The organism is Chimaeribacter arupi (assembly GCF_002858805.1).
In the GTDB taxonomy this organism is placed as follows: domain Bacteria; phylum Pseudomonadota; class Gammaproteobacteria; order Enterobacterales; family Enterobacteriaceae; genus Chimaeribacter; species Chimaeribacter arupi.
Genome location: NZ_PJZI01000015.1, coordinates 1 through 98882 on the forward strand (window position 1 = coordinate 1; position 98882 = coordinate 98882).

General features: G+C 60.1%; 83 protein-coding genes, 5 tRNA genes and 1 pseudogene. 61 read left to right on the top strand and 28 right to left on the bottom strand.

All coding sequences use genetic code 11. The annotated features are described in order from the left end of the window. Positions 1 to 2 precede the first annotated feature (2 nt). Positions 3 to 75, bottom strand: a tRNA-Val gene (locus CYR52_RS10505). A gap of 67 nt (positions 76 to 142) precedes the next feature. Continuing rightward, positions 143 to 218 (bottom strand) — tRNA-Val (locus CYR52_RS10510). A 273-nt stretch (positions 219 to 491) separates the two neighbouring features. On the opposite strand from CYR52_RS10510, the gene gltX reads away from it, so the two are divergent. After that, positions 492 to 1907 carry a glutamate--tRNA ligase gene (gltX, locus tag CYR52_RS10515; protein WP_101828537.1) on the top strand — a complete coding sequence of 472 codons (1416 nt, stop codon included), beginning with the start codon at positions 492 to 494 and terminating at the stop codon, positions 1905 to 1907. Between the two features lie 86 nt (positions 1908 to 1993). On the opposite strand, the gene CYR52_RS10520 is transcribed toward gltX, so the two are convergent. Both CYR52_RS10520 and CYR52_RS10525 read right to left on the bottom strand, forming a co-directional pair. Continuing rightward, the gene (locus CYR52_RS10520; protein WP_165698451.1) at positions 1994 to 2368 is read right to left on the bottom strand and encodes a YfeC-like transcriptional regulator; all 375 of its coding nucleotides are present in this window, start codon (positions 2366 to 2368) and stop codon (positions 1994 to 1996) included. A gap of 158 nt (positions 2369 to 2526) precedes the next feature. Beyond that, positions 2527 to 3315, bottom strand: a complete 789-nt coding sequence (locus CYR52_RS10525) for a formate/nitrite transporter family protein (protein WP_101828538.1) — start codon at positions 3313 to 3315, stop codon at positions 2527 to 2529. 378 nt (positions 3316 to 3693) lie between these two features. Here CYR52_RS10525 and CYR52_RS10530 point away from each other — a divergent pair. Beyond that, a tRNA-Ala gene (locus tag CYR52_RS10530) sits at positions 3694 to 3769 on the top strand. Between the two features lie 66 nt (positions 3770 to 3835). Continuing rightward, positions 3836 to 3911, top strand: a tRNA-Ala gene (locus CYR52_RS10535). Positions 3912 to 4167: 256 nt separating this feature from the next. On the opposite strand, the gene CYR52_RS10540 is transcribed toward CYR52_RS10535, so the two are convergent. Then, positions 4168 to 5355, bottom strand: a complete 1188-nt coding sequence (locus CYR52_RS10540; protein ID WP_072933146.1) for a NupC/NupG family nucleoside CNT transporter — start codon at positions 5353 to 5355, stop codon at positions 4168 to 4170. 411 nt (positions 5356 to 5766) lie between these two features. Between CYR52_RS10540 and CYR52_RS10545 the strand changes: the two genes are divergently transcribed. Then, complete coding sequence (locus tag CYR52_RS10545) at positions 5767 to 6996, top strand: Nramp family divalent metal transporter (protein ID WP_072933148.1); 1230 nt, start codon at positions 5767 to 5769, stop codon at positions 6994 to 6996. An 86-nt stretch (positions 6997 to 7082) separates the two neighbouring features. On the opposite strand, the gene CYR52_RS10550 is transcribed toward CYR52_RS10545, so the two are convergent. Continuing rightward, on the bottom strand, positions 7083 to 7442 hold the full coding sequence (locus CYR52_RS10550) for a DUF2502 domain-containing protein (RefSeq protein WP_072933150.1): 360 nt from the start codon (positions 7440 to 7442) through the stop codon (positions 7083 to 7085). 219 nt (positions 7443 to 7661) lie between these two features. Continuing rightward, positions 7662 to 8651 (bottom strand): L-glyceraldehyde 3-phosphate reductase, encoded by a 990-nt coding sequence (gene mgrA / locus CYR52_RS10555; protein ID WP_072933153.1) that lies wholly within the window; start codon positions 8649 to 8651, stop codon positions 7662 to 7664. 273 nt (positions 8652 to 8924) lie between these two features. Between mgrA and CYR52_RS10560 the strand changes: the two genes are divergently transcribed. The 3 genes from CYR52_RS10560 (at position 8925) to glk (ending at position 12896) form a co-directional block, all read left to right on the top strand. Continuing rightward, positions 8925 to 10604 (top strand): alpha-keto acid decarboxylase family protein, encoded by a 1680-nt coding sequence (locus CYR52_RS10560; RefSeq protein WP_072933155.1) that lies wholly within the window; start codon positions 8925 to 8927, stop codon positions 10602 to 10604. Positions 10605 to 10889: 285 nt separating this feature from the next. Then, positions 10890 to 11582, top strand: a complete 693-nt coding sequence (locus CYR52_RS10565; RefSeq protein WP_101828539.1) for an aspartate/glutamate racemase family protein — start codon at positions 10890 to 10892, stop codon at positions 11580 to 11582. Positions 11583 to 11927: 345 nt separating this feature from the next. Beyond that, positions 11928 to 12896 carry a glucokinase gene (gene glk / locus CYR52_RS10570; RefSeq protein WP_072933160.1) on the top strand — a complete coding sequence of 323 codons (969 nt, stop codon included), beginning with the start codon at positions 11928 to 11930 and terminating at the stop codon, positions 12894 to 12896. Between the two features lie 92 nt (positions 12897 to 12988). On the opposite strand, the gene CYR52_RS10575 is transcribed toward glk, so the two are convergent. The 4 genes from CYR52_RS10575 to CYR52_RS10590 form a co-directional block, all read right to left on the bottom strand. Next, positions 12989 to 14215, bottom strand: a complete 1227-nt coding sequence (locus CYR52_RS10575; protein ID WP_072933162.1) for an L-lactate MFS transporter — start codon at positions 14213 to 14215, stop codon at positions 12989 to 12991. Positions 14216 to 14379: 164 nt separating this feature from the next. Continuing rightward, on the bottom strand, positions 14380 to 15135 hold the full coding sequence (locus tag CYR52_RS10580) for a LytR/AlgR family response regulator transcription factor (RefSeq protein WP_101828540.1): 756 nt from the start codon (positions 15133 to 15135) through the stop codon (positions 14380 to 14382). Positions 15136 to 15183: 48 nt separating this feature from the next. Beyond that, the gene (locus tag CYR52_RS10585) at positions 15184 to 16875 is read right to left on the bottom strand and encodes a sensor histidine kinase (protein WP_101828566.1); all 1692 of its coding nucleotides are present in this window, start codon (positions 16873 to 16875) and stop codon (positions 15184 to 15186) included. Positions 16876 to 16986: 111 nt separating this feature from the next. Next, complete coding sequence (locus tag CYR52_RS10590; protein WP_101828541.1) at positions 16987 to 18234, bottom strand: DUF1479 domain-containing protein; 1248 nt, start codon at positions 18232 to 18234, stop codon at positions 16987 to 16989. Positions 18235 to 18392: 158 nt separating this feature from the next. Here CYR52_RS10590 and CYR52_RS10595 point away from each other — a divergent pair, with 158 nt between their 5' ends. Together CYR52_RS10595 and alaC are read left to right on the top strand one after the other, a co-directional pair. After that, the gene (locus CYR52_RS10595) at positions 18393 to 18917 is read left to right on the top strand and encodes a GNAT family N-acetyltransferase (protein ID WP_072933172.1); all 525 of its coding nucleotides are present in this window, start codon (positions 18393 to 18395) and stop codon (positions 18915 to 18917) included. Positions 18918 to 19128: 211 nt separating this feature from the next. Next, positions 19129 to 20382, top strand: a complete 1254-nt coding sequence (gene alaC, locus CYR52_RS10600; protein ID WP_072933174.1) for an alanine transaminase — start codon at positions 19129 to 19131, stop codon at positions 20380 to 20382. A 1896-nt stretch (positions 20383 to 22278) separates the two neighbouring features. Here the strand turns inward: alaC and CYR52_RS10610 are convergent. Further along, positions 22279 to 23835, bottom strand: coding sequence for a methyl-accepting chemotaxis protein (locus tag CYR52_RS10610; RefSeq protein WP_072933176.1), 1557 nt, complete (start codon positions 23833 to 23835; stop codon positions 22279 to 22281). 546 nt (positions 23836 to 24381) lie between these two features. On the opposite strand from CYR52_RS10610, the gene CYR52_RS10615 reads away from it, so the two are divergent. Beyond that, the gene (locus CYR52_RS10615; protein ID WP_072933178.1) at positions 24382 to 25785 is read left to right on the top strand and encodes a glycoside hydrolase family 1 protein; all 1404 of its coding nucleotides are present in this window, start codon (positions 24382 to 24384) and stop codon (positions 25783 to 25785) included. Then, positions 25772 to 27097 (top strand): PTS sugar transporter subunit IIC, encoded by a 1326-nt coding sequence (locus tag CYR52_RS10620; RefSeq protein WP_101828542.1) that lies wholly within the window; start codon positions 25772 to 25774, stop codon positions 27095 to 27097. The genes CYR52_RS10615 and CYR52_RS10620 overlap by 14 nt, the downstream gene beginning before the upstream one ends. Before the next feature lie 66 nt (positions 27098 to 27163). Here CYR52_RS10620 and CYR52_RS10625 read toward each other — a convergent pair whose 3' ends face one another. Beyond that, positions 27164 to 28384 (bottom strand): amino acid deaminase, encoded by a 1221-nt coding sequence (locus CYR52_RS10625; protein ID WP_101828543.1) that lies wholly within the window; start codon positions 28382 to 28384, stop codon positions 27164 to 27166. A 202-nt stretch (positions 28385 to 28586) separates the two neighbouring features. Between CYR52_RS10625 and CYR52_RS10630 the strand changes: the two genes are divergently transcribed. The 5 genes from CYR52_RS10630 to CYR52_RS10650 all read left to right on the top strand — a co-directional run bounded on the left by CYR52_RS10630 (position 28587) and on the right by CYR52_RS10650 (position 33520). Continuing rightward, the gene (locus tag CYR52_RS10630) at positions 28587 to 30047 is read left to right on the top strand and encodes an N-acyl-D-amino-acid deacylase family protein (protein ID WP_101828544.1); all 1461 of its coding nucleotides are present in this window, start codon (positions 28587 to 28589) and stop codon (positions 30045 to 30047) included. Then, complete coding sequence (locus tag CYR52_RS10635; protein WP_072933768.1) at positions 30037 to 30429, top strand: RidA family protein; 393 nt, start codon at positions 30037 to 30039, stop codon at positions 30427 to 30429. The genes CYR52_RS10630 and CYR52_RS10635 overlap by 11 nt, the downstream gene beginning before the upstream one ends. A gap of 149 nt (positions 30430 to 30578) precedes the next feature. Then, positions 30579 to 32072, top strand: a complete 1494-nt coding sequence (locus tag CYR52_RS10640; protein WP_072933766.1) for a sodium:solute symporter family protein — start codon at positions 30579 to 30581, stop codon at positions 32070 to 32072. Continuing rightward, positions 32065 to 32916 carry a 2-dehydro-3-deoxygalactonokinase gene (locus tag CYR52_RS10645; protein ID WP_101828545.1) on the top strand — a complete coding sequence of 284 codons (852 nt, stop codon included), beginning with the start codon at positions 32065 to 32067 and terminating at the stop codon, positions 32914 to 32916. Before CYR52_RS10640 ends, CYR52_RS10645 begins: the two co-directional genes overlap by 8 nt. Next, positions 32903 to 33520: a 2-dehydro-3-deoxy-6-phosphogalactonate aldolase gene (locus tag CYR52_RS10650; RefSeq protein WP_101828546.1), complete on the top strand. Its 618-nt coding sequence runs from the start codon at positions 32903 to 32905 to the stop codon at positions 33518 to 33520. The genes CYR52_RS10645 and CYR52_RS10650 overlap by 14 nt, the downstream gene beginning before the upstream one ends. Here the strand turns inward: CYR52_RS10650 and CYR52_RS10655 are convergent. After that, positions 33517 to 34380 carry a MurR/RpiR family transcriptional regulator gene (locus CYR52_RS10655; protein ID WP_072933759.1) on the bottom strand — a complete coding sequence of 288 codons (864 nt, stop codon included), beginning with the start codon at positions 34378 to 34380 and terminating at the stop codon, positions 33517 to 33519. The genes CYR52_RS10650 and CYR52_RS10655 overlap by 4 nt on opposite strands. 631 nt (positions 34381 to 35011) lie before the next feature. Here CYR52_RS10655 and CYR52_RS22645 point away from each other — a divergent pair. Next, positions 35012 to 37381 carry a phage tailspike protein gene (locus CYR52_RS22645; RefSeq protein WP_165699083.1) on the top strand — a complete coding sequence of 790 codons (2370 nt, stop codon included), beginning with the start codon at positions 35012 to 35014 and terminating at the stop codon, positions 37379 to 37381. Positions 37382 to 37589: 208 nt separating this feature from the next. Then, positions 37590 to 38639, top strand: coding sequence for a hypothetical protein (locus tag CYR52_RS10665; RefSeq protein ID WP_101828547.1), 1050 nt, complete (start codon positions 37590 to 37592; stop codon positions 38637 to 38639). A 149-nt stretch (positions 38640 to 38788) separates the two neighbouring features. On the opposite strand, the pseudogene CYR52_RS22905 reads toward CYR52_RS10665, so the two are convergent. The 3 genes and pseudogenes from CYR52_RS22905 to CYR52_RS10680 form a co-directional block, all read right to left on the bottom strand. Then, positions 38789 to 39068 (bottom strand): annotated as a pseudogene (locus CYR52_RS22905) (tyrosine-type recombinase/integrase); the annotation flags it as partial. A 260-nt stretch (positions 39069 to 39328) separates the two neighbouring features. Further along, a tRNA-Arg gene (locus CYR52_RS10675) sits at positions 39329 to 39403 on the bottom strand. Positions 39404 to 39518: 115 nt separating this feature from the next. Continuing rightward, a complete protein-coding gene (locus CYR52_RS10680; protein WP_072930700.1) occupies positions 39519 to 40469 on the bottom strand; it encodes a formate/nitrite transporter family protein in 951 nt (316 codons plus the stop codon). A 294-nt stretch (positions 40470 to 40763) separates the two neighbouring features. On the opposite strand from CYR52_RS10680, the gene ccmA reads away from it, so the two are divergent. The 10 genes from ccmA (at position 40764) to mlaA (ending at position 48626) form a co-directional block, all read left to right on the top strand. After that, on the top strand, positions 40764 to 41390 hold the full coding sequence (gene ccmA, locus CYR52_RS10685; RefSeq protein WP_072930677.1) for a cytochrome c biogenesis heme-transporting ATPase CcmA: 627 nt from the start codon (positions 40764 to 40766) through the stop codon (positions 41388 to 41390). Beyond that, complete coding sequence (gene ccmB, locus CYR52_RS10690) at positions 41390 to 42049, top strand: heme exporter protein CcmB (protein ID WP_072930675.1); 660 nt, start codon at positions 41390 to 41392, stop codon at positions 42047 to 42049. Before ccmA ends, ccmB begins: the two co-directional genes overlap by 1 nt. Positions 42050 to 42197: 148 nt before the next feature. Next, positions 42198 to 42935, top strand: coding sequence for a heme ABC transporter permease (locus CYR52_RS10695; RefSeq protein ID WP_072930673.1), 738 nt, complete (start codon positions 42198 to 42200; stop codon positions 42933 to 42935). Continuing rightward, a complete protein-coding gene (gene ccmD, locus CYR52_RS10700) occupies positions 42932 to 43171 on the top strand; it encodes a heme exporter protein CcmD (protein ID WP_072930671.1) in 240 nt (79 codons plus the stop codon). Before CYR52_RS10695 ends, ccmD begins: the two co-directional genes overlap by 4 nt. Next, positions 43168 to 43656, top strand: a complete 489-nt coding sequence (ccmE, locus tag CYR52_RS10705) for a cytochrome c maturation protein CcmE (RefSeq protein WP_072930669.1) — start codon at positions 43168 to 43170, stop codon at positions 43654 to 43656. Before ccmD ends, ccmE begins: the two co-directional genes overlap by 4 nt. Next, positions 43653 to 45620: a heme lyase CcmF/NrfE family subunit gene (locus tag CYR52_RS10710; protein WP_101828548.1), complete on the top strand. Its 1968-nt coding sequence runs from the start codon at positions 43653 to 43655 to the stop codon at positions 45618 to 45620. Before ccmE ends, CYR52_RS10710 begins: the two co-directional genes overlap by 4 nt. After that, the gene (locus tag CYR52_RS10715; RefSeq protein ID WP_072930665.1) at positions 45617 to 46171 is read left to right on the top strand and encodes a DsbE family thiol:disulfide interchange protein; all 555 of its coding nucleotides are present in this window, start codon (positions 45617 to 45619) and stop codon (positions 46169 to 46171) included. Before CYR52_RS10710 ends, CYR52_RS10715 begins: the two co-directional genes overlap by 4 nt. Continuing rightward, complete coding sequence (locus CYR52_RS10720; protein WP_072930663.1) at positions 46168 to 46626, top strand: cytochrome c-type biogenesis protein; 459 nt, start codon at positions 46168 to 46170, stop codon at positions 46624 to 46626. Before CYR52_RS10715 ends, CYR52_RS10720 begins: the two co-directional genes overlap by 4 nt. After that, a complete protein-coding gene (ccmI, locus tag CYR52_RS10725) occupies positions 46626 to 47837 on the top strand; it encodes a c-type cytochrome biogenesis protein CcmI (protein ID WP_101828549.1) in 1212 nt (403 codons plus the stop codon). The genes CYR52_RS10720 and ccmI overlap by 1 nt, the downstream gene beginning before the upstream one ends. A 30-nt stretch (positions 47838 to 47867) precedes the next feature. Continuing rightward, on the top strand, positions 47868 to 48626 hold the full coding sequence (mlaA, locus tag CYR52_RS10730; RefSeq protein ID WP_072930659.1) for a phospholipid-binding lipoprotein MlaA: 759 nt from the start codon (positions 47868 to 47870) through the stop codon (positions 48624 to 48626). Between the two features lie 70 nt (positions 48627 to 48696). Here the strand turns inward: mlaA and fadL are convergent, their stop codons facing one another. Beyond that, positions 48697 to 49974 carry a long-chain fatty acid transporter FadL gene (fadL, locus tag CYR52_RS10735; protein WP_072930657.1) on the bottom strand — a complete coding sequence of 426 codons (1278 nt, stop codon included), beginning with the start codon at positions 49972 to 49974 and terminating at the stop codon, positions 48697 to 48699. A gap of 369 nt (positions 49975 to 50343) precedes the next feature. Between fadL and CYR52_RS10740 the strand changes: the two genes are divergently transcribed. From CYR52_RS10740 to sixA, 4 genes are all read left to right on the top strand, one after another. Continuing rightward, a complete protein-coding gene (locus CYR52_RS10740; protein WP_072930655.1) occupies positions 50344 to 50640 on the top strand; it encodes a YfcZ/YiiS family protein in 297 nt (98 codons plus the stop codon). Between the two features lie 241 nt (positions 50641 to 50881). Then, positions 50882 to 52195: an acetyl-CoA C-acyltransferase FadI gene (fadI, locus tag CYR52_RS10745; RefSeq protein ID WP_072930653.1), complete on the top strand. Its 1314-nt coding sequence runs from the start codon at positions 50882 to 50884 to the stop codon at positions 52193 to 52195. After that, the gene (fadJ, locus tag CYR52_RS10750; RefSeq protein WP_101828550.1) at positions 52192 to 54366 is read left to right on the top strand and encodes a fatty acid oxidation complex subunit alpha FadJ; all 2175 of its coding nucleotides are present in this window, start codon (positions 52192 to 52194) and stop codon (positions 54364 to 54366) included. Before fadI ends, fadJ begins: the two co-directional genes overlap by 4 nt. A 445-nt stretch (positions 54367 to 54811) precedes the next feature. Further along, positions 54812 to 55294: a phosphohistidine phosphatase SixA gene (gene sixA / locus CYR52_RS10755; RefSeq protein WP_072930649.1), complete on the top strand. Its 483-nt coding sequence runs from the start codon at positions 54812 to 54814 to the stop codon at positions 55292 to 55294. 27 nt (positions 55295 to 55321) lie between these two features. On the opposite strand, the gene smrB is transcribed toward sixA, so the two are convergent. Further along, positions 55322 to 55852, bottom strand: coding sequence for an endonuclease SmrB (smrB, locus tag CYR52_RS10760; protein WP_072930647.1), 531 nt, complete (start codon positions 55850 to 55852; stop codon positions 55322 to 55324). A 194-nt stretch (positions 55853 to 56046) separates the two neighbouring features. Between smrB and prmB the strand changes: the two genes are divergently transcribed. The 6 genes from prmB to CYR52_RS10790 all read left to right on the top strand — a co-directional run bounded on the left by prmB (position 56047) and on the right by CYR52_RS10790 (position 60803). Further along, the gene (gene prmB, locus CYR52_RS10765; protein WP_101828551.1) at positions 56047 to 56979 is read left to right on the top strand and encodes a 50S ribosomal protein L3 N(5)-glutamine methyltransferase; all 933 of its coding nucleotides are present in this window, start codon (positions 56047 to 56049) and stop codon (positions 56977 to 56979) included. An 85-nt stretch (positions 56980 to 57064) separates the two neighbouring features. Beyond that, the gene (gene aroC, locus CYR52_RS10770; RefSeq protein WP_101828552.1) at positions 57065 to 58150 is read left to right on the top strand and encodes a chorismate synthase; all 1086 of its coding nucleotides are present in this window, start codon (positions 57065 to 57067) and stop codon (positions 58148 to 58150) included. Between the two features lie 4 nt (positions 58151 to 58154). After that, complete coding sequence (mepA, locus tag CYR52_RS10775; RefSeq protein ID WP_072930630.1) at positions 58155 to 58994, top strand: penicillin-insensitive murein endopeptidase; 840 nt, start codon at positions 58155 to 58157, stop codon at positions 58992 to 58994. A 2-nt stretch (positions 58995 to 58996) separates the two neighbouring features. Further along, complete coding sequence (locus tag CYR52_RS10780) at positions 58997 to 59800, top strand: sulfite exporter TauE/SafE family protein (RefSeq protein WP_072930627.1); 804 nt, start codon at positions 58997 to 58999, stop codon at positions 59798 to 59800. A 113-nt stretch (positions 59801 to 59913) separates the two neighbouring features. Beyond that, entirely contained in the window at positions 59914 to 60483 is a 570-nt protein-coding gene (locus tag CYR52_RS10785) for an elongation factor P hydroxylase (protein ID WP_101828553.1), read from the top strand. A 38-nt stretch (positions 60484 to 60521) separates the two neighbouring features. Beyond that, positions 60522 to 60803, top strand: a complete 282-nt coding sequence (locus tag CYR52_RS10790; protein ID WP_072930623.1) for a YfcL family protein — start codon at positions 60522 to 60524, stop codon at positions 60801 to 60803. A gap of 77 nt (positions 60804 to 60880) precedes the next feature. On the opposite strand, the gene mnmC is transcribed toward CYR52_RS10790, so the two are convergent. Next, positions 60881 to 62899: a bifunctional tRNA (5-methylaminomethyl-2-thiouridine)(34)-methyltransferase MnmC2/FAD-dependent 5-carboxymethylaminomethyl-2-thiouridine(34) oxidoreductase MnmC1 gene (gene mnmC / locus CYR52_RS10795; RefSeq protein ID WP_101828554.1), complete on the bottom strand. Its 2019-nt coding sequence runs from the start codon at positions 62897 to 62899 to the stop codon at positions 60881 to 60883. A gap of 166 nt (positions 62900 to 63065) precedes the next feature. Here mnmC and fabB point away from each other — a divergent pair, with 166 nt between their 5' ends. From fabB to CYR52_RS10820, 5 genes are all read left to right on the top strand, one after another. Next, a complete protein-coding gene (gene fabB / locus CYR52_RS10800) occupies positions 63066 to 64280 on the top strand; it encodes a beta-ketoacyl-ACP synthase I (protein ID WP_072930619.1) in 1215 nt (404 codons plus the stop codon). Between the two features lie 209 nt (positions 64281 to 64489). Beyond that, entirely contained in the window at positions 64490 to 65335 is an 846-nt protein-coding gene (gene licT, locus CYR52_RS10805) for a BglG family transcription antiterminator LicT (RefSeq protein WP_072930617.1), read from the top strand. A gap of 147 nt (positions 65336 to 65482) precedes the next feature. Then, positions 65483 to 67369, top strand: coding sequence for a PTS beta-glucoside transporter subunit IIABC (gene bglF, locus CYR52_RS10810; protein ID WP_101828555.1), 1887 nt, complete (start codon positions 65483 to 65485; stop codon positions 67367 to 67369). Between the two features lie 17 nt (positions 67370 to 67386). After that, positions 67387 to 68784, top strand: a complete 1398-nt coding sequence (locus tag CYR52_RS10815) for a glycoside hydrolase family 1 protein (protein ID WP_101828556.1) — start codon at positions 67387 to 67389, stop codon at positions 68782 to 68784. Positions 68785 to 68914: 130 nt separating this feature from the next. After that, positions 68915 to 70039, top strand: coding sequence for an SLC13 family permease (locus CYR52_RS10820; protein ID WP_101828557.1), 1125 nt, complete (start codon positions 68915 to 68917; stop codon positions 70037 to 70039). Positions 70040 to 70041: 2 nt separating this feature from the next. On the opposite strand, the gene flk is transcribed toward CYR52_RS10820, so the two are convergent. Continuing rightward, on the bottom strand, positions 70042 to 71076 hold the full coding sequence (gene flk / locus CYR52_RS10825; protein WP_072930602.1) for a flagella biosynthesis regulator Flk: 1035 nt from the start codon (positions 71074 to 71076) through the stop codon (positions 70042 to 70044). Between the two features lie 227 nt (positions 71077 to 71303). Next, on the bottom strand, positions 71304 to 72791 hold the full coding sequence (pdxR, locus tag CYR52_RS10830) for a MocR-like pyridoxine biosynthesis transcription factor PdxR (RefSeq protein WP_101828558.1): 1488 nt from the start codon (positions 72789 to 72791) through the stop codon (positions 71304 to 71306). 189 nt (positions 72792 to 72980) lie between these two features. Here pdxR and CYR52_RS10835 point away from each other — a divergent pair, with 189 nt between their 5' ends. After that, entirely contained in the window at positions 72981 to 74060 is a 1080-nt protein-coding gene (locus tag CYR52_RS10835; protein WP_101828559.1) for a DMT family transporter, read from the top strand. Here the strand turns inward: CYR52_RS10835 and CYR52_RS10840 are convergent. Continuing rightward, complete coding sequence (locus CYR52_RS10840; RefSeq protein ID WP_072930698.1) at positions 73984 to 74877, bottom strand: DMT family transporter; 894 nt, start codon at positions 74875 to 74877, stop codon at positions 73984 to 73986. The two genes, CYR52_RS10835 and CYR52_RS10840, sit on opposite strands and share 77 nt — an antisense overlap. Positions 74878 to 74976: 99 nt before the next feature. Between CYR52_RS10840 and CYR52_RS10845 the strand changes: the two genes are divergently transcribed. From CYR52_RS10845 to hisP, 15 genes are all read left to right on the top strand, one after another. Further along, the gene (locus CYR52_RS10845) at positions 74977 to 75795 is read left to right on the top strand and encodes an AraC family transcriptional regulator (RefSeq protein WP_079205283.1); all 819 of its coding nucleotides are present in this window, start codon (positions 74977 to 74979) and stop codon (positions 75793 to 75795) included. 88 nt (positions 75796 to 75883) lie between these two features. Then, a complete protein-coding gene (gene pdxB / locus CYR52_RS10850; RefSeq protein ID WP_101828560.1) occupies positions 75884 to 77023 on the top strand; it encodes a 4-phosphoerythronate dehydrogenase PdxB in 1140 nt (379 codons plus the stop codon). Positions 77024 to 77092: 69 nt separating this feature from the next. Beyond that, positions 77093 to 78103, top strand: a complete 1011-nt coding sequence (locus CYR52_RS10855; RefSeq protein ID WP_072930595.1) for an aspartate-semialdehyde dehydrogenase — start codon at positions 77093 to 77095, stop codon at positions 78101 to 78103. After that, positions 78103 to 78951, top strand: coding sequence for a tRNA pseudouridine(38-40) synthase TruA (gene truA / locus CYR52_RS10860; protein ID WP_072930586.1), 849 nt, complete (start codon positions 78103 to 78105; stop codon positions 78949 to 78951). Before CYR52_RS10855 ends, truA begins: the two co-directional genes overlap by 1 nt. A gap of 80 nt (positions 78952 to 79031) precedes the next feature. Beyond that, complete coding sequence (locus tag CYR52_RS10865; protein WP_072930585.1) at positions 79032 to 79694, top strand: DedA family protein; 663 nt, start codon at positions 79032 to 79034, stop codon at positions 79692 to 79694. 254 nt (positions 79695 to 79948) lie between these two features. Next, positions 79949 to 80866 carry an acetyl-CoA carboxylase, carboxyltransferase subunit beta gene (gene accD / locus CYR52_RS10870; protein ID WP_072930584.1) on the top strand — a complete coding sequence of 306 codons (918 nt, stop codon included), beginning with the start codon at positions 79949 to 79951 and terminating at the stop codon, positions 80864 to 80866. Between the two features lie 144 nt (positions 80867 to 81010). Then, positions 81011 to 82306, top strand: coding sequence for a bifunctional tetrahydrofolate synthase/dihydrofolate synthase (gene folC, locus CYR52_RS10875; protein ID WP_101828561.1), 1296 nt, complete (start codon positions 81011 to 81013; stop codon positions 82304 to 82306). Continuing rightward, positions 82296 to 83012, top strand: coding sequence for a cell division protein DedD (dedD, locus tag CYR52_RS10880; RefSeq protein ID WP_101828562.1), 717 nt, complete (start codon positions 82296 to 82298; stop codon positions 83010 to 83012). The genes folC and dedD overlap by 11 nt, the downstream gene beginning before the upstream one ends. 217 nt (positions 83013 to 83229) lie before the next feature. After that, positions 83230 to 83721 (top strand): colicin V production protein, encoded by a 492-nt coding sequence (cvpA, locus tag CYR52_RS10885; RefSeq protein ID WP_072930581.1) that lies wholly within the window; start codon positions 83230 to 83232, stop codon positions 83719 to 83721. 30 nt (positions 83722 to 83751) lie between these two features. Continuing rightward, positions 83752 to 85269 carry an amidophosphoribosyltransferase gene (gene purF / locus CYR52_RS10890; RefSeq protein WP_072930580.1) on the top strand — a complete coding sequence of 506 codons (1518 nt, stop codon included), beginning with the start codon at positions 83752 to 83754 and terminating at the stop codon, positions 85267 to 85269. A gap of 111 nt (positions 85270 to 85380) precedes the next feature. Next, entirely contained in the window at positions 85381 to 85953 is a 573-nt protein-coding gene (locus CYR52_RS10895) for a UbiX family flavin prenyltransferase (RefSeq protein WP_072930579.1), read from the top strand. Positions 85954 to 86245: 292 nt separating this feature from the next. Then, entirely contained in the window at positions 86246 to 87025 is a 780-nt protein-coding gene (hisJ, locus tag CYR52_RS10900) for a histidine ABC transporter substrate-binding protein HisJ (RefSeq protein WP_072930576.1), read from the top strand. Positions 87026 to 87089: 64 nt separating this feature from the next. Further along, positions 87090 to 87776, top strand: coding sequence for a histidine ABC transporter permease HisQ (locus CYR52_RS10905; RefSeq protein WP_101828563.1), 687 nt, complete (start codon positions 87090 to 87092; stop codon positions 87774 to 87776). Next, the gene (locus CYR52_RS10910) at positions 87773 to 88489 is read left to right on the top strand and encodes an ABC transporter permease (RefSeq protein WP_072930572.1); all 717 of its coding nucleotides are present in this window, start codon (positions 87773 to 87775) and stop codon (positions 88487 to 88489) included. The genes CYR52_RS10905 and CYR52_RS10910 overlap by 4 nt, the downstream gene beginning before the upstream one ends. Positions 88490 to 88517: 28 nt before the next feature. Then, positions 88518 to 89291, top strand: a complete 774-nt coding sequence (gene hisP, locus CYR52_RS10915; RefSeq protein ID WP_072930570.1) for a histidine ABC transporter ATP-binding protein HisP — start codon at positions 88518 to 88520, stop codon at positions 89289 to 89291. Between the two features lie 27 nt (positions 89292 to 89318). On the opposite strand, the gene pepT is transcribed toward hisP, so the two are convergent. Beyond that, entirely contained in the window at positions 89319 to 90551 is a 1233-nt protein-coding gene (gene pepT / locus CYR52_RS10920; RefSeq protein ID WP_101828568.1) for a peptidase T, read from the bottom strand. A gap of 133 nt (positions 90552 to 90684) precedes the next feature. Between pepT and CYR52_RS10925 the strand changes: the two genes are divergently transcribed. After that, positions 90685 to 92280: an ABC transporter substrate-binding protein gene (locus CYR52_RS10925; RefSeq protein ID WP_101828564.1), complete on the top strand. Its 1596-nt coding sequence runs from the start codon at positions 90685 to 90687 to the stop codon at positions 92278 to 92280. A 3-nt stretch (positions 92281 to 92283) separates the two neighbouring features. Here CYR52_RS10925 and CYR52_RS10930 read toward each other — a convergent pair whose 3' ends face one another. Together CYR52_RS10930 and yfcG are read right to left on the bottom strand one after the other, a co-directional pair. Continuing rightward, positions 92284 to 93183 (bottom strand): TIGR01777 family oxidoreductase, encoded by a 900-nt coding sequence (locus CYR52_RS10930; RefSeq protein WP_101828565.1) that lies wholly within the window; start codon positions 93181 to 93183, stop codon positions 92284 to 92286. A gap of 151 nt (positions 93184 to 93334) precedes the next feature. After that, on the bottom strand, positions 93335 to 93958 hold the full coding sequence (gene yfcG, locus CYR52_RS10935) for a GSH-dependent disulfide bond oxidoreductase (protein ID WP_072930564.1): 624 nt from the start codon (positions 93956 to 93958) through the stop codon (positions 93335 to 93337). 472 nt (positions 93959 to 94430) lie between these two features. On the opposite strand from yfcG, the gene yfcD reads away from it, so the two are divergent. Continuing rightward, entirely contained in the window at positions 94431 to 95075 is a 645-nt protein-coding gene (gene yfcD, locus CYR52_RS10940; protein ID WP_241522408.1) for an NUDIX hydrolase YfcD, read from the top strand. Between the two features lie 102 nt (positions 95076 to 95177). Here yfcD and pta read toward each other — a convergent pair whose 3' ends face one another. Both pta and ackA read right to left on the bottom strand, forming a co-directional pair. Further along, complete coding sequence (pta, locus tag CYR52_RS10945; RefSeq protein ID WP_175558170.1) at positions 95178 to 97334, bottom strand: phosphate acetyltransferase; 2157 nt, start codon at positions 97332 to 97334, stop codon at positions 95178 to 95180. 85 nt (positions 97335 to 97419) lie between these two features. Beyond that, the gene (ackA, locus tag CYR52_RS10950; protein WP_072930560.1) at positions 97420 to 98622 is read right to left on the bottom strand and encodes an acetate kinase; all 1203 of its coding nucleotides are present in this window, start codon (positions 98620 to 98622) and stop codon (positions 97420 to 97422) included. Positions 98623 to 98882 lie beyond the last annotated feature (260 nt).

Consider the following 98882-nt stretch of genomic DNA (forward strand, 5'->3'; position numbering starts at 1 on the left):
GGTGGGCGATGACGGGCTCGAACCGCCGACCCCCTCCGTGTAAAGGAGATGCTCTACCAACTGAGCTAATCGCCCATCTGTCACTGCTGTTTACTTTTTACTGCTTATCAAACGCTTTATCACAACAAGGCCACCTGTAAGATGGTGGGCGATGACGGGCTCGAACCGCCGACCCCCTCCGTGTAAAGGAGATGCTCTACCAACTGAGCTAATCGCCCCCGTCGTGATGGAGTCGCATTATAGGGATAGTTCAAAGTGAGTCAACGCTTTTTCCGGAGAAAATAATCGTTCGCCGCAAAAGTAATCAGGATGCAACATTTATCAGCAGCGCTGCGGCAATTTTGTGCATATCTTTGATGAATGAGCAAAAGGCGGGGGCGTTCAGCGTTGAGGAATCGACATGGAGTGGTAGAATGTTGCCCACTTTTTGGTTCTTTCCGAGCAAGCTGTGGCCCGCGTCGGCTGCATTGCGTAATAAGGCTGTGTTCCCCATGAAAATCAAAACCCGTTTTGCCCCCAGCCCGACCGGCTACCTGCACGTTGGCGGCGCCCGTACTGCCCTTTACTCCTGGCTGTTTACCCGCCACCTGGGCGGCGAGTTTGTGCTGCGTATTGAAGATACCGATCTGGAGCGCTCTACCCAGGAGGCCATCGACGCAATCATGGACGGTATGAACTGGCTGAATCTGGACTGGGACGAAGGCCCGTATTTCCAGACCAAACGCTTTGACCGCTATAACGCGGTGATTGACCAGATGCTGGAGCAGGGCACCGCCTATAAATGTTACTGCTCGAAAGAGCGCCTTGAGGCACTGCGTGAAACCCAGATGGCCAACGGCGAAAAGCCGCGTTACGACGGCCGTTGCCGCCACAGCCATGAACACCATGCCGCGGATGAACCGTGCGTGGTGCGTTTTTGTAACCCGCAGGATGGATCGGTTATCTTTGATGACAAGATCCGTGGCCCGATTGAGTTCAGCAACCTTGAGCTGGATGACCTGATCATCCGCCGCACCGACGGCTCGCCGACGTACAACTTCTGCGTTGTCGTGGATGACTGGGACATGGAAATCACCCACGTTATCCGCGGTGAAGACCACATCAACAACACCCCGCGCCAGATCAACATTTTGAAAGCGCTGGGCGCGCCGGTGCCGGAATACGCCCACGTGTCGATGATCCTGGGTGATGACGGCAAAAAGCTCTCCAAACGCCACGGCGCGGTAGGGGTGATGCAGTACCGTGATGACGGTTACCTGCCGGAAGCCCTGCTGAACTACCTGGTGCGCCTGGGCTGGTCCCACGGTGATCAGGAGATCTTCTCTATTGAAGAGATGAAATCGCTGTTTACCCTGGAAGCGATCAATAAATCCGCCAGTGCGTTCAACACTGAAAAATTGCAGTGGCTGAACCATCACTACATCAACACCATGCCGCCGGAGTATGTGGCCACCCACCTGCTGTGGCATGTAGAGCAGCTGGGCCTGGATACCCGTAACGGCCCGCAGCTGTTTGAAATCGTGACCCTGTTGGGCGAGCGCTGCAAGACGCTGAAAGAGATGGCGGAAGCCTGCCGTTACTTCTATGAAGATTTCAGCGAGTTTGATCCAGACGCTGCGAAAAAACACCTGCGCCCGGTTGCCCGCCAGCCGCTGGAAGCCGTCAAAGCGAAACTGGCTGCCCTGACTGAATGGACGCCGGCCACCGTGCATGACGCGATTCAGGGCACGGCAGATGAGCTGGGCGTCGGGATGGGCAAAGTCGGGATGCCGCTGCGTGTGGCCGTGACCGGTGCCGGCCAGTCGCCGGGCATGGATGTCACGGTGCATGCCATTGGTCAGCGCCGCACGCTGGCACGCATCGACCAGGCCCTGGCCTACATTGCAGAGCGTGAAGCACAGCAATAAGGCAGCGCCAGAAACAGCAAGGCCGGTAAGGAGACTTACCGGCCTTTTTTATCGGCGTGATAGCGCTGAACCGCTGCGACAGGCGGTTATTTCGGCGGCTTGCTGTCCGGATCATCGTTCAGGCCCAGTTTTTCCATCATTCCAGAGATGCCTTCACGCAGAATAAATTGAGTAATCAGATGTTTTTCACGACGGTTAAGACGGGCAAACGTCGCAAACCAGATGTCCCGCGGCTGGCTGGAGGAAGCGAGGTAAGGGGCAGGATCTTCATGCACTGAGCGACTCTTGGCGAGGAAAGGCGCTGCGCTGGCCAGGGAGAATTCATGGGCCCGGCCGCCTTGCACACCGGGGCGCAGGCGCTTTTCCCAGTTCTCTTTCGCCGCCCGTTGATTAATGCTTTGCTCGGTATAGCCGGTCTTCTGTGCCAGCTCTTTTGGAGTGATCCACTCGTCGTTCATCATGCTTCCCTGATGAGGTGAAATTAACGGTTGTCGTAAGTAGATCATTTTACATGATTCACTAACGGGATTGAGGGCATTAAAAAAAGGCGCGATCTGGATCACAAGAAAACTGCCCGCAAAAGCGGGCAGTAAAAGAAGGGGGTAAGCAGGGCGGAAGATCAGCTTTGCAGCTGTTTCACTTCGTTGCCAGGACGATAAGCCAGGAAGTAGATCAGGCCGACAAACCCTGCGCCGCCCACGGCGTTGCCCAGGAATACCGCCACGAAGTTCGGGAAGTAATCCGCCCAGCTCAGTGCACCGGCAAAAATCGCCGCCGGAATGATGAACATATTCGCCACCACGTGCTGGAAGCCGATGGCCACAAACGCCATCACCGGGAACCACATGCCAATCACTTTCCCGCCCATCTCTTTGCTGGCAAAGGAGAGCCACACGGCCAGGCAGACCAGCCAGTTACAGCCGATACCGGAGATAAAGGCGTGCAGGAAGTCAGCGTTGACTTTAGCCTGGGCAATAGACACGGTTTTTGCCAGGAACGCACCTTCTGTCATCCCCAGCATATGGCCGAAGAAGAACGCGACAGCCAGGCTGCCCAGCAGGTTGGCAATGGTCACCCAGAACCAGTTACGCAGAATAGCCAGCCCGTTAATCTGGCGTGAGAACCAGGCGATCGGCAGTGTCATCATGTTACCGGTCAGCAGTTCACCACCGGCCAGCACAGTCAGAATCAGCCCGACCGGGAAAACAGCCGCGCCCAGCAGGCCGCCGAAGGAGCCCCACTGCGGCGGCAGCGTACCGATAACGTGCAGATCAAGCAGGAAACCGGTAGCAATAAAGGCCCCGGCCATAAAGCCCAGAATCAGCAGATTCATGATTGAGGCACGGCTTTTCACCACGCCTGCCTGAACAGCAATTGCGGCAATTTCTTTTGGTGTGTGCAATGACATGTGTAACCCGGATGTAAAAGTTATGATAAAGGCGCGGGCAGTCTAGTATGAGAATTATCTCAAAACAAGCGCGTTTCCTATGCGTGCTAACATTTTTTTAAACTGCCTCTAACTTCATGATCTTAATATGTTGCAATATGTGCGGTTGCCTTTTACATGCGGAATAACAGGGGGACAAAGGGGAATGCTGAGCACAGCAATGCGCTTGCCCGGCGCAGAAACGCGGCAATAGGGCGGTTTCCAGAAGAAGAAATCACTCTGGTTGCGCCCGGTTGGCTGCTTTTTCAACGCTTGAATTAATTATGATATTTAGCCGTTGACAGGATCTGGTGGGTTTCATATTATGCGCCCCGTCCACACGACATGTTGTGTTGATACGGGGCTATAGCTCAGCTGGGAGAGCGCTTGCATGGCATGCAAGAGGTCGACGGTTCGATCCCGTCTAGCTCCACCAACTTTCTTCCCAGAAAGGTTGGTTAAGGACGCCACACCGTCCTGAAAAATGTGTGACCACATCTGTGGGGCTATAGCTCAGCTGGGAGAGCGCTTGCATGGCATGCAAGAGGTCGACGGTTCGATCCCGTCTAGCTCCACCAAATTTAAGAAACCGGCTCAGGCCGGTTTTTTGCTTTCTGGCGTTCCTCATCCCGCGTTGTTTTCGCTCCCTGCGTCGTCCTTAGCATCGCTGCATTGTCACCCGTGGCGCGCCTTCGTTAATCATGCCGTCTACCCACCCATTGCGTTTTCCACTCTCTTTTCCCGTTCTGTTTGCCGTACAACGTTATGCGTCATGCGCCGGGGAGCAGGCATAAAAAAAGGCGCCGCAGCGCCTTTTTAACCTGGGGTCATGCCTTAGCCGAGCACCAGACCAGCAATAGAGGCGGACAGCACACTCACCAGCGTGGAGCCGTACAGCAGCTTCAGGCCGAAGCGGGACACCACATTCCCCTGATGCTCGTTCAGGCCTTTGATTGCACCGGCCACAATCCCGATAGAGGAGAAGTTGGCGAAGGAGACCAGGAACACCGACAGGATGCCTTCTGAGCGCGGGGAGAGGGTATCGGCAATCTTTTGCAGATCCATCATGGCCACGAACTCATTGGACACCATTTTGGTGGCCATAATACTGCCGACCTGCAACGCTTCATGGGAAGGCACGCCCATCACCCAGGCAAACGGGTAGAAGACATAGCCCAGCAATTCCTGGAAGCTATGGCCAAACAGGGTGCTGAACAGGGCGTTGATGGCGGAGATCAGCGCGATAAAGCCGATCAGCATGGCGGCCACGATAATCGCCACTTTAAAGCCGGCCAGGATGTATTCGCCCAGCATCTCAAAGAAGCTCTGCCCTTTGTGCAGCTCACCGAGTTGCAGATCCTGCTCGCCTTCCACTTTATATGGGTTAATCAGCGACAACACGATAAAGGTACTGAACATGTTCAGCACCAGCGCGGCGACCACATACTTGGGTTCCAGCATCGTCATGTACGCGCCGACAATCGACATCGACACCGTGGACATCGCAGTGGCGGCCATGGTGTACATGCGTTTTTCAGACATCTTGCCGAGAATATCTTTATAGGCAATAAAGTTTTCGGACTGGCCCAGGATCAGCGAGCTGACGGCGTTGAAGGATTCCAGTTTCCCCATGCCGTTGACTTTAGACAGCACGGTACCGATCCAGCGGATAACGATCGGCAACACGCGGATGTGTTGCAGAATACCAATCAGAGCAGAAATAAAGACGATCGGGCAAAGCACTTTCAGGAAGAAGAAGGCCAGGCCTTTGTCCCCCATACCACCAAAGACAAAATCGGTGCCCTGAGCGGCAAAACCAAGCAACTTATCAAAGAAGTTAGCGAAACCCTGAATAAACCCTAAACCAATTTCGGAATTCAGGAAGAAATAGGCAAGCAGGACTTCAAGAACCAGTAACTGTGCGATAAAACGTAAGCGGATGTTCTTGCGATCGCGGCTGGCCAGCATGGCCAGGACGGCGACCACAGCCAACGCTAACACAAAGTGCAGTATTCGGGACATGTGTGCTCCAAATTTGAGGCAGGCAATATTTCGGGGGACATTTTATGTAACGGCGACATTAAAAACGAGACATCCCTTGCAAATATAAAAATTCATCTCCGTGAAATCAATCAAATTGCGTATTTCGCTAAGAAAAATCAAGATGTTAAGAAATCCATGTGTCAGGTGAATATCTATGCTAGTTTTATTAATTGCGGTAATACGCGCTGAATTTTGCCGGATTGACTGATTTTACATCGGTAAAACCCTCAAAAAACAGGGGACTCTGTGGCGGTTGACAGCCCGCTGAGCCTTTCTGTATCACTGCGGCCTATCATAGAAATACGTAAAAGTAACAGGGATGCGCTTGATAACGATTCTCATTTACCTGAAGATAACAGGTAAGCACACAATGATTAAGGGTTACACGCTATGCTGAACAGTCGCGCTGATGCAAGCAGCCGCACGTCCAGAAAAATTAAACTCTCCTTAATGGGGCCGGCATTTATCGCCGCCATTGGCTATATCGATCCGGGTAACTTTGCCACCAACATCCAGGCAGGGGCCTCGTTCGGCTATAAATTACTCTGGGTCGTGGTGTGGGCCAACCTGATGGCCATGCTGATTCAGCTGCTCTCTGCCAAACTTGGCATCGCAACCGGCAAAAACCTGGCGGAACATATCCGCGATCGTTTCCCGCGCCCGGCAGTCTGGGCCTATTGGGTGCAGGCGGAAATTATCGCGATGGCGACCGACCTGGCGGAATTTATCGGGGCGGCGATCGGCTTTAAACTGCTGCTTGGCGTGTCGCTGTTGCAGGGGGCCGTGCTTACCGGCATCGCCACCTTTATTATCCTGGCTGTCCAGCGCCGCGGCCAGAAACCGCTGGAGTGGGTGATTGGCGGGTTGCTGCTGTTTGTGGCAGCGGCATACATTGTGGAACTCTTCTTCTCGCAACCCAAAATGGGCGAGCTGGTGAAAGGCATGGCGTTGCCCTCTTTGCCGGGGGCCGATGCGGTGTACCTGGCGGCCGGGGTACTGGGGGCGACCATTATGCCGCACGTGATTTACCTGCACTCTTCACTGACGCAGCGTTCCGGTTCCAGCTCCAAAGCCGATCGTTACTCGTCAACCAAACTGGATGTGGCCATCGCCATGACCATTGCCGGTTTTGTGAACCTGGCGATGATGGCCACCGCCGCCGCCGCGTTCCACTTCAGCGGCCACAGCGGCATCAGTGAGCTGGATCAGGCCTACCTGACGCTGGAGCCGCTGCTCGGCCATGCGGCCGCGACCATCTTCGGCCTGAGCCTGGTGGCCGCCGGCCTCTCCTCCACGGTGGTCGGCACGCTGGCAGGGCAGGTGGTGATGCAGGGCTTCGTCCGCTTCTATATTCCGCTGTGGGTGCGGCGCGTGGTCACCATGCTGCCGTCCTTTATTGTGATCATGATGGGGATGGATGCGACCAAAATTCTGGTGATGAGCCAGGTGCTGCTGAGTTTCGGCATCGCGCTGGCGCTGCTGCCGCTGCTCTCCTTTACCGGCAACCGGGAGCTGATGGGCGAGATGACCAACACCCCGCTGATGCAAAACCTGGGGCGGATCATTGTGCTGGTGGTGATTGGCCTGAACGGCTACCTGCTGCTCAGCATGATGATGTAGCGTAAATCATGCTGTGTGCTGATGAAAAAAGAGAGGCAGGCCAAATGGCCTGCCTTTTTTATTGCTGTGTGTTTTTATTCTGTTAACTAGTGCCAGTGACGGCCGCGGTCATGATGGCGGTCGCGTCCGCCGCGCTCATAGCCCCGTTCATAGCCACGCTCAAAACCGCGCTCGTACCCCCGGCGGCGGTCATGCCCATAGGCATGGCCATGCGGCGGGCCATAAAAACGTGGGCCGTGGTGACGGTAAGGGCGGTGGTGGCGTTCCCACCAGCCGCGGTCACGCCAGCGGCCGCCGTCCCAGTAGTTACCGTGGCGGTCGCGGTCACCGATAGACAGCGAGAAGCCGGGCATCCGCACGCTCAGATTATCTGCCTTGGCAGGTAATACAGCGGGTAACAAGGTAATGAAAAGTGCGCTCAGCAAAAGTGTTTTTAGTTTAACCATTCTTATTATCCTCCAGACCACCTCAGTGGGTGACATAGATATACGACCAATCACCGCTAATCACTATCGGATAACAGGCGATTTTGAATCATTTACCCGTCTTAACAGTTTACTGACAAATGGCATCAAAATGGAGCAATTGTGGAGGAAAAGTAACATGGGGAACGCAGGCGGAGAACAGGCCCGCCGCCCCGGAAAGGCGGTGGGCAGGGTAAGCGGTTACATCAGGATATGGTCAATCTCATCCAGCTCCTGTGGGCTGAATGTCCGGTTTTGCAGCATGCCGACGGCATCATCAATCTGGCTGGTTTTACTGGCACCGATCAGCACTGACGTCACGCGATCGCCGCGCAACACCCAGGCCAGCGCCATCTGTGAAAGCTTCTGCCCGCGCCGTTGCGCCAGCGCATTCAGCGCCCGCACCCGCGCCAGTTTCTCGTCAGTGAGTTGCTCCGGCTTGAGGAACCGGCTGCCGCTGGCAGCGCGCGAGTCCTCCGGGATACCGTGCAGGTAACGGTCAGTGAGCTGGCCGCCGGCCAATGGTGAAAACGCAATAGAGCCGACACCGTGCTCAGCCAGCGTATCCAGCAATTGCGCCTCGATCCCGCGTTCATACATCGAATATTTCGGCTGGTGGATCAGGCAGGGCGTACCGAGTTGAGTCAGGATCTCAAACGCCTGGCGCGCGCGTTCCGCCGGGTAGTTTGACAGGCCGATATAGAGCGCCTTGCCCTGGCGCACCAGCAGATCCAGCGCGGCCATCGTCTCCTCCAGCGGCGTGTCAGGATCGGGGCGATGATGGTAGAAAATGTCGACGTACTCCAGCCCCATGCGGCGCAGGCTCTGGTTAAGGCTGGCAACCAGATACTTTTTCGACCCCCAGTCACCGTAAGGGCCGTCCCACATGGTGTACCCGGCTTTGGAGGAGATGATCAGCTCATCCCGGTAGGGCAGGAAATCTTCTTTCAGAATGCGGCCGAAATTCAGCTCAGCGGAGCCGGGCGGCGGGCCGTAGTTATTGGCCAGATCAAAATGCGTGATGCCGAGATCAAACGCCCGGCGCAACAGCTGGCGGCTGTTCTCAACCAGCGTGGTATCACCAAAATTGTGCCACAGGCCGAGGGAGATAGCGGGCAGCTTCAGGCCACTGCGGCCGCAACGGCGATACTCCATACTTTCATAACGTGCCGGGCTGGCGTGGTACACCATAGTATTCCCTTATCAGTGAAAGAAAAGTTGCACTGTAGTGTAGACGGTTACACCACCGGATGCCGTCGGCAGGATCACAACTTATTGAGCATACTCGCGTTAACGCAATGATCGCCGTGGTCGATGAATCCAGCTTATCCGGCCCGGCTGCGGCACGCTGACGGTGCAACGCTGTAACGCCCGCTTGCCAGGCGACATGCCGGATAAGATTCGCCCGTTTCCCCCGCTCAGCAATACTTAATGCTGGATAAACCTGAAACGGCAGGGGGAGCAATGAGCGAAAAGGTTACGGTGGGTGATTATCTCTTGGCACGGCTGGCGGAGGTGGGGATTGAGCACCTGTTTGGCGTGCCGGGCGACTACAATCTGCAATTTCTCGATCATGTGATTGATAACCCAGGGATCACCTGGGTCGGCTGTGCCAATGAGCTGAATGCGGCTTACGCGGCAGACGGTTACGCACGCTGCCGGGGCGCAGGGGCGCTGCTGACCACCTTTGGCGTCGGTGAGCTGAGCGCGATTAACGGCACCGCCGGCAGTTATGCGGAGTATGTCCCGGTGGTGCATGTGGTCGGTGCGCCGCCGCTCGCGTCGCAACAGCGTGGGGAATGGTTGCATCACTCGCTGGGCGACGGCGATTTCGGCCATTTTGCCCGCATGGCGCAGGAGGTCACTGTGGCACAGGCGCGCCTGACAGTGGACAACGCGCAGGCTGAGATCGACCGGGTGATCACCACCGTGCTGCATACACGCCGCCCCGGCTACCTGCTGCTGCCGAGCGACGTGGCCGCCGCCCCACTGCCGGCACTGCCGCTGCCGCTGGTACGGCGTAAAGAGGAGTGTTCGCCGGAGGCGCTGGCGGCGTTTACTGCCGCAGCCGATGCGCTGCTGAGCCGGGCGGGCGGGGCGGCGGTGCTGGCCGATTTCCTGGCCGACCGTTTTGGCGTGGGTGACGCGTTAAACCGCTGGCTGGCGGAATGCGGGTTGCCGCACAGCACGCTGTTGCTGGGCAAAAGTGTGCTGAATGAGCAAAACCCGGCCTTTACCGGCACCTACGCCGGGGCCGCCAGTGATGAACAGGTACGCCATACGCTGGAAGGGGCGGACGTGATGATCACCGTGGGGGTAAAATTCACCGACACCATTACCGCCGGCTTCAGCCAGCAGTTGCCGCCGGAAAAAACCATCGATCTGCAACCGTTCCAGGCACGGGTGGGTGCGCAGGTGTTTAATCAGCTGCCGATGGCTGAGGCGCTCACCGCCTTGCAACAGGTCGTGGCCCGGCACTTGCCGCGTTGGCAGGGCAACCCGGTGACGCGGCCCGCACTGCCGCCTGCGGAGTCCGGCAGGCTTGACCAGCCGGCATTCTGGCAGGCGATGCAGGCTTTCCTGCGGCCGGGCGATATTCTGGTGGCCGAGCAGGGCACCGCCTGTTTTGGCGCGGCGGCCCTCACACTGCCTGAAGGGTGCCGGATGCTGGTTCAGCCGCTGTGGGGCTCGATTGGCTATACCCTGCCGGCCGCGTTTGGCGCACAGATCGCCCGGCCCGATCGTCGGGTGGTGTTACTGATCGGTGACGGATCGGCCCAGCTGACCGCGCAAGAGCTGGGATCGATGATCCGGGATGGCCTGAACCCGGTAATTATTATCCTCAATAATCAGGGGTATACGGTGGAGCGGGCCATCCACGGCGCCCGGCAGCGCTATAACGATATCGCGCAATGGGACTGGACGCACCTGCCGCGGGCATTGGGCAGCCGCGACGGGCAGGTGGTGGCGCTGCAAGCAGCAGATACCGCGCAACTGCATGACGCCCTGGCCCAGGTGGCGATTGCGGAGCAGTTGGCGCTGATCGAGGTCATCCTGCCGAAAATGGATGTACCGGAACTGCTGCAAGCCGTGACGCAGGCACTGGAGCAGCGTAATGCCGGGAAAACGCCGGCCGCAGAGTAGGGGCTGCCCGGCCCGGTGGGGATCGCTTTCCCCGCCGGGCCAGACGATGAACCCTTCACCCCAGCCGTTGATAGTTACAACATACTTATAAGCGGATGCGCCACACCGGTGCCTGCCTCTCGCTGCGTGATAAAAACTACGTTAAGGTCAGGGCAGGCTATTTGCACAGGACACGCCGCGCATGATCCCCTGTTTAATGGAAAGGGGCGTCCGGCTGCAAACGGGAGGCCGGTAGGGCCTCTTTTCCTTCCCGCCCTGCGAAGTGGGGCATTCTGGAGAGCGGCAATGAAAACACTGGGGCTGATTGGCGGCATGAGCTGGGAATCCACCGTACCGTATTACCGCATGATCAATGAGCAGGTGAAGCAGCAACTTGGCGGCCTGCACTCCGCGCAACTGGTGCTCTACAGCGTGGATTTCGACCGCATTGAGCAGTTACAGAGGCAGGGTGCCTGGCAGGAGGCGGGGCAGTTGCTGGGGGAGGCCGCCGCCGCCCTGCGCCGCGCCGGGGCGGAGGTTGTCGTGCTCTGTACCAACACCATGCATAAGGTGGCGGACGATATTGAGCGCATCGGCGGCCTGCCGCTGCTGCATATTGCGGATGCCACCGCGCAGGCGGTACAACAGCAGGGCATCCGCCGCGTGGCGCTGCTCGGCACCCGTTTTACCATGGAACAGGATTTCTACACCGGGCGGCTTACGCAGCAGGCCGGCCTGGAGGTCATCGTGCCGGACGAGGCTGACCGCGACACCGTGCACCACATCATCTATGACGAACTCTGCCTCGGCATACTCCGTGACGAGTCGCGCGACGCTTACCGCCGCATCATGCAGCGGCTGGAAAGCCGCGGGGCGGGCGGCATCATCCTCGGGTGTACCGAAATTGCGCTGCTGGTGGGTGCACAAGACGCCCAGGTGCCGGTTTTTGACACCACGGCCCTGCACGCCGCCGCCGCTGCCCGTTTTGCGCTGGCCTGACAACCGGGGGCAGGCGGCATCCGGGTTCTGCACCGGAAAGGATGTCGCAAATTCCTAATTATCGCTGCAATCGCCACAAGCCTGATCCATTGTCACCGAAGCAGTATAGGATAGGCGGTCAATGGGCTGGAGCAGCCCCTGTGCGCGTGCCACAACCTGCAAAAAGGGCGGGCAGCGTGCCAACAGAGTGATGACACTTTCACCACCAAACGAAAGTAGAAACTTATTTTTGTGATCAAGATCACTAAAAAGCCAGGGCTTAACCGCCCGGCATTGTTGTTTTGCAGGGGTAAATTTACAGTGTGCGCAGCTAATAACATTCCTTTTCGTGGAGAAGCATCCTCAATGAACAAATATTCCCTGGTGGGCGATGTGGGAGGCACCAATGCCCGTCTGGCGCTATGCGCACTGGAAACGGGTGAGATCTCACAGGCCAAGACCTTCTCCGGCCTGGAGTTCGAGAGCCTGGAGGCCGTGGTCCGCCATTATCTGGCAGAGCATCCGGAAGCGGTGGTCGTGGATGGCTGCATCGCCATCGCCTGTCCGATTACCGGTGACTGGGTCGCGATGACCAACCACACCTGGGCATTCTCCATTGCTGAGATGAAACAGAACCTGGGGTTCAGCCACCTCGAAATCATCAATGATTTTACCGCAGTATCAATGGCCATCCCGATGCTCGGCGAGCAGGATGTCCTGCAATTCGGCGGTAAAAAAGCACAGCCCGGTAAACCGATCGCCATCTACGGTGCCGGCACCGGCCTGGGCGTGGCGCATCTGGTTCATGCCGGCAACCGCTGGCTGAGCCTGCCGGGCGAAGGCGGCCATGTGGATTTCGCGCCGAACAGCGTGGAAGAAGACATTATCCTTGAGCAGCTGCGCACCGAGCTGGGCCACGTCTCTGCTGAGCGGGTGCTCTCCGGGCCGGGGCTGGTAAACCTCTACCGGGCGATTGTGAAAGCGGACGAGCGCCTGCCGGAAAACCTGCAACCGAAAGACGTCACCGAGCGCGCCCTGGAAGACAGCTGCATCGACTGCCGCCGCGCCCTGTCGCTGTTCTGCGTGATCATGGGCCGCTTTGGCGGCAACCTGGCGCTGAACCTCGGCACCTTTGGCGGCGTGTATATCGCCGGCGGCATCGTGCCGCGTTTCCTGGAGTTCTTTAAGGCGTCCGGCTTCCGTGCCGCGTTTGAAGACAAAGGGCGTTTCAAAGATTACCTGGTGGACATCCCGGTTTACATGATCACCCACGAGCAACCGGGCCTGTTGGGTGCCGGCGCGCACCTGCGCCAGTCGCTGGGCGTCATCCTGTAAGCGGACACCGCGCATAAAAAAGCAGAGCCGGGTGGCTCTGCTTTTTTTACGCCTGGGGGTTGGGTTCAGGGCGTGGTTCGCCGGGGCTGCGCTCAGGCATGTTGCCGGTTGCGCAGGGGGGCGGTGGCATGGGAGGTGTCGCCCACCGGCGGTTTGATCATCAGGGTAATCAGCAGAGACAGCACCGACATCACCCCAATCACCAGGAAGGTGGTATGGAAACCGCCGAAGTGCGCCGCCACAAAGGAGCCGGCCAGCGCGCCGAGGCCAAAGCCCTGATACACCAGCCCGTAGTTTTTGCTGTGGTTACGCAGGCCGAAGAAGTCACCGACAATCGCCGGGAACACGGTGATATTGCCGCCGAAGCAGAACGCGATGGCACCGACACAGAGGAAGAACAGTGACGAGGTCAGCGGGATAAAGCTCAGCGTCGCCACCGCCAGCGTGGTCACCAGCAGGGTGAAACTGATCACCCGCATCCGGCCGACTTTATCTGACAGCGCCCCGAGGATGATCCTTCCTGCGGTGTTGAAGATGGCAATCGCTGACACGGTGTTGGCGGCCGTGGCCAAATCCATCCCCGCCAGTTGCACCCCGATATCTTTCACAATCCCAATCAGGTACAGCCCGCTCATACAGGCGGTAAAGAAGATCAGGAACAACAGGTAGGCTTCTTTGGTTTTCAGCATCTCTGCCACGCTGAAATCGGGTTTCCCGGCCTGCGTGTGCTGGGCAGCAGGCTGCGCCGGCACTTTTTTCTCTTTCAGCAGCAGGGAACCGGCAGCGATCAGCGCCATCACAATCACGCCCCAATAGAGGAACGCCTGCGATACCCCTGCCTGCGCAATCAGTTCCGCATTCACATACTTAAACAACAGGCTGCCGGTGCCGAAGGCCCCGACCGACACGCCGGAAATCAGCCCTTTGCGTTCCGGGAACCACTTAATCAGGTTAGAGAGGGTGGTGATGTAGGCGGTGCCGTCGGCGAAACCGACCACGAACCCGGCCAGCAGGTAGAACTGGGTCAGCGAGGTGGCGTAGGCGCTGGCGATAAGCCCGCAGCCCAGCAGCAGCCCGGCCAGCAGCGTCAGGCGGCGGATGCCGAGGCGCTCCTGGAGCCGCCCGGCGAACAGCGTGGCGATGGCGAGTGAGAAACTGGTGATGGAAAAGGTGGTGGCCACATCGCCCAGCGCCCAGTGGAATTTCTCCACCAGCGGCTGGTTAAACAGGCTCCAGGTGTAAATAGTGCCCAGCCCCATCTGCACGATGATGGTACCCATAACGATCAACCCGCGACTTACCGGTTTACTGCTGTTCATGCCGGCCTCCTGATACGCAAACATGGCCCGTTGGGCCAAACTTTACAGGCCGGAGATGTGCAACAACGGGGATCCGGCCCGCCCACTGGAGCCAGTATACGGGCGGGTTTCAAGCCCGCGATCGGATCGGGAATGAGATGCCGTCAGCGCGGAATGAAATGCATTCAGATGCGCATCAGTTGCCGGAATTCTTTGACCTTGCTGCGGCTCACCGGCACTTCAAAGGGTAAATCGCTCAGCCGCAGGATGTAGGTGTTATTGAACCACGGCACAATTTCGCGGATTTTTGACAGGTTTACACAGTAGGAGCGGTGGCAGCGGAAAAAGAATTCGTCCGGCAGGCGGCTGCAAAACTCGGTGATGTTCATCGGCATGGTGAACGCCTCGCGCCGGGTGTAGACCAGCGTCACCTTCTCCTGCGCGGCGGCGTAGTAGATGTCGTTGATGTCAGTGACGATGATGCGCTCATCCTTGATAAGGTTGATGCTGTGGCTGTGGCGCGCCGCCACCGGCTGCTCACCGCCTGCCACCGGCAGCTCACTGGCGGCCTGCCGGTCGCGGCGGAAATGCGCCTCCAGCTTTTGCAGCATAGTGACGATGCGCGCCTCATGGTAAGGCTTGAGGATGTAGTCAAACGCCTCAATCTCAAACGCCTCGGCGGCGTGTTCCTTATAGGCGGTGATGAAAATAATATAGGGCCGGTGGGCAAATTTGCTGATGTTCTGCGCCAGCAGCACCCCGTCCAGCGACGGGATATTGATGTCGAGGAAAATGGCGTCTACCTGGTGGTGTTGCAGGTATTTCAGCACATCCAGCCCGTCGTCGAAGCTGCCCTCCAGTTGGATGCTGCTGTGGGCATTGATCAGGTATTTCAGCTCCTCCTGAGCCAGGAATTCGTCCTCAACAATAATGGCTTTCACATGCTCTCCCCGGTCATAACGCCCGCTCACCGGCCATAACGCCCGGCATCAGGCCAGCGCGGCGTGGTGCTTGCCGCCTTCTTTGGTAATAAAGAACGCAATCTCGGTGCCCGGCGACAACCGGCGGATCTGCAACCCTTCGCCATACAGCAGCGACACGCGGTGATGGACGTTCAGCAGGCCGATTTTATTGCCCGGCATCTCATTGCGCGCCACCCGGTCGATGGTCTCCTGGTTGATGCCGTGGCCGGTGTCCTGCACCGCGACGCGGATGCGGTCACCCACGTGTTTCACGCTTATCGACACCACCCCTTTGCCGCGGCAGGGCTGGATGCCGTGCACAATCGCATTCTCCACCAGCGGTTGGATCAACAGGCTGGGGATCGGCACCGCGATCTCTTCGTCAACGTCATACAGCACCGTGAGCTTGCTGCCGAAGCGCGCCTGTTCAATGGCGATGTAATCCTGCACCTGATGCAGCTCTTTGCGCAGGTCGATCAGCTCGTCATTCAGCTCCAGGTTGTAACGCAGGTAGCGCGACAGGTTGATGATCAGCTGGCGGGCGGTGTCCGGATTAATGCGGATAGAGGAGGAGATGGCGTTCAGCGCATTAAACAGGAAGTGCGGGTTAATTTTGCTTTGCAGCGCGCGCATCTCCGCTTTATTGGCCATCTCCCGCAGTTGCTCGGTACGCGAGACTTCCATCTGGGTGGAAATCATCTGCGACAGCCCGACCGCCATCACCTTCAGCGAATAGGTAATCTTGTGCGCGCGGCAGTAGTAGATCTTCAGCGAGCCGGTCACTTCCCCTTTTTCCCACAAGGGAATGATGATAAGCGAGTGGATCTGCGGCGTACGGTGCATCTCATCGTTGTTCTTGATGGTGATTTTGCCGCGCCGCAGCGTCTCTTTGGTCATCTCGCTGATGATCTCATGGCCGATGTTGTACTGCTCCGCACCGGTGCCGACGTAGGCCAGAATGGTTTTGGTGTCAGTGATGGCGACCGCGTCGGCCTTGATATCACGGCGGATAATGTCGCAGATGGTGGTCAGCGAGGCGTGGTTGATATTGCGGAAATAGGGCAGGGTCTTGTTGGCGATGTCCAGCGCCAGCCGGGCCTGGCGGGCGGCGATCACCTCTTTTTCATCCTCCACGCTCTGCACCAGCAGCACAATCAGGCCGATGCAGGTCGCGCCGAGGATCATCGGCACGGCGATTTTCGAGACAATCTCCAGCCCCAGCGACAGCGGCTGTGCCCACACCACCACCAGCAGCATGGTGAGCGATTCACAGGCCATCCCGGCCGCGATGCCCACCGACCAGCGTTTCTCCTTCAGCACCCGCTGGTGGATAACGCCGGACAGCACCCCGGCGATCACGCTGGTGATAAGGCAGGGAATGGCGGTAATGCCGTGCATGTCGATCGCGTAGCGGTGCACCCCGGCAATCACCCCGGTCACGATGCCGACCCACGGCCCGAACAGGATACCGCCGGACATCACGGCGATCACCCGCACATTGACCAGCGAGCCTTCCACATTAATGCCGGAATAGGTGCTGAACAGCGCAAACAGGGAGAAGATGGCGGTCACCGCGGCCAGTTCACGCGGCGTGTGCTGCTCTTTTTGCAACAGCTGGCGGAAGGGGCGGGTACGGGTCAGGAAGAACAGGCAGATAAGCATCAGCGCGGCGCGGTCAAACACCGCCAGCAACATCTCAAAGACCGAATTTTCGAACATCACATGCACAACAGGCATCCTGTGCCATATCACGGGCTTTCACTATAAAGAAAAGCCACCGGGGGCACCAGCGCCGGTGGCTTTGGGTTTTACAGGGGCGTAACCACAGGGTCAGGCATCGATGCCCATCTGTTGCCGCCCGGCCGGGGTGAGGTCGTCAAGCGTGGCACGGCCGGTGAAATCCACCTCGAAATCATCCGCGGCGAAATCGGGCGGCGAGCGGCCGTCCAGGAAACTCGCGGCCTGCTTCGGCAGGTAGGCGGCATTTTTCTCGCACCACGGCGCGGCGGCGATGTACATCACGTTACTGTCAAATTCGCCGTTATGCTCATTCTCCACGGCGTGGATCACATCGCAGTGCCAGAACACGGTGTCGCCCGGCTCCAGATCAGGGATGGGCGACACCGCCTCCAGCAGCAGCGGGTGCCACTTTTCGGAAATCGACAGCGCGCGGCCCGGCGCGGCGTCACACAGGTCATCCTCCGGCACATCGTCCTGCAACGCCCGCAACAGCACATAGGCCATCGCATTGGCAATCGGGATCAGGTTCAGCGTCCCGGCGTGGGTGCGTTGCGGCGTCAGCGCCGTCCAGCCCTGGAACGTGCGGAACATCGAGCAGACCGCCGGGGAAGGGAACTCACGCGCCTCCGGCCGCCCCTCTGCGGCGAACGGGTTATAGTCGCGCCAGTTCCCGGCGAACACATGGCGGTAAACGTGGCGGAAATTCTCATCCAGCCAGCGCTCCAGTGAGCCGCCGTCCACGTGCGGCGACAGCCCCAGCGACGAGGAGCGCGGCGGGCGGCGGCGGGTACGGTCGGCGTAACTCACCACCCGCTCCGGGTCGAAATGCTGTTTGCCGTTGCTGTCAGCGTCCCACAAACGGTTGAGGAACACCTGCACCGCTTTCATCCGCGCATCCTGGCGCGCCTCAACCTGCGGCTGTGACCAGTAAATGCCGTAAATCTGCGGCTTACTGGCGGCCAGCGTGCCGAAATAGTTGTCTTCTGCCGCGTTTTTCAGCCGCTCGACAAAGTTATTGCCTTCCAGGTAGTCGCCAATCATCTGGTTCCAGCGCTGCGCCTTTTCCCGTGGGAACACCCCGCGGATGGCACAGGCACCGCGCTGGCGGATCAGCGCTTTCTGCTGCTCGCTCACGCGGCCCTGCAAAATATCTTCGGCGTCCAGTTGCGGCACCGGGTTTTCACCGCGTGCCAGCTCACTGCGGATCGCCGTCACCTGCTGGCGGATCGCCTGTTCAACGTCCTGAAAAACGTTTTTATAATCAGGCAGATCGCGGCGGAGCTGCTGTTTGACTTTTCGGATGGCATCGGGAATGTTATCAAGGGTCAGAGCGGCCATAATGCATCTCCAGGGTAGGGGTAACAGGCAAAGTTGTTTTGTTTGTGTTGTACAACTGTTAATCATTATGGGCTGTATTAATGCGAAAGAAAAGGGATTAACTTTCAAATGAAACATCCTCTTTTACGTATGAAGATAACACCCCGGAGGCGTCGGATATGCACCTGAGCACCGCAAGGCTTACCTTACAGACCATGACGGAAGCGGACTGGCCGCTGTTTCTGCAACTGCAACAGGACCCGCGTGTCATGGCATTTGTGGCAGACCCGCGCAGTGAGGCGGCAATCCGCGCCCAGTTTGAGGCCCGGCTGCCGGCGTGGGAGAAAACCAGCCACCACTGGCTCTGCCTGGTGATCCGGGAAAAAGAGAGTGGGGCGGCGCTGGGCGTGACCGGTTTTCTGCCGGAGTGGGAGCCGTTCCGCCAGGCTGAAATAGGGTTCATGATGCTGCCGGACGCGCAGGGGCGCGGATACGCCAGCGAGGCACTGGCCGCCGTGTGCGACTTTGCGTTCGACAGTTGCGGCTTCCACCGGTTGAAAGCGCTGGTGGTCGAAGGCAACCGCGCCTCACGCCGGGTGCTGGAAAAGTGCGGCTTTGAGTGGGAAGGCACCTTACGGGATAACTACCAGCTGGACGGCGAATGGGAAAGCGACTGGCTGATGGCGCGGATAAACCGTGGATAACGGACGCTTTTTACCGGCAGGTAAAAGGGGTTACCGCGGCGCAGACGGAAAAACATCGATAAAAAATTTTTATAGATAAGTGACGTAAATGTAAAAAATAAGTTGCAGTCGGCTCGACAGCCTTTTTCCGCTGCGATAAGGTCATCTTTCGACCGCAACGCGGTCAACGTCGCTCGGACGGTCCGGGCGCTAACGTGACATTGAGGACATCATGGCTGAACCCCGTGCATTACGCCGCTTTACCCGCATTGAACGTCTCCCTCCCTATGTGTTCAACATTACCGCCGAGCTGAAAATGGCGGCCCGCCGCCGTGGTGAAGACATCATCGACTTCAGCATGGGCAACCCGGACGGCCCGACGCCGCCGCATATTGTGGAAAAACTCTGCACCGTGGCACAGCGTGAGGATACCCACGGCTACTCCACGTCCCGCGGCATCCCGCGCCTGCGCCGGGCCATTTCCCGCTGGTACGCGGACCGCTACCAGGTGGAGATTGACCCGGAAAGCGAGGCGATCGTGACCATCGGCTCGAAAGAGGGGCTGGCGCACCTGATGCTGGCAACGCTGGACCACGGCGACACCGTGCTGGTGCCGAACCCCAGCTACCCGATCCATATCTACGGCGCAGTGATCGCCGGGGCGCAGGTGCGCTCCGTGCCGTTGGCCGAGGGCGTCGATTTCTTCGGTGAGCTGGAGAAGGCGATCCGTGAGTCGATTCCGCGGCCGAAAATGATGATCCTGGGTTTCCCTTCCAACCCGACCGCGCAGTGCGTGGAACTGGATTTCTTTGAGCGGGTGGTGGCGCTGGCGAAGCAGTATGACGTGCTGGTGGTGCATGACCTGGCTTATGCCGACATCGTCTATGACGGCTGGAAAGCGCCGTCCATCATGCAGGTGCCGGGCGCGAAAGAGATTGCGGTGGAGTTCTTCACGCTCTCCAAAAGCTACAACATGGCGGGCTGGCGCATCGGCTTCATGGTCGGCAACCCGGAGCTGGTCAGCGCGCTGGCGCGGATCAAAAGCTACCATGACTACGGCACCTTCACCCCATTGCAGGTGGCGGCGATTGCCGCATTGGAAGGGGATCAGCAGTGCGTGCGTGACATCGCCGAGCAGTACCGCCAGCGGCGCAATGTGCTGGTGAAAGGGCTGCATGAGGCGGGCTGGATGGTTGAGAACCCGAAAGCCTCGATGTATGTCTGGGCGAAAATCCCGGCGGCTTACGCCCACCTTGGCTCGCTGGAGTTTGCCAAAAAGCTGCTGGCCGAGGCGAAAGTCTGTGTGTCGCCCGGCATCGGCTTTGGTGACTACGGGGATACCCATGTGCGCTTTGCCCTGATTGAAAACCAGGACCGCATCCGCCAGGCGGTACGCGGCATCAAAGCGATGTTCCGGGCCGATGGCCTGCTGGCGGCCCCTGCCAAAAGCAACGAGCCCGCCGGCAGCAATGAGGCGGCGGGCTAAACCTGCCGGGCTAACCTTACCGGACAAAGAAAAAAGGGCGCAAATGCGCCCTTTTTGTTGGGTAACGTCTCTGTGGCCTTACCGCATCAGCATGGTGAAGGCACCCAGCCAGACGGCCATCATAAACGACACACCCATCACGAAATATTTCACGTCTCTTTCCCCAGAATACAGATGCCGTCAGCAACCCTTGCGATGGCCGCGGCGAAAAATGGTGGGGGCAGCCCCAGGCGTTTACCCGGCTGCCCGGTAACCCGGTTAGAACAGGGAAAACACCAATGCCCAGAACAGAACACAAAAGGTAAAAATGCCAAGCCAGGTTATGCGGCGGCTCATCATAGTGGTTGCCTCGCTGAGAGCAGATATCCCGGATATCGGCCCCGGCCGGGAAAACTTTAGCTGCCCGGCAGCAAATTGTGGTGCCATTCCCCCTTTTGTGGTTAAAGTGCCGCTTAAGCCCAGTTTTATATATAGAAAAAATATAATTGTAGAAGTGATTTATAAGATGGTTTAATGCTTTTAACATTTGGATTAAGCGTCTACTTGTTGTAATGCAACCTGTTCACCCTGAAAGTGCAGTGACGCGGTGTTAAAAGTATTATGAATTTTAATTAAAACTAACGCGATGTCTGTGTATAAAATAGGGGGCTTAGTGGTGGAGCACTGCCCAGGAACAGAATTTCCTGACGATTTACGGCAGATTTAACCGCATTTGCTGAAATCTTGATGAAATTTTTTAATCCTTGCGCTGCAAGAAAAAGCGGCATTGGCATGGCCGGCAGGCAAAATTCCCAGTTTCTGTTTACGCTTATAACATTACCGCCGCGGTTATCATTTTGCGGTGTGCTTTGAATAAGTGTCGACACTTCACCATGGAAAGGCAGCAATTCAGTGAGGCAGTACCGAATGAAGGCAGCAACACCGATAAAATCAATAGCCGGGTCACCACCCTGAAAAAATTGATAACGTGTGGTCGCTGATTAGGGTAGCAATGTCAACACTATGGTCACCGGCGGCAACGTCAGTTGCAGTTATTACCGCGTGACACTTTTTTATGAGTGAGGTACATGAATAATTTTTACTTCATCTGTCAGCATTGTGGAGGTGAAGATTTTGAGTCTTTGGACCAATCTGAAGTTTCCGGTACATCTCCTGTTTATCTGTGTTGTGACTGCGGTCACCAAGTAAATCAAGAGGATATCCATAGGTTTCATTATCTTATCAAAGATGAAAGTATTAGCTGGCTGGTCGAATAGCCGCACTGATCGGTAAAAAAAGTGGGTGTTTATAGCGCATCGCCTGTATTCAGTAATCCCTTTTCTTTTCTCCGGTTATATCTTCTGCTCTTTTCACTTCTCTGAAATTTCCTTTATCTCCGTGAGGGTTATCAAAAGGCTCTGCCTGCCTTGTATAGCCCTCTGGCCCTTCCTGTTTTCAAACATCACCGTGACAGGGATGTCCGGTAACGCTTTACCCCCAGTTATTTTAAGGTCGCTTAGTGCAGTGCATAAGGCTTATTTTTTTAAAGCCGCAAATAAACGCCGGATTAAGGGCTTTATTACCGGATTGATCGCTGCAAATAAATCTATCAATAAATAAAACCGGCAAAAAAACAAAAATGGCGCAGAGTGAGAATAATCCTGCCATTTACCGATGGCCGTGAAGTCGTAATGGAACCGGTTCCTAAGGGGCGGAGTGAGTAAATACGTCGCGAAATGTGATGAAAACCGCTATCCGGCCAGTTGGCTTTGCAGAAGGCCAGAACCTGCTGACGTCACTTATCCGTTAAAGAACACCGGCATCCGCCAACAGGTTCTGTAAACCCTTTCCGTAAACGATTTTTATCAATCAGGAAACCGGCCAGGTCATGGGTGCCGGGCCGGCTTCGTGACATGATCAGACAGCGGAGGTTTTGAACACCGACACTGTCCTGGCCAGATGGTCGGCCTGTTCTTCCAGTGACACCGCCGCCGCAGCCGCCTGCTCAACCAGAGCGGCGTTCTGTTGCGTGACTTCATCCATCTGCGCTACCGCAATGCTGACATGTTCGATGCCGTTGGCCTGCTCATCAGACGCCGTAAAGATTTCGGCCATGATGTCTGACACACGGCGGATGGCGCTGACAATTTCGCCCATGGTGGCGCCGGCATCCGCCACCAGCTCGGAACCCTGGGTGACGCGGGTGTTCGAGGCACCGATCAGTTGCTTGATCTCTTTGGCGGCGTTGGCGCTGCGCTGCGCCAGGGCGCGCACTTCACTGGCCACCACGGCGAACCCGCGGCCTTGCTCACCGGCACGGGCGGCTTCCACCGCGGCGTTCAGCGCCAGGATATTGGTCTGGAAGGCGATGCTTTCGATGGTGCCGATAATATCCACCACATGTCTGGAGCTTTCCGCGATGGCAGACATGGTGGTAACCACCTGTTCCACCACATCACCGCCGCGCACCGCCACCTGCGAGGCATCGGTGGCCAGTGAGCTGGCATGTTGGGCGTTGGCAGTGTTCTGGCGCACCGTGGCAGTGAGCTGTTCCATGCTGGCTGACGTCTCCTCAAGCGAGGCCGCCTGCTGTTCGGTACGGCTGGAGAGGTCAGTATTGCCGCTGGAGACCTCTTTGGCGGCATTATCAATCATGGAGGCGGCCGTCTGGATATCAGACACCACGCGGATCAGTTGCGACTGCATTGTGGCCAGGGCATCCAGCAACATCCCGGTTTCATCGCGGGAGTCCGCCACCAGTACCGAGGTCAGATCCCCTTTGGCGATGGCTTGCGCCGCAGCCACGGCCCGGTGCAGCGGGGCGGTGATGGAGCGGGCCAGCAGGTAACCCAGCGTGATCGCGATGCCCAGCCCAAACAGTGCGCCAAACGCCAGGGTCAGGGTGGTGTGTGTGCGGGTGGATTGCACGGCAATCTGGCGTGCGCCAAGCAGCGACTGCTCCTCACCTGAAACCTCCATAATCACCGCGCGCATGCTGTCCATCTGCGCTTTGCCGGTGTTGGCGCGGAAAGCCGCGAGGAAGGCCTCCGGCGTCATCGCGCCGGTCGTCTGCGCACGGCGGTTATCCAGCAATACCTGGGCGAAAGAGGTGGTCCACTGCTGTTGCTGTTTCAGCAACTGATCCAGGCGATCCTGCTGGGCCGGGTTGTCTGGGGTTAACGCTTTCGCTTTATTGAGGTGTTCGATAAACGCCGCCTGGCCCGTGGTGTAAGGCTGCAACATGGCGTCATCGCCGCTGAGTGCAAAGCCCCGCAAGCCGGTTTCCATATTGACCAGGCTTTCCACCAGCGCACGGCTTTCGTCGATCACCTGGTAAGTGTGGACGTTCCAGTCATTGGCACTGACAATCCGGGAGAAGTTCATATAAAACGATGCGCAGATAATGATAAGAACCGCTACCACGGCACCAAAGGCAGCGATAAATTTTTGACGAATACTGAAATTCTTTAGCATGATTCATTTACCCACGCGTTAAACGTGTATTGAGTCGGTTATCAGGGAAAAGGGCAGACAACAAATCGGCCGGCGTCGGCAATTCTTTAGCGCGGCAAACATATTTAATGGGCAGGCAGGGCAGAACCGCCCTAAATGCTAAAGCAGGGTGATAATTACGCACGTAAAACGCAGGGTTAAGGTTCAGGGAATTATTGATCCAGGCCACACCCGCCGCAGGCTTTCCGGTGAGTGGCGGCAGGGGAGTAACACCCCTATCCCGCTGTTTTTAAATCACGCCGGATTATTTACGCCGGAAATCCCCTAAAAGTATCAGGTATTCACCGCCATTCTGTGTTCCCCCTCTCTTGTTGTTTTATTAGCCGCTACCCAGAATAGCGTATTCCGCGCGTTGCCGATCCCGGCATCACGGCCTTATTCCGGCGTGATCCCTGACGCCGGTCTCTTTGTATTAAGAGAAACGTAACGAAAAAGATCACTTTATGTTGGGCTGCGCGGTTATCAGCCGGCCAGGGGAAATGAAACACCACACAATAAGGGCAGCCGATGAAATACCGCTTTCCTGAGACATTCTGGTGGGGCACGGCGACCAGCGCCACGCAATCCGAAGGCCGGCTCCCCGGCGACGGCAAAGGCGACAATATCTGGGATTACGCCTCGCACCATTTTAATGACCGCTTTTATCAGGGCGTCACCACGGAGAATACCTCCACGTTTTACCGTCACTGGCGGGAGGATATTCAGCGTGCCAAAGCCCTTGGCCTGAACTCTTTTCGCACCTCGATCTCCTGGTCACGTTTAATTCCGGACGGCGACGGCGAGATTAACCCGAAGGCAGTCGAATTTTATAATAATGTCATTGATGAATTGCTTGCCCAGGGCATTGAGCCTTTTATTAATCTCTACCATTTCGATATGCCGATGGCGCTCCAGGAAAAAGGCGGCTTTGAACATCGCGACGTGGTGGACGCCTTCGCGCGGTATGCCGATAGATGCTATCAATTGTTCGGCGACCGCGTGCGCTACTGGTTTACCTTTAATGAGCCCCTTATTCCGGCAGAGGCGGGCTACCTGCACCCGCGCCATTACCCTTACGTCAGCGATTTCCGCCGCGCCGCCCAGGTGCTGCACCATATCGTGATGGCGCACTGCAAAGCGGTTGCCGCCTGGCGCAAACGGGCGCTGCCGGGGAAAATCGGCATCATTATGGATGTGATCCCGGTGTATCCCCGCAGTGACAGCCCGGAAGACACCCAGGCGGCGGCGATGGCCGACCTGTTTTACACCCGCAGCATCAATGAGCCGATATTGTGCGGCCGCTACCCGGCGGAACTTATCGCCTTACTGAAAGAACATCACCAACTGCCTGACGTGTTACCGGGCGACACCGAATTACTGGCGGCGACGCAGATTGACCTGCTCGGCATTAATTATTACCGCCCGCGGCGGGTCAAAGCGCGTGAGACTCCCTTTGACGCATCCGAGGGTTTTTTGCCGGAGTATTTCTTTGAAGAGTATGTGATGCCGGGCCGCCGGATGAATACCTCACGCGGTATCGAAATATATCCGCCCGCGATTTATGACATCGCCATGCTGATTAAAAACCGTTACGGCAATATCCCCTGGTTCGTGTCGGAAAATGGCATCGGCATCATGGACGAAGAGCAGTTTATGGTCGAGGGCGAAGTGCAGGATGATTACCGGATTGTGTTTTTACAGGAGCATTTAGCCTGGCTGCATCACGCCATAGCCGACGGCAGCCGGTGTCTGGGTTACCACATGTGGACATTTATTGATTGCTGGTCGTGGCAGAACGCCTATAAAAACCGGTACGGCTTTTATCGTCTTGACCTCGCGACCCAACAACGTTCACTGAAAAAATCCGGCCGCTGGTTCCGCCGCGTGATTGAAAATAATGGCTTTGAGGAGAACGACCATGCCGGGCTTTGAAACACTGGTGGAAAAATTATTGCCGGTGGCCAATGCCATCGGCAACCAGCGCCATATGCAGGCGGTCCGCAATGGGCTTATCTCTATTTTACCGCTCACGATTGTCGGGTCATTTTTTGTGATTTTGCTGAATATCCCGATTAAAGGCTATATGGCCTTTATTGCGCCCTGGCGCGATATCCTCGACGTCCCGTTTCGTTTCACCGTCGGGCTGATGTCGCTCTATGCCGCGTTTACCATCGGCTCTTTCCTCGGCAAAAGTTATAAGCTCAATGAGATGACCAGCGGCCTGCTGGCGATGCTGGCAACCCTCCTGATGGTGGTGCCGGTGAACATTACCCAGGGCGTGACGGTGACGGGGGAGGCGGTGGCCGGGCGTTATATCCCGCTGACGTCGCTCAGCTCGCAGGGGCTGTTCGGGGCCATCATCTCCTCGCTGGTGGCGATTGAGATTTTCCGCTTTATCAAGACGCGCAATATCGACATCACCATGCCGGCCGGGGTGCCGCCGGTGGTGGCAAGCTCGTTTTCCGCGCTGTTCCCGACACTGGCGGTGGTGCTGGTGTTCTGGATCCCGCGGCATTTCCTGAATATCGATATCAATGCGCTGATAAGCACCCTCATCATGCCGCTGAAAGGCTTTATGACCGGCACCAACCTGTTTGGCGGCATGGTGACGCAGTTCATGATCGACCTGTTCTGGGTACTGGGCATTCATGGCCATGCGGTGATGGGGCCGCTGATCCGCCCGCTCTGGGATCAGGCGATTATGCAGAACATGGAGCTGTTCCAGTCCGGCGTCAGCGCCTATGAGCTGCCCAACATTTTCACCGAGCAATTTTTCCAGTGGTATGCGCAGATGGGGGGCACCGGCTCAACGCTGGCGCTGGTGGTGCTGTTCATCCGTTCCAGGGTGGTGTACCTGAAACAACTGGGGAAACTGTCGTTTATCCCTGGGCTGTTTAACATCAATGAGCCGATGATTTTCGGTGCGCCGATTGTGATGAACCCGCTGCTGGCGATCCCGTTTGTCCTGGCGCCGATGGCCAACACGCTGGTGGTGTACCTGTTTACCGTCAGCGGGTTAATCCCGCGCATGATGGTGAAGCCGCCGTTTACCGTCCCGGCCCCGCTCGGGGCGCTGATCACCACCAACTGGAACCTGATCGCCTGCGGGCTGGTGTTTATCTGCTTCTTTATCTCGCTCGCCATCTACTACCCGTTCTTTAAGGTCTACGAGAAAAAGATGCTGGAAACCGAACGCCGCCAGCAGGAAGAAAAAGCCAGGGAGGTGGCGCAGGCGACGCGCTGACGCTCTCTCGCCTGTCAACCCCGCCGCCTGCAAAGCCCGCGCCCGGCCAGGCGCGGGGAGGGCGGATCAGAACGCAGTGTCCAGCTCTTCCAGCACGTTGTACTCGTCATCCACCAGCAGCAGCGTTTTCCATTTATCGAACGTCAGGCACGGGTGCGAGGTGCAAAACAGCAGGATATCGCCCACCTGCACCTCCGCGCCCGGCTTCAGGGTCAGCATGGCGTGCTGGTCCATCATGCCGGTGGTTTCCATCGTCAGCGCCGGGTGCGGCAGCGCGACGCCCCGGCGGTAATGCGCGATCGGCTGCGGCAGCCCGGCATCAAATGCGCTGTCACGCTTGCCGAAATTAGCGATGGCCCGGCCCGCTTCCGGCACGGATTGCACCAGCGCTGCCAGCTCCATGGCCGAGGTTAAACTGCCGCCCAGATCGCAGGCGACGTTGTCCCGCGCCATCAGCGCGTCCTGTGCGTCCTGGTAAATGCCGCCGTCATGGGTGATGTAGCAGCCGGGGCGGATGGCGATGCGGCAATTGGCCGGTTTCTCCGCCTCCAGCCAGACGTTGCACACCACGTCATACCACACCGACCCCGCGCCGGTGAGCAGGAACTCCCCGTCGGCATAGGGCGCGAGCCGGCAGGCCAGCGCGGCGGCGTCACGCAACAGCGCTTCCACCTTCGGCTGCGCCTGTTCACCGTGCACCACGCCTTCGTAGAGCTCCAGCCCGCGCAGCCGCAGGCCCGGCAGGGCAGCCAGCGTCTCTGCCAGTTCCAGCGCCTCATCGGCGGAACGGCAACCGCAGCGGCCGCCCGGCACGCCCAGCTCAATCAGCACGTCCAGCGTCTGGTGTTGTGCGGCGAAAAACGCGGAGAGGGTGCGTGCGTTGGCCGCGCTGTCGACACAGCAGAGGAAATCCACCGCCGGGTAACGGGCTTTCAGTTGCGAGATCAGCGTCATGTTCGCCTTGCCCAGCAGCTGGTTCACCATCAGCACGCGCGAAATGCCGCTCTGCATCGCCACGCTGGCCTGCCACGCCGTGCCGACGCCGATCGCCCAGGCGCCGGCGCGTTGCTGTTGCTGAAAAATCCACGGTGTCATGGTGGTTTTGCCGTGCGGTGCCAGGGAGACGCCGCGCGCGTCGGCGTAACGTTGCATCCACTGAATATTGTTTTCCAGCGCGGTTTTCTTAATCAGTGCCGCAGGCAGGCACACCTCTTCCCGCAGCACATTGGCCGGGGTGGTGATAAGGGCAGACTTGTGGGAAACGAGAGGCTCTTCCTGATATTTCATAACACACTTCCTCCGGGTGGGTACTTTCTTTCAGGGTGGGTATCTTTTTTAACTTTTTGTAATTATTAAATAAATAGTGATGGCATGGCGTTTAATGAATAAAAGTATCAGTAATTCGTCAGCATTTTGCGTAATTTTCCACTGTTTTCACCCATTGTAAATGGTTAACTTCAGCGCAGGCTATAAAGGGGGTAAGGAACACATGAAGTTCGACTATCTGTTCAGGAATGTCACGGTCATTGATGGCTCCGGCGGCGCGGAATACCGGGCGGATGTGGCAGTGCAGGGCGATCGCATCGCTGAGATTGCGCCCTCTGTCGCAGGCGGGGCCGTGCACGAGATCGAGGGCCGCGGGCGCGTGCTGGCACCGGGATTTATCGACGTCCACACCCATGACGACATCAACATTATCCGGATGCCCGACTATTTACCCAAGATCAGCCAGGGCGTGACCACGGTGATCGTCGGCAACTGCGGCATCAGCGCGGCGTGCGCGACGATAAAAGGCGAGGTGCCGGACCCGATGAACCTGCTCGGCGACGCGCCCCAGTTTGCCTACCCCACGGTGGAGGCCTACGCGCAGGCGGTGGCGCAGGCGCGCCCGGCAATAAACGTGGGCACGCTGGTCGGCCACACCACGCTGCGCAACAACCAGATGGCGTCGCTGTTCCGCGCAGCGACCGTGGAGGAGATTGCGGCAATGTGCGCCGAACTGAAACAGGCGCTGCGCCAGGGCGCGCTGGGGCTGAGCACCGGCCTGGCCTACGCCAGCGCGTTCCAGTCCACCACCGAGGAAGTGATGGCGCTGGCTGAGGCACTGACCGCGGAAGAGGGCCTGTATACCACCCATCTGCGTTCAGAATTTGAGCCTATCCTGGAGGCGCTGGACGAGGCGTTCCGCATCGGCCGCCACAGCCGGGTGCCGGTGGTGGTCTCGCACCATAAATGCGCCGGGGCGAAAAACTGGGGCCGTACCGTGGAGACCCTGGCGCTGTTCGACCGCGTGCGGGCGCAGCAGGACGTCGCCTGTGACTGCTATCCCTATTCTGCCAGCTCCTCCACGCTGGACATGAAACAAGTCACCGACGACTTCGACATCGTCATCACCTGGTCGGAGCCGCATCCGGAAGTGGCAGGGCAGATGCTTAAGCAGATCGCGGCGCGCTGGTCAGTGTCACTGCATGAGGCCGCCGCGGCGCTGATGCCCGCCGGGGCCATTTACTACAACATGGACGAGCAGGACGTGCGGCGTGTGCTGCGCTACCCGGTGACGATGATAGGCTCTGACGGCCTGCCGAACGACCCGATGCCGCACCCGCGCCTGTGGGGGGCGTTCCCGCGTGTGCTGGGCCACTACAGCCGGGACGAAAAGCTGTTCCCGCTCACGGTTGCCGTCCACAAAATGACCGGGCTGTCGGCGGCCCGTTTCCGCCTGCCTGAACGCGGGCTGGTGAAGCGCGGTTATTATGCCGATCTGGTGCTGTTTGACCCGGCCACGGTACGCGATGTGGCCAGTTTCAGTGATCCGAAACAGCCTGCGGCGGGCATTGAGGCCGTGATGGTGAACGGGGTAATGAGTTATGGTCAGAGCCAACAGGTAACAGGGCGCGCAGGGCGTTTTCTGCGCCGGGAAAAGGCAATAAGGAGCATACATGAGCATTAAACGTTATGGCGTCGGTGGCAGCACCGGCACCGGCGGGCAGGCGCTGCCGTTCGCTAAAGCCGTTGAGGCGGCGGGGTGGCTTTACGTCTCCGGGCAAACGCCGATGAAAGAGGGCGAAGTGGTGGAGGGCGGCATTATTGAGCAGTCCCGCCTGGCGATTCAGAACTGCGTGGACATCATGGCCGACGCCGGTTACACCCTGGCGGACGTGGTGCACGTGAAGGTGTACCTGACGGATGCCCGCTATTTCGCCTCGTTTAATAAAGTCTTCCGTGAATTTTTCGGCGAGCACCCACCGGCCCGCGTCTGCTGCGTGGCGGATCTGGTGGTGGACTGCAAAGTGGAAGTGGATGTGACCTGCTACCGGGCTGACCGGGGCTGACGTTTCTGTAAGGCACCCTCTCCCGCCGGGAGAGGGCGAAAATAATTAAAGATGATGCCGGCCTGTTTTTACAGGCCAACGGGTTTCCTGTGCTTTTTTTCAGGGCGAGCCATTAATGTGAGCCTTAACGTAAAGTCTGGATGTGAGCCATGAATAATCTCTCTTTCCTTATTTGGTTTGGCCTTTATGCCTGCGCGATGAGTTTTCTCGGCTGGTATGTATCACGGCAGCAAAAAAACGGTGATGACTTTTTATTGGGCGGGCGTTCCCTGCCGTTATTCCTGACGCTCGGCTCCACCGTCGGCACGATGGTCGGCACCGGCTCAAGCGTTGGTGCCGTGGGGTTTGGCTACCTCAACGGCTGGGCTGGGATGCTGTACGGCCTGGGCGGCGCGGTGGGTATTCTGCTGGTGGCCTGGTTATTTGCCCCGGTGCGTAATTTGCGTTTTATGACCATGAGCGAAGAAATATCGTATTATACCGGCGGCAGTAAAATCGTGAAAAACAGCGTGGCGATATTAATTTTTATCGCGTCAATTGGCTGGCTCGGCGCGCATATTTTAGGGGGCGGATTATATCTGGCCTGGGCGAGCGGCATCGATATTACGACGGCAAAAATAATCATTGCCGCGGCCTTTATTGTTTATGTCGGTATTGGCGGGTATTCCGCGGTAGTCTGGATTGATACCGTGCAGTCACTGGTGCTGTTTATCGGGTTTATTCTCATGGCGTGGCTGGCGGTGGATCACGTCGGCGGCTGGCAGCCCATCCGGCAGGCGGTGGACCCGGCGGCACAAAGCCTGTTTGCCGTCGACAAACTCGGCGTCCTGCCTGCGCTCTCCCTGGCGGTGGTGATCGGCGTCGGCGTGCTGGCGACCCCCTCATACCGCCAGCGCATCTATTCGGCGAAGTCCGTCTCCACCCTGCGTAAATCCTTTATCATCACCGGCATGCTGTACCTCGGCTTCTCGTTCCTGCCGGCGATCATCGGCATGGCCGCCTACACCATGAACCCTGCGTTGGAGAACAGCGGCTTCGCCTTCCTGTTCGCGACCCAGGTCTTGCCGCCGGTGCTGGCGATGGCGGTGCTGATCGCCGGGATGTCGGCCAACATGTCCTCCGGCAGCTCAGACGCCATCGCGGCGGTTTCTATTATGCTGCGCGACCTCTATACCCTGATCACCGGCCATATGCCCGCGCCGGAGCGGGCCATCCGCCTGTCGCGCCTGTTCCTGGTGCTGGTGATTGGCCTGGCGCTGCTGTTCGCGCTGACCTCTGACGACATCATCGGCTACATCACCAAAATGATCTCCATGATCATGTCCGGCATGTTCATCTGCTCCCTGCTCGGCCGTTTCTGGACGCGCTTTAACTGGCAGGGCGCGCTGGCCGCGCTGGCGGGTGGGGCAGGCACCGCCCTGCTGATGCTGGCCAACAGCGGCTGGATGGCGACCTGGGGCAACCCGTGCATCCCGTCGGTGCTGGCGAGCCTGGCGTGCGCCGTGGTGGTCACGCTGGTGACCCCGGCGAACACCATGAGCCGCGAGGAGGCGCTGGCGATGATCACCCGCGAACGGGAAAGCCGGCCGCAGGCCGTGCCGGTTCACCCGGCCAGTGCGCCACAGGGGGCCGCCAATGAGTGACAACGTGATAGCGGTTGACTGGGGCTCCAGTCAGTTGCGGGCGTGGCAGGGCGATAAAACGCTGGCCCTCCCGCTGGGCATCAGCCGCCTGAACGGCCTCTCCCCCCGCGAAGTCTTTGAGCAACACATCGCGCCGTGGCGTGAAAGCGCGGCCACGCCGGTGCTGATGGCCGGGATGATCGGCAGTGACGCGGGCTGGCAGCCGGTGCCTTACCTGCCGTGCCCGGTGCCGCTACGGGCATTGGCCGCCCGGCTGTGCGAGGTGGCGGACAACGTCTGGATTGTGCCGGGGCTGAGGGCCGGGCGCGAAGAAGTGATGCGCGGTGAGGAGACGCAACTGCTGGGCGCGACGCAACTGGCCCCGGCGGGCTGTTACGTGATGCCGGGCACCCACAGCAAATGGGTACAGGTGGAGGACGGCGGCGTCACCGGCTTCTCCACCGCCATGACCGGTGAGCTTCACCACCTGCTGATGACGCACTCGCTGATCGGCAACGGGCTGCCGGCGCAGGTGGAGGACAACGCCCGGTTTTGCCAGGGGCTGGAACGCGGTCTGGCTGCCCCGTCGCTGGTCAGTGAACTGTTCCGGCACCGGGCGGCGCGCGTGCTGGGCGGGTTGCCTGCAGCCTCAGTAGGCGAGGCGCTCTCCGGGGTGCTGATTGGCGCGGAAGTCCGCGCCATGCTCGCCGCACGCCCGCTACACACTATCACGCTGGTGGGCAGCGCGGCGCTGTGCTGCCGCTATCAGCAGGCGTTCGCCTGCGCCGGGGTGGATACCCGTAGCCTCTGCGGCGACCGCGCCTTTCTGCAAGGGATAAGGAGCCTTCTTGATGCACGATGCTAACCCGTTAGTCGCCATTTTACGCGGCATTACACCCGCTGAGGCCGAAGGCCACCTCGGCGCGCTGATAGACGAGGGCTTCCGCTACCTGGAGATCCCGCTCAACTCACCAGACTGGCAGCGCAGCATCCCGCAGATGGTCCGCCGCTTTGGCGACCGGGCTGTGATCGGCGGCGGGACGGTGCTGAACGTGGATCAGGTGGAGGTGCTGGCACAGGCCGGGGCGACGCTGGTCGTCACGCCCAATACCCATCCGCCGGTGATCCGCCGCGCCGCCGCGCAGGGGATGCGGGTGTGCGCCGGGTGCGCCACGGTGACGGAAGCCTTTGCCGCGCTGGAGGCGGGCGCGCAGTGGCTGAAAATTTTCCCTGCCTCGGCGTTTGGGCCGGCCTATATTTCCGCCCTGAGAGCCGTGCTGCCGCCGGCTGTCCCGGTGCTGGCGGTGGGCGGCGTGACGCCGGAGAACCTACGGGATTACCTGAACGCAGGCTGCCGGGGGGCCGGGTTGGGCAGTGAGTTGTACCGCGCCGGGCAGGGCGTTGAGGTCACCCGGCGGCAGGCGCGACGGTTTATGGCGGCGCTGGGCCACCCCGTGGTGCCGGATTAGTCCCCCAGCGGCTGGCGGTCTGCGCCGCCGCGGTGGCTGTCCAGCGCCAGCTTAATCCGCCGTAACCGGTCTTTCGCCTGGCTTTTGTTGGCCATCGCCAGCTCGGTGGCCAGCACATCTACCATCGCCAGCATGGCGTAGCGCGACGTGCTCGGCTTAAAGATGTAGTCGTTTTCGCGCACCATCAGCGGCAGCACCAGATCCGCCTGCTGCGCCAGCGGCGTCCCGTCCGGGGTAATGGCGATCACTTTTGCGCCGTACTGTCTGGCGATGGCGGCGCTCTCCACCACGTCCGGCGTAAAACCGCCCAGCGACAGCGCGATCGCCACATCATTGGGCGCGACCGATGCCGCCATCATCCGCACCAGCAGCCCATCGCTCTGGCTCACCACCGGCAGGCCGAGGCGGAACAGCCGGAACTGCAACTCCTGCGCGCAGACCGTGGAGCCGCCGCCCATGCCGAAGGCCAGAATTTGCCGCGCCCCGCTCAGCCAGCCCACTGCTTTTTTCAGCGCGTCCGGGTTCAGCGCCCGGCGGTTGATGTCCAGCACGTTGATGATCGCGCCGTAAATCCCCTGCACGCCCTCCAGATCCGGCACATCAATGATAAAACGCTGCCCTACGGCGAGCGACTGCGCCAGCTTGACCTTCAGCTCGCGCACATCTTTGCAGCCGATGGCGCGGGCAAAGCGGGTAATCGACGCCTGGCTGGTCTCTGTCAGGCGCGCCATTTCCGCAATCGGCAGCGCCGCGGCAGTCTGCACGTCATCGAGGATAAATTGCGCGATACGTTTTTCGGTGGCGGTAAGTTCCACGAAGCGGTCAGTGATACAAGAGATGATGTCGATGGAGTAGCCCATAGCGTGTCCCTGAAAGTGAGCAACCGGGAAAAGCGCAGCCAGCGTGTCCGGCGCCCGGCACACAAAAAGAAGGGTATTTTGTACCATAGGTGCGGGGAGACGAGCTATTGAATATCGGGGGCTGGGGCGTGGCAGAAGATGTGTGGGAGGTACGGGTGGGGCAGGGACAACAGCCTTTGAAAGGAATATGGACTCCATGAATCGCGCTCTCACAATCATTGCACCAGGCTCATCTGATTAATTCCTATCCTTGCGCTGCAGCCAGGCGTCATATAAAAAATCCGCTCGCATCCCTACGGCTACGCCTATGTTCATAAAGTACAATAAAAACATAAGCCTTCGATAGTGTAGAAAACCATTATTCCTTCGAGTTACCTTAACGCTAGCCCTGGAATAGCTTGGGTTTTTTTATACATGGTTCTCGTGCTTAAGCATTTCACGAACCTCGCCGTTCGATCACCCCCACAATCATAATTCTTCCAATCCCCAGATAAACCGTGTCTCATTCATCCTTTAAGTGCGATGGAGTACAGACATGCAAAGAAGGACATTCTTCAAGAACATAGCCCTCACAGCGGTGAGCGGCAGTGTGCTTCCTTCTGCCTCTGGGGTTGGCCTCAGGAGAGAACCAATGGCCGATATCACGCCAAATGTTGTTGTATCTATGCCGTCACAACTTTTTACCGCGGCGCGAGCATTTAAGGCGCTTGCCGGCGGTCGCATTTACCTTGGCAAGATTGATACCGACCCGACTATTGCCGCTAACCGAATTCAGGCTTACGTGGAGAATGAGGATGGCAGTCACATCCCGATCCCACAGCCTATTTTAATCAACCTTGGCGGCTTCCCGGTATATAACGGCCAGGTAGCGAAAATCGTCACGGTTGAAGGCCACTCAATGGCTGTATATGACCTCTTCGGGGTACAGCAGTTTTACTTCCCGAACGTGTTGCGTTACGACCCCGATCAGCTTCGTCAGCAGTTGGCTAGCAGCAAAGACGGGCTGGGTGACTATCTTATTGGGGTTAAACAGCCGTTTACCGGTTCAGTCGCCAGAAGCCAACATGACAAAAACAAAGATTTTGTTTCGGTCGCTGACTTTATCCCGCCTTCAGTTTCTACCGGAGCAAACTTATGTGATGCGTATTTCTCAGCAGCAGAAGCGGCGGCTGATGTGATATACGTCCCGGCAGGGACCTACCGTTTATCAACGCCGATGATTCTCGGCTACGCAAAGAGTTATTACGGACCCGGTGTTTTACGATTTGATAATGCTGAGTGGTGGCGGAAAGGCGGCAGCTCAGGAAGCGTTGATATCGCTGAAAGGTATACTTTATTTTACAACTTTGACTCTCAGTCAGATGTGTCGGTCACTTACGATAGCGTTCCCCAGATATTCACCTGGATAGATCAAAGAACTATTGAAGCGCCTGGAAGCACAACCAGCGTAAGCGTAGTGATTAATATCAAAAATGGGTATATCAAGCTTGGGGGCACTGCTGAGCAGATACGCTCTTATAACATTATAGGCAATGGAGGTGGCGGCTCTAAGTTAACCCCCCAATTACCTAACCCCTCAACTGCCCCTACTGGATATGATAATACCTCTTTTGGGGCTCGGGCATTAATGGATATGCAAAGTGGGGTCAACAACACTGCGTTGGGCTCAAAAGCTTTGATGTCTAATCAATCGGGAAATAACAATACTGCTGTTGGTTTCCTTGCGCTTTACCGGAGCTCTGGAGAAGGAAACACCGCAGTTGGCGCTGTTGCTGGAGAATGGCTCACTACAGGCAGTTATAACAGCTTCTTTGGTATGAGTGCGGGAGAGAAAATTACCGGTGGAAGATATAACGTTGGCGTTGGGTTTGAAGCAATGGCCGAGGCATCGGCTACAACGTATACCGTTGCGGTAGGTTATCGGGCAAATGGAAACCCCGGGGATAACTCACAATCCAATAGTGTGTATGTAGGCGCTTTCGCTGGAGATTTTGCGATTGGTTCAAACAACACAATGGTTGGATACCGTGCAGGGAATTGTTTAGGCGGTGCAACTTCGCCAGGGGCAGGTATTGGGCACGATAATACCTTTATTGGCATGTTCTCTGGCCGAAATAATCTGGCTGGTTCAGAAAGTGTAGTATTAGGTGCGGGAGCGGCAACTACAGCCACAAGGGTTCAGAGAGCCGTTATCGCAGGATTTGGAGCATGTGGTAATTCTGCCACACTTGGTGACTTCACAGTAGCCGTCGGCTGGAAAGCTCTGTTGAATTCAACGGGAACAAATAATGTTGGCATCGGGCAGCAGGCTTTGCTGGCTACCACCACAGGAACCGGAAATGTTGCTGTGGGCTCTGGGGCGTTAGTCACAAATACCAGTGGAGCAAACAATACTGCAATAGGCAACAACTCCGGCAGGCTTACTCAAACTGGCTCCCCCACAGCCGTTCTTACCAATACGACAACAGTAGGTAATGACGCCAGGGTGTCAGATAGCAACCAGGTTCAGCTGGGTAACTCGGCCACAACCACATATGTGTACGGGACTGTGCAGAACCGATCTGATAGCCGTGATAAAACTGATGTCGAGAACACCAAACTTGGCATTGATTTCATCATGGGATTGCGGGCGGTACAGGGTAAATGGAACCTGCGCGATGATTACTATGAAGTGGTTGAGGAAGAAACAGGCGAGCTTGATGAGAACAAGCAGCCCATCATTAAGCGCACGGTGACTTTCAATGAAGAGGCATATAAGAAAGAAACCAAAAAGCGCACCCGTGAGCATCAGTGGTTTATTGCTCAAGAGGTGCAGGCCCTGCTCGAGAAACTCGGCATTGAAGATTTCGGCGGACTTCAGCATCACTCCGTAAATGGCGGAGATGACGTTTACTCGCTTGGCTATGATGAGTTCATTCCACCGGTTGTGAATGCGATCCAGTCATGCTGGAAAAGACTTGATGATATCGAGGCAAGATTAAAATCTCTGGAAGAGAAGTGAATTCAAAGGCAAGGGATTGCCAATCAATATTGTTGTATTGCAGAATTTGGCTACTCTGCCGATAACAGGTAGAGTGATTTTTAACTTTTATGGAAAAAAAATGTCAATCCTGAATGATGAAAACCCATACTGTTGTGTCGTCCCGAGCGATACATCCAAGCGAGTCTATATAATCTTTTCTTCAGTAGACATCGATAAAGGAAAGTTCATGTTTTGGAAGGTCATGAACCGAATGGATGGTACTAAAATTTTCATCAATGAAGAAAATAACGGTTGGTATGTGCATGGCATCCCAGGGATGGGTGGCAGCGTAACAAGTAGCGCAAGCTTTCTCCTGTCTATGCTGGAGTCTCTGAAAGCAGAAGAGGTGATTTTAGTTGGTCCATCAATGGGGGCATATGCAGCGATGCTGTATGGCACGATCCTCAAGCCTAGAATGCCGGCTGTAAAATTTAGATGCCTTTCTTTTGGTGGTGAATTCCTCTTATATATAAGGGAAACCAGAAGTAAAAATCTGTCTAAAAAGCCTAAGAATCTTTGGTATGCGGATTTACGAAGCCTTATTGCTTCTTCTGAGTTAGAAATCACTCATGTATATGGTGACAATGACATAAATGATATTTTCCAGGCATCTCTGGTTCATGGCTTAGAAAATGTTAATTTAATATCATTAAGTAACGCACCTCATGCTGTATCGACGTTCTTAGGAAAGAAATTTGACCTTACAAAGTTAATTAAAAATTATGAGACTACAGGTAGTTTTGATGTTGATTGTGCGTCTGATATAAGCAAATCATCATCTCATGGGTCATATCTCTATCATGGACACCTGATGATGTTAGATAACAAACCAGCTGAAGCTGTTTCAAATCTTGAAAAAGCTGTAAAAATATTCCCTAACCACGCATTAACCAGGCACAAGCTCGGCTTAGCACTTCTTATGATAAAAAAGGAATCAGAGGCACTTGAACAACAAGAAATTGCTGTTAGCTTGAATCCAGACTTAGCACATGCGCATTTTCACATCGCAATATTATCAGCGGTCACAGGGAATAATGACAAGGCCCTACATCATTATAAAGAAAGTGTCAGAGCTGATGATAAGCATACTCGCGCATTATTGGCCTTGTCTCACCATTATTTAAAGTCAGGTGATAAATCCTTAGCCGAGGATTACGCAAAAAAAGTAATTAGCTACGATAAGAATAACAAAGATGCAAGCTCAATCATTGATAAACTGCAAATCATGCTTAGCTAAATTTGATGCTCGCAACTTCAATTCATGCAACCCAAACCGTGGTTGGTGCATTGACGCGATGGGGCAGCTTTGAGACACGCAAAGGTTTGTGACCTTTACCAAGCCTTTGCATGTTTTGGCGTGTGAGCGCGGTCAGGTAGTCTTCCCGTCTATTCTATATAGTCAGCCCACCACCGCACCATCTCCCGCCGTTTCTCCATATACTGGGCGTGATTGTAGATGCCGCAGATGTTGTTCCTGTCTACGTGCGCCAGCTGGCGCTCAATGGCATCGTGCGGCCATCCATGCTCATTCAGGATATGCTGAACTGGTGCCTGAAACTATGACCGGCTAACCCTTCATAGCCAATCTGCCGGATAACCAGGAGCACAGCATTCTCACTGAGGGACTTCTTCTATCATTTCCTCCCATAAAGGCAAAAGATGATATAGATGCTTCTTACCTGATGCCGGCACATATAAATAGAGGCCGTTGCTATCCAGCAGGCGGTAGGGCTTTTCCTTAGGCTTTGCGGCCTCAATCTGTTTTATCGTGAGCATTGGGTAAAATTTCTTTGGGTAAAAATAATTACCCAGTATTTACCCAGACAAGATAGCGGCTGTCACGAACCACAGCGAACGACTATTAGTGCTAGATATGGGTTTTACTGAGGATTTGCGAACTGCTACGGAGGGTGGCGAACTGTTACATGGTGTCCCCTGCAGGAATCGAACCTGCAACTAGCCCTTAGGAGGGGCTCGTTATATCCATTTAACTAAGGGGACAACCGGACGGCGTGGTGCCGTCCGCCGGGCATTATACCCATTTTTGCTCTGAGAATAAGCGCCCGGCTGACCGTTTGCCTATTCCCTCGCCAATCCGTGGCGTGACGGCCGCGCCTTAACGGCTCTCCTGCTCCTTTTCCTCTGCTTTGCGCGCCTTTTTCTGTTCGGCTTCCAGCCGCGCTTTGGCTTCGTTGCTCATGTCATTGCGGATCTGCGCGTGGCTTATCAGCGCGAAGATAAAGGTGCCGCCAATGATATTGCCGGCCAGCGTCGGCAGGGCGAACGGGTAAATAAACTCCTGCCACGGGATAACCCCGGCAAACACCAGGTAGAGGATCTCAACCGACCCCACCACGATGTGCGTCAGGTCTCCGATGCCCACCAGGTAAGTCATCAGCACAATCACCCAGAGTTTGGCGGCGCCGGCGGACGGGAACATCCAGACCATCGTCGCGATAAGCCAGCCGGAGATAATGCCGTTGGCGAACATCTCCGTCGGCGTGTTTTCCATGATCTTCTCGCTGATGCTGACAAAAGCGTGGCGGACGGACTCATCGAAAATCGGCATATAAAGGAAGGCGAGGGCGGCACAGGCTGCGCCAATCACGTTGCCGAGCAGCACCCAGCCCCACAGCCGGAACAGCAGGCCAAAATTTTTCAGCGTGGGTTTATGCATAATAGGCAGCACGGCGGTCACGGTGTTCTCGGTGAACAACTGCTGGCGCGCCATAATGACGATGATAAAACCAAAGGTGTAACCGAGGTTCTCAATAAAGAAGCGCGCCGGGGTGTCCGGCAGGTGGGCGTGCAGAATCCCCTTTGCCATCAATGACGCGCCAATCGACAGCCCGGCCGCAATCGCGGACCACAGCAGCGCCATGCCGTCACGCTCCAGCTCCTTCTCGCCCTCCATGCGGATTTGTTCATGCACCGCGGCCGCGCGGGACGGCAACTTCTCCTCATCCACTTCAATGTCAGTACCGCGATCGCTCTCCTGGCTGTCAACGTCGTGCTCATCCTGATCCTGCTTGCCCTGTGGGCGTTTTTTATCGGTGTGTTGATTCATGGTCATTTCCCAGTGTGGTGAACCATCAGCCATCTTGGCTAATGAAAATGGCGGGCCGTCAGGCCCCCTGCTAAGCATAGAAGATTTCACAATTCACGGAAGGGGTGGCACAAACTGTTACGCCAAATAAAGAAAAAAGTAACAGAATCTTAACCTTGAGGAAAAATGCAGCATTGTGTGGGGGAATGCCGGTGAAGCGGTATTAACGATAGGCAAACCCTTCCTGGGCGGGCTGCGTGCGGCTTGCGGCTTATGTTATGATTCGCGCTCCCAACAAAAGAGATGAGTTTCCCGATGCTGGAAGCCTTGCGGCTGAGCTGCGTCCGCGATGAGCGGGTGTTGTTCAGTGACTTAAATTTTAACATTACGCCAGGCGAAATTGTCCAGGTGGAAGGGCAGAATGGGGCGGGCAAAACCTCCTTGCTGCGTATCCTGGCCGGGCTGGCGCAGCCGGAAAGCGGTGAAGTGCGCTGGCAGGGGCAGCCTGTCGGGCGGGTACGGGAAACCTTTCACGCGCAATTGCTGTTTCTTGGCCACCAGCCGGGGGTAAAAGCCCTGCTGACGCCGTTTGAAAACCTGACGTTCTATCAATCGGCAGCCGGTAAACCGGATTATGAGGCTATCTGGCAGGCGCTGGCACAGGTGGGCCTGCTGGGCTATGAAGAGGTGCCGGCAGGGCAACTCTCCGCCGGGCAGCAGCGGCGCGTGGCACTGGCGCGCCTGTGGCTGAGCCGCGCCCCGCTCTGGGTGCTGGATGAACCCCTGACGGCGATTGACCATGAGGGCGTTGCGCTGCTGATGGCGCAGTTTGAGCAGCAGGCCGCGCGCGGCGGCATGGTGTTGCTGACCACCCACCAGCCGTTGCCCGCCACCGGCCGGGCGGTTCGCCGCCTGCGCCTGACCGACCCGGAGCCGTCCTGATGTTTATGACCCTGATCCGGCGTGAGCTGAAAACCGCGTTCCGCAACCGGGCGGAGATCGTCAATCCGCTCTGGTTTTTCCTGATCGTGATTACGCTGTTCCCGCTGGGCATTGGCCCGGAACCGCAACTGCTGGCGCGCATTGCGCCCGGTGTGGTCTGGGTGGCGGCGCTGCTGGCATCGCTGCTGTCGCTGGAGCGGCTGTTCCGCGATGACCTGCTGGACGGCTCGCTGGAACAGCTGCTGCTGTTGCCGACCCCGCTGGCCATCACGGTGGCAGGCAAAGTATGTGCTCACTGGCTGGTGACCGGGCTGCCGCTGTTGCTGCTCTCACCGCTGCTGGCGCTGCTGCTGTCACTCGATTTCCCCACCTGGCGGGCGGTGGCGTTCACGCTGCTGCTGGGCACGCCGACCCTGAGCTTTATTGGCGCGATTGGCGCGGCGCTGACGGTTGGGCTGCGCAAGGGTGGGGTGCTGCTCAGCCTGCTGGTGCTGCCGCTGTCGATCCCGGTGCTGATTTTCGCCAGCGGCGCGATTCAGGCCGCGGCCAACGGCATGGCGATTGACGGCTATCTGGCGATCCTCGGGGCGATGCTGGCAGGCAGCATTACCCTGGCACCCTTCGCGGCCGCCGCGGCGCTGCGCATAAGTGTGCACTGACTTACTGTACTGATGGACCGGGACGTGCGCCGCCTTGGCGGGCGCGCTGTTCTCATTGCGCCTGACAAGAGCGGCCCCTGCGGGAGGCTGCCGCCCCGCACCACGGGCAGGCGTTCACACCGTGAATTTTTACAACGAGCACTGAACAATGTGGAAATGGTTACACCAACTCGGTAAGCCGGACCGGCTTTACCACCTGTGCGGCCGGTTTGTGCCCTGGCTGGGGCTGGCGGGTGCGCTGACGCTGGTACTCGGCTGGGTCTGGGGCTTTGGCTTCGCCCCGGCTGACTACCAGCAGGGCAACAGCTACCGGATTATGTACATCCATGTGCCGGCTGCCATGTGGTCGATGGGCATCTACAGCGCGATGGCGGTCGCCGCGTTTACGGCGCTGGTCTGGCAGATGAAGATGGCGAACCTGGTGGTGGCCGCGATGGCCCCGGTCGGCGCGGCCTTTACCTTTATCGCGCTGGTGACCGGCGCGGCCTGGGGCAAACCGATGTGGGGCACCTGGTGGATCTGGGATGCGCGCCTCACCTCCGAGCTGGTGCTGCTGTTCCTCTACCTGGGCGTCATCGCGCTCTATAACGCCTTTGAAGACCGGCGGCTGGCGGGCCGCGCGGCCGGCATCCTGGTGCTGGTCGGCATCGTCAACATCCCGATCATCCACTACTCGGTGCAGTGGTGGAACACCCTGCACCAGGGTTCCACCAATATGCAGCAAACCATCGACCCAAGTATGCGCTACCCGCTGCGCTGGGCGATTGTGGGCTACCTGTTCTTCTTCCTGACCCTGACGTTGATGCGCCTGCGCAACCTGATCCTGATCCAGGAGAGCCACCGCCCGTGGGTGCTGGCCCTGTTCAGCCGGAGACCCCGCCCATGAGTCCTGCTTTTTCATCCTGGGCCGCCTTTTTTGCCATGGGCGGCTACGCCTTTTATGTCTGGCTGTCGGTAGGGGTCACGCTGCTGACGCTGGCCGGGCTGCTGCTGCACACGGTGCTGCAACGCCGCCAGGTGATTGCCGCCGTCCGCCGCCGTGAGGCGCGGGAAACACGCATCCGGGCATCCAAAACCGTTACGCCTGCCGCCGCTGCGTCAGCGCAGGAGAGTTCACAGTGAATCCACGTCGTAAAAGCCGCCTGTATCTGGCGGTGGCCGTGCTGGTCGGCCTGGGCCTGACCGCTGCGCTGGTGCTTTATGCCCTGCGTTCCAACATCGATCTGTTCTATACCCCCAGTGAAATTTTACAGGGCAAAGGCGAAAACCATGAGAAGCCGGAAGTGGGCGACCACCTGCGTATCGGCGGCATGGTGATGCCCGGCTCAGTGAAGCGCGACGGCAAGAGTTTGCAGGTCAGCTTTAAGATTTATGATGCGCGCGGGGCCATCGCGGTAACGTACACCGGCATCCTGCCTGATCTGTTCCGCGAAGGGCAGGGGGTAGTGGCGCAGGGCGTGCTGGGGCCGGATAACGTGGTCGATGCTAAACAGGTGCTGGCCAAGCATGATGAAAAATATGTGCCGCCGGAGGTGGCAGACGCGATGAAAGAGAACCACCGCGGCCCGGCGGCGGCGTATGTCGCCAATGAGGGCGGTAAATCATGATCCCGGAAATCGGCAGTTTTCTGCTCTGCCTCGGGCTGGGCGTCGCCCTGCTGCTGAGCATTTACCCGCAGTGGGGCGCAGCGCGCCAGGACGCCCGGATGATGGCGGTGGCGCGGCCGCTGGCCTACGGCATGTTCGCCTGCATCGCCGGGGCGTTCGCGATTCTGGTGCACGCCTTTGTGGTCAACGATTTTACCGTGGCCTATGTGGCGACCAACTCCAACAGCCACCTGCCGGTCTACTACCGGGTGGCGGCGACCTGGGGCGCGCATGAAGGGTCACTGCTGCTGTGGGTGCTGCTGCTGAGCACCTGGACGTTGGCGGTAGCACTGCTGAGCCGCCGGATGCCGCAGGACGCGGTGGCGCGGGTGCTGTCGGTGCTGGGCATGATCACCGGCGGTTTCCTGCTGTTTATTATCCTGACCTCAAACCCCTTTACCCGTACCCTGCCGGACTTCCCGATTGACGGCAGCGACCTCAACCCGCTGTTGCAGGATATTGGCCTGATCTTCCACCCGCCGCTGCTCTACATGGGCTATGTCGGCTTCTCGGTGGCGTTCGCCTTTGCCATCGCCTCGCTGATGGCCGGGCGGCTCGACACCGCCTGGGCGCGCTGGTCACGCCCCTGGACCACGGCGGCCTGGGTGTTCCTCACCATCGGCATTGTGCTCGGCTCCGCCTGGGCCTATTACGAACTGGGCTGGGGCGGCTGGTGGTTCTGGGACCCGGTGGAAAACGCCTCCTTTATGCCGTGGCTGGCGGGCACGGCGCTTATCCACTCCCTGGCGGTGACGGAAAAACGCGGCACCTTCAAAGCCTGGACGGTGCTGCTGGCGATCACCGCGTTCTCGCTCTGCCTGCTCGGGACGTTCCTGGTGCGCTCCGGCGTGCTGGTGTCGGTGCATTCATTCGCGTCTGACCCGGAGCGCGGCCTCTACATCCTGGCTTATCTGGTGATTGTCATCGGCGGGTCGCTGCTGCTGTATGCGGTGCGCGGCGCGCAGGTGCGCAGCCCGGGCCGCCATGAGCTGTTCTCGCGGGAGAGTTTTTTGCTCGGCAACAACGTACTGCTGATTGCGGCGATGCTGGTGGTGCTGCTCGGCACCCTGCTGCCGCTGGTGCACAAACAGCTTGGCCTCGGCAGCATCTCGATTGGCGAACCCTTCTTCAACACCATGTTCACTTTCCTGATGGCCCCGCTGGCGCTGCTGCTGGGCATCGGGCCGCTGGTGCGCTGGCGGCGGGATGACGCCGGGAAATTCCGGAAACGGCTGGCGGCCTCGCTGGCAGTGACGCTGCTGCTGTCCGTGTTGCTGCCGTGGCTGATGCAGGACCGTATCGCCGGGATGACGGTGCTCGGGCTGATGATGGCGCTGTGGGTGACGATCCTGACCCTGCTGGAGCTGCATGAGCGCGCCACCCACCGCCACAGTTTCTGGCGCGGGCTGACCACCCTGACGCGCAGCCACTGGGGCATGGTGCTGGGCCACCTCGGCGTGGCGGTCACGGTAATCGGCATCGCCTTCAGCCAGAACTACAGCGTCGAGCGTGACGTGCGGATGAAGGCGGGTGACAGCGTGGATATCCGCGGTTACCACTTTGTGTTCCGCGAGGTGCACAGCATCACCGGCCCTAACTACAGCGGCGGCGCAGGCATTATTGACGTCAGCGAAGAGGGCAAACCGGTGGCTGAACTGCGCGCCGAAAAGCGCTACTACAGCGTGGCGCGCAGCATGATGACTGAAGCGGCGATTGACGGCGGGCTGGTGCGTGACCTCTACGCTGCGCTTGGCGAGGAGCTGGACGACGGCAGCTGGGCGGTGCGGCTCTACTATAAACCGTTCGTGCGCTGGATCTGGCTCGGTGGCCTGCTGATGGCGGCGGGCGGGGTGCTCTGCATCCTTGACCCGCGCTACCGGATGAGCAAAAAGCAGGCGCGCCGGCCTGCGGTGGAGAAAGTATGAACCGTAAGCTGTTATTTATCCCCCTGATCCTGTTCCTGCTGCTGGCCACTGCTTTTGTGGTGCAGTTGCAGCGCAACGCCCACGGCGATGACCCGACCCGGCTGGAGTCGGCGCTGATTGGCAAACCGGTGCCGGTGTTTACCCTCGCGTCGCTGGCGGAGCCGGGCAAAACCTACAGCCAGGCCGTGCTGCGTGACGGCAAACCGCTGCTGCTGAATGTCTGGGCCACCTGGTGCCCGACCTGCCGCGCGGAACACCAGTACCTGAACAGCCTGGCGGCGCAGGGCGTGCGCGTGGTGGGGCTGAACTACAAAGATGACCGCGCCAAAGCGGTCAACTGGCTGAACACCCTCGGCAACCCCTACGCGCTGAGCCTGTATGACGGCGACGGGATGCTGGGGCTGGATCTCGGCGTGTATGGCGCGCCGGAAACCTTCCTGATCGACGGCCAGGGCATCATCCGCTACCGCCATGCCGGTGACCTGAACGCGGAAGTCTGGCAGCGCGAGGTGGCGCCGCTCTACCGCAAATATGGCGGGGGCGCATCATGAGGCTGCTCTGTTTGCTGGCCGGGTTGCTGCTGAGCACCAACCTCTGGGCGGCGATTGACACCTATCAGTTCAAGAGCACTGAACAGGAGCAGCAGTACCGCGAGCTCACCGAACAGTTGCGCTGCCCGAAATGCCAGAACAACAGCATCGCGGATTCCAATTCCATGATCGCGGCGGACATGCGCACCAAAGTCTATCAATTGATGGAGCAGGGGCAGTCCCGCCAGCAGATCATCGACTATATGGTGGCGCGTTACGGCCATTTTGTGACCTATGAGCCGCCGGTGACCGCCTCGACCCTGATTCTGTGGGCCGGCCCGGCGCTGTTTGTGCTGGCCGGCGGGCTGGTGGTGGTGCTGCGCGCGCGCCGACAGGGGCGGGCGGCCACGCTGTCGCCGCAGGAGCAGGCGCGGCTGGCGCAACTGCTGAATGATTCTGACAGGACACATGACTGATGGCTTTTTGGCTGATTGCGTTTTTATTGCTGGTGATCGCCGCGACCCTGCTGGTTGCGCCCACCTTCCGCCGCACTGCGCGTGCGCCGGAGGCCAGCCGGGACAGCCTGAACAAGGCGTTCTACCATGAGCGGCTGGCTGAGCTGGCCCATGACGAGCAGCAGGGGATCATCGCTGAGCGGCCGCTGCTGGTGCAGGAGTTGCAGGAAAACCTGCTGAGCGACATTCCCGGCCGGGCGGCTGCGCCGGTGCGCCCGCTGGGCCGCTGGGTGCTTATCCCCGGCGTGCTGGTGCTGGTGCTGGTTGCGGTCGGGTTCTACCTGAAAACCGGCGGGCTGGTGCAGGTGGCTGCCTGGCAACAGGCGGTGCGTGACCTGCCCGCCTTGCGCGCACAGGTGGCGGACGCCCACGCCGCCCCGCTGACGGATGACGACGTGGCGCGCCTTGGGCTGGGGCTGCGCACCGCGTTGCAGCACGATCCGCAGAATGTGGAGAACTGGCTGCTGCTCGGGCGGGTCGGCGTGGCGCTGAACAATGCCGCCACCGCCACCCAGGCGTTTGGCCGCGCCTATGCGCTGCAACCTGACAACCGCGACGTACAACTGGCCTATGCCGATGTGCTGACCCGCTCAGCTGACCCGGCCGATCAGCGCCAGGCGGAAACGATGCTGAAAGCGCTGGGCAATGCGGACCCGACAGATTTGCGGGTGCTGAACCTGCTGGCGTTTAACGCCTTCCAGCAGGGGAACTACCCGAAAGCGATTGAGGGCTGGAGCCTGATGCTGCGGGTGCTGCCGGCGGGTGACCCGCGGGCGGAGATGCTGCGGCGCAGCATTCAACAAGCGCGCAGCAAAGCGGGTATGGATAATGTGCGGCTCGGCGTGGCGGTCACGCTCTCACCCGAGGCGGCACGCCGGCTGCCGGGGCAGGGCATGGTGCTGATCTCTGTCACTGACGGCGTTAGCCCGGTGCCGGTCGCCGTAAAACGCCTGCCGCTCAGCCGCTTCCCGCTGTCACTGACTATTGATGACACGAATGCAATGATGCCTGAAAGGTTGCTTTCTTCAATACATCAGGTCAAAGTCAAGGTACGCATTTCGCCGGAAGGATCGGCCACCCCCCATCACGGGGAGTGGACAGGTGAGAGCAGTCTCCAGCCATTTTCCGGGCGACAACAGGTCAATATTGAGATTAATCAGCAGGTGCCGTAGTGCGCCTGCCGTAAAAATAGGGAGAAAAGAATGAACTACCGCCTGATGGGATTGGCCTTTGCCGGCGTACTGCTTGCCGGTTGCGCCAGTTCACCGGATGAGCAGCAGCAGGGGCGGTCTGATCCGCTCGAGGGCTTCAACCGGGCGATGTTCAGTTTTAACTACGATGTGCTGGACCCGTACATCGTGCGGCCTGCGGCGGTCGCCTGGCGGGATTACGTGCCGATGCCGGCGCGTAACGGCCTGAGCAACTTCACCGGCAACCTGGATGAACCGGCCACCATGGTCAACTACTTCCTGGAAGGCAAACCCTACGATGCGATGAAGCACTTTACCCGCTTCTTCCTCAATACCCTGCTGGGGATGGGCGGCCTGATTGACGTGGCCGGCATGGCGAACCCGCAACTGGCGCGCGAAGAGTCGCACCGTTTCGGCAGCACGCTGGGCTATTATGGCGTGGGTTACGGCCCGTATGTGGAGTTGCCGGGCTACGGCAGCTTCACTCTCCGTGAGGATGGCGGTGAGTGGGTGGACAAACTCTACCCGCCGCTGAGCTACCTGACCTTCTGGATGTCCGCCGGGAAATGGGTGGTGGAAGGGATTGAAACCCGCGCCCAGCTGCTCGACTCTGACGGCCTGCTGCGTAACTCTTCCGACCCGTATGTGATGGTGCGTGAGGCCTACTTCCAGCGCCACGATTTCCTGGCGCGCGGCGGTAAACTCACCCCGGCCACCAACCCGAACGCGGCCGCGATTGAAGGCGACCTGGACGACATCGACGCCCAGTAACCGCCGGTGCCACCCGATAACTGACGAAAAAAAAGCGCCCACGGGCGCTTTTTTTATGGGGAAGTCTTTGTCAGAACAGGTAGTTGAAGTTAACGCCGTAGAGCCAGGCCTTGCCTTCGGAGTCAAACTCGTAGTTCGGCAGGCTGGCCGAAATCGCTTCACTGATGTGCACTTTCTGGCCATGCATGTACGACACACCCACATCCACGGAGGCATCTTCGTTGAAGGCGTAGGTCGTCCCGGCGCTGAGCCAGAAGCGGTCCTGATCCGGGATCGAGATGGTGCGGTTTTGCGCCGGCACCGGGCTGTCATCAAACGCGATACCGGTGCGGAACGTCCAGTTGTCGTCGTAGTAATAGGTGGTGCCGAGCGCCAGGCGGTAAGCGTCTTTGAAGCCTTCATGTTTTTCAAACAGCGTCTGGCCGCTGGTGCCGGTGGCTTTCAGCTCCTGGAACTGGCTCCAGCTGGTGTACGTCAGGCTGTAGTGGATCGCCCATTTCGGGGCCACTTTGTTATAACCCGACACTTCCCACATCTCCGGCAGGTTCAGCGTCAGCGCACCCGGAATGGTGCTGCCGCCGGTGCCGCCGAGCTGTGCCGGCAGTTCGTTGCGGTAGTCGCCGTCAAAATCGATGTCGACTTTCGAGCGGTAGGTCAGGCTGTAGCGGTTGTTGTCATCCACTTCATATAACAGCCCGGCGTTCCAGCCGTAGCCCCATTCGTCACCTTTCAGGTGGGCGATCTGGGTATCGGCGGAGATCAGGCCGCGGCTTGACAGCACGCCCGCCTCACCGGCATTACGTTCAATTTTGGCGCGTGCGTAGACAGCGTCAAACCCCACACCCACGCTGAAGTGCTGGTTCACGCGGTAGGCGGCGCTGAGGTTAAAGTTACCGGTTTTGAGTTCGGTTTTGCCGCCCATCGGGCCGGCCGCATAGCCGCTGTTGAAGTCGGTGGCCAGGCCATAGTTGGAGGTGGCGGACGCGCCCACTGCCCACTGGTCATTCAGCGGCAGAATGAAGTGCAGATTGGGTACCCACTCGGACGGTGCAATATTGCTGGCGCTGGTGCTGGCACCGGTCAGCGGTGAATTGCCGGTGATGTCGACATCCGGGTCGATATAAATGGCACCTGCGGAGAACGCCGGGCGGTCAAACATGGTCATGGTGGCCGGGTTACGGCTGCCGGACGCAGCGTTGTCTGCTATCGCGCCTTCACCTGAAAAGGAGCGGCCCAGCCCGGACGTCGAATATTCATTGAGCAGGAAGCCCGCGGCGGATGCCTGCGAGGTAATGACGGTGAGTGCTGCTGCCAGTGCAGTTCTTTTGAACAGGTTTTTCTGGTTCATGACCAAAACCTCATGTTATTTGTTTATTTTTAGCATTGTTACATGACGTAACAAGGAGCGCGGATTGTAGGGTCCGGGGAGCGGCCGACAAATCAGACCAGTGAGCGAATTATAGAGCTGACCTTGCTTTTTGTTGCAATAATGTTTTCCAAATATTGCTGCATTGATAACAAAAATTAGACTGCCTTAACAAAATCGCCCTGGACATTGCCCATTGTTGTCGTTTTTCAGCGATTTTTTACGGTTCTTGTGGGATATGTGCGCCATAAAAGGCTTACGAAAAGTAAGTGCTAGTGCATCCACCGCCGCAGGCGTAAAATCTTACCTATCTTGTCACTTTCCCTTTTATATCCTGCCAAGGAGCACACTATGTCCGATGCTATTAAGACGTGTAATGCCCAGGAAACCGCTGCCTGCTGCTGTGTTGATGTCGGTACCATCATGGATAACAGCGACTGCACCGCCTCTTACAGCCAGGCGTTTGCTGACCGCGCCGCCGCTGAGGCGATGCTGGCGACGCTGACTGAAAAAGCGCGCAACGTGGAGTCTGACCCCTGCCAAATCAGCAGCCAGATCACACCGGAAGGTGAGGGCGTGCGCCTCGACGCGGAATTCACCTTCGCCTGCCAGGCGGAAACCCTGATCTTCCAGCTCGGCCTGCGCTGATCCCACTGTTTTGCTGCATCCTCTCCCTCGCCCCGGCGGGGGATTTTTTTGCCTGTTGCCCAGGCCCCGCAGCCGGGGATTGCGGCCGGGTAAACGGCGCTTTTCTCAGGGCAAAAGGTGTTCAGGCTCCCACTTTCAGCCGGTTGCGGTTTGCGGCGTGTAAACATTTGGTTAAAAATAACCCCTGTGAGGTCTGACCTGTTAACGGCAGACGCGTATTATCCCGCTTTCAGGAGCAGCTATGGACAAGGTGTTACCGCTTATCACCCGCAGCGGCGATCGCATTGCGATTGTGGATGGGTTGCGCACGCCATTTGCCAAACAGGCCACGGCGTACCACGGCATCCCGGCGGTGGATCTCGGCAAAATGGTGGTCAGCGAACTGCTGGCGCGCAGCGGCCTGGACCCGCAGGTGATTGACCAATTGGTGTTCGGCCAGGTGGTGCAGATGCCGGAAGCGCCCAACATTGCCCGCGAAATCGTGCTCGGCACCGGGATGGATGTGCAGACCGATGCCTACAGCGTGTCACGCGCCTGCGCCACCAGCTTCCAGGCCGTGGCGAATGTGGCGGAAAGCATCATGGCCGGCACGGTGCGCGTCGGCATCGCCGGTGGGGCGGACTCCTCCTCGGTGCTGCCGATTGGCGTCAGTAAAACGCTGGCGCGCACGCTGGTGGATGCCAACAAAGCGCGCACCCTGTCACAGCGCCTGAAACTCTTCAGCCGCCTGCGCCCGCGTGACCTGCTGCCGGTGCCGCCTGCCGTGGCGGAGTATTCCACCGGCCTGCGCATGGGCGACACCGCCGAACAGATGGCGAAAAGCCACCACATCAGCCGTGAGGATCAGGACGCGCTGGCGCACCGGTCGCACCAGCTGGCGGCACAAGCCTGGAAAGCGGGCCACCTGCAACAGCAGGTGATGGCCGCGCACCTGCCGCCCTACCGCACCCGGCTGGAGCAGGACAACAACATCCGCCAGGATTCCCAGCTGGCGCACTACGCCAAACTGCGCCCGGCGTTTGACCGGCGGCACGGCAGCGTCACTGCCGCCAACAGCACGCCGCTCACTGACGGGGCCGCCGCCGTGCTGATGATGACGGAATCCCGCGCGGCGGAACTGGGCATGGTGCCGCTGGGCTACCTGCGCAGCTATGCGTTTACCGCCACCGACGTCTGGGAAGATATGCTGCTCGGCCCGGCCTACGCCACGCCGCTGGCGCTGGAACGCGCCGGGTTAACGCTCGGCGAGCTGGATCTGGTGGATATGCATGAGGCGTTCGCTGCCCAGACGCTGGCGAACCTGAAGATGTTCGCCAGCCCCGATTTTGCCCGTGACAAACTGAACCGGCCGCAGCCAATCGGCGAGGTGGACCCGCAAAAATTCAACGTGCTGGGCGGCTCAATTGCCTACGGCCACCCGTTTGCCGCCACCGGCGCGCGGATGATCACCCAGACATTGCATGAGCTGCGCCGCCGCGGCGGCCGGTTTGGCCTGACCACCGCCTGTGCCGCCGGTGGCCTCGGCGCGGCGATGATCCTGGAGGTGGCATCATGAGTTTTGACAACGCAGCGGCCCGGCCGCCGGAAGAGCAGGTTGCCGCCCTGCCGCCGGATGCGGCGTTCCGCTTTGAATTACGGCCCGATGGGGTGGGGGTGATCACCCTGGATGTGCCGGGTGAAAAAATGAATACCCTGAAGGCGGAGTTTGCCGAACAACTGGCGCTGGTGCTGAAACAGGCGCAGGCCCAGCCGGGGTTGCAGGGGCTGGTGATCATCTCCGGCAAACCCGACTCCTTTATTGCCGGGGCGGACATCAGCATGATCGCCGCCTGCCACACCGCCGGGGAAGCGACCCGGCTGGCGAAAAAAGGGCAGATGGCCATGGCGCAGGTGGCCGGGTTCCCGGTGCCGGTGGCCGCCGCGATCAACGGGGCCTGTCTGGGCGGCGGGCTGGAGCTGGCGCTGGCGTGCCATTACCGCGTCTGTTCGCTGGAAGACAACACCCGGCTCGGCCTGCCGGAAGTGCAGCTCGGCCTGCTGCCCGGCTCAGGCGGCACCCAGCGGCTGCCGCGGCTGGTGGGCGTCAGCAAGGCCTTGGATATGATCCTCACCGGCCGCCACCTGCGGGCGCGTCAGGCGTTGAAAATGGGGCTGGTGGATGAGGCAGTGCCGGTGTCGATTCTGCTGGAGAGCGCAGCGGCGCTGGTGAAACGCGGCTGGCGGCCCTCGCGCCCGCTGCCGTGGCAGGAGCGGCTGATGGGCGGCCCGCTCGGCAAGGCGGTGCTGTTCCCATTGGTGCGCAAGAAAACCCTGGCGAAAACCCACGGCAACTACCCGGCCCCGGAGCGGGTGCTGGCGGTGGTGCGCAAAGGGCTGGACGAGGGCAGCAGCAGCGGTTATCCGGCCGAGGCGCGGGCGTTTGGTGAACTGGCGATGACGCCGGAGTCCGCCGCGCTGCGCAGCCTGTTTTTCGCCTCCACTGCCCTGAAAAAAGCGCGCGGCAGCGAGGCGGAGCCGGCCCCGGTGGCGCGTGTCGGGGTGTTGGGCGGCGGGCTGATGGGCGGCGGCATCGCCTGCGTGACGGCCACCCGTGCCGGGCTGCCGGTGCGGATAAAAGACATCAGCCAGGAGGGGATCGGCCACGCGCTGAGAACCACCTGGGAGACGCTGGGCAAACAGGTGAAACGCAAACGGATCACCGCCGCGCAACGTAACCGGCAGATGCAGCTGATCACCGGCACCACGGACTATCAGGGCTTCGGCCAGGTTGATCTGGTTGTCGAGGCGGTGTTTGAGGATCTGGCGCTGAAGCAGCAGATGGTGGCCGAGGTGGAGCAGCACGCTGCGCCGCACACCATTTTCGCCTCCAACACTTCGTCGCTGCCGATTGCGCAGATTGCCGCGCAGGCGCAGCGCCCGCATCAGGTGATCGGGCTGCATTACTTCAGCCCGGTCGAGAAAATGCCGCTGGTGGAGGTGATCCCCCACGCCGGCACCGATGCGCGCACGCTCGCCACCACGGTGCGGCTGGCGCAACAGCAGGGCAAAACCGCAATTGTGGTGGCTGACCGCGCCGGGTTTTACGTTAACCGCATCCTCGCGCCCTATATTAATGAAGCGGCGCGCTGCCTGCTGGAAGGCGAGCCGATGGAGCGCATTGACCGGGCGCTGGTGAAGTATGGCTTCCCGGTCGGGCCGATCATGCTGCTGGACGAAGTCGGGATCGATGTCGGCACCAAAATTATCCCGGTGCTGGTGCGTGAACTGGGGCCGCGCTTTGCCGCGCCGGAGGCGTTTGATGCCGTGCTGAAAGATGGCCGCAAAGGGCGCAAAAACGGCCGCGGGTTCTACCTCTATGCCGGGCGGGGCAAAAGCAAAAAGCCCGATCCGTCGCTCTATACCCTGTTGGGCATTACGCCGAAGCCGGGGCTGACCGAGCCGCAACTGGCCGAGCGCTGCGTGATGATGATGCTGAACGAAGCGGTGCGCTGCCTGGATGAGCAGGTGATCCACAGCGCGCGTGACGGCGACGTCGGCGCGGTATTCGGCATCGGTTTCCCGCCGTTCCTCGGCGGCCCGTTCCGCTACCTTGACCGGCTGGGGGCGGCCGAGGCCGTGAGCCGCCTGCGGACGCTGGAGGCGCGCTTCGGTGAGCGTTTCGCCCCCTGTGAACAGCTGGTATTGATGGCAGAGGCGCAGCAGCGCTTCTATCCCGTTGAGGGATAAACACGGCCGGAAACGTCACGGCGGCGCGGTCGCCGTGACGGAAATTCAGCGTTTTACCGGGTATTTCACCGCATTCCGTGATGCAGATCACTGACTGGGTGCGACGGCTGGCCTCAGGCTGTACACGTTATGAGCAGCCGACTACCGTAAAAAGAGGCGCGATGAAAAACAGCGCGGAATTTTACAAAACTTTTCGAGAGGTTACGGCATTCAATAAGATATTGAATTGCTGGTTAAGTAACCAGTATTGCGGGGCGCTGGCCCGGTTTGCTCTAAAAAACAGCATTTTCTTTGTGAGAACTTTCAGGCAAAATGCCCGGCCGCCATAAGAGAGAGACGGCGCGTTATCGTTATCAGGTTGCCCCAGGGAGGCTGGGGGAAGTCAGCGATACAGCACGCGACGCGTTTCTGTATGGCGTTATTTTGTCAACAAAAACGGTGCAATATGCAAGTTTTGATTATGCGTCACGGTGAGGCCGCCCTTGAGGCCGCCAGCGATTCGGTAAGGCCGCTTACCCAGTGTGGCCGTGATGAGTCCCATCAGATGGCGGTGTGGCTCAATGCCAAACCACTGGACATTGACCGGGTGCTGGTCAGCCCCTATCTGCGTGCTGAGCAGACGCTGGCGACGTTGCGCAGCGCACTGCGGCTGCCGGACGGGGAAGAAGTGCTGCCCGAACTGACGCCGGGCGGTGATGCGGCGCTGGTGGCCTGCTATTTACAGGCGCTGGCGAAAGAGGGCGTCTCTGCGGTGCTGGTGGTCTCCCACCTGCCGCTGGTCGGCTATCTGGTGGCAGAGCTTTGCCCCGGCGAATGCCCGCCGATGTTTGCCACCTCGGCCATTGCAGGCATCACGCTGGACGCCGCCAGCGGCAAAGGCACCTTTGACTGGCAGCTCAGCCCCGCGCAGGTGCTGGCCAAAGCCTGATTTCCCGGCCGGTTCGCCCGGCCGCGGTTACTCCGCCAGCTCTACCAACACCAGCAACGCCGCATCGCCGCCGAACGCTTTCGGTGCCTGATGGAAGGCCAGCACATCCGGGTGCTGTGCCAGCCACAGCGGCGTCTGCTGTTTCAGGATATGTTTGCCGTGCCCATGCATCACGCAGGCGCAGTGCACATGCTCCCGCCGGCAGGCGGCAATCAATGCCCCCAGCTCCTGCTTCGCCTCATGCTGCGTCAACCCGTGCAGGTCAAGGAACAGCTCCGGGGAATAGTCGCCGCGCCGCAATTTCTTCGCCTCAAAATGATCAACCCCCGGCCGCACATAACGCATCGGGCCGTCACTCTCCAGCAATGGCTGGAACTCATCTGAGAAATAGTAGGTCGCGTCGATTTGCTCCTGCATCAGCCGCTTCGGGGCGATGGCCTTCACTTTCGGGCGGGGTTTCGGGTGCACTTTGGTGTCATGGTGCAGCCGTTTGGTGCCCGCCAGGGACTCACGGAACAGCTGCTGCTCCTCACTGCTGAGCGGATATCGTTTTTTCATGCGGGTGGTCGTCGCGAAAGAGTGTGATAAAAAAGTTAACCCTAGTTTACCTATTCCGGCATAAAAAGTCCGGCCTGCCGCTTCGCTCTCCCGCCACTGTGACTATAGCTGCTGATTTGTCGCCGGCTTCATGGCACACTAGACGGCATTTTGTAAGGCGGCGGCACACGCCCGCCGCAGCGTGGGAGAACACCTTGGACAAGATTTTCGTCGACGAAGCCGTCAGTGAGCTGCATACCATTCAGGATATGCTGCGCTGGGCCGTCAGCCGCTTCAACGCGGCTAACATTTACTACGGCCACGGCACCGATAACGCCTGGGATGAAGCAGTGCAGCTGGTGCTGCCGAGCCTCTACCTGCCGATGGACATCCCGGCGGACATGCACACCGCGCGCCTGACTTCCAGCGAGCGCCAGCGCATTGTTGAGCGGGTGATCCGCCGCGTGAATGAGCGCGTGCCGGTGGCTTACCTCACCAACAAAGCCTGGTTCTGCGGCCTGGAATTCTATGTGGATGAGCGGGTACTGGTGCCGCGTTCGCCGATTGGCGAGCTTATCGACAACCGTTTCAGTGGCCTGATTACCGACTCCCCGCGCCATATCCTCGACATGTGCACCGGCAGCGGCTGCATCGCCATCGCCTGCGGCTACGCCTTCCCGGAGGCGGAAGTGGACGCGGTGGACATCTCCGAAGACGTGCTGGCAGTGACGGAGCGCAACATCCAGGAGCACGGCGTGGAGAACCAGGTGACGCCGATCCGCTCTGACCTGTTCCGCGCCCTGCCGGCGCTGCAGTATGACCTGATCGTCACCAACCCGCCGTATGTGGATGAAGAGGACATGGCCGACCTGCCGGACGAATTCCGCTTTGAGCCGGAGCTTGGCCTGGCCGCGGGCAGTGACGGCCTGAAGCTGGTGCGCCGCATCCTGGCCTGCGCGCCGGACTACCTGAGCGAGCAGGGCGTGCTGATTTGCGAAGTCGGCAACAGCATGGTGCACCTGATGGATCAGTACCCGGATATCCCGTTCACCTGGCTGGAGTTTGACAACGGCGGCGACGGCGTCTTTATGCTGACCCGCCAGCAACTGCTGGATTGCCACGCGCACTTCGCCATGTACCGCTCGTAACCACGGGCCTGCCGCGCCGGGCACCTTTACCCGGCGCGGCCACTTTCAAGCATTCAGATAACCAAGACAACGGTAAGGAGCCGTGATGGCAGGGAACAGTATTGGGCAATTTTTCCGCGTCACCACCTTTGGTGAATCCCACGGCCTCGCGCTGGGCTGCATTATCGACGGGGTGCCGCCCGGCATTCCTCTCACCGAGGCTGACCTCCAGCACGATCTGGACCGCCGCCGCCCCGGCACCTCCCGCTACACCACCCAGCGCCGCGAGCCGGATCAGGTCAAAATCCTCTCCGGCGTGTTCGAGGGCGTGACCACCGGCACCAGCATCGGCCTGCTGATCGAAAATACCGACCAGCGCTCGCAGGACTACAGCGCGATCAAAGACGTGTTCCGTCCCGGCCATGCTGATTACACCTACGAACAGAAATATGGCCAGCGCGACTACCGCGGCGGCGGCCGCTCTTCGGCGCGGGAAACCGCCATGCGCGTGGCGGCCGGGGCGATCGCCAAAAAATACCTGCAGATGAAGCACGGCGTGCAGGTGCGCGGCTATCTGGCGCAGATGGGCGACATCTGCTGTGAGCTGAAGGAATGGGATCAGGTAGAGCAGAACCCGTTCTTCTGCCCCGACCCGTCTAAGCTGGAGGCGCTGGATGAACTGATGCGCGCGCTGAAAAAAGAGGGCGACTCCATCGGGGCCAAAGTCACGGTGGTGGCGGAGAACGTCCCGGCCGGGCTGGGCGAGCCGGTGTTCGACCGGATTGATGCCGACCTGGCGCACGCGCTGATGAGTATCAATGCGGTCAAAGGCGTGGAGATTGGCGACGGCTTTGAGGTGGTGACCAAACGCGGCAGCGAAAACCGTGACGAGATCACCCCGGACGGCTTCCAGAGCAACCACGCAGGCGGCGTGCTGGGCGGCATCAGCAGCGGCCAGCCGGTGATTGCGCACCTGGCGCTGAAACCGACCTCCAGCATCATGGTGCCGGGCCGCACCATTAACCGGCAGGGCGAGGCGGTGGAGATGGTGACCCGCGGCCGCCACGATCCGTGCGTCGGCATCCGGGCGGTGCCGATCGCCGAGGCGATGATGGCGATTGTGCTGATGGACCACCTGCTGCGCCAGCGTGCGCAGTGCGCGGATGTCACGACTTCTGTCCCACGTTGGTAACACGATGAGCAAGCCCCTTCTTGCCGCACTACTCGGCGGCCTGGCGCTGGTCACGGCGCTGCCTGCTGCGGCGTTGACGCCGTGGCAGCAACTGACCCACCCGGTGGCCGGATCGCCGCAGTCGATCGGCAGTTATGCCAACGGCTGTATCGTCGGCGCGCGGCCGCTGCCGTTGCAGTCACCCGATTATCAGGTGATGCGGCCGGACCAGCGCCGCTACTTCGGCCACCCGCACCTGCTGGACTTCATCGGCCGCCTGAGCAACCAGGCGCACCGGCGCGGGCTGGGCACGGTACTGATTGGCGACATGGGCATGGCGGCCGGTGGCCGGTTCAGCAGCGGCCATGCCAGCCACCAGTCAGGGCTGGACGTTGATATCTGGCTGCAACTGCCCACCCAACGCTGGACGCCGCAACAGTTGCTGAAACCACAGCCGATCGATCTGGTCGCTGTGGACGGCAAGCAGGTGGTACGCCGCCACTGGCAGCCGCAGGTTGCGCAGCTGATCAAGATGGCGGCGGAAGATAATCAGGTGGCGCGCATTTTCGTCAACGCCGCCATCAAAAAACAGTTGTGCGCCGACGCAGGCAGTGACCGCGCCTGGCTGAACAAGGTGCGCCCGTGGTTTGCCCACCGCGCCCATATGCACGTGCGGCTTTACTGCCCGCCGGACAGCCTCGAATGCCAGGACCAGGCCCCGCCACCGCCGGGTGACGGCTGCGGCGCCGAGCTGGAAAGCTGGTTCCTGCCGCCGAAACCGTCCACCGGCAAGCCGGGCAAAGCCGTGCCGCCACCGTTGCCGCCCTCTTGTCAGGCGCTGCTGGATAACCACTTCGGAGAGTAATCATGGAAGGCATTCTTCTCGGGCCGGAGATGCTCGGCATCCTGTTTGCCGTGGCGCTGCTGGCAGGGTTTATTGATTCGATCGCCGGCGGCGGCGGGTTGCTGACCGTCCCGGCGTTGCTGGCAGTGGGCGTGCCGCCCGCGCAGGCACTGGCCACCAATAAGTTGCAGTCGGTGGGCGGGTCGTTCTCCGCCAGCCTCTACTTTGTGCGCCGCGGGGCGGTGAACCTGGGCGAGCAGAAGCTCACCATCCTGCTGACCTTTATCGGCGCGATGACCGGGGCGATCATGGTGCAGCATATGCGTGCCGACGTGCTGCGGCAGATTTTGCCGCTGCTGGTGGTGGGCATCGGCCTCTACTTCCTGCTGACGCCGCGCCTCGGCGAGGAGGAGCGGGCGCAGCGCCTGACCGGGCTGGCGTTCGGGCTGGTGGCCGGGGGCTGCGTCGGCTTTTATGACGGCTTCTTCGGGCCGGGGGCCGGGTCATTTTATGCGCTGGCCTACGTGACGCTCTCCGGCTTTACGCTGGCGAAAGCCACCGCCCACGCCAAAGTGCTGAACTTCACCTCCAACGCCGGTGGCCTGCTGCTGTTTATCCTCGGCGGCAAAGTCATCTGGGGCATCGGGCTGGTGATGCTGGTGGGGCAGGTGCTCGGCGCACGGCTCGGCGCGCACATGGTGCTGACCCGCGGTCAGAAGCTGATCCGCCCGATGATTGTGCTGGTGTCGCTGGTGATGAGCGGCAAATTGCTGTATGACAATCACGGCCCGGAAATCCAGCACTGGCTGGCGCTGCACCTGGCATAATGCCCCGGCGCCCGAGGGATTCAGGCGTTGATAGATTCAGAAAAAGTGCGGCTTGCCTTTTTCCACCCGGCCGGTAGGGTTAGCGCCTTTTCCGGCCCCTTACTTTTTACGACATGACCATGATGAAAACCACCCAGGCAGAAATCACCCACCACTACCCGCAGCTGATCGAGATCTTTAACCACTGCTTCAGCGACGAGTTCAACACCCGGCTGGTGCGCGGCGAGGGCGAGCCGATTTACCTGCCCGCCGACGATCAGATCCCTTACCACCGCATTGAGTTTGCCCACGGCTACTATGCCAGCGCGCTGCATGAGATCTCCCACTGGTGTATCGCCGGGGAGGCGCGCCGCCAGCAGGTCGATTTCGGTTACTGGTACTGCCCGGACGGCCGCGATGCCCAGACCCAGTCTGAATTTGAGCAGGTCGAGATCAAGCCGCAGGCGCTGGAGTGGATGTTCTGCGTGGCGGCAGGCTTCCCGTTTAACGTCAGTTGTGACAATCTGAGCGGCGATGTGGAGCCGGATCGCATCGCGTTCCAGCGCAAAGTGCGTGAGCGGGTGCTGCATCTGCTGGCGGAAGGCATCCCGGCGCGACCGGCACGCTTTATTAACGCGTTACATTCGTTTTACAATACGCCAACGCTGACCGCCGACGATTTCCCCTACCCGGAAGATCTCTGAGCGCAGCATTCGCCCCGATTGATGAATGAGGAAGAGTGATGATCGCTGAATTTGAAGCGCGTATTCTGGCGCTGATTGATGACATGGTGGACCGCGCCAGTGACGATGAACTGTTTGCGGGCGGTTACCTGCGCGGTCATCTGACCCTGGCGGTGGCGGAAGCCGAAGAGAACGGCGAACATACGCCGCAGGCGCTGAAGCAGCGCGTTGAAATCAGTCTGAACAAGGCGATCCACGCCGGGGAACTCGCCCCGCGCGATCAGGTGCTGGTGCAGGCGATGTGGGACAACCTTTACCAGCAGGCAAAGATCGAATCCTGACAGGGTGAACCGTGTCCGCAACGGAAAAGGGCCTCATGATGAGGCCCTTTTTCATGGCGCAAAGGCCCGGTGCCGGATCAGCCCGCTTCCGTCACCGGGCGGCCCTTCAGCAGCTTCCTGACCCAGAACCGGTTTGGGTTGAGCGCCGCCAGAATCTCCGCCGGACAGGGCAGTGGCTCGCCGTGGATCTGCGCTGCCAGGATTTCGGCGGCCAGCGGGGCGGTGCTCAGGCCGCGCGCGCCCAGTGCACCGAGCAGGTAAAGGTTGGCGTAACCCGGCGCGTCCGCCACCGGCGCACCGGCGGCCAGCTGGCGCGGTAAACCGGCATAGGCGGCCAGCGTCGCCTCAAAATCGGGTGCCTGCCCGATAACCGGCAGATGGTCGCGGGTGGCGCAGCGCACGCCGCTGCGCGCGTCACCGGCAGAGACATCTACCTCGCGCGGCCAGTCGCTCTCCGGCAGGCAATCGATCAGCCGCTGGCGGTTCTGCTGCTGCTCCTCACTGCGGTAGCCGGTGTCGGTGTCGCCGCGCTGATAGCTCGCGCCGATACAGTGCCGGCCTTCGGCGTCAGCCGGGGTCAGGTAGCCGTTATAGCAGAGCACCTGCTGCAATTGGCTGAGCGCCGGGGTGGTCGGGATATGTGACACCTGGCCGCGCACCGGGTAGGCGGGCAGCGGCACAAAGTCGGTCAGCTGGTGGCCGTTGGCCAGCACCAGCGTGGCGTGCTGCGCCGTGTGGCCGTTGGCGAACTGCACCTGCCAGCCACTGCCCTGTGGCGTCAGGCTTTGCAAGCGGTGGCTGAACGCCAGCGTCACGCCGCGCTCACCCAGCCAGCGCAGCAGCGAGCGGGTCAGCTGTGCCGGGCAGAGCCAGCCGCCGAGCGGGTAGCGCACGCCGCCGCAGCCGGTCTCCACACCGCTGTGGCGCGCCATCTCTTCCACATCCTGCGGCTGCGCCAGCTCTTCCGGCCAGCCGCCTGCCAGCAGCGCGGCGATTTTGCGGGTGCTTTTGTCGTCATAGGCCAGCTGGCCGACGCCGCTCCACCCGGCGTCAAATACCACGCCCTGCGCCGCCAGTTGCTGATAGTGGCGGCGGGCGAAGGTGAAGGCTGCCGCGAAAAACTGCTCGAAGGCATCCTGGCAGCCGTTCAGCGCCGGGTAAACCGCGCCCTGGCGGTTGCCGGATGCCCCGTGCGCCGCCTCGCTTTCGGCGCAATAGAGCGTGACGCGGCTGCCGCGCTGCCACAGCGCCAACGCCAGCATGGCGCTCGCCACACCGCCGCCGATGATCGCCACGTCGGCCGGGTTATCTGCCGCCCGGCGGGCATACCAGGGCGCGGCTGCCGGGGCGGCAGGCTGCTCACCCATGACCCCCGCGAGCATTTCGCGCTTCTGGCCGAACCCTTTGATTTTCTGCACCGCAAACCCGGCCTGTTGCAGGCCGCGCCGCACAAAGCCTGCCGCCGTAAAGGTGGCAAAGGTGCCGCCGGGGCGCGCCAGCCGTGCCATTGCGCCAAACAGTGTCTCTGACCACATATCCGGGTTTTTGGCGGGCGCGAACCCATCGAGGAACCAGGCATCCACCTGATTTTCCAGGCTCGGGTCTGCCTGCGCAAACCACTGGTTGGCATCCCCGAACCAGAGATCCAGCGTCACCGCGCCGTCGGCCAGCAGCAGCCGGTGGCAACCGGCGAACGGCAGCGGCCACTGCGCACGCAGCGCCTGCGCGTACTCAGCCAGCTCCGGCCAGCGGGCGTGGGCAGCCGCCAGATCCTCTGCCGACAACGGGAACTTCTCCACGCTGATGAAATGCAGCTGTTGCAGCGCGGCGTCCGGCTTCTCCCGGCGGAACTGGTCAAAGGCCTGCCACAGCGTCAGGAAGTTCAGGCCGGTGCCGAAACCGGTCTCCGCCACAATGCAGCGGCGGCGCGGGTGGTCAGCAAAGCGGGCCGGAAAACCGTTGCTGTGCAGAAAAACATGGCGTGTTTCCGCCAGCCCGTCCTGGTTGGAAAAGTAGACGTCATCGAACTGTTGCGAAACAGGTGTACCCTGTTCATTCCAGCTCAGGCTGGCCGGTTGGATTGGGGGATGATTCACGCGCGATACTCATGGCTCAAGGGTTGCGGGGGAGTTTAACGGTGCGATCACGCCGGTGCAAATTTGCATATAATAAGCAGACTGTTGCTGATCGGACTTGTTCGGCGTACAACTGTACGCTAGAGTGCGTGGCAAAATCCCGACTTAAAAGTGGAAGAGGTATTACATGAAACGTGCAGTGATTACTGGCCTGGGGATTGTCTCAAGTATTGGTAATAACAAACAGGAAGTTCTGGCCTCCCTGCAGGAAGGGCGTTCAGGAATCACTTTCTCACAGGAACTGAAAGATTCCGGTATGCGCAGCCACGTATGGGGCGATGTGAAACTGGATACCACCGGCCTGATTGACCGCAAGATCATGCGTTTTATGAGTGATGCCTCTGTCTACGCCTACCTGTCCATGCAGGAGGCTATCAAGGATTCCGGCCTGACGGATGAAATGGTTTCCAACGAACGTACCGGCCTGATTGCCGGTTCCGGCGGCGGCTCCCCGCGTAACCAGGTGGCCGGTTCTGACGGTATGCGCGCCAAAGGGCTGCGCGGCGTTGGCCCGTACATGGTGACCAAAGCGATGGCATCCGGCGTCTCTGCCTGCCTCGCCACCCCGTTCAAAATCCGCGGCGTGAACTACTCCATCAGCTCTGCCTGTGCCACCTCCGCACACTGCATCGGCAACGCGGTAGAGATGATCCAGCTCGGCAAACAGGACGTGGTGTTTGCCGGCGGCGGCGAAGAGCTGTGCTGGGAAATGGCCTGTGAGTTCGACGCCATGGGCGCACTCTCCACCAGCTACAACGACTGCCCGGAAAAAGCCTCCCGTACCTATGACCAGGCGCGTGACGGCTTCGTTATCGCCGGCGGCGGCGGCATGGTGGTGGTTGAGGAGCTGGAACACGCTCTGGCACGCGGCGCGCACATCTACGCAGAGATCGTTGGCTACGGCGCAACCTCTGACGGCGCAGACATGGTCGCCCCGTCCGGTGAAGGCGCGGTGCGCTGCATGAAGATGGCGATGCAGGGCCTGGATACCCCGGTTGACTACATCAACGTCCACGGCACGTCCACCCCGGTGGGTGACGTGAAAGAGCTGGGTGCGATCCGTGAAGTGTTCGGTGATACCACCCCGGCCCTTTCTGCCACCAAAGCGATGACCGGCCACTCGCTGGGCGCCGCAGGCGTGCAGGAAGCGATCTACAGCCTGCTGATGCTGGAGCACGGCTTCATCGCCCCAAGCATCAACATTGAGCAGCTGGACGAGAAAGCGGCAGGCATGGACATCATCACCCAGCCGACCCAGCGCGCGCTGAACACCGTCATGTCCAACAGCTTCGGCTTCGGCGGCACCAACGCCACACTGGTGATGCGCAAGTTCGCCCAGTAAGTCTCGAAGGCTGCTGATAAAAAACCCGCTCCGGCGGGTTTTTTTATGGCTGCCGGGAGAGATACATCACGTTTTTGTATTCATCATATTGATGCCATTCATCAATATGATACGTTGACCGCAGTAGGATTGTGACTGCAACCGCAGGCAAGACCTGATCGAACGGCTTACGCCGGGCGGTCGGGTTTTTTTGTTTTCAGGGTATGACAATGCAGATCGCCAAGATACTCAATAACAATGTGGTGGTGGTGCTGGACGGCCACGGGCAGGAGCAGGTGGTGATGGGGCGCGGCATCGGTTTCCAGAAACAGGTGGGCGAGGCTATCCGCCAGTCGGCGGTGGAGAAGATTTTCGCCCTCAAGGGCAATGATCTCACGGCGCGGCTGGGCGAGCTGCTCAGCCATATCCCGCTGGAAGTGATGACCACCTGTGACTGCATTATCCATCAGGCGGCGGCGAAGCTCGGCACGCTGCATGAGAGCCTCTGCATCTCACTGGCCGACCACTGTTACCACGCCATTGAGCGGCAAAAACTCGGCACGCCGCTGCGCAACGGCCTGCTGTGGGAAATCGCCCGGCTCTACCCGAAAGAGTTCGCGCTGGGCCGGGAGGCGGTGGCGTTGATCGCCCGGCGGCTCCAGGTGCAGTTGCCGGATGACGAGGCCGGGTTCATCGCCCTGCACCTGGTGAATGCCCAGCTCAACGGCCATATGCCGGAAGTGATGCACGTGACCCAGGTGATGCAGGAGATTTTGCAGATCGTCAAATACCAGCTTGCGCTGGACTATGACGAAGCGTCGCTGAGCTACCACCGCTTTGTGACGCACCTGAAGTTTTTTGCCCAGCGGATGCACGCCCGCACCGTGGTGGAGAGTGACGATCTCTCGCTGCATGACGCCGTCAAAACCACGTATCCGGCGGCGTACCGCTGCGCGGGCAAGATCCAGCAGCATATGGCCGGCCAGTACCAGCAGGCGCTGACCAAAGAAGAACTGATGTTCCTGACCATCCACATTGAGCGGGTGCGGAAGGAGGGGCGGTTGCTGCCCGGCTGAGCCGGGCCATACGGCCTTCAGCACACAGGATTGTTACCGCCGCCAGGCGGGCAAAACCTGAATGTTCCCGGTTGCCGGCAGGCGGCCTGGGGCATTCAGGTTTTTTTTTGCCCCCGGCGGCCTGTCACCCTATCAGGAGAAGAGGCAATGGATAACCAGCAGACGGCACGCGACATCCTCAACCGGGTCGGCGGCCGCGAGAATATCCTCAGCGTGATGCATTGCGCCACCCGGCTGCGCTTCAGGCTGCGGGCGCGCGAAAAGGCGGATGCAGAGGCGCTGAAACAGCACCCCGGCGTGATTATGGTGGTGGAGAGCGGTGGCCAGTTCCAGGTGGTTATCGGCAACCACGTGGGCGACGTCTATCAGGCGCTGGTGCAGCAGGCGGGGCTGGGGGAGAGCAGCGCGGCAGAACCGGACATGGGTAGCGCCCGGCAAAACCTGTTCAGCCGCTTTATCGATGTGATCTCCGGTATCTTCACGCCGGTGATCGGCCTGATGGCCGCCTCCGGCATCCTGAAGGGGTTGCTGGCGCTGGCGCTGGTCTGCGGGGTGCTGGAGGAGAGCAGCGGCACCTACCAGATCTTCTTCGCCGCCGGGGACGCGATGTTCACCTTCCTGCCGCTGATTTTAGGCTATACCGCCGGGAAAAAATTTGGCGGCAGCCCGTTTGTCACGATGGCGATCGGCGGCGCGCTGATGCACCCGCTGATGCTGGCTGCCTTTCAGGCAGAGAGCAGCGGTGATGCGGCCCCGTTCACCTTCCTTGGCCTGCCGGTGACGCTGATCAACTACAGCGGCTCGGTGATCCCGATCCTGTTTGCGGCCTGGGTGAGCTGTTGGCTGGAAAAAAGGCTCTATCCCCGGCTGCACAGCAGCATCCGCAACTTCGGCACGCCGCTGCTCTGCCTGATGATCACCGTGCCGCTGACCTTCCTGCTGATTGGCCCTGCGGCCACCTGGCTGAGCCAGCAACTGGCGCACGGCTTCCAGGCGATCTACATCTTCGCACCTTGGCTGGCCGGGGCGGTGATGGGGGCGCTCTGGCAGGTCTGCGTGATTTTCGGCCTGCACTGGGGGCTGGTGCCGCTGATGATGAACAACCTCAGCGTGCTGGGGCACGACACCCTGATGCCGCTGGTGGTGCCGGCGGTGCTGGGGCAGGCGGGGGCGGCACTCGGCATGTTCCTGCTCAGCCGTGAACCCAGAATGCGGGCGCTGTCCGGCTCCGCTTTCACTGCCGCGCTATTCGGCATTACGGAGCCGGCGGTCTACGGCGTGACACTGCCCGCCCGGCGGCCGTTTATTTTCGGCTGCCTGGGCGGGGCGCTGGGCAGTGCCGTGATGGGCTTCTACCAGACCAACGCCTTCTCCTTCGGCTTTGCGAGCATCTTCACCTTCGCACAGATTATCCCGCCCGGCGGCATCGACCGCACCGTGTGGGCCGGGGTGGGCGGTTCCCTGCTGGCGCTGCTGTTCGCCGCCGTGATGACCCGGCTGTTCGGGGTGCCGCGCACCGCCGCTGACGCGCCCGTGCCGGCAGAGGCATCGCCCGCTGCCCCGGCGGGCACCCCGGCAAGCGGTGAGACGCTGCTCAGCCCGATGAGCGGGGCGCTGGTGGCGCTGGAGCAGGTGCCGGACAAAACCTTCGCCAGCGGCCTGCTGGGGAAGGGCGTGGCCATTGTGCCGGAGGAGGGGCGCGTCACCTCGCCGGTGGACGGCGAAATCGCCTCAGTGTTCGCCACCCGCCACGCCATCGGCATCGCCTCCGCAGGCGGCAGTGAGATCCTGATCCATGTCGGCATCGACACGGTAAAACTTGACGGTCACTATTTCACCGCCCATGTTAAGGCGGGCGACCGGGTAGCCGCCGGTGACCTGCTGTTAACCTTTGATCGCCAGGCGATTACGGCCGCCGGCTATGACCTCACCACCCCCATGCTGGTCAGTAACAGCGACGATTTCACCGATGTGCTCTGCGCGCCGGGTGCCCGCACCCTGGGGCAGACCCCCCTGCTGACCGTGATTCATTAATCAACAAGGAGAGAACCATGACACAACCATTTCCGGCAGATTTCCTCTGGGGCGGCGCGATTGCCGCCAACCAGGTCGAGGGCGCCTACCTGACGGACGGTAAAGGGCTGTCCACCTCTGACCTGCAACCCCACGGCATTTTTGGTGAGATTACCGAGCGCCGTGAAGGGGACAGCGGCATCAAAGATCTGGCGATCGACTTCTACCACCGTTACCCGGAAGACATCGCGCTGTTCGCGGAGATGGGCTTTACCTGCCTGCGGATCTCCATCGCCTGGACGCGCATCTTCCCACAGGGCGATGAAGAACAGCCGAACGAAGCCGGGCTGGCCTTCTACGACCGGGTGTTCGATCAGATGGCAAAACACAACATCACGCCGTTGGTGACGCTGTCCCATTATGAAATGCCGTACGGGCTGGTGAAAAACCACGGCGGCTGGGGCAGCCGCGACACCATCGGCTTCTTTACCCGCTATGCGCGCACCGTGTTCCGGCGCTATGGCGCGAAGGTCAAACACTGGCTGACCTTCAATGAGATCAACATGTCGCTCCATGCGCCGTTCACCGGCGTCGGCCTGCCGGAGGAGAGCAGCAAAAGCGAGATCTACCAGGCGATTCACCACCAGCTGGTGGCCAGTGCCGCGGCGGTGAAGGCGCTGCATGAGATTATCCCGGACGGCAAAATCGGCAATATGCTGCTGGGCGGGCTGCTCTATCCGCTCACCTGCAAACCGGAGGATGTGCTGGAAACCCAGCGCCAGAACCGCGACTGGTTGTTCTTTGGTGACGTGCAGGCGCGCGGCTACTACCCGGCCTACATGAACCGCTATTTCCGCGAGAACAACATTCAGATCGACATCACCGACGAGGATCGCGAGACGCTGAAAGAGACCATCGATTTCATCTCCTTCAGCTACTACATGAGCGGCTGTGTCACCACCGATGAGGCGCAGAACCAGAAAGCGCGCGGCAACATCCTCAATATGGTGCCGAACCCGCACCTCGCCAGCTCAGACTGGGGCTGGCAGATTGACCCGGTGGGGCTGCGCATCCTGCTCAACCTGCTGTGGGATCGCTACCAGAAGCCGCTGTTTATCGTGGAAAATGGCCTCGGGGCAAAAGACAAGATCGAGGCGGACGGCACCATCCGGGATGATTACCGCATCCAATACCTCAATGACCACCTGGTGCAGGTGGGCGAGGCAATTGAGGATGGCGTGGAAGTGATGGGCTACACCGCATGGGGGCCGATTGACCTGGTCAGCGCCTCTAAGGCCGAGCTGTCGAAGCGCTACGGCTTTATCTATGTAGACCGCGATGACAACGGCGAAGGCACGCTGGAACGCCGCCGTAAGAAGAGTTTCACCTGGTATCAGGACGTTATCCGCAGCAACGGCAAAAGCCTGACGCGCTGATCGCATTTCCCCGCCCGTCGCGTCCCGCAACCCGAAGTTTGCGGGACGCTTTCCAGAATCACGCACCGCACTGGCATAATCCCGCACGCCGCGTTACCTTCTCTCTCCCGTTTCCTGAGAGCTGTTTTGTATGGTCAAGACGTTGTTTTACCGCGTGCTTCGCGGCCTGTTCCATGACCGCCTGTTACAGGCGCTGCTGCTGGTGGGCGTGGTGCTCACCGCGTTGCACCCGGCTGCCGTACGCACCTTCCCGGCGGCCGTTGACTGGCCGACCATCATGACCCTGCTGGGTTTGCTGCTGCTGACCAAAGGGGTGGAGAGCAGCGGGTTCTTTGACCTGCTGGGGCGGGCGATGATCCGCCGCCTGCACCGCGAGCGGCCGCTTGCGCTGTTTCTGGTGGCTGCCGCGGCGCTGCTCTCGACCTTTATGACCAACGACGTGGCGCTGTTTATCGTGGTGCCGCTGACCATCACATTGAAAAAACTCTCCGCACTGCCGGTAACAAGGCTGATCATTTTCGAGGCGCTGGCGGTCAACGCCGGGTCGCTGCTGACGCCCATCGGCAACCCACAAAATATCCTGCTGTGGAACCGCGCCGGGGTGTCGTTTGCGGCCTTTACCGGCCAGATGCTGCCGCTGATGGCGGTCAGCATGGCGCTGCTGCTGGCCCTGACGTGGTTCAGCTTCCGGGCGCGGCCGATCAAGGCGGTTCAGTTGCCGGAGGGCGTCGCCTGCCGCAAACCGTTGCTGATGACCTGTGCCGTGCTGTATGGGGTGTTCCTGGTGTCGGTGGAGCTGGGCGCGACCGGTTATGGCCTGCTGGCGGTGCTGGTGGGGTTGCTGCTGCTGGCGCGGCGGGTGCTGGTGCAGATCGACTGGGGGCTGATCCTGGTGTTTATCGCGATGTTTATCGACATCCGCCTGCTGGTGGACCTGCCCCCGCTGCGGCCGCTGATTGCCCAGCTGGCCCACCTGCCGGAAAGCGGGCTTTACCTGCTCGGTATCGGGCTGTCGCAGCTTATCAGCAATGTCCCGGCCACCATCCTGCTGATGAACGCCGTGCCCTCCACGGCGCTGGTGGCCTATGCCGTCAATATCGGTGGGTTCGGCCTGGCCATCGGTTCGCTGGCCAACCTGATCGCGCTCAGGATGGCCGGTGACCGGCGCATCTGGCTGCGTTTCCACCTCTATTCACTGCCGTTTTTGCTGGTCAGCGCCCTGGCGGGCTGGGGGTTGCTGGCGTTAACCGGCTAAGATCAGAAAACCAGCCAGAGCAGAATCAGCACCACCAGCAGCGCGGCAAACAGCAGCGGCGCGCCGCCCAACCCTTGCAGTTGCGGCGGCAGCAGGGCGATCAGCGGGTTCACCAGCGGCTGCGGCGCGGCGGCAGCCGACTGCACCATTGACGCGGAGGTCACGCTGCGATCGACGCGGCGGCTGAACAGCATCCCCAGCAGGTCATGCAGTTGCGCGGCGGTCAGCGGCGTGAGCGGCCCGGCGTTGAACTGCGTCTGGGCATACTCCGTCAGCTGTTGCTGCTCCTCCGGGCTGGCCGGGTGCTTCAGCGCGCCGTGCAGGCTGTGCAGCGTCGGGCTGGTCTGCTGGCTCAGGGTATGGCGCGCCTGCAGGTATTGGGTGATCACCTGGAAATGCCGCGCCGGCATCGGGTCGTTGGTGGAAACCCCGACCAGATTGAACAGCTCCTGCCACAGCTTGGCCGGCTTCTCGCCGGTGGCGGCGCTGAGCCGCGCCACCTGCTGTTGCAGGCTGCGCTGTTCGGCGGGCAGCACCGGGCGGTCCATCACCGGGGTCTGCTGCGGCGGGGGAATGGTCAGCCCGCCGGTCTGGATCAGCGCCAGCACCTGATGCAGCTGCTCATGGCTCAGCTGGCTGAGTACCGTGTGGCCGAAATTCTGCCGGATGAAATCGCTGACCGCCTGCCGGTTATTGCCGAGCGGCAGCAATTCGGTGAGCTGTTGCAGCAACTGGCGGGTGGCGTGGCTCTCCTGCGCGCTGCTCAGGCGGTTCTGCAAATTCTGCTCAGCCTGCGGGAACTGCCCGGCGCTGATCTCCCCCTCGTTCGGCACGTGCAGATCGTGGCGCAGGCTGGCCCACAGTTCGGCGGCTTTCATCGGCGTCAGCGCCATGATTTTCACCACCAGTTTCTCCAACGTGGTGCGCTGGGCAGGGGTGAGCGGCTGGTTCTCGCCGGGCGGGGTCGGCCCGGTTTTGGCTGACGGCAAAGGCCGGTCACTGACCGGGGGAGTGCCGGGGCCGCTCAATGGTTGCATAACGTTGGAATCCTTAATGTACAGGGTGGTAACAGGTATCAGCCGGATGCCGCGCAGAGGAATCGCCGGGGGCGGCAGTGTGGGTAAATGATACCAACCTGTACCCATCACGGATAGTGATGAATGTCGCTTAAATCATCGGCGGGGGCTGTTTGGTCACTCTGTCTGCATTTTCGGCATGAGGGCACCCCGCGGGTGTGCCTGCGTGCGGGCGGCGGCCCGGCTGGTTACTCCGGATTGATGAGCGTCGCCCGTTCTGCGGTTTGCGCCCGGCATAACGTCATGGCCCGCGCCAGGCGTTCGATACCGATCACGGTGCGCTCGGGCGTCTGGGCGCTGAAATTGAGGCGCAGGGTGAACTCGGCCTGTGGGTTGTTCCGGTAGAAACACGCGCCGCGCGCAAAGGTGACGTTCTGCTGCCACGCCAGCGGCATCAGCCGTGACACCGGGATATCCGGCGGCAGTTGCACCCAGAGGAACAGGCCGCCTTCCGGCAGCTCCACGCGGCACCCCGGCGGCAGGTGGCGGGCCAGCGCATCGGCGGCGACATCCCGCAACTGGCGGTAAAGGCGGCAGGCGCGCTGCAACTGGCGCTGGTAGCTGCCCACGGTGACAAAGGCGTCCAGCGAGCGCTGCAACAGGCTGGACGTGGTGAAGCTGTCGAGATGTTTACGCTGCGCCAGCCGGGGGTAAAGGGCGGCGTCGGCCACCAGGTACCCGATACGGATGCTCGGCATCAGCATCTTGGAGAAGGTGCCGACGTAGATCACGCCGCCGCCGGCCGCCAGGGAACGCAGCGAGGGCAGCGCCGCGCCCTGGTAGCGCAGGTCACCGACGAAATCGTCCTCCAGCAGTGTCACCCCGGCGGCTTCAGCCAGCTTCACCAGTTGCCGCCGCCGGGGTTCACTCAGGCAGCGCCCGGTAGGGTTATGGAAATTGGGGATGGTGTAGATCAGCGCCGGGCGGTGCGCGGCCAGCAGGGCGGGCAGGGCGTCCACGCACAGGCCGTCGGCATCACAGGGGATCGGCACGGTACGGACGCCCTGAAGCTCAAACAGCGTCAGGGCCTCGGCGTAGGTCGGCTCCTCCACCAGCACTGTATCGCCGGGGCGCAGCAGGGTGTGGCTGACCAGGCTCAGCGCCTGTTGCGAACCGTTGGTGATCAGAATCTGTTCCGGCCGCGCCGGGATACCCTGCAACGAGAGGATGCGCGCCAGCGTATCGCGCAGCGGATAGTAGCCGCAGTAGTCGCCATAGTGGAACGCCTCTTCCGCATGGCGGCGCAGCACCGAGTGCATCACTTTGCGGAACGCCTCCTGCGGGAAGATGCGCGGGTTGCCGACCCCGGCGGCGAAATTGATCACGTCCGGCGGCAATGGGCTGTCGGCCTGGCCATCCAGCCGCGAGGCACCGGTGGTAAAAGGGTCAACCGGGAAGAGGGCCGTCTGCTCTGCGGCAGGCGGGGCGGGTGGCGCATACGGGTGGCATACATAGGCACCGCTGCCGCGCCGCGCCTGTAAAAAACCTTTGGCCGCCAGTTCGCCATAGGCGTTTTCCACCGTCAGGCGGCTGACGGCCAGTTCAGCCGCCAGCATCCGGGTAGAGGGCAGTTTGTCCCCCTCTTTCAGGCTGCCGTCCAGAATGGCGCAGCGCAGCGTCTCTTCGATTTGCAGGTAGAGCGGGATGACACTGTGGCGATCGAGAGGGATATGCATAGCACTCCTGGGCGGCAGAGAAAAAGGCAACATGGCCGGCTTACGCGTAACGTGGCCTGGATAAGCATAACGTGGCCTGGATAAACATAAAGTGGCCTGCTTAAGATTAATAGTAAGTGGCTCTGGCCGGAAAGGGGCAGCGGCGTAAAATTCAGGATAAGGTTTTTTTCTGTTATCTGAGAGGATGTTATGCCGATCTCTACCGGAGCGGCGGCTACCGCGGCTGCCTCAGCGGGTGGCCTGCCTGCCCGTACCGGGCACGGGTTTTCCCTGGCGGTGCTGAGCGCCTTTCTGCTGGCATTTACCGCCATCATCATCCGTGTGCTGACGGAACAGTACCGGCTGCCGGCACTGGTGCTGGCGTTCTGGCGGGCGGCGCTGGTGGCGGCGGTGCTGTTTCCGGTGCTGCTCTGTGTGCGGCCGCAGTGGCTGCGGCTGGGCTGGGCGCGGCTGCGCTTCTATGCGCTGTTCGGGCTGGTGCTGGCGCTGTTCAACGCGCTCTGGACGTTCTCCATCATGCTGAACGGCGCGTCAGTGGCGACCATCCTCAGCTATTTCTCGGTGGGCTTTACGGTGTTTCTCGGCTGGGTCTGTTTTGGTGAGCGCCTGGACGCCCGGCAACTGGCGGTGATCGGCATCAGCCTGGTGGGCTGCGCGCTGGTCAGCCTGGGCGGCGACACAGAGGCGGCGCACACCGGCCTGTTCGGCCTGCTGATTGGCGTGCTGACCGGCGTCGGTTCCACGCTGTATGCGCTGTGCGGGCGGCTGGCGAGCCGCCGCGGCTACCCGGAGTGGAATACCATTCTGTATGTGTTCGCCTTCGCCGCGCTCTACCAGTTGCTGTTTAATGCGCTGGCCGGGCACCTGCCGGTGCCGGACGGCAGCCTCACCGGCAGCGTCTGGTTCTTGTCACAGGGTGATGCGGGCATCCAATGGCACGGCTGGGGGCTGTTGCTGCTGCTGGCGGCAGGGCCGACCCTGCTGGGCTTCGGCCTGTATAACCTCAGCCTGAAAACCCTGCCGCTGGCGGTGGCGAACCTGATCCTGTCGCTGGAACTGGTGTTTACCGCCGCCATCGCCTTTGTGTTACTGGGCGAAACCCTGACGCCGTGGCAACTGCTGGGCAGCGCCCTGATGCTGGCCGGCGTCGGGTTGATGCGCCGCCGCACCCGGAGGGCGAAAGGGGAGGGCGTCAGGGATCCGCGCGCTTCACCGGACGCAGCAACGGCGTGCGCATCCGCTGTGCCAGGAACACCCCCAACAACGTGATGCCGCCGCCAATCAGGTGATAGCTGTGCAGTTGCTCATGCAGGAACAGTACCGCGATCACCGCCGTAAACAGCGGCGTCAGGTTCATAAAGATCGACGTCGTGTTGGCCCCCAGCCGCATGACGCCCTGAATCCACAGGAACGGCGCAATCAGTGAGGCCGGGATGCCGGCGAACAGCACCAGCGGGATATTCTGCGGCGTCAGGGTGACATCCGGCGCCAGCAGGAAATTGGGCAGCAACAGCAGTACCCCGAACAGGATCTGCACATACAGCGCTTGCCAGTTCGGCAGCGGGATCGCCCAGCGCCGGGTCAGCACGCCGTAACAGGCGTACGAGGCCGACGCGGCAAACATCATCAGCTCGCCGCTGCCGATGCCGTGTGTCAGCAGTTGTTCCGGGTGGCCGGCGCTGACCAGCCACAGCAGGCCGCCGAAGGAGAGCACACCGCCGAGCGCCATGCCGCGCGTCGGCGCGATGCCGAGCAGCACGATGCTGAACAGGATGGTCAGCAGCGGGATAAGCGAGCTGAGAATGCCCATAAACAGCGCGCTGACGCTGTGTGCGGCGTAATAGGCCAGGCTCTGGTAGAGCACCATCCCGAGCAGCCCGAGCACCAGCAGTTTTCCCAGATGCGGGCGCAGCGTCTGCCGGTGGCGCCACAGGCCGGGCAGCACAAAGGGCGTCAGCACCAGCAGGGCCAGCAGCCAGCGGTAAAAAGAGATGGCTGCCGGGTCAATGGCCCCGGCGGCGATTTTGCTGACCACCGCATTCAGCGACCAAATCAGTACCGCCAGCAGCGGAAAAAGCGCATTCATCATGAAACCCGTTTTATTCTCTAAAAGGCGCTAGTGTACGATTGTCTGGTTTCATAGAGATAGCGATAACCAGACATCCCATGCGCATAACAGGACAACATGCCACGCCCTCACACCACTTTTGCGCCACCGGCCCAGTACGGCCCGCTGCCGGCGACCGCCCCCGGCAACCGCGCGGCGCTGCCGCGGCATCTCTTTTTCCGCGAAGAGCACCATGACCCCTACACCGATTTCCTGCCCCATACGCACCCCTGGGGCCAGGTGATCTATGTGAAAAGCGGGGTGGTGGCGCTGAATGTGGGCGGCCAGCGCTTTCTGGCCCCGCCGGAGTTCGCCGTCTGGTTGCCGCCGCACCATGAGCACAGCAGCTCCAGCCGCCGCGCCACCCGGTTCCGCTCCATCAATATTGCGCCGTCGCTCTGCCACGGTTTGCCGGAATCCCCCTGTCTGCTCGGCGTCAGCGCGATTTTTACCGCGATTGTGGATGACTGCTTCGCCCGCCACCTGGCGGAACCGGCCACGCGCAGTGACCTGCGGCTCTGCCGGGTGCTGATCGACCAGCTGCGGCGCTCGTCGCTCCAGCGTACCTATCTGCCGACCTCGCAGGACAAGCTGCTCGCGCCGGTGCTGCGTGAACTGGAGCGCAACCCGGCTGATAACACGCCGCTCGCCGTCTGGGCGCAGCGGGTCTACACCACCGAGCGCACCCTGTCGCGCCGCTGCCGCCAGGATCTGGGCATGGCGTTCAGCGAATGGCGGCAGCGCCTGCGGTTTCTGCATGCGATTTCACTGCTTGAGCAGGGAAAAAGCGTCCAGCAGGTGGCGCTGGAGCTGGGGTACAGCGCGTCCAGCGCCTTTATCGCCATGTTCCGGCAGATAGCCGGCACCACGCCGGAACGCTTCCGCCGTGCGCAATAGTCTGGGTTTCGCCTGAAGTAATGGGATTCTGCGGCATTCGGTGGCAAAATATTTGCCCTTCTTTACCGCTAAGCTGCCGGAGTGTGACGTGAAAATCCTGGTTGATGAAAATATGCCGTATGCCCAGACCCTGTTCAGCCGCCTGGGTGACGTTCAGGCGGTGCCCGGCCGCCCGATCCCGCGTGAGGCGTTGCTGGGTGCCGACGCGCTGATGGTGCGCTCCGTCACGAAAGTCAATGCCGACCTGCTGACCGGCACCGGGGTGAAATTTGTCGGCACCGCCACCGCGGGCACCGACCATGTGGATGACGCCTGGCTGGCAGCGCAGGGCATCGGCTTTTCCGCCGCACCGGGCTGCAATGCCATTGCGGTGGTGGAGTATGTCTTCTCCGCGCTGATGATCCTTGCCCAGCGCGACGGCTGGCAGCTGCGGGAGAAAACCGTGGGGATCGTGGGCGTCGGTAACGTCGGCTCGCGCCTTCAGGCGCGCCTTGAGGCGCTGGGCGTTAAAACCCTGCTGTGCGATCCGCCGCGCGCCGCACGCGGTGACGCCGGCCCGTTCTGGCCGCTGGAGAAGCTGGTGGCCGAGGCGGATATCCTCACCTTCCACACGCCGTTGTATAAAGACGGCCCTTACCGCACCCAGCATCTGGTGGATGCAGAGATGCTGGCCGCCTTGCCGGATAACCGCGTGCTGATCAACGCCTGCCGCGGTGAAGTGGTGGATAACGCCGCGCTGCTGGCGGCGCTCAACGGCGGCAAGGCGCTTCGCACGGTGCTGGATGTGTGGGAGCCGGAACCGGAACTCTCCCTGCCGCTGCTGAATGCGGTGGATATCGGCACCGCGCACATCGCCGGTTACAGCCTGGAAGGCAAGGCGCGCGGCACCACGCAGGTGTTTGAGGCGTACAGCCGCTTCCTGGGGCAGCCGCAGGCGGTGCCGCTGGAGAGCCTGCTGCCGGTGCCGGATGTCAGTGAGGTGACGCTGAACGGCAATCTGGCGGCACACCCCGATGAGGGAACCCTGCTGCGCCTGATGCACCTGGTGTATGATGTGCGCCGCGATGATGCCCCGCTGCGCCGGGTGGCGGGGACGCCCGGTGAATTCGACAAATTGCGGAAGTTTTATCAGGAGCGGCGCGAATGGTCGTCGCTCTGCATACAGTGTGACGACGAGGCCACGGCCACGTTGCTGACCCGGCTCGGCTTTACCGCCCGGCTGCGCTAAGCGCGTCACCCCCTCTTTTCATGGGCGGCAGTGACCGCCCTTTGTTTTTGTTTTTCTGGAGAAACCACTATGTCTGACGGCTGGAACATTGCCCTGTTGGGGGCCACAGGCGCGGTAGGCAACGCCTTGCTGGAATTGCTGGAGGAACGTCAGTTCCCGGTGGGCGAGCTTTTCCCGCTGGCCAGCGATCGCAGCGCCGGTGAGACCCTGCGTTTCAACGGGAAATCGGTGATGGTACAAGACGCCGCCCAGTTTGACTGGTCGCAGGCGCAGCTGGCGTTTTTTGTCGCCGGCACTGACGCCACCGCACGCTACGCGGACGAAGCCGCCAACGCCGGCTGCCTGGTGATTGACAGCAGCGGCCTGTTCGCGCTGGAGCCGGATGTGCCGCTGGTGGTGCCGGGCGTGAACCCGCAGGTGCTGGCGGATTACCGTAACCGCAATATCGTGGCGCTGGCCGATAGCCTGACCAGCCAGCTGCTGACCGCCATCAAACCGCTGACCGAACAGGCCGGGCTGTCCCGCCTGCACGTCACCAGCCTTATCTCTGCGTCGGCGCACGGCAAGGCGGCGGTGGACGATCTGGCCGGGCAGAGCGCCCGCCTGCTCAACGGCCTGCCGGTAGAGCAGAGCCTGTTCAGCAAACAACTGGCGTTCAACCTGTTGCCGCTGCTGGCCGATGAAGAGGGCAGTGTGCGCCAGGAGCGCCGCCTGGTGGATCAGGTGCGCAAAGTGTTGCAGGATGAAGGGTTGCCGGTGTCAGTGAGCTGCATCCAGTCGCCGGTATTTTATGGCCAGGCACAGGTGGTGAACCTGGAAGCCCTGCGCCCGATGGCGGCTGACGAGGCGCGCGAGGCGTTCCTGAGCGTGGAAGAGATCCAGCTCAGTGATGAGCAGGACTTCCCAACACAGGTGACGGATGCCTCCGGCAACGATGCACTGAGCATCGGCTGCGTACGCAATGATTACGGCATCCCGGAGATCCTGCAATTCTGGTCGGTGGCGGACAATATCCGCTTCGGCGGCGCGCGCATGGCCGTGGAAACTGCTGAGAAGCTGGTGCAGGAGTACATGTACTGATGTCTGACGTTGTGACCCTGCCGCCGGAGCCGGCGGCAGGCCAGTTAAAAATCGCGCTGGGTATTGAGTATGACGGCAGCCGCTATTTCGGCTGGCAGCGGCAGCAGGAAGTCGCCAGTGTGCAGGGCTGCCTTGAGGAGGCGCTCAGCAAAGTGGCCGCCCACCCGGTCAGCGTGTTCTGCGCCGGGCGCACCGACGCCGGGGTGCATGCCACCGGGCAGGTGGTGCACTTCACCACTGATGCGGTGCGCAAAGATGCGGCGTGGACGATGGGGGTGAATACCCATCTGCCGCGTGACATCGCCGTGCGCTGGGTAAAAACCGTGGACGAGGATTTCCATGCCCGTTTCAGCGCCACTGCCCGCCGCTACCGGTATGTGATTTACAACCACCGCTACCGCCCGGCGATCCTCCAGCAGGGGGTGACGCACTATCACCAGCCGCTGGATGAGCACCGGATGCAGCGCGCGGCGCAGAGCCTGCTGGGGGAGAATGATTTCACTTCCTTCCGGGCGGTGCAGTGCCAGTCGCGCACCCCGATGCGCAATGTAAAGCATGTAAATATTACACGCCTGGGTCACTATATTGTGGTAGATATCAAGGCCAACGCCTTCGTTCACCATATGGTTCGCAACATTGTCGGCAGCCTGATGGAGATTGGTTGCGGTAACCAGCCGGAGACGTGGATGGCCGAGCTGCTGGCGCTGAAAGATCGCACGCAGGCCGCGGCCACCGCCCGCGCGGAAGGGCTTTATCTGGTGGCCGTGGATTACCCGGCGCGCTTTGATTTGCCGGCACCGCCGCTGGGGCCGTTGTTCCTGCCGGACGATCTTGTCCCGGCACACTGACAGGCAACACAGGGACCCGGTCCGCCGGGTATACGTTTAAACCTGCGGGGTTGTTACCTGCATCACAGAAGATGGGCCCTATGGACTTTATCCATTTCGTTATTGATTTTATTCTGCATATTGATGTTCATCTGGCAGAACTGGTCGCGCAGTATGGCGTGTGGATTTACGGCATTCTCTTCCTTATCCTGTTTTGTGAAACCGGGCTGGTGGTCACCCCGTTCCTGCCGGGCGATTCGCTGCTGTTTGTGGCGGGGGCGCTGGCGGCGTTGCCGTCCAACAGCCTGGATGTGCACCTGATGGCGTTTTTGATGGTCTGTGCGGCGATTCTGGGTGACGCGGTGAACTACACCATCGGCCGCCTGTTTGGTAACCGGCTGTTCAGTAACCCGGACTCCAAAATTTTCCGCCAGAGCTACCTGACCAAAACACACCAGTTTTATGACAAGCACGGCGGTAAAACCATTATCCTGGCGCGTTTTGTGCCGATTGTGCGGACATTTGCGCCGTTTGTGGCCGGGATGGGGCATATGTCCTACCGCCATTTCGCCGCCTATAACGTGATTGGCGCGCTGCTGTGGGTGCTGCTGTTCACCTATGCCGGTTACCTGTTTGGTGATCTGCCGGTGGTGCAGGAGAACCTGAAGCTCTTGATTGTCGGCATTATCCTTGTTTCAATTCTGCCGGGCGTTATTGAAGTCTGGCGTCACCGCCGCGCCGCTGCGCGGGCGCAAAAACAGTAAAACAGCGTGGCGCCGTCACATTATTGTTAAGTTTTGACGACATAAACCTAACGGTTCGACCAGTTTTTTATCCACAGTGTCGAACCGTTATGGTTTAATGAGCGGCATTTATGGTCTGTCCCTGCGGACACCCTGATGTCAGTGCCTTAGTGGCGCCGTTGCGGCGCGTATCTCGGGCATTTTTTTATGGGTCGGTTTACGGCGGACAAGAACAGTGGACCGGCAATGGCCGGGTTCAAACAGAAAGGTCATCAATGAGCTGGATTGAACGAATTCTAAATAAGAGCACAATCACCCAAACCCGTAAGGCGAACATTCCTGAAGGGGTCTGGACCAAATGTGACAGCTGCGGTCAGGTTCTCTACCGCGCTGAGCTGGAGCGCAACCTGATGGTGTGCCCTAAGTGCGACCATCACATGCCGATTGCCGCGCGTATGCGCCTGCATACCTTCCTGGATGAAGGCAGCGATGTTGAGCTGGGCAGTGAGCTTGAGCCGAAAGATGTGCTGAAGTTTAAGGATTCCAAAAAGTATAAAGATCGCCTGAGCGCGGCTCAGAAAGAGACCAACGAGAAAGATGCGTTGATCGTCATGAAAGGGACGCTGCACGGGATGCCGGTTGTGGTCGCCTCCTTTGAGTTCGCCTTTATGGGCGGGTCAATGGCGTCCGTGGTGGGTGCGCGCTTTGTGCGTGCGGTTGAGCAGGCGCTGGAAGACAACTGCCCGCTGGTCTGCTTCTCCTCCAGCGGCGGCGCCCGTATGCAGGAAGCGCTGATGTCGCTGATGCAGATGGCGAAAACCAGTGCGGCGCTGGCCAAACTGCAGGAGCGCGGCCTGCCGTACATCTCCGTGCTCACTGACCCGACCATGGGCGGCGTGTCTGCCAGCCTGGCGATGCTGGGTGATCTGAACGTGGCGGAACCGAAAGCGCGTATCGGCTTTGCCGGTCGCCGCGTGATCGAGCAGACCGTGCGTGAGAAACTGCCGCCGGACTTCCAGACCAGTGAGTTCCTGATCCAGAAAGGCGCGATTGACATGATCATCCGCCGCCCGGAGATGCGCGGCAAACTGGCCAGCATCCTCTCCAAGCTGACCCACCACCCGGAACCGAACGTGGTGGTTCACGTGGTTGACAGCGACGACGTCGTCAGCGACAACCAGCAGGACGCCTGACCAGCCCGGTGACAACCGGCAACGGGTGGCTGCTGCGGCAGTCACCCGCCACCTGACAAGGGGCACCACCTGCGCCGACGTCGTGGGTGGTGCATTGTCCAATACCGTTGCGCCACACGCAGCGTAAGCAAGCGAACGGGACACATGCAAACTCAGATTCCCCACGCCACGTCGCCCCTGGCCGCGTGGCTTCATTACCTCGAACACCTCCACTCCCAGGCGATTGACCTTGGCCTGGACCGCGTCAAACGCGTCGCGGAACGCCTCTCCCTGCTCAAACCCGCCCCCTTTGTGTTTACCGTCGCCGGGACGAACGGCAAAGGCACCACCTGCCGCACGCTGGAAGCGATCCTGATGGCTGCCGGTTACCGGGTGGGCGTGTACAGTTCGCCGCATCTGGTGCGTTACACCGAGCGGGTGCGCATTCAGGGGCAGGAGCTGCCGGAAGCGGCGCACTGCGCCTCGTTTGCCCGGCTTGAGGCCGGGCGCGGCGACATCTCCCTGACCTATTTCGAGTACGGTACCCTGTCCGCGCTGCAACTGTTTCAGCAGGCGGCGCTGGATGTGGTGATCCTGGAAGTCGGGCTGGGCGGGCGGCTGGACGCCACCAACATGGTGGATGCCGATACCGCGGTGATCACCAGCATCGCGCTGGACCACACTGACTGGCTGGGGCCGGACCGCGAAAGCATCGGCCGCGAGAAGGCGGGCATCTTCCGGCCGGGCCGCCCGGCAGTGGTCGGGGAGCCGGCAATGCCGCACACCATTGCTGAGGTGGCGCGCGACCTCGGCGCGTCGCTCCATGCGCGCGGCACGGACTGGCACTTCAGCGTGCAGGCCACCAGCTGGCAGTGGCAGGCGGCCGGCCGGGTACTGGCCGATCTGCCGCTGCCGCAGGTGCCGCTCGACAACGCCGCCACCGCGCTGGCTGCGCTGCACTATGCACAAGCTGCGCTGGCCGCAGCGGTGCCGGCGCGCACCGTCGATGAACAGGCCATCCGCCTGGGGCTGCAACAGGCGATGCTGCCGGGGCGCTTCCAGACCGTCAGTGAATCGCCGCGGCTGATTCTGGACGTGGCACACAACCCGCACGCCGCCGCCTACCTGGCAGAGCGGCTGGCCGCGTTGCCGGCCCAGGGCGGCCGGGTGCGGGCGGTGGTGGGGATGCTGTCGGACAAGGACATCGGCGGGACGCTGGCCTGCCTGGTGCCGCAGGTGGATGACTGGTACTGCGCGCCGCTGGAAGGGCCGCGCGGGGCCACCGCCGCACAGCTGGCGGAACACCTGACGGAACCCCGGCAGTTTGCGGATGTCGAAACCGCCTGGCGACAGGCGATGCAGGATGCTGATGATCATGACATTGTGATTGTCTGCGGGTCATTTCATACCGTGGCGCATGTCATGGCGGCATTAGAGGTAGGGAGCAGCAGTGGCAAGTAAGTTTCAGAACCGCCTGGTCGGCACCATCATCCTGGTGGCCGTGGGGGTGATTGTGTTGCCGGGCCTGCTTGACGGCAAAAAGAAGCATTATGAGGATGAGTTCGCGGCCATTCCGCTGGTACCGAAAGCCGGTGACAGCCAGGAGAATGACGCGGTACCGCCGGTGACCCAGTCACTGCCTGCCCAGCCGCCGGAAGGGGCCGGGCAGGCCGTCGGGGCCGCCAGCCAGCCACCGGCCGCGCAGGGCAGTGCGCCGGAGGCCGCAGAGCAGCACGCCCCGGTCACGGCACCGCCGGTGACGGTGACCCACCCAGAGCCGGAAAAGGTCGCGCCGAAGCCGGTGGAGCCGAAGCCGCAGCCGGTGAAACCGGTGGAGAAGCCGAAGCCTGAGCCAAAACCTGAGCCGAAGCCGCAGCCGAAACCGGAAATCAAACCACAACCGGGTGAGGCGGCCCCGGCCGGTCAGGCGTATATCGTCCAGCTTGGCGCACTGAAAAACGCCGCCAAGGTGAATGAGATTGTGGCCAGCCTGCGCCTGTCGGGCTATCGCGCCTATACCGTGCCGTCCACGCCGGTACAGGGTCAGATCACCCGCATCTTTGTCGGGCCGGATGCCTCGAAGCAGAAGCTTCAGTCCGCCTTGCCGGAGATGAACCAGATAAGCGGGTTGAGCGGGCAAGTCCGCGCGTACAGCGCCGGGCGCTAAGCCCGGCCGGTGAAACGGGGTGCCGCCAGGTGCCCCGTTTCCACTTTCAGGGAGGGGGAAGACCGGCACAGCACGCTATGTTTCTGCCTGTATTGATGTTTTTATAAACAGTGTTAATTATTTGCGACAGGGCCGGATTTCCCCTACGCAAACGTTTTCTTTTTCTGTTAGAATTCGCCGCGAATTGGATGCGGGGCGGATCATCATTGGAATAACCATGGTCTGGATCGATTTCGTCATCATTGCAGTTATTGGATTTTCGGCTCTGGTCAGCCTGATCCGGGGATTTGTCCGCGAAGCGTTGTCACTGGTTACCTGGGGATGCGCGTTCTTTGTGGCCAGTCATTACTATCCCTACCTCGCTATCTATTTCACCCGTTTTCAAGAGGAACTGGTCCGGAACGGAATCGCAATCGGCATCTTATTTATCGCGACGTTGCTCGTAGGTGCCGTTGTTAACTATGTGATTGGCTCGCTGGTGGAGCGCACCGGGCTGTCAGGAACAGACCGGGTGCTGGGCGTGTGTTTCGGCGCGCTGCGCGGTGTACTGATTGTTGCCGCTATCCTGTTTTTTCTGGATACCTTCACCGGCTTTTCACAGAGTGCTGACTGGCAACAGTCTCAGCTGATTCCGCAGTTCAGCTATATCATCAGGTGGTTTTTCAGCTACCTGCAGAGCACGTCGAGTTTCTTGCCGCAGCATCTCTAACTGCGGCAGCGCTGATGAGGAAAAGACAACATGTGCGGTATTGTCGGGATCGCCGGTTTTATGCCGGTCAACCAGTCGATTTATGACGCGTTAACGGTGCTCCAGCACCGTGGGCAGGATGCCGCAGGCATCATCACCATTGATGCCAACAACGGCTTCCGTCTGCGTAAGGCAAACGGCCTGGTGAAAGATGTATTTGAAGCCCGGCATATGCAACGCCTGCAGGGTAACATGGGCATCGGCCATGTCCGCTACCCCACTGCCGGCAGTTCCAGTGCGTCTGAAGCGCAGCCTTTTTACGTCAACTCCCCGTTCGGCATTACCCTGGCGCACAACGGTAACCTGACCAACGCCCACGAACTGCGCAGCAAGCTGTTCGAAGGGGCGCGTCGCCACGTGAACACCACCTCTGACTCCGAAATTTTGCTGAATATCTTTGCCAGCGAACTGGACCGTTTCCAGCACTACCCGCTGGAAGCCGAAAACATCTTCTCTGCGATTGCGGCGATGAACCGGCAGATCCGCGGCGCTTACGCCTGCGTGGCGATGATCATCGGCCACGGGCTGGTGGCGTTCCGTGACCCGAACGGTATCCGCCCGCTGGTCATCGGCAAGCGTACGCTGCCCGATGGCCGCAACGAGTACATGGTTGCCTCTGAAAGCGTGGCGCTGGACACGCTGGGCTTTGAGTTCCTGCGTGACGTGGCACCGGGTGAAGCCGTCTACATCACCACCAAAGGGCAGCTCTTTACCCGCCAGTGTGCAGACAACCCGTCCTATAACCCGTGCCTGTTCGAATACGTCTACTTTGCGCGCCCGGACTCGTTTATCGACAAGATTTCCGTCTACAGCGCCCGGGTGCGCATGGGTGAGAAGCTGGGTAACAAGATCGCCCGCGAGTGGGAAGACCTCGATATCGATGTGGTTATCCCCATTCCGGAAACCTCCAACGACATCGCGCTGGAGATTGCCCGCATCCTGAACAAGCCTTACCGCCAGGGCTTTGTGAAGAACCGTTATGTTGGCCGCACGTTCATCATGCCGGGCCAGCAGGCGCGCCGCCAGTCGGTACGCCGTAAGCTGAACGCCAACCGCGCCGAGTTCCGTGACAAGAACGTGCTGCTGGTGGATGACTCCATCGTGCGCGGTACCACCTCGGAGCAGATCGTCGAGATGGCGCGTGACGCCGGGGCCAAACGGGTTTACCTGGCCTCCGCCGCCCCGGAAATCCGCTTCCCTAACGTCTACGGCATCGACATGCCGAGCGTGAATGAGCTGATTGCCCACGGCCGCGAAGTGAGTGAAATCAACCAGCTTATCGGCGCAGATGCACTGATCTTCCAGGATTTGCAGGATCTTATCGACGCGGTGCGTGAAGATAACCCGGACATTGAGCAGTTTGAGTGCTCGGTGTTTGACGGCATCTATGTCACCAAAGATGTGGATCAGGGCTACCTGGAGCATCTGGAAGCGCTGCGCAATGACGATGCCAAAGCACTGCGCGGCCAGCAGGAAGTGGAAAACCTGGAAATGCATAACGAGGGCTGATAATTCCCGCCGCTTTCGTTACCATACCCTGCTGAGAGGGCCAGGCTTGCCTGGCCCTGTTTTTTTGTGCGGCGGACGGTTGCCCGGCGCGATCACTTCCGAGGTAAGAACATGAAACGTCTCATCATTGGCATCTCTGGTGCCAGCGGCGCGATTTATGGCGTGCGCCTGTTACAGGTTCTGCGTGAGGTTGAAGGGATTGAAACCCATCTGGTGATGAGCAATGCTGCCCGCCAGACGCTGGCCCTCGAGACCGATTACGCCCTGCGCGACGTGCAGGCGCTGGCTGACGTGGTACACGATGCGCGTGATATCGCGGCCAGCATCTCTTCCGGCTCGTTCAAAACCGCCGGGATGGTCATTTTACCCTGCTCGATCAAAACCCTGTCCGGCATTGTGAACAGCTTCACCGACAGCCTGGTGACCCGCGCGGCCGATGTGGTGCTGAAAGAGCGCCGCCCGCTGGTGCTCTGCGTGCGTGAAACACCGCTGCACCTGGGCCACCTGCGCCTGATGACCCAGGCAGCAGAACTCGGCGCGGTGATCATGCCGCCGGTGCCCGCCTTCTATCACCGACCTGAAACCGTGCAGGAGATCGTTGACCAGACGGTAAACCGCGTGCTGGATCAGTTCGGCATTGAATTGCCTGACGATCTGTTTACCCGCTGGCAGGGATCACGTTAAAGATTTGTGACATAGATTGCCCCATAACTGATCACGATTTCCCCAGTGCACCATAATTGATCCCGGCATGGTCAATTAAGGTGCACCTCCGCCGGCGTCCTGCCGGGGGAGGCGATAACCTCACCCTGTTTGTCCTGCAAATTGCGCTTAAGGCGTGCGTGCGGCCGCAGTTCCGGCACACGCGGCGGCGCTTTTCCTGCACACCGGCTGCGCCTGCATAAACGGCATGGAAACTGCATAAACCGAGAGGAAATGCTGGGTTTGGCATCGGAAAATAATTTGAGGGTACGCTATGAATAAGCTGGTCAAAGTCCTTCCCCTGGTATTGGCGTTCGCGGCAGCACACAGTTTTGCCGCCGTGCCGAAAGATATCCGTATCGGCACTGATCCTACCTATGCCCCGTTTGAGTCAAAAAATGCCAGTGGTCAGGTGGTGGGGTTTGATATCGATCTGGCCAAGGAGCTGTGCAAACGCATTGAGGCGAAATGCACCTTTGTGGAAAGCGACTTCGACGCGCTGATCCCTTCCCTGAAAGCCAAGAAAATTGACGCCATTATCTCGTCGCTGTCTATCACGGAGAAACGTCAGAAAGAGATCGCCTTCACCGACAAACTCTACGCCGCCAATGCGCGCCTGATCGCCAAAAAAGGCTCGCCAATCCTGCCGACGCTGGACGCCCTGCGCGGCAAACGGGTCGGTGTGCTGCAAGGCTCCACCCAGGAAGCCTATGCCAATGCGATGTGGCAGCCGAAAGGCATCGATGTGGTGGCCTACCAGAACCAGGACTTAATTTATGCTGACCTCGACTCAGGGCGCATCGATGCCGCCTTCCAGGATGAAGTGGCGGGCAGCGAAGGCTTCCTGAAACAGCCGGTCGGCAAAAATTACGCGTTCGCCGGCGAGTCAGTGAAAGATGACGCCTTCTTCGGCGTCGGCACCGGCATGGGGCTGCGCAAAGATGACACTGAACTGAGAGAGGCGCTGAACAAAGCCTTTGCTGAGATGCGTCAGGACGGCACCTACGACAAGTTCGCCAAACAGTATTTTGATTTTGACGTCTACGGCGGCTGATGCCCGCACCGTTTCCGCAGGGGCGCCCGCCCCTGCGTTGCTTCCGTAATACAGAGAAACCGCCATGCTTGACGGGTATTCCCAACTGATTTTACAGGGTGCGCTGGTCACGCTTGAACTGGCGCTCTCGTCCGTGCTGCTGGCTGTGGTGATTGGGCTGGCGGGCGCGGGCGGCAAACTTTCCCACCACCGGCTGCTGCGCGGTTTTTTTAACGCCTACACCACGCTGATTCGCGGCGTGCCTGACCTGGTGCTGATGCTGCTGATTTTCTACGGCCTGCAAATCGCCCTGAACAGCCTGACGGAACTGGCCGGGATGGCGCAGATCAACATCGACCCGCTGACAGCGGGCGTCATTACCCTGGGCTTTATTTACGGCGCGTACTTCACGGAAACCTTCCGCGGCGCGTTTATGGCGGTGCCGCGCGGGCAGATTGAGGCGGCCACGGCGTATGGTTTCAGCGGCGCGCAGATTTTCCGCCGCATCCTGTTCCCGGCGATGATGCGCTTTGCGCTGCCGGGTATCGGCAATAACTGGCAGGTGATCCTGAAAGCCACCGCGCTGGTGTCGCTGCTGGGGCTGAATGACGTCGTCAAAGCGACGCAACTGGCGGGGAAAGGCACTTACCAGCCGTTCTTTTTCGCCATGGTGGCCGGGGCGGTATATTTGATTTTCACCACGCTCTCCAACGGGGTGCTGTGGTGGCTGGCACGGCGTTACTCGCTGGGCGTGAAGAGGGGCGAGCTATGATCGAGATTCTGCAACAGTACGGCATGGCGCTGCTCTGGAGCGACGGCTACCGCCTTACCGGGCTGGCCGTGACCCTGTGGCTGCTGATTTCATCGGTGGTGGTGGGCGGCCTGCTGGCCATTCCGATGGCGGTGGGGCGGGTGTCACCGCTGCGCTGGGTCAGCCTGCCGATTTGGTTTTATACCTATGTGTTTCGCGGTACGCCGCTGTATGTGCAACTGCTGGTGTTTTACTCCGGGATGTACAGCCTCGACATCGTGCGCGGTACCGAGTTTCTCAACACCTTTTTCCGCAGCGGGCTGAACTGCACCATCCTGGCGCTGACGCTCAACACCTGCGCCTATACCACGGAAATTTTTGCCGGGGCGATCCGCGCCGTGCCGCACGGTGAGATTGAAGCCGCCAACGCCTACGGCTTTTCCCGGTTCAAACTCTACCGCTGCATCATTCTGCCGTCGGCGCTGCGTACTGCGCTGCCCGCCTACAGCAATGAGGTGATTCTGATGCTGCACTCCACGGCACTGGCTTTTACCGCCACCGTGCCGGATATCCTGAAGATTGCCCGAGACATCAACTCCGCCACCTACCAGCCGTTTTACGCCTTCGGTATTGCGGCGGTGCTCTACCTGGCGATCTCTTTTGTGCTGATCGGCCTGTTCCGGCAGGCGGAGCGGCGCTGGCTGGCCCATGTCCGGCCGCAACGCGCGCACTGACCGACAACTTTTTTGCGGAATTCTGACTATGGCTGACAACAAACTGGCGGTAACCGAACTGCACAAGCGCTACGGCGACCATGAGGTGCTGAAAGGGGTCTCGCTGTATGCCGATGCCGGTGACGTCATCACCATCATCGGCTCCTCCGGCTCCGGCAAGAGTACCTTCCTGCGCTGCATCAACTTCCTGGAAAAACCGAGTGAAGGGTCGATCAGCGTCAACAATCAGGACATCCGTATGGTGCGGGATAAAGACGGCCAGCTGAAAGTGTTTGATAAGAAACAGCTTCAGTTGCTGCGCACCAAACTCACCATGGTGTTCCAGCACTTTAACCTCTGGAGCCATATGACGGTGCTGGAAAACGTGATGGAAGCGCCGATCCAGGTGCTGGGCTTAAGCAAAACGGAGGCACGCGAGCGGGCGATCCGTTACCTCGACAAAGTCGGGATTGATGAGCGGGCGCGCGCCAAATACCCGGTGAACCTCTCCGGCGGCCAGCAGCAGCGGGTGTCGATTGCGCGGGCACTGGCGATGGAGCCGGAAGTGCTGCTGTTTGATGAACCGACCTCCGCGCTGGACCCGGAGCTGGTGGGCGAAGTGCTGCGCATTATGCAGAAACTGGCGGAGGAGGGGAAAACCATGGTGGTGGTGACGCATGAGATGGAGTTCGCCCGCCATGTCTCAAGCCAGGTGATCTTTTTGCACCAGGGGGTGATTGAGGAGCAGGGGCCACCGACCGAGGTATTCGGCAACCCGAAAAGCACGCGCCTGCGGCAGTTCCTGTCAGGCGCGCTGAAATAGCCTGCCGCCGCTGCGGCAGGGCAACCGTTACTGCCGGGCGGCCAGTTGGCAGAGCGCCAGCGTCATCTCATACGATTTTACAAAGGCGCTTACCGGCAGGAACTCAAAGCGCGAATGGAAATTGTGTGCCCCGGTGAAGTAGTTCGGCGTCAGCAGGCCTTTGGCTGACAGCGCCGCGCCGTCAGTGCCGCCGCGCATCGGGATCACTTTCGGCTCAATACCGATCTGGTCCATCGCGGCGAAGATCAGGTCGATCGCCCGGCGATCCTCGCCGATCGCGTTGGCAATGTTGCTGTAGACGTCGCTGATTTTGAACTCCACTTTGGCGCGCGGGTAGCGGCGGGCGATGATCTCGGCCACGTCGCCAATCCGCTGTTTGCGCCGCAGGAAGCTGTCGGCATCAAAATCACGGATCGCCGCTTTCAGGTGCGCAACGTTGACGTTGGCGCTCATCTCCTGGAACCAGGTGTAGCCTTCGCGCCCCTCGGTGTGCTCCGGGGTTTCGTTGCGGTCGAAATGGCTGATGAAGTCATGGGCCATCAGCAGTGGGTTGATCAGCACATCCTTGGCGGACATCGGGTGTGCCGGGATGCCGGTGAAACTCAGCTCGACGCCGGCAGCATTGAAGTTTTCATACACCACTTCGCCCTGTTCGCAGCAGTCGATGGTATAGGCGAAATCGACATCAAAGCGCGCCAGATCCAGCGCTTTCGCCCCGCGCAGGCCGATCTCCTCGTCCGGCACAAACGCCACCACGATGTCACCGTGCGGCGTGTCCGGCGTCAGGTTGGCCAGCAACGTCATCACCACCGTGACGGCCGCTTTGTTGTCCGCGCCCAGCACGCTGGTGCCGTCACTGAAAATGATCGGCTGGCCGTGATAGGCGGTGATTTCCGGGTGATCGTTGACCCGCAGCCAGATATCTTTTTCCGCGTTCAGGCAGAGGTCGTCACCCTCAAACGTCAGGATTTGCGGGTGAATGTCCGGCGACAAGCCGACATCCACGGTGTCGAGATGGGTGATAAAGCCGATGCGCGGCGCGCCCGGCTGGTTACCCGGTTTCACGGCGGTGACGGTGGCGTGTTCATCCACCACCACCTGTTGCAGGCCAAGCCGGCGCAATTCGTCTGCCAGCAGCGCCGCCAGGTCATGCTGGCCGGGCGTGCTGGGTAAGGTGGTGGCAGCCGCGTCACTCTGGGTAGTAATGGCCAGATAGCGGAAAAAACGTTCTGTAAGCTGGTCGGCAAGCGCGTTATGCATGGTGATTCCCCGGGTGTCCACGTTCATACGTTTTTCATATATAACAATTTGTTACCAAACATCGCAGGAATGGTAATCTGTGTTGGTTCTGCGTTCTATCTCATGTCTCCTTTACCTCAGGCAAGGAAAACCAATGAAGAAAAACAGAATAGGGTTAGTGGCCGCGATGCTGACAGCCGGGCTGGCGGCTAGCGCCCCGGCACAGACGCTGGTGTTCTGCTCAGAAGGCGCGCCGGAAAGCTTTAACCCGCAACTCACCACCTCCGGCACCACGGTCGATGCCACCTCCGTGACGCTCTATAACCGCCTGGTGGAGTTCAGTGTCGGCACCACTACCCTGGAGCCAAGCCTCGCCGAGCGGTGGGAGATCAGCCCTGACGGCAAAGTGTACACCTTCCATTTGCGTAAAGATGTGAAATTCCATACCACCAAAACCTTCACGCCTACCCGCAATTTCAATGCTGACGATGTGATCTTTTCATTTATGCGGCAAAAAGATCCGGCCAACCCTTACCATAACGTTTCCGGCGGGGTTTATGCCAATTTTGACAGCATGGCGCTGGGCACGCTGATTACCGCCATCGACAAGCTGGATGACGCGACGGTGCGGTTCACGCTGGCGCACGCGGAGGCGCCGTTCCTGGCGGATCTCGGCATGTATTTCGCGTCGATTCTGTCCAAAGAGTATGCTGACCAGATGCTGAAGGCGGGCACGCCGGAGCGCGTCGATACCCAGCCGGTCGGTACCGGGCCGTTCCAGCTGGTGCAGTACCAGAAAGATTCGCGCATCCTCTACAAGGCGTTTGACCACTATTGGGAAGGCAAGCCGAAGCTCGACCGGCTGGTGTTTACCATCACCCCGGATGCGGCGGTGCGCTATGCCAAACTGGAGAAGAATGAGTGCCAGGTGATGCCGTTCCCCAACCCGGCTGACCTGCCGCGGATGCGCAACAACCCGGATCTCACGCTGATGCAGAAACCGGGGCTGAACATTGGTTTCCTGGCGTTTAACGTGAAAAAACCGCCGCTGGATAACCTGAAAGTGCGGCAGGCACTGGCGCTGGCGGTGAATAAACCGGCGATTATGGAGGCCGTGTTCAACGGCACCGGCCAGCAGGCGAAAAACCTGCTGCCGCCCGGCGTCTGGAGCGCCAATACGGCGGTGCAGGATTACCCTTACGATCCGGCCCAGGCGAAAAAACTGCTGGCGGACGCCGGGCTGGGGCAGGGCTTCGCGATTGACCTGTGGGCCATGCCGGTGCAGCGCCCCTATAACCCGAACGCCCGGCGGATGGCGGAGATGATTCAGGCGGACTGGGCAAAAATCGGCGTAAAAGCGACGATTGTCACCTATGAGTGGGGCGAATACCTGCAACGGGTGAAACGTGGGGAGCACCAGACGGCGCTGATGGGCTGGACGACGGCCAACGGTGACCCGGACAACTTCTTCGGCCCGCTCTACAGTTGCGCGTCGGCCAACGGCGGCTCTAACTCCTCCCAGTGGTGCTACCCGCCGTTTGACAAGTTAATTACCGCGGCACGCGCCACCCTTGACCAGAACCAGCGTACGGCGATGTACCAGCAGGCGCAGGTGATGATGCATGAACAGGTGCCGGCATTGATGATTGCGCACTCGACCATTTTCGAGCCGGTGCGCAAGGAGGTGGTGAATTACCAGATCGATCCGTTCGGCAAGCACATTTTCCGTTATGTCTCGCTGAAGGAGTAGGGCTTAGCGGCGCGCCAGCACGTTGCTGAGCGCCTCTTCCAGTTCAGAAAAGCGGAAATGGAAACCGGCCGCCTCCAGCCGTTTCGGGATGGCGCGCTGGCCGGTGAGCACCAGCACCGCCGCCTCGCCCATCAGCAGCCGCACCGCGAAGGCCGGGACGCGCAAAAAGGCCGGGCGGTTCAACACCTCTGCCAGCGTGGCGGCAAATTTGTCGTTGTGAACCGGATAGGGCGCGACCATGTTGAAGGCGCCGCGCAGCTCAGTATGATCCAGCAGGTAGAGGATCGCCGCCACCATATCATCGAGATGGATCCACGGCAGGTACTGGCGGCCGTCACCAAACGGCCCGCCCAGCCCCAGCCGGAACGGCGGCACCATTTTCGCCAGCGCACCGCCATGCGGGGCCAGCACCATGCCGGTACGCAACAGGCAGACGCGGGTGTGCGGGCTTTCTGCCGTCAGCGCCAGTTCTTCCCAGCGGGCGCAGAGCTGGTGGGTAAATTCGTCGTGCGGCACCTCTTCTTCGGTGACCACCGCCTCGCCCTGATCGCCGTAATAGCCGGTGGCCGACCCGGAGATAAACACGGCAGGCGGCACGGTGCTGGCCCGGATCAGCGCGGCCAGTTGCCCGGTGAGTTGCCAGCGGCTGTCGCACAACCGGCGCTTCTGCTCACGGCTCCAGCGGCGGTCGGCAATCGGCTCTCCGGCCAGGTTGATAACCGCATGGATGCCGTCCAGCGTGCGCTGCCCGCTGAGCGACGTCCAGCAGGTGACATCCTCCCCCAGAATGGCCCGTGCCCGCGCGGCATTGCGCGTCAGCACCGTGACCTGATGATGGGCCTGAAGTTGCGCCACCAGGTGGCGGCCAATCAGGCCGGTTGCGCCGGTTATCAGCACTTGCATAATGGTTTCCCGTTAAGGCAACAGAGACTCTTCTTAGCATAGGCGATACGTTGCCGCCGTCATGCGACGGCAGCGTTATTTTCACCTGAATCAATGAAATGGGGCCAGGAAGGGCCGCTTCCCGACACCGGGAGGCGGCGGGTGTACGGCGTCAGCCGGCCAGTTGGTAGGCTTTTACTGTCGCCGGGCGCACCCGGATGCGTTCGAACCAGTTGCGGACGGCCGGGAACTCCGCCAGATCGATGCGCTGGCGCTCATGGGACACCACCCAGGGGTAGGTGGCGATGTCCGCAATGCTGTACTGATCCCCGGCCAGGTAGGGTTTCTTCTCCAGCTGGGTGTTCAGCACGCCATACAGGCGTTTGGTTTCAGTCTGGTAACGTTCAATCGCGTAAGGCACCGGCTGCGGCGCAGAGTGGGTGAAGTAGTGGTTTTGGCCGAGCATCGGCCCGAACCCACCCACCTGCCAGAACAGCCATTGCAGGGTCGACGCCCGCTCACGCAGCTCCTGGCTCAGCAGTTTGCCGGTTTTTTCCGCCAGGTAGAGCAAGATGGCCCCCGATTCAAAAATGCTGACCGGCGCGCCGCCGTCGATCGGCTGGGTATCCACAATCGCCGGGATTTTATTATTCGGTGAAATGGCCAGGAACTCCGGTTTAAATTGGTCACCGGCGCTGATGTCGATCGGGTGAAGGCGGTAAGGCAAGCCCGATTCCTCAAGGAAAAGGGTGATTTTATGTCCGTTCGGGGTCGGTGCGTAATACAGGTCAATCATAATGCCTCCTGCGTTAGGTGATCTGTAAGTCATTACACGGGCGGGCGTGCTGGCCCGTCATCCAAAACAACCTGGCTAGGATAACAGCTAAGAATAGCAGGCAATGCGGGAATAGTCTGATGCTGACACTGTCCGGTTTGGGACACAAAACGCGGCGTGCGTCACGGTGGGGGCCGCCACCGGCACGGACTGCACCGCCGCCATTGTTTTTGCCCCCCGGTCACCTTTATCATCCTGCTGCATGGCCCGCTTGCATGGGGAGGCGCTGTTGATTTATGGTCATGACTCCCTTCCTGCTACGGCGCGCGGACGCCGCCCGCACGCGATGCTTTTGCTATCACACCGCGATTGCTATAAAACAGCGATGGCGGCAATCATTGCGAAAAATACAGCCATTGCGATAACAACAGATTATCAGCCGTTACAACCCTAATCGCGCGGGGTCCCGCGCCCAGAAAGAAGGTTTCAGAGGATGGATCAAGGTCAGACTGCGTACACTGAAGAGTGGGTGGACATTGTTGACGAGCAGAACGAAGTGATTGCTCAGTCCAGTCGTCAGCAGATGCGTGCACAACGGCTGCGCCACCGCGCCACCTATATCGTGGTACATGACGGCATGGGTAAAATCCTGGTTCAGCGCCGCACCGACAGCAAGGATTACTATCCAGGCTGGCTGGATGCCACTGCCGGGGGCGTGGTGCAGAGCGGCGAAAATGTGCTGGAATCTGCCCGCCGTGAAGCCGAGGAAGAGCTGGGCATTGCCGGAGTGCCGTTTGCCGAGCATGGGCTGTTCTATTTCGAAGAGGAGCATTGCCGGGTCTGGGGCGGGTTGTTCAGCTGCGTCTCCCACGGGCCGTTTGCTTTGCAGGAAGAGGAAGTGGCGGAAGTGAGCTGGATGCTGCCGGAAGAGATCACTGCCCGCTGTGATGAGTTTACCCCGGATTCGCTGAAAGCCCTGTCGCTCTGGCTGAGCCGCAATAACCAGCAGGATTACGGCAAGCCGCTGGTGCGCGAACAGAAGCCGCAGCCGGTCGCCGCAGAGAAAGGAATGTTGGGGGCGACGCCGGAGCAGGGCGAACCGCAACCTGAAGGCGGCAACGGCACGCCCGCTGCCTGACCATTATCGTCTGACCGCGCGTTCCGCCTCTGCGAGACAGCGCGTGATAACAGGCAAAAAAAACGCCGGCATCGTTGCCGGCGTTTTTGTTATGGCGGGCGGTTACTCTTTTTCCGCCAGCGCGGCCGTCTGGGTTTCAGCCTGTGCGGACTGAATCGCCGTCAGCGCCACGGTGTAGACAATGTCATCCACCAGCGCACCACGTGAAAGGTCATTCACCGGCTTGCGCATCCCCTGCAACATCGGCCCAATCGACACCAGATCCGCGGAACGCTGCACCGCTTTATAAGTGGTGTTACCGGTGTTCAGATCCGGGAAGATAAAGACCGTGGCTTTCCCGGCGACCGGGGAGTTCGGGGCTTTGGAGAGCGCCACATCCGCCATGATCGCGGCATCATATTGCAGCGGGCCGTCGATGATCAGATCCGGGCGTTTCTCCTGCGCCAGCCGGGTGGCTTCACGCACTTTTTCCACGTCACTGCCTGCACCGGAGGTGCCGGTGGAGTAGGAGATCATCGCGACGCGCGGCTCAATGCCGAAGGCCGCGGCGGAATCCGCTGACTGGATGGCGATCTCAGAGAGCTGTTCTGCGGTCGGGTCCGGGTTGATGGCGCAGTCGCCATACACCAGCACCTGATCCGGCAGCAGCATGAAGAACACTGACGACACCAGCGAGCTGCCCGGCGCGGTTTTGATCAGCTGCAACGGCGGGCGGATGGTGTTGGCGGTGGTGTGCACCGCACCGGAGACCAGGCCATCGACTTCGCCCTGTTCCAGCATCAGCGTGCCGAGCACCACGTTGTCTTCCAGTTGCTCGCGCGCCACCACTTCGGTCATGCCTTTGCTTTTACGCAATTCCACCAGGCGCGGCACGTAGTTTTCACGCACCTCTTCCGGGTTGACGATGGTGACGCCCTTGCCGAGTTCCACGCCCTGAACCGCCGCGACACGCTGGATCTCATCCGGGTTGCCGAGCAGCACACATTCCGCGATGCCGCGTTCCGCACAGATGGCGGCCGCTTTGACGGTGCGCGGTTCGTCGCCTTCCGGCAGCACGATGCGTTTGCCGGCTTTGCGGGCCAGCTCAGTCAGCTCATAGCGGAAGGCCGGAGGTGACAGGCGGCGCGAACGTTCGGACGCCGCCGTCAAGGATTCGATCCAGTCGCTGTTGATATGGCCGGCGACATAGTTTTGCAGTTTTTCCACCCGCTGGTGGTCATCGGCCGGCACTTCCAGGTTGAAGCTTTGCAGGCTCAGCGAGGTCTGCCAGGTGTTGGTATTCACCATAAACACCGGCAGGCCGGTCTGGAAGGCGCGCTCACACAGGCGGTTGATGCGTTCATCAATTTCATAGCCGCCGGTCAGCAGCAGGGCGCCGATTTCCACGCCGTTCATCGCCGCCAGGCAGGCCGACACCAGCACGTCCGGGCGGTCAGCTGACGTGACCAGCAGTGAGCCGGGGCGGAAGTGCTCCAGCATGTGCGGGATGCTGCGCGCGCAGAAGGTCACGGACTTCACGCGGCGGGTGTTGATGTCGCCTTCATTGATAATGCGGGCGTTCAGGTGCTTGGCCATGTCGATGGCGCGGGTGGCGATCAGGTCGAAACTCCACGGGATGCAGCCGAGCACCGGCAGCGGGCTGTTGGCAAACAGCAGTTTCGGATCGATATTCGCCACGTTGGCTTTGGTGGAGTCATCAAAGATCTCGGAGAGATCCGGGCGGGTGCGGCCCTGTTCGTCCACCGGGGCGTTGAGTTTGTTGATGATAACGCCGGTGATGTTTTTGTTTTTGCTGCCGCCGAAGCTGGAGCGCGCCAGTTCAATGCGCTCTTTCAACTGGGCCGGGGAGTCATTGCCCAGGGCCAGCACAAACACAATCTCGGCATTCAGGGTTTTGGCAATTTCATAGTTCAGGGCGTTGGCAAACTGGTGTTTGCGGGTCGGCACCAGCCCTTCCACCAGCACGACGTCAGCGTCTTTGGTGTTTTCGTGGTAGCGGGCCACGATCTCTTCCATCAGCACATCCTGCTGATTGGAGCTGAGCAGTGCTTCGACGTGGCTCATGCGCAGCGGCTCTGCCGCGGTCACGCTGGAGTTGGCACGGATGATGGTGGTGGTCTGGTCTGGTGCGTCGCCCCCGGCGCGCGGCTGGGCAATCGGTTTGAAGATGCTCAGGCTGACGCCTTTCTGTTCCATGGCGCGAATGACACCCAAACTGACGCTGGTCAGGCCGACGCTGGTGCCGGTGGGGATCAACATAATTGTACGGGACACGGCTTACCCTCTTTTTTATGATGCAAGAGTGGAAACAACACCGCCAGCATGGGCTGGCGGTGGATAACAATCAGGCGGTGAGGCGCGCGGCATCCCGCGCAATGACCAGCTCTTCGTTGGTCGGGATCACCAGGGCCGGGCGGGTGCCCTCTTTGTTGATAAAGCCCGCTTTGCCGAACCGGGCGGCCAGGTTGCGTTCGTGGTCGACTTCCAGGCCCAGCAGGCCGAGTTTCGCCATTGCAAACTCGCGCACCATCGCGGCGTTTTCGCCAATGCCGCCGGTGAAGACCACGGCATCCAGACGGCCTTCCATCAGCGCCGCATAAGCACCGATGTATTTGGCCAGGCGGTGGCAGAACACATCCATCGCGCGTTTGGCGTCCGCTTTCTCGGCGTAGTTATCTTCAACATAGCGGCAGTCGCTGGTGACTTCGGTCAGCCCCAGCAGGCCGGACTCTTTGGTCAGCATTTTGTTGATTTCATCCACGCTCATGCCGAGGCGGTCATGCAGGTGGAAGATGATCGCCGGGTCGATGTCACCGCTGCGGGTGCCCATCACCAGGCCTTCCAGCGGGGTCAGGCCCATGGAGGTGTCAATGCACTGGCCGTTGCGCACGGCGGTCACGGAGCCGCCGTTACCCAGATGGCAGGTAATGACGTTAAGTTCTTCCACCGGTTTGTTCAGCATTTTGGCCGCTTCCTGCGTGACATAGAAGTGGCTGGTGCCGTGCGCGCCGTAACGGCGGATGCCGTGCTCTTTGTACAGATGGTACGGCAGGGCATAGAGGTAGGACTCTTCCGGCATCGTCTGGTGGAAGGCGGTATCAAACACGGCGACGTTTTTGTCTGCCAGCTGCGGGAAGGATTTCAGGGCTTCTTCAATGCCGATTAAGTGCGCCGGGTTATGCAAAGGTGCAAAGGAGGCCGCATCTTTGATACCCTGAAGCACGGCGTCATCGATAACGGCCGACGAGGTGAATTTTTCACCCCCGTGCACGATGCGGTGACCGATGGCAATAAGCTCTGCAGAGAGTTCCGGTTTCTGGGAAAGGATGGTATTGACGATGAAAGTCAGGGCTTCGCTGTGTGCGGCGCCGGCACCCAGTGCCGCTTCTTGTTTGCCGCCGTCCATTTTCCATTTGATGCGTGCTTCAGGCAGGTGGAAACATTCGGCCAAACCAGAGATATGTTCTTCACCGTTTGCCGCATCAATGATGGCAAATTTTAACGAAGAGCTGCCACAATTAAGAACCAGTACTAGCTTACTCGACATGGAAGTACCTATTTTAGTTCGTGTTGTCCGCCACGGGGCGGAAACAAAACACGTGGTTAATAAATCATCAGTCTGCCATCAAGCGTAGCGCATAATGACGCTGACAATTATGATTAACATCATGCAGCCGTCGTTTCTCGCCGCAATGAATAAAAATCGCTGATGTTGCTCGAAATGTGTTCAGAAACGTACAACAATTACTCAATCCCGGTGAACCGCCTCCGCAGGACACGCCGGTAAGCAGCTAAAAACTGCCCCCG

Bases quoted from the DNA above. Each gene is read 5' to 3' on its own strand.
- gltX (WP_101828537.1), top strand. From the start codon at position 492: ATGAAAATCAAAACCCGTTTTGCCCCCAGCCCGACCGGCTACCTGCAC.
- CYR52_RS10520 (WP_165698451.1), bottom strand. From the start codon at position 2,368: ATGATGAACGACGAGTGGATCACTCCAAAAGAGCTGGCACAGAAGACC.
- CYR52_RS10525 (WP_101828538.1), bottom strand. From the start codon at position 3,315: ATGTCATTGCACACACCAAAAGAAATTGCCGCAATTGCTGTTCAGGCA.
- CYR52_RS10540 (WP_072933146.1), bottom strand. From the start codon at position 5,355: ATGTCCCGAATACTGCACTTTGTGTTAGCGTTGGCTGTGGTCGCCGTC.
- CYR52_RS10545 (WP_072933148.1), top strand. From the start codon at position 5,767: ATGCTGAACAGTCGCGCTGATGCAAGCAGCCGCACGTCCAGAAAAATT.
- CYR52_RS10550 (WP_072933150.1), bottom strand. From the start codon at position 7,442: ATGGTTAAACTAAAAACACTTTTGCTGAGCGCACTTTTCATTACCTTG.
- mgrA (WP_072933153.1), bottom strand. From the start codon at position 8,651: ATGGTGTACCACGCCAGCCCGGCACGTTATGAAAGTATGGAGTATCGC.
- CYR52_RS10560 (WP_072933155.1), top strand. From the start codon at position 8,925: ATGAGCGAAAAGGTTACGGTGGGTGATTATCTCTTGGCACGGCTGGCG.
- CYR52_RS10565 (WP_101828539.1), top strand. From the start codon at position 10,890: ATGAAAACACTGGGGCTGATTGGCGGCATGAGCTGGGAATCCACCGTA.
- glk (WP_072933160.1), top strand. From the start codon at position 11,928: ATGAACAAATATTCCCTGGTGGGCGATGTGGGAGGCACCAATGCCCGT.
- CYR52_RS10575 (WP_072933162.1), bottom strand. From the start codon at position 14,215: ATGAACAGCAGTAAACCGGTAAGTCGCGGGTTGATCGTTATGGGTACC.
- CYR52_RS10585 (WP_101828566.1), bottom strand. From the start codon at position 16,875: ATGTTCGAAAATTCGGTCTTTGAGATGTTGCTGGCGGTGTTTGACCGC.
- CYR52_RS10590 (WP_101828541.1), bottom strand. From the start codon at position 18,234: ATGGCCGCTCTGACCCTTGATAACATTCCCGATGCCATCCGAAAAGTC.
- CYR52_RS10595 (WP_072933172.1), top strand. From the start codon at position 18,393: ATGCACCTGAGCACCGCAAGGCTTACCTTACAGACCATGACGGAAGCG.
- alaC (WP_072933174.1), top strand. From the start codon at position 19,129: ATGGCTGAACCCCGTGCATTACGCCGCTTTACCCGCATTGAACGTCTC.
- CYR52_RS10610 (WP_072933176.1), bottom strand. From the start codon at position 23,835: ATGCTAAAGAATTTCAGTATTCGTCAAAAATTTATCGCTGCCTTTGGT.
- CYR52_RS10615 (WP_072933178.1), top strand. From the start codon at position 24,382: ATGAAATACCGCTTTCCTGAGACATTCTGGTGGGGCACGGCGACCAGC.
- CYR52_RS10620 (WP_101828542.1), top strand. From the start codon at position 25,772: ATGCCGGGCTTTGAAACACTGGTGGAAAAATTATTGCCGGTGGCCAAT.
- CYR52_RS10625 (WP_101828543.1), bottom strand. From the start codon at position 28,384: ATGAAATATCAGGAAGAGCCTCTCGTTTCCCACAAGTCTGCCCTTATC.
- CYR52_RS10630 (WP_101828544.1), top strand. From the start codon at position 28,587: ATGAAGTTCGACTATCTGTTCAGGAATGTCACGGTCATTGATGGCTCC.
- CYR52_RS10635 (WP_072933768.1), top strand. From the start codon at position 30,037: ATGAGCATTAAACGTTATGGCGTCGGTGGCAGCACCGGCACCGGCGGG.
- CYR52_RS10640 (WP_072933766.1), top strand. From the start codon at position 30,579: ATGAATAATCTCTCTTTCCTTATTTGGTTTGGCCTTTATGCCTGCGCG.
- CYR52_RS10645 (WP_101828545.1), top strand. From the start codon at position 32,065: ATGAGTGACAACGTGATAGCGGTTGACTGGGGCTCCAGTCAGTTGCGG.
- CYR52_RS10650 (WP_101828546.1), top strand. From the start codon at position 32,903: ATGCACGATGCTAACCCGTTAGTCGCCATTTTACGCGGCATTACACCC.
- CYR52_RS10655 (WP_072933759.1), bottom strand. From the start codon at position 34,380: ATGGGCTACTCCATCGACATCATCTCTTGTATCACTGACCGCTTCGTG.
- CYR52_RS22645 (WP_165699083.1), top strand. From the start codon at position 35,012: ATGGCCGATATCACGCCAAATGTTGTTGTATCTATGCCGTCACAACTT.
- CYR52_RS10665 (WP_101828547.1), top strand. From the start codon at position 37,590: ATGTTTTGGAAGGTCATGAACCGAATGGATGGTACTAAAATTTTCATC.
- CYR52_RS10680 (WP_072930700.1), bottom strand. From the start codon at position 40,469: ATGAATCAACACACCGATAAAAAACGCCCACAGGGCAAGCAGGATCAG.
- ccmA (WP_072930677.1), top strand. From the start codon at position 40,764: ATGCTGGAAGCCTTGCGGCTGAGCTGCGTCCGCGATGAGCGGGTGTTG.
- ccmB (WP_072930675.1), top strand. From the start codon at position 41,390: ATGTTTATGACCCTGATCCGGCGTGAGCTGAAAACCGCGTTCCGCAAC.
- CYR52_RS10695 (WP_072930673.1), top strand. From the start codon at position 42,198: ATGTGGAAATGGTTACACCAACTCGGTAAGCCGGACCGGCTTTACCAC.
- ccmD (WP_072930671.1), top strand. From the start codon at position 42,932: ATGAGTCCTGCTTTTTCATCCTGGGCCGCCTTTTTTGCCATGGGCGGC.
- CYR52_RS10710 (WP_101828548.1), top strand. From the start codon at position 43,653: ATGATCCCGGAAATCGGCAGTTTTCTGCTCTGCCTCGGGCTGGGCGTC.
- CYR52_RS10715 (WP_072930665.1), top strand. From the start codon at position 45,617: ATGAACCGTAAGCTGTTATTTATCCCCCTGATCCTGTTCCTGCTGCTG.
- CYR52_RS10720 (WP_072930663.1), top strand. From the start codon at position 46,168: ATGAGGCTGCTCTGTTTGCTGGCCGGGTTGCTGCTGAGCACCAACCTC.
- ccmI (WP_101828549.1), top strand. From the start codon at position 46,626: ATGGCTTTTTGGCTGATTGCGTTTTTATTGCTGGTGATCGCCGCGACC.
- mlaA (WP_072930659.1), top strand. From the start codon at position 47,868: ATGAACTACCGCCTGATGGGATTGGCCTTTGCCGGCGTACTGCTTGCC.
- fadL (WP_072930657.1), bottom strand. From the start codon at position 49,974: ATGAACCAGAAAAACCTGTTCAAAAGAACTGCACTGGCAGCAGCACTC.
- CYR52_RS10740 (WP_072930655.1), top strand. From the start codon at position 50,344: ATGTCCGATGCTATTAAGACGTGTAATGCCCAGGAAACCGCTGCCTGC.
- fadI (WP_072930653.1), top strand. From the start codon at position 50,882: ATGGACAAGGTGTTACCGCTTATCACCCGCAGCGGCGATCGCATTGCG.
- fadJ (WP_101828550.1), top strand. From the start codon at position 52,192: ATGAGTTTTGACAACGCAGCGGCCCGGCCGCCGGAAGAGCAGGTTGCC.
- sixA (WP_072930649.1), top strand. From the start codon at position 54,812: ATGCAAGTTTTGATTATGCGTCACGGTGAGGCCGCCCTTGAGGCCGCC.
- smrB (WP_072930647.1), bottom strand. From the start codon at position 55,852: ATGAAAAAACGATATCCGCTCAGCAGTGAGGAGCAGCAGCTGTTCCGT.
- aroC (WP_101828552.1), top strand. From the start codon at position 57,065: ATGGCAGGGAACAGTATTGGGCAATTTTTCCGCGTCACCACCTTTGGT.
- mepA (WP_072930630.1), top strand. From the start codon at position 58,155: ATGAGCAAGCCCCTTCTTGCCGCACTACTCGGCGGCCTGGCGCTGGTC.
- CYR52_RS10780 (WP_072930627.1), top strand. From the start codon at position 58,997: ATGGAAGGCATTCTTCTCGGGCCGGAGATGCTCGGCATCCTGTTTGCC.
- CYR52_RS10785 (WP_101828553.1), top strand. From the start codon at position 59,914: ATGACCATGATGAAAACCACCCAGGCAGAAATCACCCACCACTACCCG.
- CYR52_RS10790 (WP_072930623.1), top strand. From the start codon at position 60,522: ATGATCGCTGAATTTGAAGCGCGTATTCTGGCGCTGATTGATGACATG.
- fabB (WP_072930619.1), top strand. From the start codon at position 63,066: ATGAAACGTGCAGTGATTACTGGCCTGGGGATTGTCTCAAGTATTGGT.
- licT (WP_072930617.1), top strand. From the start codon at position 64,490: ATGCAGATCGCCAAGATACTCAATAACAATGTGGTGGTGGTGCTGGAC.
- bglF (WP_101828555.1), top strand. From the start codon at position 65,483: ATGGATAACCAGCAGACGGCACGCGACATCCTCAACCGGGTCGGCGGC.
- CYR52_RS10815 (WP_101828556.1), top strand. From the start codon at position 67,387: ATGACACAACCATTTCCGGCAGATTTCCTCTGGGGCGGCGCGATTGCC.
- CYR52_RS10820 (WP_101828557.1), top strand. From the start codon at position 68,915: ATGGTCAAGACGTTGTTTTACCGCGTGCTTCGCGGCCTGTTCCATGAC.
- flk (WP_072930602.1), bottom strand. From the start codon at position 71,076: ATGCAACCATTGAGCGGCCCCGGCACTCCCCCGGTCAGTGACCGGCCT.
- pdxR (WP_101828558.1), bottom strand. From the start codon at position 72,791: ATGCATATCCCTCTCGATCGCCACAGTGTCATCCCGCTCTACCTGCAA.
- CYR52_RS10835 (WP_101828559.1), top strand. From the start codon at position 72,981: ATGCCGATCTCTACCGGAGCGGCGGCTACCGCGGCTGCCTCAGCGGGT.
- CYR52_RS10840 (WP_072930698.1), bottom strand. From the start codon at position 74,877: ATGAATGCGCTTTTTCCGCTGCTGGCGGTACTGATTTGGTCGCTGAAT.
- CYR52_RS10845 (WP_079205283.1), top strand. From the start codon at position 74,977: ATGCCACGCCCTCACACCACTTTTGCGCCACCGGCCCAGTACGGCCCG.
- CYR52_RS10855 (WP_072930595.1), top strand. From the start codon at position 77,093: ATGTCTGACGGCTGGAACATTGCCCTGTTGGGGGCCACAGGCGCGGTA.
- truA (WP_072930586.1), top strand. From the start codon at position 78,103: ATGTCTGACGTTGTGACCCTGCCGCCGGAGCCGGCGGCAGGCCAGTTA.
- CYR52_RS10865 (WP_072930585.1), top strand. From the start codon at position 79,032: ATGGACTTTATCCATTTCGTTATTGATTTTATTCTGCATATTGATGTT.
- accD (WP_072930584.1), top strand. From the start codon at position 79,949: ATGAGCTGGATTGAACGAATTCTAAATAAGAGCACAATCACCCAAACC.
- folC (WP_101828561.1), top strand. From the start codon at position 81,011: ATGCAAACTCAGATTCCCCACGCCACGTCGCCCCTGGCCGCGTGGCTT.
- cvpA (WP_072930581.1), top strand. From the start codon at position 83,230: ATGGTCTGGATCGATTTCGTCATCATTGCAGTTATTGGATTTTCGGCT.
- purF (WP_072930580.1), top strand. From the start codon at position 83,752: ATGTGCGGTATTGTCGGGATCGCCGGTTTTATGCCGGTCAACCAGTCG.
- CYR52_RS10895 (WP_072930579.1), top strand. From the start codon at position 85,381: ATGAAACGTCTCATCATTGGCATCTCTGGTGCCAGCGGCGCGATTTAT.
- hisJ (WP_072930576.1), top strand. From the start codon at position 86,246: ATGAATAAGCTGGTCAAAGTCCTTCCCCTGGTATTGGCGTTCGCGGCA.
- CYR52_RS10905 (WP_101828563.1), top strand. From the start codon at position 87,090: ATGCTTGACGGGTATTCCCAACTGATTTTACAGGGTGCGCTGGTCACG.
- CYR52_RS10910 (WP_072930572.1), top strand. From the start codon at position 87,773: ATGATCGAGATTCTGCAACAGTACGGCATGGCGCTGCTCTGGAGCGAC.
- hisP (WP_072930570.1), top strand. From the start codon at position 88,518: ATGGCTGACAACAAACTGGCGGTAACCGAACTGCACAAGCGCTACGGC.
- pepT (WP_101828568.1), bottom strand. From the start codon at position 90,551: ATGCATAACGCGCTTGCCGACCAGCTTACAGAACGTTTTTTCCGCTAT.
- CYR52_RS10925 (WP_101828564.1), top strand. From the start codon at position 90,685: ATGAAGAAAAACAGAATAGGGTTAGTGGCCGCGATGCTGACAGCCGGG.
- CYR52_RS10930 (WP_101828565.1), bottom strand. From the start codon at position 93,183: ATGCAAGTGCTGATAACCGGCGCAACCGGCCTGATTGGCCGCCACCTG.
- yfcG (WP_072930564.1), bottom strand. From the start codon at position 93,958: ATGATTGACCTGTATTACGCACCGACCCCGAACGGACATAAAATCACC.
- yfcD (WP_241522408.1), top strand. From the start codon at position 94,431: ATGGATCAAGGTCAGACTGCGTACACTGAAGAGTGGGTGGACATTGTT.
- pta (WP_175558170.1), bottom strand. From the start codon at position 97,334: ATGTTGATCCCCACCGGCACCAGCGTCGGCCTGACCAGCGTCAGTTTG.
- ackA (WP_072930560.1), bottom strand. From the start codon at position 98,622: ATGTCGAGTAAGCTAGTACTGGTTCTTAATTGTGGCAGCTCTTCGTTA.